The sequence below is a fragment of the Rhodococcus sp. NPDC003322 genome, from assembly GCF_053589555.1.
Genome location: NZ_JBSFSC010000010.1, coordinates 1 through 96,506, shown reverse-complemented (window position 1 = coordinate 96,506; position 96,506 = coordinate 1). Strand labels below are relative to the sequence as shown.

The window sequence follows — 96,506 nt, the reverse complement described above, 5'->3', positions numbered from 1 at the left end:
GAACCTCCAGCGACGTGGTCGTCGCAACGTCCACCGGCGCGGGATCGGTCACCGTCACCGACGACACAGCCGACGTCGACGTCAGGAACCCGGCAACACCGGAGTAGACAGCGGTGATGCTCTTGCCACCCGCGGCATCGAACGTGTGCGACAACGTCGCCACACCACCCGTGACCGCAACCGGCGCACCGATGTTGGTGTCACCGTCCTTGAACTGCACCGTGCCACCCGTCGGCGCCGGCGACACCGTCGCCTTCAACTCCACCGACTGACCGGTCGTCGCCGACGCAGGCACCTCGAGCGAGGTCGAGGTCGCCGCATCCGGGTCGGTCACCGTCACGGCGCCGACGGTCGAGGTGGAACCGAGGAACCCGGCCGCACCCGAGAACACCGCGGTGACGTTCTTGCCACCCGCAGCATCGAACGTGTGCGACAACGTCGCCACACCACCCGTGACCGCAACCGGCGCACCGATGTTCGCGTCACCGTCCTTGAACTGCACCGTGCCACCCGTCGGCGCCGGCGACACCGTCGCCTTCAACTCCACCGACTGACCGGTCGTCGCCGACGCAGGCACCTCGAGCGAGGTCGAGGTCGCCGCATCCGGGTCGGTCACCGTCACGGCGCCGACGGCCGAGGTGGAACCGAGGAACCCGGCCGCACCCGAAAACACCGCGGTGACGCTCTTGCCACCCGCAGCATCGAACGTGTGCGACAACGTCGCCACACCACCCGTGACTGCAACCGGCGCACCGATGTTCGCGTCACCGTCCTTGAACTGGACGGTTCCGGCGGCATCGGCCGGGGTGACGGTTGCCTTCAACTCCACGGCCTGCCCCGTCGTCGCCGACGCGGGCACCTCCAGCGACGTCGTCGTCGCGACATCCGGAACCGACACCGCAATCGAACCCACCGCCGATGTCGAGGTGAGGAACTCGCCCGCACCCGAGAAGACAGCAGTGATGTTCTTGCCACCCGCAGCATCGAAGGTGTGCGACAGGGTCGCGGCTCCACCGGTGACCGCAACGGGTGCACCGATGTTCGTTGCACCGTCCTTGAACTGCACCGTGCCACCGCTCGGGGCCGGAGCGACCGTCGCCTTCAACTCGACGGCCTGACCGGTGGTCGCGGTCGCCGGCACCTGGAGGGTGGTCGTGGTCGCCACGTCGGCGACCCCGACGGACACGGACTGTGCCGCCGACTGGGATTCCGCGGCGGTCGCCGTAGCGAGGAACTTCGCGGTGATGCTGTGGTTGCCCGCGGTCGTCGGAGTCCAGCCGATCGACACGGCATTACCCACAAGCGGTCCCTGACCGATCTTGGTGGTGCCGTCGTAGAACTCGACCGTGTTACCCGCCGCGCCACCGGTGACCGTCGCCGTCAACTGCGACGACTGCCCCACCTTCGCACCCGTGACCGCGGCGAGGGTGGTGGTGGTCGCACTCTTGGCGACGGTGAGGGTCGGACCCTTGTTCGTGTACGTGCCCGAACCGAGACCGCTGGTGTAGTTCATCCACGTCGACAGCGCCGTGTCGCGCGCACAGTCCGCCCCGACGGTGTACGAGAACTCGAAGGTCCGATCCGTCCCGTTGACCAGGTTACCCACCGGCCACTGTGTCGCACCGCCCTTGACCTTCGTGTTGTCCGCGGCCACCGTGTCCACACCGATCGCAGACCCGTTCATCTTCGCGGAACCGTTGACGTACGTGAGGCACGTCGGGTGGTAGTCCGACACCGTGTAGATGTACTCACCGACGATGTTGGTGCGCTGGAACTTCGTCGACGACGTGATCACGTCACCCGCGTTCGGCGTCGTATTGCTGATGGTGCGGGTGAATCGGCTCGCACCGTCATCCCACGTCACGGACCCGGATGCGGCAGACGCCACCCCACCACCGACAACGGCGACGCTGAGCGTCGCCAGGGTGGCAGCACTTACGGTCCCCACCACCCGCCTCACAATCGGACGAGACATCATTTCTCCTCACGAACCAGGGGCGCGCCAATGAGCGACAAGCGCGCAAATTCAGATCACCTTAGCCAGCCCGTGGCCGGACCGTGACCGAATCGTGGAATTCTCCCAGACATCCGTCCAAGATCGTTTCCCCAGCTCACCGTGCCAATAAGAGGAGGGGCACGTCACCTCGCCAAACCGTTGGTCACGAGGGAGGCAAGCTCCTGACATGCCTCCGCATCCCCCAGCCCGGTCGCCTCCGTTACCTGCCGGCGTTGGATCCGGACCATCGTCGCGGCGGCCAGGTCCGCGACGAACGCCGCGTGCCCGTCCCGGCGGTCGCCGGCCACCACGGCGCCTTCGCAGACACTCCGAAGTGGATCAGCGTCGAGGAGTAGAAGTGCCGGAGCCCGTGATCTCGACCGACAGGCCGCCGGACCAACGCCCGAGCGGACACCCGCTCGGTCAGGGCCGCGTTGTCGTCGGATGGGAGCAGCGCGCTTGCACGTCACACGGCGGAAGCCGGCGACTCCGGTCTCATCCCCTTCGCCTCACTTCGGTTGTCGTGTCCGATCGCGAGGATCTGGAAGATCCATCCGGAAACGGCGAATGCCCTGGCACCGGCCAGGGCATTCGCTTGGCAGCCCGCTTCCCTCATGCCGCCCGCGCAACCTACGCGCATGGTCCGAGAGATCAGCACCACCGCGCGGCCACGTTCACGGAAGCGATCACACCGGCCTGCACTCCGAAGTCGATCCGTCCACGACGAGTCGGACTGCAGGAACCCCGCCGACGTCAGTCGCCGCAGCAGCCGCCGGGCAGTGCGCGCACCTCGCGGGTCGCGGCGTTCCGGGCGGCGAGGTCCCGGTCGTCCGGGTAGTCCACCCGCACGAGGCTCAGTCCGTGTGCGGGCGCCACGAGAACGGAACTCGACCGTTCCCGTTCCTGCAGCAACGCGGTCGTCCAGTCGACGGTGCGCCGACCCTCCCCCACGGCCAGCACCGCACCGACCAGACTGCGGACCATCGACCAGCAGAACGCATCCGCGCTGACGTGGGCGGTCAGGATGTCACCCTCGCGCGTCCAGTCGAAGCGCTGAAGTTCGCGAACCGTCGTCGCGCCCTCCCGGCGCCGGCAGAACGCGGCGAAGTCGTGCAGCCCGAGCAGCGCATGGGACGCGGTCTGCATGGCGTCCAGGTCGAGCACCTTCGGCACCGACACGGTGTCGCGGGCCCGCAGCGGCTCGGCACCGTACCTCGCAGTCGTGACCCGGTACTCGTAGTGCCGACGGATCGCCGAGAACCGGGCGTCGAACTCGGCGGGTACGGCGGTGATCGCCTTGACGCGCACATCCGGCGGGAGGAATCGTGCGAGCCTGCGCACCAACCGATCAGGATCGTCGAGGCCGGCTCCGTGGCGCGGCCGGTTCGCCGATTCGCCGGCGCCGGACACGTCGAGGTCGCAGTGCGCGACCTGCCCGCCGGCATGCACCCCGGCGTCGGTGCGGCCGGCGACCGTCAACTGCACCGGCTGCCGCAACACCGTCGAGATCGCCTCTTCGAGCACCCCGCACACCGTCCGCAGACCGGGCTGACGGGCCCACCCCGCGAAGTCGGTGCCGTCGTAGGTGATGTCCAGTCGAAAGCGAACGAACCCGCCCTCCCGGATGGGAGCGACGGGTTCGTTCGCAGGTTCTGACGCGTTCAGCGTTAGTCCTTCTTGGCCTCGTCGGCGGACTCGGCCTCGGCGGCCGGGGCCTCCTCGGCAGCAGCCTCGACGACCTCGGTCTCCTCGACCTTGGTCTCCTCGGCCTTGGCCTCCTGCGACGCCTGAACGCGGCGAGCGCGGTTGGCCTCGGAGGTGACCGTCTGCTCCTTGACGAGCTCGATGATCGCCATCGGAGCGTTGTCACCCTTGCGGGGGACGGTCTTGATGACGCGGGTGTAGCCGCCGTCGCGCTCCGCGTAGAACGGGCCGATCTCCGCGAACAGGGTGTGCACGACATCCTTGTTGCGGATGACCTTGAGAACCTCGCGACGGTCGGCGAGGGTTCCACCCTTGGCCTTGGTCACGATCTTCTCGGCGTACGGACGCAGGGCCTTGGCCTTGGCCTCCGTGGTGGTGATACGACCGTGCTCGAAGAGCGCGGTGGCCAGGTTGGCGAAGATCGCCTTCTGGTGCGAAGCCGACCCGCCGAAGCGGGCACCCTTCTTGGGCTTGGGCATGATGAATCTCCTAGTAAAGGACCTTCAGTGAGCTGTTACAGCTGCTCGGTCTCGGCGTAGTCCTGGTCGTTGCCTTCACCCTCGTTGAAGGCACCGGCATCGGTGTCGCTCCAGGTCCCGGTGGCGGCGTCGTAGCCCGCAACCGTGGACGGATCGAACGAAGCCGGGCTGTCCTTGAGGGACAGGCCGAGCGAGTGCAGCTTGACCTTGACCTCGTCGATGGACTTCTGCCCGAAGTTGCGGATGTCGAGCAGGTCGGACTCGGTGCGACCAACCAGCTCGCCGACGGTGTGAACACCCTCGCGCTTGAGGCAGTTGTAGGACCGGACCGTCAGGTCCAGATCCTCGATCGGCAGTCCGAAGGAGGCGATGTGATCGGCCTCGGCGGGCGAGGGTCCGATCTCGATGCCTTCTGCTTCGACGTTCAGCTCACGGGCCAGGCCGAAGAGCTCAACCAGGGTCTTGCCCGCCGAAGCGAGCGCGTCCCGCGCGGTGATGGAGTTCTTGGTCTCCACGTCGAGAACGAGCCGATCGAAGTCGGTGCGCTGCTCGACGCGGGTGGCCTCCACCTTGTAGGTGACCTTGAGCACCGGCGAGTAGATCGAGTCGACCGGAATGCGGCCGATCTCGGCGCCGGACGCCTTGTTCTGGACGGCGGGAACGTAACCGCGACCGCGCTCGACGACGAGCTCGATCTCCAGCTTGCCCTTGTCGTTCAGGGTGGCGATGTGCAGATCCGGGTTGTTCACCGTGACGCCGGCCGGAGGCACGATGTCGCCTGCAGTCACGGCACCGGGGCCCTGCTTGCGGACGTACATGGTGACCGGCTCGTCCTCTTCGGAGCTCACGACCAGGCCCTTGAGGTTCAGGATGATGTCGGTGACATCCTCCTTCACACCGGGGACGGTGGTGAACTCGTGCAGGACGCCGTCGATGCGGATGCTGGTGACAGCAGCGCCGGGGATCGACGACAGCAGGGTGCGGCGAAGCGAGTTGCCGAGGGTGTACCCGAAGCCGGGCTCAAGGGGCTCGATGACGAACTTCGAGCGGTTGTCAGCGATGACCTCTTCGGTCAGCGTGGGTCGCTGCGAAATGAGCATTTGGTTTTCCTCCTGTACGGGCGTCCGCTATTTGACACCCACGTTGGATGGCGCCTTCGGCGCTCGTGCGCGGTCTGCGAGTCCGAGTCGCGAAACCCGGGAACACACAAACCGCGCACGAGCCGTGGGGCTTTTACTTCGAGTAGAACTCGACGATCATCTGCTCCTGCAGCGGCACCTGGATCTGTGCGCGCTCCGGCTCCTGGTGAACCAGGATCCGCAGGCGACCCGGGACGACCTGCAGCCAGCCCGCGGCGGGGCGCTCGGTGTAGGTCTCACGCGCGATCTGGAACGGCAGCGTCGCCAGCGACTTCTCCTTGACATCGATGATGTCGTACTGGGAGACGCGGTAGCTGGGGATGTCGACCTTCTTGTTGTTCACAAGGAAGTGACCGTGGCTGACCAGCTGACGGGCCTGACGACGCGTACGGGCCAGGCCGGCGCGGTACACGACGTTGTCGAGACGGGTCTCGAGGATGCGAAGCAGGTTCTCGCCGGTCTTGCCGGGGCGAGCGTTCGCCTCCTCGTAGTAGCGACGGAACTGCTTCTCCATGACGCCGTAGGTGAAGCGAGCCTTCTGCTTCTCCTGCAGCTGGAGCAGGTACTCGCTCTCCTTGATCCGCGCGCGGCCGTGCTGGCCCGGCGGGTAGGGGCGACGCTCGAACGCCTGGTCGCCTCCAACGAGGTCGACACGCAGGCGACGCGACTTACGGGTAACGGGACCGGTATAACGAGCCATGATTCTTTACCTTCCTTCCCGTTAGACGCGACGCCGCTTGGGCGGGCGGCAGCCGTTGTGCGGCTGGGGGGTGACATCGGAGATGGTGCCGACCTCGAGACCGGCGGCCTGCAGCGAACGGATCGCCGTCTCACGTCCGGAGCCCGGGCCCTTGACGAAGACGTCGACCTTCTTGACGCCGTGCTCCTGCGCCTTGCGGGCAGCGTTCTCGGCGGCAAGCTGCGCGGCGAACGGGGTGGACTTACGCGAGCCCTTGAAGCCCACGTGGCCCGACGATGCCCACGAAATGACGTTGCCGTTCGGGTCCGTGATGGACACGATCGTGTTGTTGAAGGTGCTCTTGATGTGAGCGGCACCGTGCGGGACGTTCTTCTTGTCCCTGCGACGCGCCTTCTGGGTCTTCTTCGGACCGGTGCTACGTGACTTCGGAGGCATTACTTCTTCTTCCCTGCGACGGTGCGCTTCGGACCCTTACGGGTACGCGCGTTGGTCTTGGTGCGCTGTCCACGCACGGGCAGACCACGACGGTGGCGCAGGCCCTGGTAGCAGCCGATCTCGATCTTGCGACGGATGTCGGCCTGGACCTCGCGGCGCAGGTCGCCCTCCACCTTGAGCTCGGAGCCCTCGATGTAGTCGCGGAGCTTGGTGAGGTCGTCGTCGCTCAGGTCCTTGCTACGCAGGTCCGGGCTGACGCCCGTGTTCGCGAGAATTTCCTTGGAGCGGGTACGGCCGACACCGTAGATGTAGGTCAGTGCGATCTCCATCCGCTTTTCGCGGGGAAGATCGACACCCATGAGTCGTGCCATCTGGCATTCCTTTTCGGTGTGCGGAGGTCTACTCCCAGCCCATCCCCTGTGCCATCACGGCCGGCCGTGTCCAACTGGACGGACCGGGCCGTGAAACGTCTTTCAACTAACTCAGTGGGGCCCCAGCCTCCGTGCCGGGGGTGTACCGACGCCTGCCTGTGGACTCGAACACCCGAAGGTGCCAGGCCCGGTGGCCGTAAACGCCGGCTGGTGCTGGAAGGTCATCTGTGCTTGTTGCCAAGCAGATCTTCGAGGAGAAGCGATCTAGCCCTGACGCTGCTTGTGGCGCAGGTTCTCGCAGATCACCATGACCCGCCCGTTACGGCGGATCACCTTGCACTTCTCGCAGATCTTCTTGACGCTCGGCTGAACCTTCACGTCTGTCTAATCTCCTGATGTGTCGCCCACCGGCAGGTGGACATACCTCTCCCAGACCAGGAGTGGCCCGGGAAGCTTGTTACTTGTACCGGTAGACGATGCGACCGCGAGAAAGGTCGTAGGGCGACAGCTCTACGACGACCCGGTCTTCCGGCAGGATGCGAATGTAGTGCTGACGCATCTTGCCGCTGATGTGTGCGAGGACCTTGTGGCCGTTCTCCAGCTCAATGCGGAACATCGCATTGGGCAGTGGCTCGACAACTCGTCCCTCGACCTCGATGGCCCCGTCTTTCTTTGCCATATCCTCCGCGATCCGTTGGTGGGCATCGTTCTCCGTTACGGTGGTGCGGACGCGATGGAGAACCGGCTGCTCGCTAGCTTCGAGTGCACCCCGAGAACGACGCGGGAAGCGGGACCGAAACAGCGCACGACCGGCACGCAGGACGCACCATTGATCCACTTTACCGGAGTTCTCCCACCAGGCCAAATGCGCCGCGTCCACCCTCCCCCCGCGAAAGGACGATGCCCGTGCGTGCGGTCGTACAACGAGTGACCGAGGCCTCGGTCGAGGTCGACGGGACGATCGTCGCCCGCATCACGCCCGACGGACAGGGTCTGCTCGTCCTGCTCGGAGTCGGGCACGACGACACCGAGACCACCGCGGCCACGTTCGCCGCGAAGATCTGGAAGCTCCGAATCCTGGACGACGAGAAGTCCGCCTCCGACGTCGATGCCCCCGTCCTCGTCGTCAGCCAGTTCACCTTGCTCGGCGACGCCCGCAAGAGTCGCCGGCCGTCGTGGTCGGCGGCGGCTCCACGCCCCGTCGCGGAACCACTGGTCGATGCGTTCGCCGCAGCGCTGCGCGACTTCGGCGCCACCGTGGAAACAGGCCATTTCGGGGCCCACATGCGGGTGTCCTCGGTGAACGACGGACCGGTCACCCTGATCATGGAGGCGTGAGCGAAACGACGAACGGGCAGTCGCACACCGTGCGACTGCCCGTTCCGTTGAGATGGAGCGCTACTCCGGCCGGAGCGTCAGGATCCGCGGACCGTCCTCGGTCACTGCCACGGTGTGCTCCCAGTGCGCAGCCCGGGACCCGTCGATCGTGACGACGGTCCAGTCGTCATCGAGGGTCTCGGTCTCCGTGGTCCCCAGCGTCAGCATCGGCTCGATCGCCAGCACCGATCCGACGACGAGCTGCGGACCCTTACCGGGCGCACCCTCGTTCGCCAGAAACGGATCCATGTGCATCTCTCGACCGATGCCGTGCCCGCCGTAGCCGTCGACGATGCCGTAACGGCGATCGTGCGCACGCTCGGCAGCGTGGGTGCCCTCCTCGATCGCGTGCGAGACGTCGGTGAGCCGGTTGCCCGGCAACATCGCCGCGATACCGGCCTCCATCGACAGTCGCGTCGCCTCGCTGAGGTCGCGGTCCGCATCGATGATGTCGCCGACCCCGAACGTCCAGGCCGAGTCGCCGTGCCAGCCGTCGAGGATCGCGCCGCAGTCGATGGAGACCAGGTCCCCCGCCACCAGGATCTCGTCGGCGGACGGGATGCCGTGCACGACACGATCGTTCACGGACGAACAGATCGACCCGGTGAACCCGTGGTAGCCGAGGAACGACGGCACCGCGCCGGCGTCCCGGATCGTCTGTTCGGCGATCCGGTCCAACTCGAGGGTGCTGACCCCCGGCTTGGCCGCCGCCCGCACGGCCACCAGAGTGGCGCCGACGATCGCCCCCGCCGCCGCCATGGCGTCGAGCTCACCGGCGGTGCGGAACGGAACGACCTTCTTACGACGAAACCCCACGAACAAATCCCTCTTGGTTGTTACTTGCCGAGCGCGGCGAGCGCGCGGGCGTTGACCTCGTCGACCGTGCCGACGGCGTCGACGGTGACGATGCTGCCTGCGTAGTAGTCCAGCAGCGGAGCGGTCTCCTCGCGGTAGACCCGCATCCGGTTGCGGATGACGTCCTCGGTGTCGTCGGCGCGGCCACGGGCCAGCATCCGCTCGACCACGACGTCGTCGTCGACGTCGAACGCGAGGACGCCGTCGAGCGTGACGTTCAGCCCGGCCAGGATCGCCTTCAGCGCCTCGGCCTGGTCCACCGTCCGGGGGAAGCCGTCGAGCAGGAACCCGTTCGCGGCATCGGGCTCGGCGACCCGGGCCTTGACCATGTTGTTCGTGATCTCGCTTGGCACGAGGTCGCCGGCGTCCATGTACTTCTTCGCCTCGAGACCGAGAGCCGTCTGCTGCCCGATGTTCGCGCGGAACAGGTCGCCCGTCGAGATGTGCGGAACGCCGAGCTTTTCCGACAGGATTTCGGCCTGCGTGCCTTTACCGGCACCGGGAGGACCAACGAGGACGAGTCTCACTTGAGGAACCCTTCGTAGTTGCGCTGCATGAGTTGGCTCTCGATCTGCTTGACGGTGTCGAGGCCGACGCTGACGAGAATCAGGACGGCCGCACCACCGAAGATGCTGCTGCCCGCGGTTCCCTTCGCAAGGAAGAGATTGGGCAGGACCGCGATCAGACCGAGATAGATGGCGCCCGGCAGCGTGATGCGGCTGAGCACGTACTGGAGGTAGTCCGCCGTGGGTCGGCCGGGACGGATACCGGGAATGAAGCCGCCGAACTTCTTCATCTCGTCGGCGCGCTCCTCCGGGTTGAAGGTGATCGCGACGTAGAAGTACGTGAAGAAGACGATGAGCAGGAAGTAGATGAGGATGTAGACCGGGTTCGACGGGTTCACCAGGTACTCGTTGATGATCCGCTGCCACCAGCTCGGATCGGTCGAGCTGGACGCGCCCGTCAGCTGGGCGATCAGGTTCGGCAGGTACAGCAGCGAGGACGCGAAGATCACCGGGATGACGCCGGCCTGGTTCACCTTCAGCGGCAGGTACGTCGACGAGCCGCCGTACATCTTGCGGCCGACCATGCGCTTGGCGTACTGGACCGGGATCCGGCGCTGGCCCTGTTCCACGAAGATGACGCCGGCGAGCAGCACCAGCGCGGCGACACACACCGCGGCGAAGATCAGTCCGCCACGCGAATCGAGGATCGCCTTGCCCTCGGACGGCAGCCGGGACGCGATGCCGGAGAAGATCAGCAGCGACATGCCGTTACCCACGCCACGCTCGGTGATCAGCTCACCCATCCACATCACCAGTGCCGCACCGGCAGTCATCACCAGCACGATGGTCACCAGCGAGAACACCGAGTCGTCGGCGAGGATCGGTTCGCTACACCCCTGGAGCAGCTGGCCCCGCGCCGCGAGCGCCACGATGCCGGTGGCCTGCAACACGGCCAGCGCGATCGACAGGTACCGCGTGTACTGGGTCATCTTCGCCTGACCCGACTGGCCCTCCTTGCGGAGCTCCTCGAATCGCGGGATCACGACTGTCAACAACTGGACGATGATGCTCGCCGTGATGTACGGCATGATGCCGATCGCGAACACCGACAGCTGCAGCAGCGCGCCACCGGAGAAGAGGTTGATCAGCGAGTAGATGCCCGCCTGGTCGCTCCCCGAGATCTGGTCGATACACGCCTTCACGTTGCCGTAGTCGACACCGGGAGACGGCAGCGTCGCACCGAACCGATAGAGCGCGATCAAACCGAGTGCGATGAGGATCTTCCGCCTCAGGTCTGGAGTCCTGAAGGCCGAGACGAAGGCGGAAAGCAAAGATCCTCCTGGGCACGACGAGAGTGAGGTGGGCGGAACGCCCGATGGTCGAGTGAACTCTAGAACTCTAGCAGTGGCGTGCGGAGCGACTGCCGGGCAATCCCACAATTGCCGGCCACAAATGCCGACACCGGCCGCCGAACGACGACGGCCGCGGCACCTCGCGGTGCCGCGGCCGTCGCGGTGTTCAGAATCCGATCACAGTTCGGTGGCGGTGCCACCGGCAGCGGTGATCTTCTCCTTGGCGGCACCGGTGAACTTGTTCGCGGTGACCTGAACGGCAACCGTGAGTTCGCCGTCGCCGAGAACCTTCACGAGCCGGTTCTTGCGAACCAGGCCCTTGGCGATGAGCTCCTCGACGCCGATCTGGCCGCCCTCGGGGAACACCCGAGCGATGTCGGCCACGTTGACGACCTGGTACTCGACCCGGTTCGGGTTCGTGAAGCCCTTGAGCTTGGGCAGCCGCATGTGCAGCGGCATCTGCCCGCCCTCGAAGGCGGCCGGCACGTTCTTGCGGGCCTTGGTGCCCTTGGTGCCGCGACCGGCGGTCTTGCCCTTCGAACCCTCACCACGGCCGACGCGGGTCTTGTCGGTCTTGGCGCCCGGCGCAGGCCGGAGATGGTGCAGCTTGATGGTCATGGTTAGACCTCCTCAACTGTGACGAGGTGGCGAACCACGTTGATCAGGCCGCGGTTCTGGGCGTTGTCCTCACGGACGACGCTCTTGCGGATGCCCTTGAGGCCGAGCGTCCGCAGGCTGTCGCGCTGGTTCTGCTTGGCACCGATCGAGCTCTTGACCTGGGTGACCTTCAGTTCGGCCATGATCAGACTCCCTGTCCCGCACGTGCGCGCAGCATGCCGGCCGGGGCCACGTCCTCGATCGGCAGACCGCGACGAGCGGCCACCTCCTCGGGACGCTGCAGACCCTTGAGGGCGGCAACGGTCGCGTGCACGACGTTGATCGCGTTGTCGCTACCGAGCGACTTGGCAAGGATGTCGTGAACACCGGCGCACTCGAGCACGGCACGCACCGCACCACCGGCGATCACACCGGTACCCGGGCTGGCCGGACGGAGCATGACGACGCCGGCAGCGGCCTCGCCCTGCACCGGGTGAGTGATGGTGCTGCCGATGAGCGGCACGCGGAAGAAGCCCTTGCGAGCCTCCTCGACACCCTTCTGGATGGCCGCGGGAACTTCCTTGGCCTTGCCGTAGCCGACGCCAACGAGTCCGTTGCCGTCGCCCACGATCACGAGAGCGGTGAAGCTGAAGCGCCGACCACCCTTGACCACCTTGGACACGCGGTTGATCGCAACCACGCGCTCGATGTGGTTCGACTTCTCCGCAGCGTTGTCGCGACGGTTGTCGCGGCGGTCACGACCGCCACCACGGTTGTCGCCACCGCGGCTGTCGCCACCGGCGGGTCCGTTCTGTCCGGCGGGTCCGCTGCCGCCGTCACGCCTCTGACGTCCCGGCATCAGACTGTCCTTCCGTTCGAAATCTTGGTCATCAGAACTTCAACCCGCTTTCGCGAGCGGCGTCCGCGAGGGCCGCGATACGGCCGTGGTAGCCGTGGCCACCGTGGTCGAAGACCACGGCTTCGATGCCGGCAGCCTTGGCGCGCTCGGCGATCAGCTGACCGACCTTCGCGCTGAGGGCCTTCTTGTCGCCCTCGGCGGCACGCAGGTCCGCCTCGGTGGTCGACGCCGCGGCCAGGGTGTGGCCGGCGAGGTCGTCCACGAGCTGGACGTGGATGTGCCGGGAGGACCGGTTCACGACGAGACGGGGACGCTCGGGCGTGCCGGAGATCTTCTTGCGCAGACGGAAGTGACGACGCGTCTTCGACAGACGACGCGTGGTGGACACGTCCTTGCCCAGCGGAATCCGCTTGGCCTTCTGGTTTGCAGTCTGGCTCATATCACTTACCCGTCTTTCCGACCTTGCGGCGGACCTGCTCACCCTCGTAGCGGATGCCCTTGCCCTTGTACGGGTCGGACTTGCGCAGACGACGGATGTTGGCGGCGATCTGGCCGACCTTCTGCTTGTCGATGCCGGAGATCGAGAACTTGGTCGGCGACTCGACCGCGAACGAGATGCCCTCGGGCGCCTCGATCGGAACCGGGTGGCTGTAGCCGAGCGAGAACTCGAGGTCCTGGCCCTTGAGCGCGACGCGGTAGCCGACGCCGTGAATCTCCATCTTGGTGGTGTAACCCTGGGTCACACCGGTGATGAGGTTCGCGACGAGGGTGCGCGACAGACCGTGCAGCGCGCGGCTGCGACGCTCGTCGTCGGGACGGGTGACCAGCAGGGCACCGTCCTCACCCTTGGCGATGGCGATCGGCTCGGAGATCGTCAGCGACAGCTGGCCCTTGGGGCCCTTCACTGCGACGTCCTGCCCGTCGATGGTCACCTCGACACCCGAGGGGACGGTGACCGGAATCTTTCCAATACGCGACATTGTGGTGGCCTCCCTTACCAGACGTAGGCGAGGACTTCGCCGCCCACGCCCTGCTTGGCCGCCTGACGGTCCGTGAGCAGGCCGGAGGACGTGGAGATGATCGCCACGCCGAGGCCGCCGAGAACCTTGGGCAGGTTGGTGGACTTCGCGTAAACCCGGAGGCCGGGCTTGGAAACACGACGGACGCCGGCGAGGCTGCGCTCACGGCTGGGGCCGTACTTGAGGTCGACGATGAGGGTCTTGCCCACCTCGGCGTCCTCGGTGCGGTAGTCGGAGATGTAGCCCTCGCGCTTGAGGATCTCGGCGATGTTCGCCTTGATCTTCGAGTGCGGCAGCTTCACCTCATCGTGGTACGCCGAGTTGGCGTTGCGCAGACGCGTCAAGAAGTCTGCGATGGGATCGGTCATGGTCATGGTTCGACCTCGACACCTTTCTCGCTGCGGTTCCCATGCACCACCGGAAGACCGGTCGTGGGCCTACAACAATTCGGCTGGTCCGGGCGACGTTCGTCGGCCGGATTGAGTCGTGCCGTTCGAGCATCGCCGGCACGCAAAGGGCCGACGTTGCACAGGCAACCGCTCTAGTGTAGGCAAAACCCCAGCACAGGCCAAATCGGCCGAGGTTCGCCCACTCCCCCGCACGGATCCCACACGGGAATCCACGGCGAAGGCCGTCAAATACAGCGAGGGCGCGGACCCCATCGGAGTCCGCGCCCTCACCTCACGTGCGTGGTGTCACCAAGAGCTCTTGTGAACACCCGGCAGCTCGCCGGCGTGCGCCATCTCACGCAGGCACACGCGGCACAGACCGAACTTGCGGTAGACCGCGTGCGGACGGCCGCACTTCTGGCAGCGGGTGTACGCGCGAACCGCGAACTTGGGCTTCTTGTTGGCCTTGTTGACCAGTGCCTTCTTCGCCATGGCTCAGTTCTCCTTGAACGGGAAGCCGAGGTGCTTGAGCAGGGCACGGCCTTCTTCGTTGTTGGTGGCGGTCGTCACGACGGTGATGTCCATACCGCGCGGGCGATCGATCTTGTCGACGTCGATCTCGTGGAACATCGACTGCTCGTTGAGACCGAAGGTGTAGTTGCCGTTGCCGTCGAACTGCTTGCCGGACAGGCCACGGAAGTCCCTGATTCGGGGAAGAGCGATCGACACGAGACGGTCGAGGAACTCCCACATCCGGTCGCCACGGAGGGTGACGCGGGCACCGATGGGCATGCCCTCACGCAGCTTGAACTGCGCGATGGACTTGCGGGCCTTACGGATCTCGGGCTTCTGACCGGTGATCAGAGCGAGATCGGCAACCGCGCCGTTGATCAGCTTCGCGTCACGAGCGGCGTCACCGACACCCATGTTGACGACGACCTTGACCACGCCGGGGATCTGCATGACGTTGGCGTACTTGAACTCTTCGTTCAGCGCGTCCTTGATCTCGGCGCGGTAGCGCGCCTTGAGCCGGGGCTGAATCTTCTCGGTGCTCGTCATATCAGATGTCCTTCCCGTTCTTACGGGAGATCCGAACCCGCTTGCCGTTCTCGTCGGTCCGGTAGCCCACGCGGGTGGGGTTGCCGTCCGAGTCGATGACCGCGACGTTCGAGACGTGAATCGGGGCCTCCTGCGTCACGATGCCGCCGGAGGAGGCGCCGCGCTGGTTCGCAGAAACCGCGGTGTGCTTCTTGATCCGGTTCACACCCTCGACGAGGACCTTGTCGGTCGCCGGGTAGGCCTGGATGACCTTGCCCTTGGCGCCCTTGTCCTTGCCCGAGATGACCAGAACGGTATCGCCCTTGTGCACCTTCATCACAGCACCTCCGGCGCGAGCGAAACGATCTTCATGAACTTCTTGTCACGCAGCTCGCGGCCGACGGGGCCGAAGATGCGGGTGCCACGCGGATCGTGGTCCGGCTTGATGAGCACGGCGGCGTTCTCGTCGAACTTGATGTACGAGCCGTCCGGACGGCGGCGCTCCTTGGTGGTGCGCACGACGACGGCCTTGACGACCTCGCCCTTCTTGATGTTTCCACCCGGGATGGCGTCCTTGACGGTGGCGACGATGATGTCACCGATCCCGGCGTAGCGACGAGACGAGCCACCGAGAACGCGGATGCAGAGAATCTCCTTGGCACCCGTGTTGTCGGCGACGCGAAGTCGCGACTCCTGCTGAATCACTGATCTCTCCTAGACCTGGATTTTCGTACGTAGCGGATTACCGACCCGATACGCGCGGTCTGTCCCCGGCCGGCCGCATGCGGACATGCGGAGGCGCAGGCAACCGCTCTAGTGTAGGGAATCGACCTCGGGAAACCAAATCGGCGAAACCGATCATCCCTGGTAAAACCCATCACAGCCGAACGGCCCGCCCCGGAAACCCGGGACGGGCCGTTCGACAGTTGACTCACGCGTACGGGCACGTAGTGCCTGTTCGGCGAGGGCTCGAAAAGCCTACTTGGCCTTCTCGAGCACCTCGACCAGACGCCAGCGCTTGGTCGCCGACAGCGGTCGGGTCTCCATCAGCTGAACGCGGTCGCCGATGCCGGCCAGGCCGTTCTCGTCGTGCGCCTTCACCTTGGTGGTACGGCGGATGATCTTGCCGTACAGCGGGTGCTTCACACGGTCCTCGAGCTCGACGACGATCGTCTTCTCCATCTTGTCGGAGACGACGTAGCCGATGCGGACCTTGCGGGTCCCACGCTCTTCGGTCACTGCGGTGTCCTTCTCACTCATGCCGCGTCACCCGCATCCGGGCCGGCGGCGAGGCCGAGCTCACGCTCGCGCATAACGGTGTAGACGCGCGCGATCTCGTGACGAACGGTGCGCAGCCGACGGTTGTTGTCCAGCTGACCGGTCGCCATCTGGAAGCGAAGGTTGAACAGCTCTTCCTTCGACTCGCGGAGCTTGGTGACCAGCTCCTCCTCGGTGAGCTCGCGGAGCTCAGCGGCGGGGGTTCCAGTAGCCATCAGAACTGCTCCTCCCTGGTGACGATCCGGCACTTGCACGGGAGCTTGTGCATCGCGCGACGCAGGGCCTCGCGAGCGATCTCCTCATTGGGGTAGCTCATCTCGAACATGACCCGACCGGGCTTGATGTTCGCGACCCACCACTCCGGCGAACCCTTACCGGAACCCATGCGGGTCTCGGCGGGCTTCTTGGTGAGCGGACGATCCGGGAAGATGTTGATCCAGATCTTGCCGCCACGCTTGATGTGGCGCGTCATGGCGATACGAGCGGACTCGATCTGACGGTTGGTGATGTACGCCGGCTCGAGAGCCTGGATGCCGTACTCACCGAAGGTGACCTGGGTGCCACCCTTGGCCGCACCCGAACGGCTCGGGTGGTGCTGCTTGCGGTGCTTGACCCGACGTGGGATCAACATGCGTCAGCCCTCCTGATTCGATTCGGTCGAGGCCGGAGCCTCGGCGGTGGCGGCGCGACCGGCCTCGGTGCTGGTCGCGGTGGTGCCCGAGGCACCGGAGCGACGCGGACGGCTCGGACGCTCGCGGCGCGGACGCTCGGCCGGCGCGGCGGCGGACAGCTCACGCTTGCCACCGACGATGTCGCCCTTGTAGATCCAGACCTTCACGCCGATACGACCGAAGGTGGTCTTGGCCTCGTACAGGCCGTAGTCGATGTCCGCGCGCAGCGTGTGCAGCGGAACCCGACCCTCACGGTAGAACTCCGAGCGGGACATCTCGGCACCGCCGAGACGGCCGGAGCACTGCACCCGGATGCCCTTGACGTTCGGCTGACGCATGGCCGACTGAATGGCCTTGCGCATGGCGCGACGGAACGCGACACGGTTCGAGAGCTGCTCGGCGACGCCCTGCGCCACCAGCTGGGCCTCGGCCTCGGCGTTCTTGACCTCGAGGATGTTCAGCTGGACCTGCTTGCCGGTCAGCTTCTCGAGCTCGGCGCGGATACGGTCGGCCTCGGCGCCGCGGCGGCCGATGACGATGCCCGGACGCGCGGTGTGGATGTCGACGCGGACCCGGTCACGGGTGCGCTCGATCTCGACCTTCGCGATGCCGGCCCGCTCCATGCCCGTGGCGAGGAGCTTGCGGATCGCGACGTCTTCCTTGACGTACTCCGCGTACTGCTTGTCTGCGTACCAGCGGGACTTCCAGTCGGTGGTGATACCCAGGCGGAAGCCGTGCGGGTTGATCTTCTGGCCCACTACTGAGCACTTCCCTTCCGGCGATTGCGGTTCGAGGTGCCGGCCTTGGGCAGGCTCTCCACGATGACCGTGATGTGGCTGGTGCGCTTGCGGATGCGGAACGCACGGCCCTGGGCACGCGGCTGGAAACGCTTGAGGGTGGCACCCTCGTCCACGTACGCGGTGGCGACGACCAGCGTGCTGGGGTCAAGGCCGAGGTTGTTCTCGGCGTTGGCAGCGGCGCTGGCAACGACCTTGGCGACCGGCTCGCTGGCGGCCTGCGGTGCGAACTTGAGGATGTTCAGGGCGTCCTCGACGGAACGACCACGAACCAGGTCCACGACACGACGGGCCTTCATCGGCGTCACGCGCACGTGGCGCGCGATCGCCTTGGCGGTGGGGTTCTGAGTTTCAGTGCTCATCGACGCTTGCTCTTCCGGTCGTCCTTGATGTGACCCTTGAACGTGCGGGTCGGTGCGAACTCACCGAGCTTGTGACCGACCATCGAATCGGACACGAACACCGGCACGTGCTTCCGACCGTCGTGAACGGCGAACGTGTGACCGATGAAATCGGGGATGATGGTCGAACGACGCGACCAGGTCTTGATGACCTGCTTGGTGCCCTTCTCGTTCTGCACGTCCACCTTCGCGAGGAGGTGGTCGTCGACGAACGGGCCCTTCTTAAGACTGCGAGGCATAGTTCACTCCCTCCTAGCGCTTCTTGCCGGTACGACGGCGGCGGACGATGAGCTTGTCGCTCGGCTTGTTGGGCTTGCGGGTGCGGCCTTCCGGCTTACCCCACGGGCTGACCGGGTGGCGACCACCGGAGGTCTTACCCTCACCACCACCGTGCGGGTGGTCGACCGGGTTCATCACGACACCACGGACGGTCGGGCGCTTGCCCTTCCAGCGCATGCGGCCGGCCTTGCCCCAGTTGATGTTGGACTGCTCGGCGTTGCCGACCTCGCCGATGCTGGCGCGGCAGCGCACGTCGACGCGGCGGATCTCACCCGACGGCATACGCAGGGTCGCGTACGGACCCTCCTTGCCGAGGAGCTGGATGCTGGCACCGGCGGAGCGGGCCATCTTGGCGCCGCCGCCCGGACGCAGTTCCACCGCGTGGATGGTGGTACCGGTCGGGATGTTGCGCAGCGGCAGGTTGTTGCCGGGCTTGATGTCGGCGCCGACGCCGGACTCGACCCGTGCACCCTGCTTGAGGTCCTTCGGCGCGATGATGTAGCGCTTCTCGCCGTCGGCGTAGTGCAGCAGCGCGATGTTCGCGGTGCGGTTGGGGTCGTACTCGATGTGCGCGACCTTGGCCGGCACGCCGTCCTTGTCGTTGCGACGGAAATCGATCAGCCGGTAGGCGCGCTTGTGTCCGCCACCCTTGTGCCGGGTGGTGATGCGACCGTGTGCGTTACGACCGCCACGACCGTGCAGCGGGCGGATGAGCGACTTCTCGGGCGTCGACCGAGTGATCTCGGCGAAGTCCGAGACGCTCGAGCCGCGACGGCCCGGGGTAGTCGGCTTGTACTTACGGATTGCCATGAGTCTTCTCGTCCTCTATATCTCGTCAAGTCCCGCTCGCTTACGCGACCGGGCCTCCGAAGATCTCGATGGGCTTGCTGTCGGCCGAGATGGTCACGAGCGCGCGCTTGGTGTCCTTGCGCTTGCCGTAGCCGAACCGGGTCCGCTTGCGCTTGCCCTGACGGTTGGCGGTGTTGACGCTGGTCACGGTGACGCCGAAGACCTTCTCCACGGCAATCTTGATCTGCGTCTTGTTCGAGTCCGGGTGCACCAGGAAGGTGTAGGTGCCTTCCTCGATCAGTCCGTAGGACTTCTCGGAGATGACCGGCGCGAGCAGGATGTCGCGGGGATCGGCGATGGTGCTCACTTGCTCTCCTCCTTCTGCGCCGACTCGGCCGGGCCGTGGATGAACGTGTTGAGCGCCTCGACACTGAACACGACGTCGTCGCTGTTGAGCACGTCGTAGGTGTTCAGCTGGTCGGGGGCGATGGGGTGCACACCCTCGAGGTTCTGCACGCTCTTCCAAGCCGCGATGTCCTCACGGCCGACGACGAGCAGGAACTTCTTGCGACCCGAGATCTCGCCCAGGAACTTGCGGGCGCTCTTGGTGGACGGGGTCTGCCCGGCAACCAGTTCGGTGATCACGTGGATGCGCTCGTTGCGGGCCCGGTCGGAGAGGGCACCGCGGAGGGCGGCTGCCTTCATCTTCTTCGGGGTCCGCTGGCTGTAGTCGCGCGGCTTCGGGCCGTGGACGGTGCCACCACCGGCGAACTGCGGCGCGCGGGTCGAGCCCTGACGGGCGCGGCCGGTGCCCTTCTGCCGGTACGGCTTCTTGCCACCGCCGCGGACCTCGCCGCGGGTCTTGGTGGAGTGCGTGCCCTGACGTGCCGCGGCCAGCTGAGCGACGACGACCTGGTGCATCAGCGCGATGTTGGCCGTCGCATCGAAGATCTCGGCGGGCAGGTCGACGGTGCCGTTGGTGCCGCCGTCGGCGTTGCGGACGTCGAGGGTGAGCTTGGTTGCGGTCTCGGTCATGCGGACGCACCACCCTTCACTGCGGTCTTGACGATCACGAGGCCACCCTTGCGGCCGGGGATCGCACCCTTGATCAGAAGCAGGCCGGCCTCGGCGTCCACCTTGTGGACGGTGAGGTTCTGCGTGGTGACGCGGTCGCTACCCATGCGGCCCGACATGCGCATGCCCTTGAACACGCGGCCGGGGGTGGCGCAGCCACCGATCGAGCCGGGGCGACGGTGAACGGCCTGCGCACCGTGGGAGGCGCCCTGACCGGCGAAGCCGTGACGCTTCATGGTGCCGGCGAAGCCCTTGCCCTTGGAGGTGCCGGTGACGTCGACGTAGGCGCCGTCCTCGAACACAGCGGCGGTGAGCTCCTGGCCGACCTCGTACTCGCCGGCGTCGGCGACGCGCAGCTCCACGACGTGGCGGCGGGGGGTGACACCGGCCTTGGCGAACTGGCCGGAGGTCGGCTTGTTCACCTTGCGGGGGTCGATCGCGCCGTAGGCGAGCTGCACGGCGCTGTAGCCGTCACGCTCCTCGGTGCGGATCTGGGTGACGACGTTCGGTCCGGCCTTGACGACGGTGACCGGAACGACCCGGTTGTTCTCGTCGAAGACCTGGGTCATGCCGAGCTTGGTGCCCAGGATGCCCGTGATCTTGTTCTCAGTCATTGTTGTTGTCTCCGCCGCGCTCACTGGATGTTGACATCGACGCTGGCCGGCAGGTCGATGCGCATGAGCGCGTCGACCGTCTTGGGCGTCGGGTCGAGGATGTCAATGAGCCGCTTGTGGGTGCGCATCTCGAAGTGCTCGCGCGAGTCCTTGTACTTGTGCGGCGAACGGATGACGCAGTACACGTTCTTTTCGGTCGGCAACGGCACCGGTCCGACCACACGGGCCCCGGTACGGGTCACCGTCTCCACGATCTTGCGCGCAGACGCGTCGATCGCCTCATGGTCGTAGGCCTTGAGCCTGATGCGGATCTTCTGTCCCGCCACGCTTGTGTCCTCTTCCTTGCCCGATGTGATTAGGCCCTCGCGACTCGCTGTGTCTGTCGATCACGTGGAGCCGCTCGTTTGCACGTAGACCCGTCAGGGGCTACCTCGTCTGCACAGTTCCCACCCACTTCCGGGCGAAGAAGAACGTTGGCGATCGGACTGCACGCCCGATGCCGATCGGGATGTCCGATCCGCTGCCGCTGTTCATCTGTCATGGAACTGTTCCCGGTCCACGCGGTCGGGCGTGTCGCCCTCCCGCTCATCCCCCGACCCGCGTTTGCACACGGATCGGCCAGCGGAATGTGTTCCGGGCTGCACCCCAGGCGGGGCGCAGGTGGTCACTGCTTCCGTCTTGCGACGATTGTCCTGCATTGGCCGGACCGGGAACCACCGGCGGAATTGATCCGCGCGAGCTTCCGGTCCTCGACCCTTTCTCGCCAGGCGAAGGCCGTGCGCGTGCACGTCCCTGGCCCAGGCAACCTGAACAGTATGCCGGAGACCGGTCCGGACTTCAAATCCGGGCGGACGGACACCCCGCATCGAACTTACTTCAGAGTAAGATTCCGTCATGACCACCACGACCACCACCTACCGGACCTGGCAGCGGCTCCCCCGGAACCGCGTCGGATCCACACTGTTCTCCCTTGGCATGTGCATCCGCGTGCCCTACTTCGCCACCGTCCTCCCCCGCGTCGTCGCACTGGGACCCGGCCATTGCGAGGTCCGGGCCCCGAAGTGGTGGGGCGTGCACAACCACATCGGCACCTACCACGCGATCGCGGCGTGCAACCTCGCCGAGGCCGCGATGGGCATGCTCGCCGAGGCCACCGTCCCGCCCACGCACCGGTGGATCCCGAAGGCCATGCACACGCAGTACCTGACGAAGGCGACCACCGGACTGCACGCGACCGCCACACTGCCGTCGCTGCCCGACTTCGCCGCCATCACCGAGGGCACCGACCTGGTCGTGCCCGTTTCCATCCGCGACAAGGCGGGCACCGAGGTCGTACACGCGGACATCACCGTCTGGGTCACGCCGACGTAGCGGCCGCTCCACGCAACCCCACCGGCCGACACGAGGAACACCACGACGTGACCTGCTTCACATCCAGTTGTCGGCCGCCCGCGCGCCGGCACGCGCAGCATGCCCGCCCGGACCACGGGACGGAATCATCGGACGCGAGCAACGCGACGTTACCGACGCGTAGATCGTCAGCGATTTGCAGGCAACCGCGGTCCCCCGGTCTGCCTCGGCGTTCTCCGATGCGTGACATACTCGCTGGCATGCCTACACCCCACTCTGCCGTCCTGGTCGAGGGAATCCGCAAGTCCTTCGGTGAAGTGCAGGCGCTCAGGGGGGTCAACTTCGAGGTGCCTCGCGGCACCGTGCTCGGAATCCTCGGCCCCAACGGCGCTGGCAAGACGACAACGGTCAACGTGCTGTCCACCCTGCTGCGCCCGGATTCGGGGCGCGCGCTGGTCGCCGGTCACGACGTCGTCACCCAGGCACCGGCGGTGCGGCGATCGATCATGATGACCGGCCAGTACGCGGCGCTCGACGAGCAGTTGACGGCACGGGAGAACCTCGTGCTTTTCGGGCGTCTGATGGGACTCAACCGCCAGTCCGCCAAGGCACGCGCCGAGGAACTGCTGCGCCAGTTCGACCTCGAGTACGCGGCCGAGCGCAAGGTCGCAGGCTACTCGGGCGGTATGCGCCGACGCGTCGACATCGCGTGCGGGCTGGTGACCCGGCCCGAGGTGGTCTTCCTCGACGAGCCGACGACCGGCCTCGACCCGCGCAGCCGGCAGGGCGTCTGGTCGCTCGTCTCGACGCTCAAGGAGCAGGGCATCACCATCCTGCTGACCACGCAGTACCTCGAAGAGGCCGACGTGCTCAGCGACAACATCGTCGTCATCGACCGGGGCACGGTGATCGCGGAGGGCACCGCCGACCAGCTCAAGGAACGCACCGGCGGCAGCTACTGCGAGGTCGTGCCGCTCCGGCTGGCGGACCTGCCGCGCGTGCACGCGGTGCTGACCAGCCTGGTGCCGCCGGAGTACGTCACCGCGACCGGCCACGATCGGCTGTCGATCCCCGCCCAGTACGGCGCGCAGACGCTCGCCGAGGTGCTGCGCCGGCTCGACATCTCCCGGATCCCCCTCGCCGACATCGCGCTGCGGCGGCCGTCGCTCGACGACGTGTTCCTTGCACTGACCGGTCAGCCGGCCGCCGAAGAGAGCGAAGCATCATGACCGCCATCGCTGCGCGCGCAGCACAGTCGGACGAGACCCCACCCGAGCCACAGTCCAAGGCCGTGGCCCGCGTCGGCCGGCACCGTCGGCCGGAACTGTCGGCAACCGGACAGTGGCTCGCCCTGACCGGCCGCAACGTTCGCGGCATGTGGACGAGTGGGCAGCTGTTCATCGCGATCCTCGCACCGGCGATCTTCACGATCGGCTTCTACCTGCCGCTGCGCTTCGTGATGAAGTTCCAGGGCATCGACTACGCCCAGTTCGTGATGCCGATCATCGTGCTGCAGGCGATGGCCTTCACCGCCATCTCCGCCGCGGGCAAGGCCGCACTCGAAGCCGTCAACGGCATGAACGCGCGGTTCCAGACGATGCCCATCTTCGCCGGCGTCCCCTTGGCGTCCCGGATGACGGCGTCGTTCGTGCACTGCACCATCTCGCTGATCGCCGCACTCGTCTACGGCCACATCATCGGATTCCGGTTCACCGGCGGCATCGGCAACGCCACGCTGTTCGTGGCGATGTCACTGGCGATCGCGATGACGCTGTCGCTGGGCGGCGACCTGATCGGCACGCTGAGCAAGAGTCCCGAGATGACCAGCCAGGCGTTGACGTTGCCGCAGCTGATCCTCGGCATGTTCTCGGCCGGCTTCGTTCCGGTCTCGCAGTTCCCCTCGTGGTCCCAGGCGTTCGTTCGCAACCAGCCGATCTCCCAGTTCGCGATCTCGATGCGCGCGATCGCCGACGGCTCCGTGACGATGCATCTGATGACGCCCGCCGTGCTGTGGTGTCTGGGGCTCTTCGCGGTGATCGCTCCGCTGACCGTGTGGGCGAACGTGAGGCGCAAATGACCACCGCACCCACCCACGAGCGGCGCGAAGACGCCCCGATCACCGAGATCACCTTCCACGAGACCACCGAGGTGTATCCGGAGGACTCCCGGCAGGCACTGGTCACGCACAGCCTGCTGCAGACGCAGCGGCTGTTGACCCGGTGGCTCCGCGACCCGTACACGATGCTGCAGGCGATCGTGTATCCGTCGCTGATGCTGATCATGTTCAACGCCGTGCTGGGGATCTCGGTCACCAAGGCCACCGGCGTCAACAGCGTGTACGGCTACGCACCGATGATCGCGCTGGTCGGCTCGATGTTCGGTTCCATCGCCAGCGGCATGCAGCTGAAGATGGAGTGGCGCCGCGGCCTGCTCAGCCGATTCTGGATCCTGCCGGTCCATCGGGCGTCGGGCCTGGTCAGCCGGCTACTGGCAGAAGCGGTCCGCATCCTGCTGACGACAGTGCTGATTCTGACGGTCGGATTCGCCCTCGGGTTCCGCTTCAACCAGGGCCTCATCGCCGGGTTCGCAATGATCTGCGTGCCACTGCTGATGGGTCTGGGGTTCGCGACCATGGTCACCGCGCTGTCGGTGAGCGCCGCCAAACTGCCCCTCGTGGAACTGCTTTCCCTGGTGTGCTCGCTGCTGATGTTCTTCAACTCCGGCTTCGTCCCCACCGCGGCGTACCCGACCTGGCTGCAGGGCTTCGTCGAGAACCAGCCGATGTCCACGGCCATCGACGCGATGAAGGGGCTGAGCCTGGGCGGTCCGGTCGCCGAACCGCTGATCAAGACCACACTGTGGGCCGTCGGGATGATCGCGCTCTTCACCTGGCCCGCGGTCCGCGGCTACCGCAAGGCGGCCGGCACCCCCATCTGATCCCATCCGATCCGTCCCGGGGACGGCGTGACCGATATTCACCTACGCACCACCCGAACACCGCGCTCGACGAAAAGGGCCCCACCGCATCGCGGTGGGGCCCTTTCTGTGCCCGGGTGTCAGCCCCGCTCGCGCAGGATCCCGTCGAGCACGGGCCCGATCTGCGCCAGCGCCCGCGGCGTCGTCATTCCGTTGTGGTCGGAATCGACGTCGTGGATGACGGTGGCCCCGACGAACTCGGACCACTGTGCAGCCCCGTCGAGGTGGCCGAGGTCCCCGCGCCGGGCGGCGAAGAAGTCCACCCGTCCGTCGTACCGCTGCGGGGCGTACGCCTCGATGAGGTCCCCGGCGCGCCCGGCGCTGGCGAGGATCCGGTCGAGGTCCGCCGCGGTCAACGAGGCCGGGAAGCCCGGCACCGCCTGCAGCAGTTCCAGCAGCCGCTGCGGGGTCAGCTCCGCCGGATCGGGCCCGAGATCGATGCCGAACCCGAGTCCGGCGACGACCTCGCCCATGTTGTCCGCGGCCGCGACCGATCCGACCTCGACGAGGTCGCGGAAGCTGTCGAGCATGACGAGGGACTCCACCCGCTCGCCCAGTGCCCGCAGCCGGACGGCCATCGCGTGCGCGACGACACCACCGAACGACCAGCCAAGCAGGTGGTACGGGCCCTCCGGCTGGACCGCGCGGATCTGCTCGACGTACAGCTCCGCGATGTCCTCGATCGTGTCGGGCAGGACCCCACCGGACAGTGCCGGCGACTGGATGCCGTACACCGGGCGGTCCGCGGACAGGTGCTGCGCGAGCCCGCCGTACGACCAGGACAGGCCGACGAACGGGTGCACGCAGAACAGCGGCGGCTGCGACCCGGCGCTGCGCAGCGGCAGCATCACCTGCAGGGCGGCCTCGCCCTCGGTCGATCCGGCGCGGGCGGCGTCGATGCGTTCGGCGATGCGGCGCGGGGTCGGGTCGGTGAACATCCACTGCAGCGGCACGCGCACCCCGGCTCGGTCGCCGACCATGGCGACCAGGCGGGTGGCGAGCAGCGAGTGGCCACCGAGATCGAAGAAGCCGTCGTCGATGCCGACGCCCTCGGCACCGAGCACCTCCTCGAACGCCTCGACGACGATCCGTTCGGTCGGTGTGCCGGGAGCGACGTACGGCGCCCGCTCCGCGAACTGGGGTTCCGGCAGTGCCTTGCGGTCGATCTTGCCTGCGCCGGTCAGCGGGATCTCGCTGATCGGCACGATCGCCGCCGGGACCATGTACGCGGGCAGCCCCTCCCCGACGAACGCGGTGAGCGTCACCGGGTCGACTTCGGCACCGTCCACGGGCAGCACGTATGCGGCCAGCGCGGTCGCGCCGCCGGGACCGGGCACACCGATCACGTGTGCGAATTCCACGCTCGGGTGCGCGGTCAACGCCGACTCGATCTCGCCGAGCTCGATCCGGAAACCACGGACCTTCACCTGGAAGTCGGAGCGACCCAGGTAGTCGACGATCCACCGATCGTCGCCGTCGCCGGGGATCCACTGCGCGACGTCGCCGGTCCGGTACATCCGCTCGCCGGGTGCACCGAACGGGTTTGCCACGAACCGCTCGGACGTGAGACCCGCGCGGCGGTGGTAGCCACGGGCCAGCGACGTGCCGAACACGTACAGCTCGCCGGGAACACCGGCGGGTACCGGCCGCAGCTGCCGGTCGAGGATGACGGCTCCGACGCCGGCCAGCAGGCCACCGATCGTGACGTGTTCCCCGGACTGCAGTCCTCCGGTGGCGGTGACCCAGATCGTCGTTTCGGTCGGACCGTACGCGTTGACGAACGTCCGGCCGGGTGCCCACCGGGTCACCAGGTCCGCGGGGCACGCCTCGCCACCGACCACCACGACCCGGAGTTCGTCGAGTCCGTCGGGGTCGACGGACGCCAGCGAACCGGGCGTCATGAAGGTGTGGGTGACGTGCTGCTTGCGGATCAGGTCGGCCAGGTCGGCGCCACCGAACACCGACGCCGGCGCCACGACCATCGTCGCGGCCGATCCGAACGCCATCAGGTATTCGAGCACGGACGCGTCGAAGCTCGGCGAGATCACGTGCAGCACCCGGTCGCCGGCCTCGATGTGGAAGCGCGTGCGCGCCTCTTCGGCGGTGGTGAACAGGTCGCGGTGGGTGACCACGACGCCCTTCGGCAGGCCCGTCGATCCGGAGGTGTAGATCATGTACGCCGCCGAGGCCGGGCGCACCGGGTGGGTGCGGTCGGCATCGGTGATCGGGGCCGAGGCCGTCTCCCCGAGCCGCGCCGCAACGTCGGCGTCGTCCAGGACGATCCACGGCAACCCGGCGTGCGGGCCGTCGCGGTGGGCACCGATCGTCAACCCGAGCACTGCACCGGAGTCGGTGAGCATGTGCTCGATGCGATCCGCCGGGTAGCTCGGGTCGATCGGCAGGAACGTGGCCCCTGCCTTCGCGGTCGCCCAGATCGCGGTGACCGATTCGATCGACCGGGACAGCGCGATCGCGACGACGCTCTCGGTACCGACACCGGATTCGAGCAGCAGCCGGGCGACCCGGTTCGACCGCTCGTCGAGGTCCCGATACGTCAGCGCCTCGTCGCCCTCGATCAGGGCGAGCGCGGTCGGATCCACGGCGACGGCGGCGGCGAGCACGTCCGGCAGGCTGCGGAACCCGTGGCCCTGCGGGCCGTGGGCCGGCACCAGCTCGGCGCGGTGCGCCGGGTCCAGCAGGTCCAGCGACGCCAGTGCCGTGTGCGGAGCCCGGGCGAACGCCTGGACCGCACGGGTCACGAACCCGAGGACCTCCTGCGCCCGGTCCACCGAGACGACGCCGTCGAGGAACTTCAGGCGCAGCGCCAGCGTGCCGTCGTACTCCGCGACCAGTGCCAACGGGTAGTGCACCGAGTCGCTGCCGGACATTCCCGCAACGGTCATGCCGTCGATGTCGCCGCCCCCGGCGCCACCGGCGTCCGGGTACGACTCGAACACCGCGAGGGTGTCGAACACCGTGCCCTGGCCGGCGACGGACTGGATCTCCGCCATCCCGACGTAGTGGTGGTCGAGCAGGTCGGCCTGCTCCCCCTGCAGCCGCGACAGCAGCTGCGTCACGGACTCGGTCACGTCGAGCCGCACCCGAACCGGCAGCGTGTTGATGAACAGGCCGATCATCTCTTCGACGCCGTCGATCTGCGGCGGACGGCCGGAGACGGTGGCGCCGAAGGTGACGTCCTCGCGTCCGGTCAGGGTCGCGACGACCAGCGCCCACGCGGCCTGCACGACGGTGTTCATGGTGAACCCGTGTTCGCGGCCGAGAGCGACCAGCGCGTCGGACAGCTCGGTGTCGAGGTGGGCGGCGAGCTCGTGCGAGTCGCCGAGTTCGTCGCCGCTGTCACCGATCACCATGGTCGGCTCGTCGCTGCCCTCGAACGCGGTCCGCCACGCCTCGAGCGAGTGCGCGCGGTCCTGCCGGGACAGCCAGGCCAGGAAATCCCGGTACTGACGGGCCGGCGGCAGGTGCGTCGCGTCGCCACGGGTGGCGTACAGCGCGAACAGGTCCCGCAACAGCAGCGGCGTGGACCAGCCGTCGAGCAGGGCGTGATGGTTGAGGAGCATCAGCCGGTACTCGTCGTCGGCAAGCTTGACCAGGGTGAACCGGATCAGGGGCGCCGAGGCGAGGTCGAAGCCCTCGCTGCGGTCCGCGGCCAGCAACTCGGTCAGCGCCGCGTCCCGCTCGGTGACCGGGACCGAGGTCAGGTCGACGGTGCGCCACGGCAGGGTGACGGTGCGCTGAACGATCTGTGCGCCGACGCCGCCCTCGTAGCTGAAGGCAACCCGCAGGTTCGGGTACCGGTCGAGCAGCGCCTGCCCGGCCGCCCGGATCCGGTCGGCGTCCACCGTGCCGGTCAGGGTCAGCATCATCTGGACCTGGTAGTAGTCCGTGTCGTCGCCGGCCAGTTGAGACTGGTACAGCAGGCCGTCCTGCAGCGGCGAGAGCGACCAGACGTCGGACATTTCCGGGTACTGCGCCTCCCACTTCTCGATCTGCCGCTGGTCGACGGTGACCAGTTCGAAGTCGGACGGAGTGCGGCCGCCGGCGTCGGGACGGTCGGCGTGCGCGGCCAGTGCCGTCAGCGCCTCGACCCACAGGTCCGCGAACCGCTGCACCTCGTCACGGCCGAGCAGTCCGGTCGCGTACGACCAGGTGGCCACCAGCTTCGCGCCGGACGGGGTGCCCACCGCGATCGCGTTGACGTCCAGCACCGCGGGCACGGCCATGTCGTCGTTGCGGGCGCCGGCCAGGTTGACCTGCGAACCCTCGCCTGCCTGCTGCTCGTCGGACACCGAGCTCTGCTCGTCGGACATCGAGCTCTGCTCGTCGGACACCGTGCCGCGCCGGCCCAGGTAGTTGAAGCCGATCTGCGGCGCCGCGAACCCGCCGAGGACCTCGGCGGTCTCGGGGTTGAGCCGGCTGAGCAGGCCGTAGCCGATGCCGTGGTCGGGAACCGCGAGCAGCTGTTCCTTGACCGCCTTCACCGCGACGCCGAGGTCGGCGCCGCCGGTGAACGCGGCCGTGAGGTCCACGCCCGACAGGTCGAGGCGGACCGGGACCTGGGTGGTGAACCAGCCGACGGTGCGCGAGAGGTCCGCACCGGGCAGCACCTGCTCCTCGCGGCCGTGGCCCTCGAGGTTGACCAGTGCGGTCGGCTCGTCGACGCCACGCTCGGCGCGCCAGGTGACGAGCGCCATCGCGAGCGCGGTGAGCAGTCCGTCGTTGGCGGTGCCGTGGAACTTGCGCGGCAGCACGGTGAGCACCGTCTCGGCGATCTCGGCCGGGACCTCGACGTGCAGGTCCTCGACGGTGGCGACGACGTCGCGGGCCGTATCGAGCGGTCGCGACCCGAGGTCCGGGTCCGGGCCCTCGAGGATGCCGCGCCAGATGTCCAGTTCGGCGACCCGGCGCTCGGACCGGGCCTCGTCGACGAGGCCGTGCGCCCAGCGCCGCGCGGAGGTGCCGACGGGGGCGAGCTCGATCGACTGACCGTGCGCGAGCTGACCCCACGCGGCGACCAGGTCGCCGCTGAGGATCGGCCAGGACACGCCGTCGATCGCGAGATGGTGCACGAGCAGCATCAGCTGACCGGGCGCCTGCTCGTCGGCGGGAACGAACCACACCGCCTGCAGCATCACGGCGCGGGCCGGGTCGAGCCGGTCCGCGGCCGCGTCCAGTTCCGGTGCCGCGGCGGCGACGAAGTCGTCCGCGTACGACACCGTGTGCACGAGGTCCGCGGCGTCGACGGTGCCGGCCTCGAGAACCTCGAGGGCCCCGACACCGTCGGTGACGGTCAGCCGGGCGCGCAGCATGTCGTGGTGGTCGAGCACCGCCTGCACCGCGCCGGTCAGGTGGGTGAGGTCGACGTCCCGCGGCAGCGTCAGGATCTCGGCCTGCGAGAACCGGTCGTAGCTGCGGCCGTGCTCGATCATCCAGTGCCCGATGGGCGAAAGCGGGATCTCGCCGACACCGCCGCCGGGCAGTTCCTCGAGCACCTCGAGTTCGACGCTGGCGGCCGCCGCGGCCAGCGCCGCCACGGTCCGATGCTCGAACACCATCTTCGGGGTCAGGACGATGCCTGCGGCCTTGGCGCGGGCGACCAGCTGGATGGACAGGATGCTGTCGCCGCCGAGCGCGAAGAACGAGTCGTCCACGCCGACCGAGTCGAGGCCGAGGAGCTGCGCGAACAGGTCGCAGAGCACCTTCTCGGTCTCGGTCCGCGGCGCCCGCGACGTGCGGACACGCGCCGCGAAGTCGGGCGCGGGCAGCGCCTTGCGGTCGAGCTTGCCGCTGCGGTTGAGCGGGAACTCGTCGAGTCCGACGAACACCGCGGGGACCATGTAGTCCGGCAGACGTCGGCCGAGCGCCGCGATCAGCGCCGCCTCGTCGACGACCGCACCCGGGGTCGGCACCACGTAGCCGACGAGCAGCTGCTGGCCGGGGTTGTCCTCCCGTACCAGCACCGCCGCCTGCGCGACGGTGTCCTGCTCGTGCAGCACCGCCTCGATCTCGCCGAGCTCGATCCGCAGACCACGCAGCTTGACCTGGAAGTCGGCGCGGCCCAGGTAGTCCAGCTCGCCGGAGTTGCTCCAGCGCACCAGGTCACCGGTCCGGTACATCCGGGAACCGCTGTCGCCGAACGGGTTCGCGACGAACCGGTCCGCCGTCTGGCCGAACATGGCGCCGTAGCCGCGGCCGACGGCGATGCCGCCGACGTACAGCTCGCCGGCCACCCCGATCGGAGTCGGCCGGAGCCGGTCGTCGAGCACGAACAGCTCGACCCCGGGGATCGGCGAACCGATCGGCACGGCGCCGCGCTCGTCGCGACCCACCTCGTGGAAGGAGACGACGTCCGACGCCTCGGTCGGGCCGTAGCTGTTGAACACCCGCAGTCCGCCGTCGATCAGCGCGCGCAGCGGCGTCAGCTTGACGGCCTCGCCGCCGAGGAACAGCATCTTCAGCCCCGCCAGCACGCCCGCGGCGTCGGCGTCGACGACCGCCTCGAACGCGGACGGCGACATGTTCGCCACCGCAACCGCGTTGGCGGCGATGATGCCGAGGATGGCCGCCGGGTCGAAGCCCTCCCCCGCCAGATGGACGGTGGCACCGGACGCGAGCGCGGCCCACACGTTCTTCTGGGTCAGGTCGAAGCTCGGCGACGACGCGACGAGCACACCGTCTCCGGCGGACAGGTCGAGTTCGCTGCGATACCAGTCGACGGTGTTGGCGATACCGGCCATCGGCACCAGGGTCGGCTTCGGCCGCCCGGTGGAACCCGAGGTGGAGATCACGTAACCGAGGCGCGCGCCGGCACCCGGCTCGGACCACACGTCGGCGGGAGCCGCCGTCTCGCCGACCTCCTGCGCGTCCACCACCAGGACGGTGGCGTCGGCGAGGGTGTCACCGGGGCCCGCGGCCGCGATCCACTCCGCTGTCGCGACCAGCGCACGGGCGCCGGTGTCGGCGAGCAGGGCGGCGATTCGGTCCACCGGGTGCGCCGGGTCGACCGGGGCGTATCCCGCTCCGACCTTCCACGCCGCGAGCATGCCGACGATCCAGTCGACCGACCGGCCCAGCGCCAGCGCGACCACGTCGTCGCGACCCGCACCCGCCGAGGACAGTTGCGCGGCAAGGGCGTTCGCGCGTTCGTCCAGGTCGCGGTAGGACAGCGCCAGGTCACCGTCGACGACGGCTGCCGCATCCGGGCTCCGGGCGACCTGTGCAGCGACCAGGCCGAGCAGCGTGGCCTCCCCGACCGCGGAGCCGGCACCACGGCCGAACTCCGCAACCCGGGCGCGTTCCTCGGCACCGAGCAGGTCCACGTCGCCGAGGCGCACCGCCGGGTTCGCCGACACCTGCGCGAGCACGCGCAGGAACCGGTCCGCGAAACCGCGGACGGTGGACGCGTCGAACAGGTCGGTGGCGTAGCTCAGCGACGCCGCGATCTCCGCGGGCGCACCGTCCTCACGGTAGGTCTCCTGCAGGCCGAGGGTCAGGTCGAACTTCGCCGGTTCCGGACCCGATTCGACGGCGGCGACCGTCAGGCCGGGCAGCTCGAAGCTCGCCTGCTCCAGGTTCTGGAACGTGAGCATCACCTGGAACAGCGGAGAGTGCGCGGTCGACCGCTCCGGGTCGAGCACCTCGACGAGCCGCTCGAACGGGATGTCGGTGTTGCCGAACGCCCCGAGGTCGCTTTCGCGGACCGCTTCGAGCAGGTCGGCGAACGTGATGTCCGGGTCGACCTGGGCGCGCAGCACGAGCGTGCCGACGAACATGCCGACCAGGTCGTCGAGCGCGGCGTCGCCGCGGCCCGCGGAGGGGGTGCCGACGGCGATGTCGGTGGTTCCCGACAGCCCGGCGAGCAGCACCGACAGGGCGGCGTGCATCACCATGAAGACGCTGGCGCCGCCGGCGCGGGCCACCTCGACCAGGGCACGGTGCGTGTCGGCGTCGACGCTGAACTCGACGGTGTCGCCGGCCAGGGACTGCACCGGCGGCCGCGGCCGGTCGGTGGGCAGTTCCAGCTGCGTCGGCAGGTCGTCGAGCGCCTCCCGCCAGTACGCGATCTGCTGTGCAGCGAGGGACTGCGGATCGCTCTCGTCGCCGAGGACCTCCCGCTGCCAGATCGCGAAGTCGGCGTACTGCACCGGCAGTTCGGTCCACTGCGGCGGCAGGCCCGCGGTCCGCGAGCCGTAGGCGACCATGACGTCACGCGCGAGCGGTGCCATGGACGACCCGTCGCCGGCGATGTGGTGCACGACCACGACCAGGACCCGGTCGCTCGGCCCGGTCTCGAACAGGGCGATTCGCAGCGGCGGGGCGACGGTGACGTCGAATCCACCGGACGCGAAGTCGACCACCGCGGCGAGCAGGTTGTCCTCGGAGACGGGACGCGGCGCCAGTGCCGGCATCACCTCGTCGGCCGGCAGCACCACCTGGTACGGCTCGCGGCCGACCGCCGGGTACACGGTCCGCAACGTCTCGTGCCGGTCGACGACGTCGGCGACGGCGCGAGCGAGCGCCGCGACGTCGAGGTCGCCGGACAGCCGGACGGCCAACGGGATGTTGTAGGCCGCCGAGTCGGTGTCGAACTGGTTGAGGAACCACATGCGCCGCTGCGCCAGTGAGAGCGGGATCCGCTGCGGACGGGTCGCAGGCACCAGCGCGGGGCGCGAGACGCCCTGCGTGCGAACCGAGTCCACGTACGCGGCCAGTGCGGCGACGGTCGGGGCGTCGAACACCTGGCGCACACCGAGGGTGGAACCGAGCACGGCACCGACACGGGCGGTGACCCGCGTTGCGGACAGCGAGTTGCCACCGAGGTCGAAGAAGCTGTCCGTCGAGCCGACGCGTGCAACTCCGAGCACCTCGGCGAACACGCCGGCGACGATCTCCTCGGTCGCGGTCCGCGGCGGCACGAATCCACCGGTGACCGTGACGATCTCGGGCTCCGGCAGCGCCCGGGTGTCGAGCTTGCCCGCCGGGGTCGTCGGCAGCTCGTCGAGCACCACGATCGCGGACGGGACCATGTACGCGGGCAGGGTCCGGGCGATGTGCTCGGACACCGCGGCGACCCGGATGTCGGCGCCCGGAGCCCCGAGCACGTACGAGACCAGATGGGTCTCGCCGGACTCGGCGACGTGACCGGCGGTGTGCGCGAAGTCGATTCCCGGGTAGGACGCCAGCGCCGCGTTGATCTCGCCGAGTTCGATGCGGAAGCCACGCACCTTGACCTGGGAGTCGGACCGGCCGAGGTACTGCAGCCGCAGCGCGGAGCCCTCCCCGGTCCACCGGACCACGTCACCCGTGCGGTACATCCGGGCACCGGCGACATTCCCCGTCGCTCCGCTCGCCCCGACCGCGAACGGGTTGGCCACGAAGCGGTCCGAGGTCAGCCCGGCCCGCGCGTGGTAGCCACGGGCCAGTTCCGGGCCTGCGACGTACAGCTCGCCGGGCACGCCGACCGGCACCGGCCGCAGCCGGGCGTCGAGCACCAGCGCCTCGACACCCACCGTGGGTGTACCGATCGCGACCGGCTCGCCGGCGACCATCGGGCCGTCGATCACGACTGCGATCGTCGACTCGGTCGGCCCGTACATGTTGAACATCGCACGGCCGCGCGCCCAGCGCTCGGCGAGTTCGGGCGGGCAGGCGTCGCCGCCGGTGCCGACCATCTCCAGCCGGTCCAGCGCACTCTCGTCCAGGGACGCGAGGGCGGCCGGGGTGATGAAGGCGTGGGTGACCTCCTGGTCCCGCATCAGCGCCGTCAGCTCGGCACCACCGAAGACCTCCGGCGGGGCGATGACCAGGGCCGCGCCCGAGCCGAAGGCCATCAGGTACTCGATGATCGACGCGTCGAAGCTCGGCGTGGTCACGTGCAGCACACGGGACGCCGGGGTGATCGCGCAGCGGGTGCGCACGTCCGCGGCCAGGTTGTGCAGGCCCTGGTGGGTGACCGCGACACCCTTGGGCAGACCCGTCGAACCCGAGGTGTAGATCAGGTACGCGGCGTTGCGGACGTCGAGCGGGGCGGTGCGCTCGGCGTCGGTGATCGGTGCGTCCGACTGCCCGGCCCATTCGGCGGCGAAGTCCGCGTCGTCGAGCACCAGCCAGTCGATGGAGTCGTCGAACGACTCGCGGTGCGTGCGGACCGTGATGCCGATCGGGGCACCCGAGTCGGTGAGCATGTGCGCGATCCGGTCCGCCGGGTAGTTCGGGTCCACCGGCAGGAACGCGGCGCCGGACTTGGCGACCGCCCACACCGCGGTGACGGACTCGATGGACCGGGACAGCCCGAGGGCCACGAAGCTCTCCGGTCCGACGCCGCGGTCGACGAGGATCCGGGCGAGTCGCGTCGAGCGCTCGTCGAGTTCGCGGTAGCCGACCGTCACGTCGCCGAAGGCGATCGCGGTGGCGGCCGGATCCTGTGCGGCGGCCGCGGCCAGCAGCTCGGGCAGGGTGCCCACACCGACGGCGGCGGCGCCGCGGACCGGCGCCAGCTGCGCGGCCTCGGCAGCGCCGAGGATCTCGATGTCCCCGACCGGTGCCGACGGGTCGGCGGCGATCGCGTCGAGGATCCGGGCCATCCGCGCGGTGAACAGCTCCACCGTGGCGGCGTCGAAGATGTCGGTGGCGTAGCCGAACCGGGCGGTCATGCCCTCGGCGCGACCGCCGGCGTCGACCCGCTCCGCGTACGACAGTTCCAGGTCGAACTTCTCGACGTGCGTGTCGTCGGCGATGCCGCTGACCGTCAGCCCGGGCAGCTCGAACCGTTCCTCGCCGATGTCCTCGGTGGAAAGCACCACCTGGAACAGCGGCGAGTGCGACGTCGAGCGGGCCGGGTCGAGGATGTCGACGAGCCGCTCGAACGGCAGGTCGGCGTGGGCGAACGCACCCAGGTCCACCTCGCGGGCCTGCTCGAGCAGCGCATCGAAACCGCGGGCGGCATCCACCTCGGTGCGCAGCACCAGGGTGTTGACGAACATGCCGACGAGGTCGTCGAGGGCACGTTCGCCGCGACCGGCGATCGGGGTGCCGACCGCGATGTCGGAGGTACCGGACAGCCGGGCGAGCAGCACCGCGAGCGCGGAGTGCATCACCATGAACAGCGTGGCGCCGTTGTCCTTGGCGATCGCCCGCAGTCGCTCGTGCGTCTGCGCGGTGATCTCGAACTCGGCGGTCGCGCCCTGCTGGGTGCGGTCCGCCGGGCGCGGCCGGTCGGTCGGCAGCGCCAGCACCTCGGGCACCCCGGCCAGGGCGCCGGTCCAGTACGCCACCTGTTCCGCCGCGAGGGACTGCGGGTCGTCCTCGGCGCCGAGCAGGTCCCGCTGCCACAGCGTGTAGTCCGCGTACTGCACCTCGAGCGGCGCCCAGCCGGGCTCCTCACCCGTCGAGCGGGCGAGGTAGGCGACCATGACGTCGCGGGCCAGCGGCGCCGTCGACGATCCGTCACCGGAGATGTGATGGACGACGAACGCGAGCACGTGCTCGTCCGCCGCGATCCGGAACAGCGCGACCCGGACCGGGGCCTGCGCGGTCACGTCGAACGGCGTGACCGCGAATTCGCCCACCACCGAGACGATCTCGTCGGCGGCGACGTCGATCGGGGTCAGCTCGGTGACGACCTCGTCGACGCCGAGGATCACCTGGTGCGGGCCGTCCGCCGAGTCGGGGAACACCGTGCGGATCGACTCGTGGCGAGCGACGACGTCCCGGACCGCGGCGGCCATGGCGGCGACGTCGAGGTCACCGGACAGCCGCACCGCGAGCGGGATGTTGTACGCCGCCGAGTCGGTGTCGAACCGGTTGAGGAACCACATCCGCTGCTGTGCGAGCGAGAGCGGGATCCGCTCCGGACGCGGGCGCGGCGCGAGCGCAGGCCGGGCGTGGCCGGCACCGGCACGTTCGACCTGCTGCGCGAGACCGGCGACGGTCGGCGCGTCGAACAGCGCGCGGACGCCGAGGGCGGTTCCGAGCGCGGCGTTGACGCGCGCGATCACCCGCGTCGCGACCAGCGAGTTGCCGCCGAGTTCGAAGAAGCTGTCGGTGGCGCCGACCCGGTCGAGGCCGACGACCTCCGCGAACACCGCCGCGACGATCTCCTCGACGGGGCCACGCGGCGCCACGTAGGCGGCCTGGTCGACCTCGATGTGCGGGGCGGGCAGGGCGCGGCGATCCAACTTGCCGCTGGCGTTCAGCGGCATCTCCTCCAGCGCGACGAACGCCGCCGGGACCATGTAGCTCGGCAACCGCTGCGCCAGGTGCGCCTTGAGCTCGGCCGGGTCGATGATGTCGGCGGTGCCGACGGGCTCGACGCCTCCGCCGACGACGTACGCCACCAGCTGGTCGCCGGTGTGCGGGTCGCTGTGCAGCACCACGACGGCCTGCTCGACCCGCGGGTGCGCCAGCAGCGCCGACTCGATCTCGCCGAGCTCGATACGAAGGCCGCGCAGTTTCACCTGGAAGTCGGTGCGGCCCAGGAACTCCAGCTGCCCGTTCGCATTCCAGCGCACCAGGTCGCCGGTGCGGTACAGGCGGGACCCATTGCCCTCGAACGGGTTCGCGACGAACCGGTCCGCCGTCAGGTCGGGACGGCCGACGTAGCCGCGGGCCAGCTGGTCGCCACCGTGGTACAGCTCACCGGCGACGCCGACGGGCACCGGCTGCAGGCGTGCGTCGAGCACGTAGGCGGTGGTGTTCCAGACACCGCGGCCGATCGGGACGATCCACTCGCCGGCCTCGGCGGCGTCGAACGCTGTCGTGGTGATCGCGGCCTCGGTCGGACCGTAGGTGTTCTCCACGGCGGTACCGAGATCGGCGATCTTCCGCGCGGTCTGCGGGGTCAGTGCCTCGCCACCGGCGAGGATGTGCCGCATCGAGGCGGGCACCCCCATGTCGGGGCTGGCGAGCAGCATTTCGAGCAGCGACGGCACGAACTCGGCGATGGTGATGCCCTCGGCGGCCATCACCTCGGTCAGGTACTCGGGGTCGCGGTGCCCGTCGGGGCGCAGCACGACCACCCGGCCACCGACCTGCAGCGCGGCGAAACACTCCCACACCGACACGTCGAAGGTGATCGGCGCCTTCTGCATCACCCGGTCGTCGGCGGTCATGCCGAAGTGGGCGTGCATCCAGCGGGTCTGGTTGGTGATCGCGGCGTGCTCGACCGCGACGCCCTTCGGCCGCCCGGTCGAGCCGGACGTGTAGATGACGTACGCGGTGTTCTCCGGACGCAGCGGAGCGATCCGCTCGGCGTCGGTGACCGGCGACGCGTCCCGACCGGAAAGGTCGAGGGTGTCGACGTACAGCACGGTGCGGTCGGCGGGCAGATCCACACCGTCCGTGGTGGTGGTCAGCACGATTCGCGGATCGGCGGACGCGAGCACGTCGGCGGTGCGCTCGGCCGGGTGGTCCGGGTCGAGAGGCAGGTACGCGCCACCGGTCTTGACGATCGCGTACATGCCGATCATCAGGTCCAGCGAGCGACGCATCGCGAGGCCGACCAGGCTCTCCGGTCCGACACCGGCGTCGATGAGCTCCCGCGCCAGTCGGTTCGCGGCGGCGTCGAACTCGGCGTAGGTGAGCTGCTCTCCCCCGAACAGCACCGCGACCCGGTCCGGGGTGCGGGCCACCTGTTCGTCGAACAACGACACGAGCGTCGCGGGTGCGAGCTCGGTCGCGGTCTCGTTCCACGTCCGCAGCACCTGCGCGCGCTCCGCCGGGGCGAGCACGTCGACGTCCCCGACCCGCAGCGACGGGTCGGCGACGGCGGCGTCGAGGATCCGCACGAACCGCTCGGCGAACCCGGCGACCGTCGACTCGTCGAACAGGTCGGTCGCGTAGGTGAAGTACGCGTACATGCCGTCCGGTGCGCCGGCCTCGCCGACGCCCTCGCCGACCGTCAGGTCGAGGTCGAACTGTGTGACCTCGGCACCCGGGTCGAGGGCGCTGATGGTCAGGCCGGGCAGCTCGAACTCGGCCCGGTCCTGGTTCTGCAGCGACAGCGACACCTGGAACAGCGGGTGGTGCGCGGTCGAGCGGGTCGGGTTCAGCACGTCGACGAGCCGCTCGAACGGCACGTCGGTGTGCCCGAACGCGCCGAGATCGGAGTGCCGGACGCGGGCGAGCAGGTCCGCGAACGTGTCGTCACCGTCGACCTGTGCCCGCAGCACGATCGTGTTGACGAACATGCCGACGAGATCGTCGAGCGCGGCCTCGCCGCGGCCACCGATCGGAGTGCCGATCGCGATGTCGGTCTCCCGGGTCAGGCGCGAGAGCAGCACCGTCAGTGCCGTGTGCAACACCATGAAGGGGGTGGCGCCGTGCGCGGTCGCCACCTCGTGCACGGCCCGGCGGGTGTCCTCGCCGATCGAGAACATGTGGCGTCCGCCGCGCATCGACTGCTCGGCCGGCCGCGGCCGGTCGGTGGGCAGGTCCAGCGCATCCGGCAGCCCGGCGAGCGCGGTGGTCCAGTAGTCGACCTGCTGCGCGGCGAGGGACTGCGGGTCGTCCTCGGACCCGAGCAGCGCGCGCTGCCAGATCGCGAAGTCCGCGTACTGCACCGGAAGCGGAAGCCACTGCGGCGCAATCCCGTTGACGCGGGAGGTGTACGCGATCATGACGTCCCGCGCGAGCGGCGCCATGGACATGCCGTCGGCGCTGATGTGGTGCACCACCATCACCAGCACGTGCTCGGTGCTTGCGGGTCGTTCCGCAGACTCCACTCCTGCGGCGTCGACGGCGAGCAGCCGGGCCCGCACCGGCGGGGCGGCGGTGACGTCGAAGCCGGTGGACAGCAGGGCGACGACGGCGGCGGCCAGCTCGGCCTCCGCCACCGCGACCGGGGCGAGGTCGAACTCGACCTCGGCGGCCGGGACGACCACCTGGGCCGGGCCGTCGACGGAGTCGGGGAACACGGTCCGCAGCGACTCGTGCCGGACCAGGACGTCGCGCACGGCCGCGGCCAGCGCGTCGGTGTCCAGCTCGCCGGACAGTCGCACCGCCATCGGGATGTTGTAGGCCGGGGATTCCGGATCGAAGCGGCTCAGGAACCACATCCGCTGCTGGGCCAGCGACAGCGGCACCCGGTCGGGGCGCGGGCCCGCGACTAGCGCCGGGCGGTCGGCACGATCGGCGTGCTCGAACCGCTGCGCCAGCTCGGCGACGGTCGGCGCCTCGAACAGGTCCCGGACGCCGACGCGGGCGTCGAGGGCGGCGTTCGCGCGGGCGACCACTCGGGTCGCGACGAGAGAGTTGCCGCCGAGGTCGAAGAAGCTGTCGTGGACACCCACACGCTCGGCGCCGAGCACCTCCGAGAAGACCGCGGCGATCGCCTCCTCCACTGGGGTCCGGGGGGCGACGAACTCGGTTGCCGCGGAGAGGAAGTCCGGGGCGGGCAGAGCGCGGCGGTCCAGCTTGCCGTTCGCGGTCAGCGGGAACTCGTCGAGCACGACGAGCGCCGACGGCACCATGTACGCGGCGAGGAACTCACCGACGAACGCCAGTACCGCATCCGCATCGACGGTGACACCGGCCTCGGGGACGACGTAGCCGACGAGACGGTCACCGGTGTGCTCGTCGGAGCGCACCAGCACCGCGGACGCCGCGACACCCTCGTAGCGCAGCAGCGCCGACTCGATCTCGCCGAGCTCGATCCGGAAGCCGCGCAGCTGCACCTGGAAGTCACTGCGCCCCAGGTACTCCAGCTGACCGTCGGCATTCCAGCGCGCCAGGTCGCCGGTGCGGTACATCCGATCCCCGACGGCAACATTCCCCGTCGCCCCGGTCGCGAACGGGTTCGCCACGAAACGGTCCGACGTCAGGTCGGGGCGACCGAGGTAGCCGCGCGCCAACTGCCCACCGTGGACGTACATCTCGCCGACCACACCGACCGGCGCAGGCTGCAGCCGCGCGTCGAGCACGTACACACCCATGCCCGGCAGGCCGCGACCGATGACGCTGGCCTTCGACTCCCGCGCGAACTCGCGGTCGAGGGACAGGAAGCTCACGTGCACCGTGGTCTCGGTGATGCCGTACATGTTCACCAGGCGCGGAGACTGCTCGTCGTGCCGCTCGTACCACCGTTCGAGCTGGCCGAGGTCGAGGGCCTCGCCACCGAAGATCACGTACCGCAGGCTCAGCTGATCGGAGACAGACCTCTCCCCCTCGCCGGAGACAGACCTCTCCCCTGCAACCCGGTCCGCTTCCGCGAGCTGGTAGAACGCCGACGGCGTCTGGTTGAGCACCGTCACCCGTTCCCGCCGCAGCAGTTCCAGGAACTCCTCCGGCGAGCGCGAGGTCAGGTAGTCGACGATGACGAGTTCGCCGCCGAACAGCAGCGGACCCCACAGCTCCCACACCGAGAAGTCGAACGCGTAGCTGTGGAACATGGTCCACACGTCGGTCTCGTCGAACCCGAACTTGGTCTGCGTGTTCGCCATCAGGGTGAGCACGTCCACGTGCGGCACCACGACGCCCTTGGGGCGACCGGTGGAACCGGACGTATAGATCACGTACGCCGGGTGCTGCGGCGACAACGCCGCAACCCGCTCGGTGTCGGTGACCGGCGCGGCCGACACCTGCGACATCCGCGCCGCCAGCTCCGTGGAGTCCAGGAGCAGCTTCGGAATGTCGTTGTCCGGCAACGAGTCCACGTCCGCGGCGGTGGAGAGCACGACCACCGGCTTCGAGTCGGCAAGCATGTACGCCAGCCGGTCCTGCGGGTAGGTGACATCCACCGGCACGTAGCCGCCGCCGGCCGTGAGCACCGCGAGCAGGGCGACCACCAGGTCGGCGGTACGCGGCATCGCGACCGCAACCATCGACTCCGGCCCGACGCCCTCGGCGATCAGCACGCGGGCGAGTCGGTTCACCCGCTCCGCGAGCTCGCCGTACGACAACCGCTCGCCGGCAGCAACCACCGCGGTGCGGTCCACGTACGCCGCCGCCTGCCGCGCGAACGCGGCGGGCAGCGTGCCCGTCGGCGTCGCGGCACCCGGATCGACCCACGCGGTCAGCACCTGCTCACGCTCGGCCGCACCGAGCACGTCGAGCGCGGCAACCCGCTGGTCCGGCGCGTCCGCGAATGCGGTCAGCACCCGGAGCACCCGGTCGAGCAGGGTCTGCACCTCGGCGGCGGTGTACACGCCGGTCAGGTACTTCAGCTGCAGGTGCAGCCGGTCTGCGACGCTGGCGACCAGGGTCAACGGGTAGTGCGTGGAGTCCATGCCGCGCAGCCCGGTCACCCGCATGCCGTCGATGTCGGCGGCCTGGGCGAGCGCGTCCTGATCCACCGGGTAGGACTCGAACACGGTCAGGGTGTCGAACGACGCCGCGGCGCCGACCGTGTGCTGGATCTGCGACAGGCCCACGTAGTGGTGATCGAGCAGATCGGCCTGTTCGACCTGGATCCGCTCGAGCAGGCCGGTCAGCGTCTCGGCCGGGTCGAGTGCCACCCGCACCGGCAGGGTGTTGATGAACAGACCGATCATCGACTCGACGCCGGGCAGATCCGCGGGACGACCGGAGACGGTCGACCCGAACACCACGTCGGTGCGGGACGTGAGCGCCGACAGCACGATGCCCCAGGCCGCCTGCACGACGGTGTTCAGGGTGACGCCGTGCCTGCGAGCGAGCGCGGTCAGCTCCGCGGTCAGCTCCGCGGACGCGAAACGGGACAGGTCGGTGGACTCCACCGAGCCGTCGCCCTCCCCGAGCGCGAGCAGCGACGGCTCGTCGAGACCGGCGAACGCGTCCTTCCACGCGGCGGTGGAGGCGTCGAGGTCACGGCCGGCCAGCCACGCCAGGAAGTCGCGGTACTCGCCCGCAGGCGGCATCGTCGATGCGTCTCCGCCGGTGGCGTACAGGTACAGCAGATCCTTGAGCAGCAGCGGCGTCGACCAGCCGTCGAGCAGCACGTGGTGGTTGGTCGAGACCATCCGGTACCGGCCCTGGCCGAGGTCGGCGAGCGTGAACCGGATCAGCGGCGCGGTCGCCATGTCGAACCCGCGCGCCCGGTCCTGCCGCAGCAGGTCGGCGAACGCCGCATCGGGATCCGGCGACGCAGCCAGATCGACTGTCTGCCACGGCAGCTCGACCTCGGCGGGAACGATCTGCACCGGTTCGCCGGAGGCGGTGTCGAACGCGACCCGCAGGTTCGCGTGGCGACGCAGCAACGCCTGCCCGGCCGCCCGCAGTCGCTGCGGATCGACGGTGCCGTCGAGATCGAGCACCGTCTGCACCAGGTAGGCGTCGAGGTGCTCACCCGCGAACTGCGCGTGGAAGAGCAATCCCTCCTGCAGCGGCGAGAGGGACCACACGTCGGCCAGACCCGGGTGGCGGGCCTCGAGGTGCTCGACCCCGGCCTGGTCCAGCGGGACCAGCGGCAGGTCCGACGGGGTCAGGCCGCCTGCGCCCGGGGTGGCGGAGTACTCGCTGAGCGCGGTCAGTGCCGCGACCCACAGGTCCGCGATGGCCTGCGCGTCGGCGCCGTCGAGGACGCCGGTCGCGTACGAGAAGGTGGCGCCGAGGCGGGTGCCGTCGGCGGTGTCGACCGCGGATGCGTTGATGTCGAGGATCACCGGTGCGGTCATGTCCGCGTCGCGCACGCCACCGAGGCTGCCCGATTCGGTGTCCGGGACCCAGGCGGCGTCGCCACCGACCTCGGCGGTCGCGACACGGCCGAGGTAGTTGAACCCGATCTGCGGTGCCGGCAGTTCCCGCAACTCGGCGGCGGTGTCCGCGTTCAGGTAGCGGAGCAGGCCGTAGCCGATGCCGTGGTCCGGGATCGAGAGCAGCTGTTCCTTGACCCGCTTGATCGCGTCTCCGGCCGCGGCACCGCCGGCGAACGCCTCGTCGAGGTCGATGCCGTCGAGGTCCAGCCGCACGGGGAACGCGGTGGTGAACCAGCCGACCGTGTTGGCGAGGTCCGCGCCGGGCACGGCCTGTTCCTCGCGGCCGTGGCCCTCGAGGGTGACGACGGCACCGGGCGCGTCGACGCCCCGATCCCGCCGCCACTTCGCGACCGCCAGCGCGAGCGCGGTGAGGAGTCCGTCGTTCGGGGTGCCGTGCACCATCGCGGGCACCCGCCCGAGCACCGCCTCCGCGACACCGGAGTCGAGTTCGACCCGCAGGTCGGCGAGGCTCGAGACGGTGTCGGCCTCGGGATCGAGCGCGCGGGCACCGAGCAGCGGGTCCGGGCCGTCCAGCACGGACCGCCACAGCGGCAGTTCGACGACGCGATCGGCGGCGCCCTCGGCCAGGCCGTGGGCCCAGCGCCGGAACGAGGTGCCCACGGCGGACAGCTCGGGCCCGTCGCCCTGCGTGGCCCGGACCCAGGCCAGAGCCAGATCCGGCACCAGGGCACGCCAGGAGACACCGTCGACCACCAGGTGATGGGCGAGCACGAGCAGCCGGCCCGCACCGGACGGCTCGGTGTCGAGCCAGACGAACTGCACCATCGACCCGGCTTCGGGGTCGAGGCGGCATGCCGCGGTACGCATCTCGGCCTCGGCGCGAGCGCCGAACCCGGCCGAGCCGGGCGCGTCGGCTACCGGAACCCGGGTGATGACCGCGTCCGCGGACACCGACCCGACGCCGGCGACCGCGAGGTGGCCGCCGTCGCCTGCGCGCACCAGACGCGAGCGCAGCATGTCGTGGTGATCGAGCACGGTCTGCACGGTGGCGTGCAGGTCGCTCTCGGTGATGCCCGCGGGCAGCGTGAGCATCACGGCCTGCGAGAACTCGTCGAACTCCCGAAGATGCTCGATCATCCAGTGCACGATCGGGGTGAGCGGCAGCTCACCGATGCCGCCGCCCGGCAGTTCCTCGAGCGTGACCGCGTCGGCACCGACCGCCGCGACCCGTGCGAGGGCCGCGATCGTCTTGTGCTCGAACACGAGCGCGGGCTTGAGCACGATGCCCTCCCGCTTGGCCCGCGAGACCAGCTGGATGGCCATGATCGAGTCGCCACCGAGCGCGAAGAACGAGTCGTCCACGCCGACGCGGTCCAGGCCGAGCAGTTCGGCCACCAGCCGGCACAGCACGGTCTCGGTCGGGGTGCTCGGCGCCCGGTAGGTCTCCGCCCGGTCGGTGAGGTCCGGTGCGGGCAGCGCCTTGCGGTCGAGCTTGCCGGATGCGTTGAGCGGCAACGAGTCGAGGACCATCAGCACCGACGGCACCATGTACTCGGGCAGCCTCGCGGACAGCGCCGAGGTCAGCGCGTCGACCTGCGGGGCCGCACCCGGGGCCGCGGTCAGGTAGGCGACGAGCTGCTGTGCGCCCGGAATGTCCTCGCGCACGAGAACGGCCGCCTGCGCGACCTCGGGCTGTTCGAGGAGCACCGACTCGATCTCGCCGAGCTCGATCCGCAGACCGCGCAGCTTGACCTGGAAGTCGGTCCGCCCCAGGTACACCAGTTCGAGTCCGCCGGTGGAGCCTTCGACCCACTTGACGAGGTCACCGGTGCGGTACATCCGCTGACCGTCGGCCATCGGGCTGGCGACGAACCGGTCCGCCGACAGGTCGGCGCGTCCGATGTACCCGCGTGCGAGCTGGGCGCCCGCCAGATACAGCTCACCCGCGACACCGAGCGGGACCGGACGGAGCCGGCCGTCGAGCACGTGCAGCTGGGTGTTCCAGACGGGGGCACCGATCGGCACCGTGGCGGTGTCGGCCGGCGTGTACTGGTGGAACGTGACGTCGACGGACGCCTCGGTCGGCCCGTAGAGGTTGTGCAGCGCCGCCGCACTCAGGCCGGCGAACGCCTGCGCGGCCTGCGGTGTCAGTGCCTCGCCGGAACAGAAGACCTGACGCAGGGACGGCACCCGCCCGGCGTCGACCACGGACGTGAAGGCCGACAGCATCGACGGGACGAAGTGGGCGGTCGTGACGGACTCCGCCTCGATGAGCTCCGCCAGGTACAGCGGATCGCGGTGCCCGTCCGGGCGTGCGATCACCAGGGTGGCACCGACCTGCAGCGGCCAGAAGAACTCCCACACCGAGACGTCGAAGGTCGACGGCGTCTTCTGGACGACCGTGTCCTCGGGCCCCATCGGGTACTGCGCCTGCATCCACTCGAGGCGGTTGACGATGCCCGCGTGCGGCACCGCGACACCCTTCGGGCGGCCGGTGGACCCGGACGTGTAGATCACGTAGGCGGTGTTCGAATCACGCAGCCGCGCAACACGTTCCGCGTCGACAACCGGGGCGTCCGAGTATCCGCTCGTGTCGAGGGAGTCGAGCGACCAGATCGTGGTGCCTGCAGGCACGTCGAGGTCGACGTCACCACCGGTGAGCACGACGGCCGGCGCGGAGGACTCGAGCACGTACCGGGTCCGGTCGGCGGGATGGTCGGGGTCCACCGGCACGTAGGCACCACCGGCCTTGACCACCGCGTACATGCCGACCAGCAGCTCCACCGACCGGCGCGCCGCAAGGGCGACGAGCACGTCCGGACCGACGCCGGCGTCGATCAGCTTGCGCGCCAAACGGTTCGCGCGCGCATCGAACTCGGCGTAGGTCAGGCGCTCGCCCTCGAAGACCAGCGCGACCGCGTCGGGGGTGCGGGCGACCTGAGCGTCGAACAGGTCGACCAGGGTGGCCTCGGCCACCGGGTGCGCCGTCGCGTTGACCGCGGCGATCGCGGACAGGTCCGCGGCACCGGCGATCTCCACGTCACCGACCACGACCTGCGGGTCGGCGGCGACGGCGGCCAGGATCCGCAGGTAGGCGTCGGCGAAGCCGCGCACCGTCGCCTCGTCGAACAGCGCGGTCGCGTAGCTCAGGGTGGAGGTCAGATCGGCGGGCGAGCCGTCCTCGTCGCGCGCGTCGCCGACGGTCAGCTGCAGGTCGAACTTGGCGACGTCGAAGTCGGACGTCAGTCCGCTCACGGCCAGTCCGGGCAGCTCGAAGGTCGCCTGGGTGTTGTTCTGCATCGTGAACATCACCTGGAACAGCGGCGAGTACGCCGTCGACCGGGTCGGCGCGAGCACCTCGACCAACTGCTCGAAGGGCATGTCCGCGTGGGTGAACGCGGACAGGTCGGTCTCGCGGGCCGCCTCGACCAGCGACTCGAACGTCGCCCCCGGGTCCACCTCGGTGCGGAGCACCAGTGTGTTGACGAACATGCCGACGAGGTCGTCGAGGGACTGCTCGCCGCGACCGGCGACCGGGGTGCCGATCGCGATGTCGGACTCGCGGCCCAGGCGCGCGAGCAGCACCGCGAGCGCGGAGTGCAGCACCATGAACAGGCTGGCGCCGCGGCTGCGGGCCACGTCCAGGAGCCGGGCGTGGGTGTCGGCGTCGATGACGAACTCGACGTTCGCACCGGCCGTGGACTGCACCGCGGGACGCGGCCGGTCCATCGGCAGATCGAGCACCTCGGGCAGTCCTGCGAGCCGCTCCCGCCAGTACGCACTCTGCTTGGCGATCAGCGACTCGGAATCGTCCGGCGCACCGAGGGTCTCGCGCTGCCAGATCGCGTAGTCCGCGTACTGCACGGGCAGGGCGGCCCACTGCGGCGCGCCACCGTGCGCGCGGGCACCGTAGGCCACCATGATGTCGCGGGCCAGCGGCGCCACCGAGGCACCGTCGGCGGCGATGTGGTGCATCACCACGACCAGCACCCGCTCGGTCGGGGAGGTCTGCAGCAGCGTGACCCGCACCGGCGGCGCAGCGGTGACGTCGAAGCCGCGGGAGATCAGCTCGACCGCACGACCGACGACCTCGGACTCGGCCACCGCGACCGGGGTCAGGGACACCGGCAGGTCCGAGATCGGCAGGATCTCCTGGTACGGACCGTCCGCCGAGTCCGGGTACACCGTCCGCAGCACCTCGTGCCGGGCCAGCACGTCGGCCACGGCCCGTTCGAGCGCGGCGACGTCGAGGTCACCGGACAGTCGAACGGCCATCGGCACGTTGTAGGCCGCCGAGTCGGTGTCGAACTGGTTGAGGAACCACATCCGACGCTGCGCCAGCGACAGCGGAATCCGCTGCGGCCGCGCCGTCGCGGTCAGCGCCGGCGCCTCCACGGTCGACGAATGTTCCACGCGTGCCGCGAGTTCCGCGACGGACGGGGCGTCGAACAGTTCGCGCACCCCGATCCGCACGCCGAGCGCGGCGCCGACCCGGGCGGTGACCTTGGTTGCGGACAGCGAGTTGCCGCCGAGGTCGAAGAAGCTCGCGGTCACGCCGACCCGGTCCACGCCGAGCACCTCGGCGAAGACACCGGCGACGATCTCCTCGGTGAGGGAGCGCGGCGCGACGTAGTCGACGCCGGGGGTGACGAACTCCGGCTTCGGCAGGGCGCGCCGATCCAGCTTGCCCGCCGGGGTCAGCGGGACCTCGGCGAGCCCGATCACGTGCGACGGCACCATGTACGCGGGCAGGAACTCCGCCGCGAAGGCGCGCAGCGTGTCCTCGTCCACCGTGCGCCCGGCCGCGGGCAGCACGTAGGCGACCAGGACGGTGCCGCCGTCGGGGGCCGTGACGCCCTCGGTGGTGACGAAGCCGACGCTCTCGTGGCAGGCCAGCACGCCGCTGATCTCGCCGAGTTCGATTCGGAACCCGCGCACCTTGACCTGGAAGTCGGACCGGCCGACGTACTCGAGGGTGCCCTCGGCGGTCCAGCGCACCACGTCGCCGGTGCGGTACATCCGCTCGCCGGGACGCCCGAACGGGTTGGCGACGAAGCGCTCCGACGTCAGCGGCCCACGCGCGTGGTAGCCGCGCGCCAGCGCCGGACCGGACAGGTACAGCTCGCCCGCGACGCCGACCGGCGCCGGCCGCAGGCGGCCGTCGAGGACGGCGACGCGGAAACCGCGGGTGGGGGCACCGATGGTGATCGGCTCACCGGCCTGCAGCGGCGCCGACACCGTCGACCACACGGTGGCCTCGGTCGGGCCGTACAGGTTCAGCATCGTGCGGTTCGGCGCCCAGCGGGCCACCAGTTCCGGCGGGCACGCGTCACCCGCGACCGCCAGGACACGCAGGGTGTCGAGACCGGTCGGGTCGGCCGCGGCGAGCGCGGCGGGGGTGATGCAGGCATGGGTCACCCGCCGGCTCAGCAGGAACTCGGAGAGCTCCACACCGCCGAACAGGTCGGCGGGGGCGATCACCATGGTGGACGCGCTGCCGAACGCCATCAGCATCTCGAACACCGACGCGTCGAAGCTCGGGGACGCGAACTGCAGTGTGCGCGAGCCCGGTTCGATGAGCATGTGGGCACGCTGCTCGGCCACGAGATCGGCCAGGCCGCGGTGGGTGACCACCACGCCCTTCGGCTGGCCGGTCGAGCCGGACGTGTAGATCACGTACGCGGCGTCGTCGACCTGCACCGGCCGGGCCGGCTCGACGGCCTCGTCGGACCCGGCGGCGATCGCGTCGACATCCTCGTCGAGGACGAGCCAGTCCACCCGATCAGACAGTGCGGCGCGGTGGCGAGACGTCGTGACACCCACGGCCACACCGGAATCGGTGAGCATGTGCGCGATGCGCTCGGCCGGATAGTTCGGGTCGACCGGCAGGAAGGCGGCCCCCGCCTTCGCGATCGCCCACACCGCGGCGACGGTGTCGATCGAGCGCGGCATCGCGATGGCGACGAAGGAGCCGGCACCCACACCCCGGTCGATCAGGAGCCGGGCCAGACGGTTCGAGCGGGCATCGAGATCGCGGTAGCTGATCCGGGTGTCCCCGGCGTCGACGGCGTCGCGCGCCGGATCGACCGCGACGGCCGCCGCGAGGATCTGCGGGAGGGTGCGGGGCGGGAGCCCCTCGGGACCGGCGACGCCGGCGAGTTCGTGCTCCTCGCGCGGGTCGAGGATCGGCACGTCACCGACCGGGATGGTCGGATCGACGACCACGGTCGACAGGATCCGTACCAGCCGGTCCGCGAACGTGCGCACCGTGGCGGGGTCGAACAGGTCGGTGGCGTAGGTGAACGCCGCCTGCATGCCGTCCGGTCGGCCGTCGGTGTCCACCTGCTCGCTCAGCGAGAGCTGCAGGTCGAACTTCGCGACGTCCGCGCTGATCTCCTCCGGGGAGATCGTCAGGCCGGGCAGTTCGAGCCGCACGTCCGTGGCGCTCTGGAAGTCGATCGCCACCTGGAACAGCGGGTGGTGCGACTGCGACCGGGACGGGCTGAGCACGTCGACGAGCCGCTCGAACGGCAGCTCCGTGTGCACGAACGCGGCGAGGTCGGTGGTGCGGGTGTGCTCGAGCAGGGTGGCGAAGTCGGTTTCCGGCTCGACCCGGGTGCGCAGCACCAGGGTGTTGACGAACATGCCGACCAGCGCGTCGAGTTCGGGCTCCCCGCGGCCGGCGACCGCGGTGCCGATCGCGATGTCCGTGGTGGTGCTCAACCGGGCAAGCAGCACCGCGAGGGTGGCGTGCATGACCATGAACACGGTGGCGCCCTGGGCCCGCGCGATCGCGGCGACGGCGCGGTGGACCTCGGCGTCGATCGCGAACTCGACCCGGCCGCCGCGCATCGAGGCGCGGGCGGGCCGCGGCCGGTCGGTCGGCAGGTCGAGCTGGTCGGGCAGCCCGGCCAGCGCGCCCGTCCAGTGCGACAGCTGTGCGGCCGCCCGGGACTGAGGGTCCTCGGCGTCGCCGAGCAGTTCGCGCTGCCAGATCGCGTAGTCGGCGTACTGCACCGGCAGCGCGGTCCACTGCGGCTCCTGCCCGTCGAGGCGGGCCGCGTAGGCGGTCATCAGGTCGGTCACCAGCGGAGTCAGGGAGACACCGTCCGCGGCGATGTGGTGCATCACCAGCACGAAAACGTGCTCGTCCGGGACGTCGCGATCGGTGGCCAGTTCGAGCAGCGCGGCCCGGACCGGGACCTCCGCCGTCACGTCGAAGCCTTCGGTCGCGAGCGCGGTGATGCGCTCGACCAGCTGCTCGGCCGCGATCGACTCGGCCGCGACGTCGAGCTCGACGGCATCGAGGTCGAGCACGACCTGGTGGCCACCGTCCGCAGAATCGGGGTAGACGGTGCGAAGCGTCTCCTGTCGGCCGACCACGTCACGCAGCGCCGCGCGCAGCGCCGCCACGTCGAGCGAACCGGACAACCGGACCGCCAGCGGAATGTTGTAGGCCGCCGACTCCGGATCGAGCCGGTTGAGGAACCACATCCGCTGCTGTGCGAGCGACAGCGGAACGGCGCCGTCCCGGGGCTGCGCGACGAGCGCGGGCCGCGTGCTGTCGCCGCCCCGCACGACCCGGGCCGCGAGCTCGGCGACGGTGCGCGCCTCGAACAGGTCGCGCACGCCGATCGCGGTACCGAAGGCCTGATTGACCTGTCCGACAACGCGAGTCGCGACCAGCGAGTTGCCGCCGAGGTCGAAGAAGTCGTCGGTGGCTCCGACGCGCTCCGCGTTCAGGATCCGGCCGAACACCTCGGCGATTCCGGTCTCGACGTCGCCGCGCGGTGCCACGTACACCGCGGCACCGGCGAACTCGGGGGCGGGCAGCGCGGACCGGTCGAGCTTGCCGAGGGCGGTGAGCGGCACCTCGTCGAGCACCATGATCACCGCCGGCACCATGTACGGCGGCAGGGTCTTCGCGATGTGCGCCGCGAGGGCGTCGGTGTCCAGTGCCGTTCCGGCCACCGGCTGGACGTACGCGACCAGCGCGAGGTCACCCGCCGGGCCGGGGCGGCCCACGGTCGCGGCGAACGCCACCGCCGGGTGTGCGGACAGGGCGGCGTCGATCTCGCCGAGCTCGACGCGGAAACCACGCACCTGGAGCTGGAAGTCCGAACGTCCCACGTACGCCAGGTCCATCGAAGCGGTCCACCGGACCACGTCGCCGGTGCGGTACATCCGCTCGCCGGGAGCGCCGTACGGGTTGGCGACGAAGCGTTCGGAGGTCAGGCCGTAGCGGGCGTGGTAGCCGCGGGCGAGACCGGCATTGGTGATGTACAGCTCGCCGGGGGTGCCCACCGGCACCGGGCGCAGCCGCGAGTCGAGAACCAGGGCGTGCACGCCGCGCATCGGCGCGCCGATGGTGATCGGCGTGCCCGGCGCGAGCGGTTCGGTGATGGTGACGATGACGGTCGTCTCGGTCGGGCCGTACGCGTTGCGCAGCCGGCCGCCCCAGCGGGCCGCCAGCTCCGGCGGACACACGTCACCACCGACGACGACCCGCTCGACGAGATCGAGACCGGTGGCGTCGATCGTCTGCACGCCCGTCGGGGTGCCGACGACCAGGGTGATCCGCTGGTCGCGGATGAAGCCGGCGAGCTCGGCGCCGCCGTACAGGTCGGTCGGGGCGATGACCATGGTGGCGCCTGCCCCGAACGTCGAGAGCATCTCGCCGACCGCGGCGTCGAAGCTGATCGCCGCGAACTGCAGCACCCGCGAGGCGGTGGAGGTGCCGTAGAGGTCGACGACGTCGGCGGTCAGCGAGGCCAGGCCGCGGTGCGGCACCGCGACGCCCTTGGGCAGACCGGTGGTGCCGGAGGTGTAGATCATGTACGCGACGTGGTCCACCGACAGCGCGGCGGCGCGGTCGGCGTCGGTCAGCGGCGCCGCGGACCGGGCCGCGACGCCCGCGGCGAGCGCCGCGTCGTCGAGCTCGAGCCAGCCACCCGCGGGGCGGGCCGCCTCCGGCAGCGCGGCGTGGAACTCGGCGGTGGTCAGGCCGAGCACCGCACCGGAGTCCGTCACCATGTGGGTGATCCGGTCGGCAGGCAGCTTCGGGTCGATCGGCACATAGGCGCCACCCGCCGCGGCGACCGCCCAGATCGCCACGATCGCGTCCACCGAACGCGGAATTGCCAGCGCCACAATGGAGTCCGGCCCCACACCGAGGTCGACCAGGTGCCGCCCCAGCCGGTTGGACCGGGCCGCGAGCCCCGCGTAGGTGACGTGCTCACCGGCGAACTCGATCGCGGTGCGGTCGGCGTTCTCCGCCGCCGCGGTGGCAAGGATCTGCGCCAGCGTCCGCGGCGCCGTGGCATCGGCGCCACGGGCGGTGGTCAGCGCGGATCGCTCGGCCGCATCGAGCACCGCGAGATCGCCGACCGGGGTGGCCGGCGCGGCCAGTGCCGTGGCGAGCAGCAGACACAGCCGCTCCCCGAACCGCGTCACGGTCGCGGCGTCGAACAGGTCGGTCGCGTAGGTCAGCACCGCGTCGGCGCCGGCATCCGCCCGCTCGAGTACGGTCAGCATCAGGTCGTACTTGGCCGAGCCGGTCGGCGCCTCCAGTGCGTCGACGTCGAGACCGGCCAGCTCGAACCGGGACCGCGTCGGCGACTGGAACGCCAGCGCCACCTGGAAGAGCGGCGAGTGCGCCGTCGAACGCGGCACGTCGAGCACGTCCACCAGCTGCTCGAACGGGATCTCGGCGTGCTCGAACGCGGCGAGGTCGGTGGCCCGGACGCGGGCGACCAGGCCGTCGAAGCTCTCACCGCGGTCCACCGCGGTGCGCAGCACGAGGGTGTTGACGAACATGCCGACGAGGTCGTCGAGTGCCCGCTCCCCCCGGCCGCCGACCGGGGTGCCGACGGCGATGTCGTCGGTGCCGGACAGCTGCGCGAGCAGCGTCGCGTAGGCGGCGTGCACCACCATGAACGGCGTCACGCCACGGCGGCGCGCGTAGGCGGTGACCTCCGCGTACAGCTCCGCCCCGAGAGCGAAACGGTGGTCGGCGCCCCGCATGGACTGCGCGGGCGGACGCGGGCGGTCGGTCGGCAGGTCGAGGCGGTCCGGCAGCCCGTCGAGGGTCCGGCGCCAGTGGTCGATCTGTCCGGCGGCCAGGGACTGCGGGTCGGCCGAGTCGCCGAGCACCGCCCGCTGCCAGATGCTGTAGTCGGCGTACTGGACGTCGAGCGGCGCCCAGGTGGGCACCTCTCCCGCGAGCCGGGCTCCGTACGCCACCATCACGTCGCGGGCCAGCGGAGTCATCGACAGTGCGTCACCCGAGATGTGGTGCAGCACGAGGACGAGCACGTGCTCGCCTCGGGCGTCGCCGTCGGTGACGCGAAGCAGCCGGGCGTGCAGCGGCACCTCGACGGTCACGTCGAAGCCGCGGGTCACGGTCTCGGCGACGGCGGCGGACAGCCCCGCCGAGTCCACGTCGACCGGAGTCAGGTCGGGCACCACCGTGCCGGTCGGCACGATCACCTGGTGCGGGCCGGACTCGGAATCCGGGAACATCGTGCGCAGCGACTCGTGCCGTTCGATCACGTCGGCCACCGCGGCCCGCATCGCGTCGACGTCGAGCCCGCCGACGAGACGGACCGGCAACGGCAGGTTGTACGCGGGCGAGGACGGGTCGTAGCGGTTGAGGAACCACATCCGCTGCTGGGCGAGCGACAGCGGCACCGCCGCGCCGCGGTCCTGACGCACCAGCGCCGGGCGGTCCCGACGGTCGGACAGCTCCAGCCTCGCCGCGAGCTGCGCGACGGTGGGGGCCTCGAACAGGTCCCGGACCCCGACGCGGATCCCGAGCGCCTCGCCGACCTGCGAGACCACCCGGGTCGCGACCAGCGAGTTGCCGCCGGCGTCGAAGAAGCTCTCCTCCACGCTGATCCGCGGCACGCCGAGCACGTCGGCGAACACGCCGGCGACCACCTCTTCGACCGGGTCGCGCGGCGCGACGTACTCCGCCGTGACGAGGTCGAACACGGGCTCCGGCAATGCCTTCCGGTCCAGCTTGCCGCTGCCGTTGAGCGGGAACTCGTCGAGCACCATGACCGCGGCGGGCACCATGTACGACGGCAGCGACTGCGCGGCGTGCGCGGCCACGGCGTCGCCGGTGACCTCCCACTCGCCGGTCGGCACGACGTAGCCGACGAGCTGGTCGCCGGTGTGCGCGTCGGTGCGAACCACCACGACGGACTGGCTGACGCCCGGCGCGGACAGCAGCGCCGCCTCGATCTCGCCGAGCTCGATCCGGTTGCCGCGCACCTTGACCTGGAAGTCGGTGCGGCCGACGTACTCCAGCACCCCATCGGCCCGGTGACGCACCAGGTCGCCGGTGCGGTACATCCGGTCACCGGCGGCGCCGAACGGGTCGGCGACGAAGCGGTCCGAGGTCAGGTCGACCCGGCCCTGGTAACCGCGCGCCAGCTGGACGCCCGACAGATACAGCTCACCCGCGACACCCACCGGAACCGGCTGCAGGCGCGAGTCGAGCACGTACAGACGGGTGTTCCACATCGGGACGCCGATCGGCACGACGCCCCGGTCGTCGGCGGTGTGCCGCCAGTACGTGACGGCGAGGGACGCCTCGGCCGGGCCGTACAGGTTGTCGAGCGGCGCGGACGCCAGAGCCCGGAACCGTTCGGCGGTCTCGATCGGCAGCGCCTCACCGATCGCGATCACCGCGCGCACCGAATCCGGGATGCGCGCAGACGAATTCGACACGAACATCGCCAGCATCGAGGGCACGAACTGCACCACGGTGACGTTCTCGTCGACCATCAGCCCCGACAGGTACTCGGGGTCGCGGTGCCCGTCCGCGCGGGCGATGACGAGCCGGGCGCCGGTCTGCAGCGTCCAGAAGAACTCCCACACCGAGACGTCGAACGTCATCGGGGTCTTGAGCATCACCGCGTCGTCGGTGGTGAGCGCGTACTCCGCCTGCATCCAGCGCAGCTGGTTGACCAGGCCGGCATGCGGCACCGAGATGCCCTTCGGCCGACCGGTGGAGCCGGAGGTGTAGATCAGGTTCGCCGGGTGCTCCGGGCGCAGCGCGGTGATCCGGTCCCCGTCGGTGACCGGCGCGGCGTCGAGGGCGGCGGTGTCGATCTCGTCGATCCGCAGCGCGGGCGCGTCGGCGGGCAGCGCGTCGGCGTCGCGGGAGGTGGTCAGCACGCACACCGGTGCCGCACTGTCCAGGACGTAGCCGTTGCGCTCGGCCGGGTGGTCCGGGTCCAGCGGCACGTAGGCGCCACCGGCCTTGAGGATCGCGTACATGCCGACGAGCAAATCGATGGAACGGCGAATCGACAGGCCCACAACCGATTCCGGACCCACGCCCAGACCGATGAGGTGCCGTGCGAGGCGGTTCGCCCGCGCGTCGAACTCGGCGTACGTCAGCTGCTCGCCCTCGAACACGAGGGCCACCGCATCCGGGGTGCGGGCCACCTGCGCGTCGAACAGTGCGGCGAGGGTGTCCGCCCCGGCCGCGACCTCCGGCACCTCGTGCGCGGTGTCGTTCCAGGTGTCGAGGACCAGGGTGCGCTCATCCTCGGAGACGAGCGCGATGTCACCCACCGCGACCGCGGGATCGGCGGCCACGGCGTCGAGGACGGCGGTGAACCGGCGGGCGAAGGTCTCCGCGGTCGACCGGTCGAACAGGTCGCTCGCGTAGGTGAGCACGATGTCGATGTCACCGGGCGCCCCCTGGGCGTCGGTGGTGTCCGTGACGGTCAGCTGCAGGTCGAACCGGGACTGGCCGGTCTCGAACTCGGCGGGCGCCACCGTCAGGCCCGGCAGCTCGAGGGCGGCGCGGGTGATGTTCTGGAACCACAGCGACACCTGGAACAGCGGGTGGTAGGCCGCCGACCGGGTCGGGTTCAGCGCCTCGACGAGCCGCTCGAACGGGATGTCGGTGTGCGTGAACGCGGCCAGGTCGCCCTCGCGGACCCGACCGAGCAGGTCCGCGAACGAGGCGTTCTCGTCGACCTCGGTCCGCAGCACCAGGGTGCCGACGAACATGCCGACCACGTCGTCGAGCGCGGCCTCGCCGCGGCCCGCGATCGGGGTGCCGACCGCGATGTCCTCGCTGCCCGACAACCGGGCCAGGAGCACGGACAGGGCGGCGTGCACGACCATGAACAGCGTCGAATTCGTCTGCCGCGCAACCTCGATCAGGCGCGCGTGCAGCGCGGCGTCGAGGCTGAAGGCGACGTCGCCGCCCCGGTAGGACTGCTGCGCCGGACGTGGCCGGTCGGTGGGCAGTTCCAGCAGGTCGGGCAGGTCCGCGAGCGCGGTGCGCCAGTAGTCCAGCTGCCGCGCGGCCAGCGACTGCGGGTCCTTCTCGTCGCCGAGCAGCTCGCGCTGCCAGATCGCGAAGTCGCCGTACTGCACCGGCAGCGGGGCCCAGGCCGGCGCCTCCCCCGCGGTGCGCGCGGTGTACGCGATCATCAGGTCCCGGGCCAGCGGCGCCGAGGACCAGCCGTCGAACGAGATGTGGTGCAGGACGAACACCAGCACGTATTCGGCGACGGCGGTGCCGTCCATGTCGGCGACGGCGGTGCCGTCCATGTCGGCAGTGGTGGTGGCGAGCAGCCGTACCCGCAGCGGCGGGGCCGCGGTGACGTCGAACGGGGCGGTCGCCAGCGCGACCACCTCCCGTTCGAGCTCGCCCTCGGCGACCCGGACGACCTCGAGGTCCGCGGTCGCCGCGACCTGCTCGGCGGGCAGCACCACCTGGTGCGGGCCCGACACCGAGTCCGGGTACACCGTGCGCAGGGTCTCGTGCCGGTCCAGCACGTCACGCATCGCCGCGCGCAGCGACGGCACGTCGAGCTCGCCGGTGAGGCGGATCGCGAACGGCATGTTGTAGGCGGCCGACGCCTGGTCGAACCGGTTGAGGAACCACATCCGCTGCTGTGCCAGCGACAGCGGCACCTCGCCGTTGCGGTCGCGGGCGGTCAGCGCGGGCCGCGGCGCGGCCTCGTCTCCGGCCTCGGCACGCACGGCGAGCTCGGCGACGGTCGGCGCGTCGAAGATCTCGCGGACTCCGAGCCCGGTCCCGAAGGCGGCGTTGACGCGGGAGATCACCTGGGTGGCGATCAGCGAGTTGCCGCCGAGATCGAAGAAGTTGTCGGTCGCGCCGACCCGCGGTGCGCCGACGACCTCGGCGAAGATCGTGGCGACGATCTCCTCGACCGGCGTGCGGGGCGCGATGTAGGCGCCGACCGCGGCGTCGAAGGACGGCGCAGGCAGTGCGCGGCGGTCCAGCTTGCCCGCCGCGCTGAGCGGCAGGTCGGGAAGCGTCATGATCGCCGACGGCACCATGTACCGCGGAAGGGTCTTCTCGAGCGCGTGCCGCAGCGCCGCGGCGTCGGCGGCCGCGCCGTCCACGGTGACCACGTAGGCGACCAGCTGGGCACCGACGCGCTCGTCCTGATGGACGACCACCGCGGCGCGGGCGATGGTGGTGTCGGCACGCAGCGCCGCCTCGACCTCACCGGGTTCGAGGCGCTGGCCACGCAACTTGACCTGGAAGTCGGTGCGGCCCAGGAACTCCAGCTCACCGGCGGCGTTCCACCGCACCAGGTCGCCGGTACGGTACATGCGCTCGCCGGTGGCGAACGGGTCGGCCACGAAGCGTTCGGCGGTCAGGTCGACGCGCCCCAGGTAGCCTCGGGCGACCTGGTCACCCGACAGATAGAGCTCTCCCCCGACGCCCACCGGAACCGGGTGCAGACGGCCGTCGAGGACGTGCGCGCGCACGCTCGCGCCGGGTCGGCCCATCGGCACGATCGAGCCGGGAACCCGGGTGGCCGGGTCGAACTCGTCGGCGACGGTCACCGTCACGGCGGTCTCGGTCGGCCCGTAACCGTTGCGCACCCGCACACCCGCGGCGGCGGCGCGTTCGGCGAGCGCGAGCGAGATCGCCTCGCCGCCGACGCGGACGAACCGCAGCGAATCGGCGAGCGGAAGGCCGGAACCGAGGAAGACCTCGAGCATCGACGGGACGAAATGCGCGACGGTGACACGCTCACGCGCGATCAGGTCCGCGAGGTAGGCGGCGTCGCGGTGACCGTCCGGCCGCGCGACCACGATCCGGCCGCCCGTCTGCAGTCCGACGAACGACTCCCACACAGCGACGTCGAAGGTCGGCGCCGACTTGTGCAGCAGCACGTCCTGTTCCGAGAGCTCGGCCTCGTCGCGAATCCACCGCAGGTGCGCGGTGACCGCGCGGTGCGAGACCACGACGCCCTTCGGACGACCCGTCGAACCGGAGGTGAAGAACACGTACGCGGGGTGCTCGGGGTGCACGGCCGAACGCCGGTCGGCGTCGGTCAGCGGCACGGCCGAGCCGGACTCGTCGACCTCGTCGACCCGCAGGACGCGGCGTCCGTCCAGCGGCAGACCTGCCTCGTCCGCGGCGGACGTCAGGACGCACACCGGTGCGGCGGCGTCGAGCACGTACGCGTTGCGGTCGAGCGGCTGCTCGGGGTCGACGGGCACGTACGCACCGCCGGCCTCGACGACCGCGTATGCGGCGACGAGCGATTCCACGGACCGGCGCATCGCCACCGCGACGGTGGCCTCCGGTCCCACACCGAGGCCGACGAGGGCCCGCGCGACACGGCTGACCCGGGCCTCGAACTCGGCGTACGTCAGCGACCGGTCGTCGTCGGAGACGGCGACCGCATCCGGCGTGCGCAGCACCTGGGCGTGGAAGTCGTCCAACAGCAGTCCGGAGCGGGTCGGGACGGCATGCGCCGACCCGAGTGCGGTGACGTCGGCGATCTCGTCGGCACCGAGCAGGGGCACGTCACCGACCGCGACGGCCGGATCCGCGACCACCGCGTGGAGCAGCCGGGTGAACCACCGGGTGTACCGCGCGATCGTCGACTCGTCGAACAGGTCGGTCGCGTACAGGAACGTCACGTCGTAACCGGCACTCGCGCGCTCGGTGACGGTGACCGCGAGGTCGAACTTCGACACCGCGGTCCTGATGCCCTCGGCGGCGACGGTCAGACCCGGCAGGTCGATGCGGGGATCGGTGAAGTTCTCCAGCGCGAACTGCACCTGGAACAGCGGCGAGTGTGCGGCGGAGCGAACGGGGTTGAGCACCTCGACCAGCCGCTCGAACGGCACGTCGGCGTGCTCGAACGCGGCCAGGTCACGGCCGCGGACCTGCGCGAGCAGATCCGTGAACGAGGCCGCGCCGTCCACCTCGGTGCGCAGTACCAGGGTGTTGACGAACATGCCGACCAGCTCGTCGAGCGCCTTCTCGCCACGGCCGGCGACGGGTGTGCCGACCGCGATGTCGGACTCGCCGGACACCCGCGACAGCAGCACCGCGAGCGCGGACTGCAGCACCATGAAGGGGGTCGAGCGGTGCGCGTGCGCAAGCTCGTCCACGGCGCGGCGGGTCTGCGCGTCCAGCGAGAACTGCACGCGCGCACCGTTACCCGACCGGACGAGGGGACGTGGACGATCGGCAGGCAACTCCAGCACGTCCGGCAGGCCCGCCAGTTCGCGCGTCCAGAAGTCGATCTGGCGCGCCGACAGCGACTGGGGGTCCTGCTCGTCGCCGAGCATCTTCCGCTGCCAGATCGCGAAGTCCGGGTACTGCACCGGCAGCGGCGCCCACACCGGCGGCGCCGCCTGGGTGCGGGAGGTGTAGGCGAGCACCAGGTCGCGTGCCAGCGGCGCCAGCGACCAACCGTCGGTGGCGATGTGGTGCATCACCAGCGCAAGCACGTGCTGATCGGGGGCGAGTTCGAACAGGTACGCCCGCACCGGGATCTCGCGGGTGACGTCGAATCCCGCGGAGCCGATTTCCAGTGCCCGCGTGTGCAGTTCACCCTCGGACACTGCGATCGAGGCCAGTTCGACACCGACCTCGGAAAGCGGCAGAACCACCTGTTCCGGTCCGTCCGCGGTCTCCGGGAACACGGTGCGCAGCGACTCGTGCCGATCCAGCACGTCGCGCAGCGCCTCACCCATCGCGGCGACGTCGAGCCGCCCGGACAGCCGGATGGCCATCGGTACGTTGTAGCTGCCGGAACCCGGATCGAACCGGTTGAGGAACCACATTCGCTGCTGTGCCAGCGACAGCGGGATCCGGGCGGGGCGCTCCCCCGCCACCAGCGGAAGCCGGTCCGCGGCGCCGGTGGCGGCGTGCTCGGCACGCAAGGCCAGCCCGCCGACCGTCGGAGCCTCGAACAGGTCCCGGACGCCGATCGCGGTACCGAGCGCGGCGTTCACCCGCGCGGTGACCTTGGTGGCGATCAGCGAGTTGCCGCCGAGATCGAAGAAGTCGTCGGTCAATCCGGCGCGCGAGACACCGAGGACGTCCGCGAAGACATCCGCGACGAGCTCCTCGACCGGCGTCACCGGCGCGACGTATTCCGTTGCGGCGGAGGTGAACACAGGAGCCGGCAGCGCCCGGCGGTCGAGCTTTCCGACCGGGGTCAGCGGCACCTCGTCGAGCACCACGATCGCCGCGGGCACCATGTAGGCGGTCAGCGAACGGCCGACGAACTCGGCCAGCTCGGCGGTGTCGATCGTCGTGCCGGGCGCGGGACGCACGTAGGCGGCGAGCTGCGTCTGGCCGTGCTCGTTGTCGACGCCGAGGGTCGCCGCGAAGTCCACCGTCGGGTGCGCGGTCAGGGCGGCGTCGATCTCGCCGAGCTCGATCCGGAAACCGCGAACCTTGACCTGGAAGTCCGAGCGGCCGAGGTACTCGATCGTGAGATTCTCGGTCCACCGCACCAGGTCACCGGTGCGGTACATGCGCTCGCCGGGCGAGGTCGGACTGGCGACGAACCGCTCCGCGTTGAGCGCAGGCCGGTCGTGATAGCCGCGGGCCAGGCCCACACCCGAGATGTAGAGCTCACCCGTGGCTCCCACCGGAACCACCCGGAGCCGCTCGTCGAGGACAAGCAGGGACACACCGCGGATCGGGCCACCGATGGTGATCGGCTCGCCCGGCGTCATCGGGTCGCTGATGGCCGCCATGATCGTGGTCTCGGTCGGGCCGTAGCCGTTGTGCAGTCGGCGGCCCGGCGCCCACCGGGCGACGATCTCGGCCGGCACGGCCTCACCGCCGGCGACCAGGTGCTGCAGGGTGTCGAGACCGGTCGGATCCACCGACGCGAGCGCCGACGGCGTGATGAAGGCGTGCGTGACCCGCTCGGCGACGATCAGGTCGTGCAGCTCGGCGCCACCGAACACCGTCGGAGGCGAGACCACCAGCGTCGCACCGGTTCCGAACGCCATCGTGTACTCGAGGATCGACGCGTCGAAGCTGGGCGACGCGACGTGCAACACCCGCGACGCGGGCGTGACGTCGTAGCGTTCGCGCTGCTCGACCGCGAAGTTCGCCAGGCCGGTGCGGGTGACGACGACGCCCTTCGGCAGGCCCGTCGACCCCGACGTGTAGATCATGTACGCGGGCTGCTCGAGGTGTGAGGCGCCACGACGGTCCGCGTTGGTCAGCGGCGCGGCGGAACGCTCCGCGGCCAGGGACACGAACTCGTCGGTGTCGATCACCAGCCACTCGGCGTCACCGTCCGGCAGCAGGGACCGCTCGGCGGAGACCGTCAGACCGATCCGGGCGCCCGAGTCGGTGAGCATGTGCTCGATCCGGTCGAGCGGGTAGTTCGGGTCGACCGGCACGAACGCGCCACCGGACTTGAGCACCGCCCACATCGCGACGATCGAGTGCAGCGAGCGGGTCATGCCCAGCGCCACAAAGGTTTCCGGGCCGATGCCCCGCTCGACCAGCAGCCGGGCCATCCGGTTGGACTGCTCGTCGAGCTCGCGGTACGTCAGTTCCCGGCCACCGAAGGAGACAGCTGTCCCCTCGAGGTTGGCGGCACACGCCTGCGCGAAGAGTTCGAAGCCGTGCTCGGTCGCCACGGCGGGCAGACCGTGGACCGGTGCGAGCACCGCCCGCTCCGCCTCGTCGAGGATCTCCACGCTGCCGACGGCCGCGGTCGGGTCCGCCACCACCGCGGCCAGGATCCGGGTGAAGCGGGCCATGAGCCGCTCGACCTCGTCGCGGCCGAACACGGTCGGCAGGAACTTGGTGGTGAAGCGCAGCGCCGGATCCTGCAACGCGACCAGCGTCAGCGGGTAGTGGGTGGCGTCGTTGACTCCGATGTCGAGCACGCGCATGCCCGCGATGTCGCTGGCCGCGGCCAGCGCGTCACGGTTCACCGGGTACGACTCGAACACGGCCAGCGTGTCGAACAGGACGCCGAGTCCCGCGGTCCGCTGGATGTCCGTGAGTCCGGTGTGGTGATGGTCGAGCAGGTCCGCCTGCTCGCCCTGCAGCCGGCGCACCAGGTCGGTGATCGACTCGTCCTCGTCCAGGCGCACCCGCACCGGGAGGGTGTTGATGAACAGGCCGATCATCGTCTCGATGCCCGGCAGGTGCGGCGGGCGACCGGACACGGTCGCGCCGAACACCACGTCGGTACGCCCGGTCAGGCGGGCCAGCAGCACACCCCACGCGGCCTGCACGATCGTGTTGGCGGTGACGCCGAGGTCGCGGGCCAGCGCGACCACTCCGGCCTCGACCTCCGCCTCCAGGGAGACCTCGATCTCCTCCGGCACCGGCAGCGCCGCCACCGGGTGACCGGACGCGATCAGGGTCGGCTCCTCGAGCCCGTCCAGCGCCCGCGCCCAGGCGTCCTCGGACGTCTGCGGGTCCTGCCGGTCGAGCCACTCCAGGAAGTCCCGGTAGGAGCGGCCGCGCACCAGCGCCGAACGGTCCCCGGCCTGCGCGTACAACGCGAGCAGGTCCTGCAGGATCAGCGGCAGCGACCAGCCGTCGATCAGCAGGTGGTGGTTCGTGATGGCCAGCCGGTACCCGTCGGCGGCGGTGCGAACGAGCAGCAGCCGCACCAGCGGCGGTGCGGCGACGTCGAATCGCGCGACCCGGTCCGCGTCGATCAACCGGGTGGCCTCCGCCTCGGCGTCGGCCGGGCTCCGGTCCGTCAGATCGACGGTGGTGAACGGCACCACGGCCTCGTCGACGACGATCTGTGCGGGGACGCCTGCCTCGTCGTAGACGAACGCGGCCCGCAGGCTCGGATGCTGGTCGACCAGCGCCTGCCCGGCAGCGCGCATCCGGTCGGCGTCGACGACGCCACCGAGGTCGAGAACGATCTGCGCGGTGTACACGTCCACCGACTGGTCCGTCAGCGTGGCGTGGAACAGCAGGCCGGACTGCAGCGGGGACAGCGACCACACGTCGGTCAGCGACGGGTACCGCCGCTCCCACACCTCGATCTGATCCTGCGTCACCGACACCAGTGGCAGGTCGGACGGAGTGTACCCGCCGGTGTGCTCCGACGCGGCGAGCGCGGCGAGTCCGTCGAGTGCCCGGCACCACAGCCGCGCCAGTTCGGCCACCGACTGCTCGTCGAGCAGCCCCGACGCGTACGCGAACGTCGCGCTCAGGCGGACACCGTCGGCGGTGTCGGCAGCGATGGCGTCGATCGCCAGCGCGGCGGACAGCGCCATGTCGGCGTCCCGGTGCGCACCGGTGCCGAGCGAGTCGCCGTCCGGCATCCAGCCGACGGACCGCAGCTCGTCGGGGATGTCGCCGGCGGACAGCCGGCCCAGGTAGTTGAACGCGATCTGCGGCCGTGACCAGTCGCGCATCCGGCGGGCGGTCTCGTCGTTGAGATGGCGCAGCATCCCGTAGCCGATGCCGTGGTCCGGCACCGATCGCAGCTGTTCCTTGATCCGCTTGAGCGCGGTCGCGGCGGCCCGGCGGCCGGCCAGCGCGTCGTCGAGGTCGACGTCGCCGAGGTCGAGGCGCATCGGGAAGACGCTGGTGAACCAGCCGACCGTGCGGGACAGGTCGGCGCCCGGGACCACGGCCTCCTCACGGCCGTGTCCCTCGAGGTCGATCAGGGTGGACGCCCAGTCCTGGCCGCGGTCGCGGCGCCACGCGGCAACCGCGATCGCCAGGCCGGCGAGCAGGGCGTCGTTGACGCCGCCGCGGAACTGCGCGGGCAGCGTGGTCAGCAGCGCCTCGGTGGTCGGGCCGCTCAGCTCGACCTCGATGCGCTGCTCGGTGGCCGCCACGTCGACGGCCGGGTCCAGGGCCCGCGCACCGAGCAGCGGGTCGGGCCCGTCGACGATCCCGCGCCAGGTGTCGAGTTCGGCGACCCGCTCCGGGGCCTGCGCGGCCTCGAGCAGACCGTGCGCCCAGCGGCGCAGTGACGTGCCGACCTCGGGGAGGGCCGGAGCGGCACCGGCCGCGATCTGCAGCCACGCCGTCGCGAAGTCCGGCACGAGCGCGCGCCAGGACACACCGTCGACCGCGAGGTGGTGGACGACCGCGAGCATCCGGTCCGCGTCGGCGACCGCATCCGCGGCGGTGAGCCGGACGAACTGGGCCATCACGCCTGCGGCGGGATCGAGCCTGCCCGCGGCCGCCGCGGTCTCGGTCTCGATCTGCGCGGCGAACGCCTCGGTTCCCGGGGCCGCGACCGCGGGGACCTCGACGACGAGGTCCGCGGCCGACACCGACCCGATCGGGAGGGCGCGGAAGGCCACGTCGGTTCCGGAGCCGGTCAGCTGCGACCGCAGCATGTCGTGGCGGTCCAACACGGCCTGCACCGTCGCGATCACCTGATCGGACGCTGCGCCCTCCGGCAGCACGAGCACCAGTGCCTGCGCGAAGCCCGCGAACGTGCCGAGGTCGAGCATCGAACGCACGATCGGGGTGAGCGGCACGTCGCCGACGCCACCGCCGGGCAGTTCCTCGAGCCGGGCCGCGGCGGCGTCCGCGTCGTCGACGATCCGGGCGACCTCGGCGAGGCCCGCGACGGTGCGACGCTCGAACACGTCCCGCGCGGTGAACGAGAGACCGGCCGCCTTCGCGCGGGAGACCAGCTGCATCGAGATGATGCTGTCGCCGCCGAGCTCGAAGAAGCTGGCGTCGACATTGATCCGATCGAGGCCGAGGACCTGGGCGAAGACCGCCGCGATCCGGTGTTCGAGCGGGGTGCTCGGATCGCGGTGCTCGCCGGCCGCGGCGGTCGGCAGCGGTTCCGGCAACGCCGCGCGGTCGAGCTTGCCGTTGACCGTCAGCGGGATCTCGTCGAGGACGACGACCGTGGCGGGGACCATGTACTCCGGCAGCTGCCTGCCGGCGTGCCCGAGCAGGTCGGCGGTGTCGACCTGCTCGCCCTCCACCGGCAGCACGTAGGCGACGAGGAGGCTCTGCCCGGCCGCACCGGTCCGCACCTGGGTGGTCGCGAAGTCGACGGCGGGGTGGCTCGAGAGCGCGTCGTCGATCTCGCCCAGCTCGATCCGGAAGCCGCGGACCTTCACCTGGAAGTCGGAACGGCCGACGTAGTCCAGGTCGCCGGCGCCGGTCCAGCGGACCACGTCGCCGGTGCGGTACATCCGGGCGCCCGGCTCGCCGAAGGGGTTCGCGACGAATCGCTCGGAGCTGAGCGCGGCGCGACCGTGGTAGCCGCGGGCGAGGCCCGGGTTGGCGATGTACAGCTCGCCGGCCACCCCGATCGGGGTCGGTCGCAGCTGCGAGTCGAGGACGAGGGCGTGCACGCCCCGCATCGGGGCACCAATCGTCACCGGCATGTCCGGGGTCAGCGGATCGGTGATGGTGACGATGACCGTGGTCTCGGTCGGGCCGTACGCGTTGCGCAGACGGCCGTCCCAGCGGGCGGCGAGCTCCGGCGGGAGCACGTCGCCACCGGTGATGACGCGGACCAGCTCGTCCAGGCCCTCGGGGTTCAGGGTCTGCGCGGCGGGAGGCGTCGAGACCAGCGTGGTCACGTGCTCGCTGGCGAGCACCGCGGCCAGGTCGTCGCCGCCGAGCACAGTCGGCGGCGTGACCACCAGGGTCGCGCCGTGCGCGAACGCGGCGAGCATCTCACCGAACGCGGCGTCGAAGCTCGGCGACGCGAAGTGCGCGACGCGGGCCTCGGGGGTGACCGAGTAGGTGACGCGCAGGTCCGCCGCCAGGGTCGACAGGCCCAGGTGCGGGACGACGACGCCCTTCGGCTTGCCGGTCGAACCGGACGTGTAGATGACGTAGGCCGGGTTCGCGGGACGGATCGGCGCGAGCCGGTCGGCGTCCGTGACGGGGTCGGCGGACTGCGCGGCACACAGCTCGCCCAGCTCCGCGGAGTCGAGGACCAGCCAGTCCACGCCGTCCGGCAGGTCACCGCGGTGCGCGGCCAGCGTCACGCCCTCGGCGATCTGCGAGTCGGTGACCATGTGTGCGATGCGGTCGGCCGGGTAGTTGGGGTCGATCGGCAGGTAGGCGCCGCCTGCCTTGGCGATGGCCCAGACCGCGAGCACCGATTCCAGCGAGCGCGGCGCGGCGAGGGCGACGAAGCTCTCCGGCGCGACCCCGCGGTCGATGAGCACCCGCGCGAGCCGGTTGGCCCGGGCGTCGAGCTCACGGTAGGTCCACTCGGTGCCGTCGAGGGTGACCGCGACGCGGTCGGCGTGCAGCTGCGCACTCTCGGTGAGGATGTCCGCGAGGACGCGCGGCTCGGTCGCCTTCTCGCCCCGCCGGTCCGCCAGCCACACGACCTCCGCTTCGCCGACGTACTCGAGGTCGGAGAGGGTGGCCTCGGGGTCGGCGGCGACGAACCGGGCGAGGAAGTCGAAGAAGCGTTCGTGGTGCCGCGCGACCTCCTCGTCGGTGTAGCGGGCCGGGTTGCCGATGAAGTCGATGTGGGTGCTGCCGGTGCCCGTCTCGTACAGGTTGAGCATCAGGTCGTCGACCGGGCCGGACGAGAGCACGTGCAGGTGCGAGGTCATCTCGCCCAGGCGCAGGTCGCCCAGGCCCATCATGATGTTGACGACGGGTCCGAAGTACGCCCGCTCGGCGCCCTGGACGCCGAGATCACGCCGGATGTCCTCGGCGCGGTACCGCTGGTGCCGCAGGGCGCCGACGAGCTGCACCTGCACGGACTCGACGAGGCTGCCGATCGAGGTGTCCGCGCCGACCGTGACACGCAGCGGAACCACGTTCGACACCATGCCGCCGGCGCGGCGCATCGCGGCGGTGGTGCGCGCGGACACCGGCAGCGAAAGCAGGACGTCCTCGGTGCCGGTCATCCGGCCGAAGTAGGCGGCGAACGCGGCGATGCTGGCGGGCGCGAAGGACGGGCCGGCCTCGGTCATCCGGTCCACGGTCTCAGCGGACAGCGGCGCGCTGGCCACCCGGCTGAGCGCCTGCGCGGGGGCCTGGCGGGGGGCGAAGCTGACCGGCTCCGGCAGCCCCTTCGCGATTTCGCTCCAGTACTCCCGGTCGGTGGCGAAGCGGGAGGAGGTCCGGTACTTGTCCTCGGCCTGGTAGAGCTCGAACAGCCCGTCCTTGCGCTCGGTGGGCAGCTCGGCGCCCGAGAGGGCCTCGGTGTACAGCTCCGCGGTGCGGGTCATCAGCGTGATCGCGCCGAGACCGTCCAGCGCGACATGGTGGCAGCGCGCATACCAGTAGTGATGATCCGGTCCCAGGGTGAGCAGGGCGCAGAGGATCAGGGGGTCACCGAGCAGGTCGAGCGGGGCGGTGTACTCGGCCTGCATCCACGCCCGAGCGGCCGCGGCGGGGTCGGACTCGCCCGAGAAGTCGAGACGGACCATCGACTGGTCGATCGTGCGGTCGACCATCTGATAGGGACGCCCATCGACGTCGAGGATGCGAAGGTAACCGGAACCGAGTTCCTTGCCGACAACGATGAGAGCGCGTTCGAGCAGGTCGACGTCGAGTGCACCGCGAAGCTCCACGTACTGCGCCATGTTGATCGGCACATCGGGATTCAGCTGCTGCGAGAGCCACAATCCGAACTGGGCGGCCGAGAGGGGGAACGCGCCGGCGGGGACTCCCGCCACCTCCCCCGCCCGTGCTCCCACGTTCGTCGTCGCCTCGTCCACTCGTATCCTCCTCGTTGCCGTCGCCACGGCCTCGTTCGTGAAGGACCCGAACGCACGAATCGAGGACCCCATGTCCCCCGACTCAGCAGGTCCCTCTCGAATCAACTCTCGCGCCCCCGCGTCCGAACATGCCGAACCGGCACGGTTGAACACCAGGGGTCCTTCTCATTATCTCTTGTGGATGTGCAGCCGTTACTTTGGGTCCGGGGTCTGACACATCCGATACAATGCCCACCGACACGGCCTTGTCCTGCGGAAACGTGCCTCAGTCGGGGTTGGGACGGGGCCGTGTGATCGAGTGAATGCACCCACGTGGGCTGCCCCCGATGTGATATCGGTCGAACAGCTGTCATTCAGTCATCCGACCATCACGAAATGGGCACTCGACCCGACTTCCACATCTGCCACCGCCGGGCTCCCGCCACGCCGGCCTCTCGCCGAATCGGCCTCCTCGCCGCGCCGCTCCGTCGAGCAGCGCCTGAAGTTCGATCGCCACCCCGAGGAGCTCGCACCGGCCGGCGCGAGCGGGCAGCCCGGCACGGACCGCTCCACCGGTCCCGTCGACCCGATCCACCCCGACGTGGAAGATCCGGCAGGTGCCGGACGTGCATTGGTATCAGACCGCGCGTCGGTGCCGCAAACACCGAGACGCTGTGTCGCGGCCTCGGGGCGGGAGGTTCATTCGACCGCGGGACACCACGGACCACGGGCCGGCGGAGCGGAGGGGTCGCCGGTGCCGAGTTCCGGTGCAGCTAGTTGGTGTCGACGTTGTCGACCACCCAGCGGTCACCGTCTCGAATCAGGGTGACGACCATCCGGTACTTCTGGGTGTTGCCCTCCGGGGAGGCGACGTTGGTCGCCTGCTGGTCGACGAAGACGAGGACCACCGCCCGGTCCTCGTCGAGGGACTCGATCCCGATGTGCCCGGCGGTCGCCGTAGCCTTGCCCTTGCCGTCGGTGACGATCTGCCTCAGGGCGTCCACCATCTCGCTGTACTTCGCCGCGAATTCCTGCGTCGACCCGGACACGATGGCGTCGCGGTTGGCGTCGAGGTTCTCGAAATCGAACGACGACAGTGCCACGGCGTAGTCGCGGGCGGTGTCGATCGCCTCGGTCCGCCGTGTGTCGGCCGAGCTGTCGCCGAGCACGTCGAGCAGCAGTGCCGCGGACACCGCAACGAGGGCGACCGCCAGCAACGCTGCGATCACGGCGACAGGCCGCTTCCAGACGGGCCGGCGCGCGGGTGCACCCGGGGTGTCCTCGCCGCTCCCCGGTTCGGTCCCGGTGCGATCCGTCACGACGGCCTGTCCCGAGCTGTCATCTGCCATTGCCGAGGCCTTCCAGAAGCGATTGCCAGTACTCCAACGCCTCGGTTCCCGTGGGAATCAGAATCGGATCGGCGACGGGCGGGTACCCGATCGGGGTGCCCGGCGTCGTCGCGTTCTGCAGTCCGAGGTCGTTCGGGCGAGGCGCATTGCGCGAGCCTCGCTGCGCCAGGTTGTCCGCAGGCGGACAGTAATAGGTCAGGTTCGGCGACGTGGGGCTTTCGTCGCCGACGGCGCGCCGGACCGTGTCGTGGTAGCACACCTGTCCCAGCGTTCCCACCAGCGTGAAGTTGGCGCGGTCGCCGGTGACGATCGATTCCAGCTTCCCGAGCCCGTGAGGGATGTCGTTCAGCCCCGACGCGAGGGCCGCCTGCCGATCGGAGATGACCGGCGCCACCGTCACGAGGTTTGCCAGCAACGCACCGAAGGTGTCGTGGTAGCGGTCGAACAGCGCGTGCGCCTGGTCGAGTGCGCCCGGCGAGGTGTCGGCCAGGTACACGAGCACCGGACCGCTCGTGTCGAGCTGTTCCGTGAAGTTCCGCGCAGCGCCCATGCCCCGCACGAACGGGGTCGACTCACCGGCCATGGTGGTGACCAGGCTCGCGGTGCGCTCGAGCAGACTCGTGAGCATCGGAGCCTGCTGGTCCATCTGTGCCGTGATGGCGTCGCCATTGTCGATCAGGCTCGCCAACGCGGGCCCGAGACCGTCGAATGAGGCGCCCAGTTCGGTGCCGATGTCGCTGACGGCCTGCGGGTCGATGCCGTCGAGGAGCCGGGCGGCATCGGTCATCAGGTCACCCATCTGCACCGGCTGCTGCTCGGCCGGGGCCGCGAGCTGCTCACCCTCCTGCAGAAAGGGCCCGTCGCCGGTGTTCGGGAAGATGTCGACGTTCTGGATTCCCGCGGCGGTACCCATACCGACCTTCGCGACGCTGTCGACGGGGATCTCGACCCCCGGATCGAGTTCGTAGTCGACCCGCGCGCCCCCCGCGTCCGGATCGAGCCGGACGGACGAGACCTTCCCCACCGCCACGCCGCGATAGGTCACGGCCGTGCCCGACGTCAGGCCGCGCGCATCGGTCATCACCGAGTACACATGGAGCGGGGAGCCGAGCGCCTGTGGACCGATCACGTAGTTGATCGCGAACGGAATCACGATCGCGGACACGATCGCGAACAGCACCAGCTGGACGAGGACCAGACGTCTCATCGCCGTCCTCCCTTCAGCAGAGCGGCCAGGTCTCCGGCCGTTCCCGACACCGGGGTGGACCCGGCCGCACCCGGGGCCGGGCCGCCGACGAGCAGCTTGTCGATGCTGCCGGGGACGTCGAGTGCACCGTCGAAGCTGAGGTAGTCGCCGTGGACCGCGCTGCCGAAGTTGTCGAGGAACGTGCTCATGTTGTCGAGCGTGGACCCGATCTCGGAGTTGAAGGACGCCAGAGCCGCGATCGTCACCGACGCATCCGAGACCATCGTGCCGAGCCCGTCGGGGTCGTCGGACACGATCGAATTCGCGGTGTCGGTCAGCTGCCTCGACGACTCGAGCAGCGCCGCGATGCTGTCGCGCTGGGCGGTCAGCGCCCGGACCGCATCGGGCATGGTGTCGAGGTACGCGTCGACGGTGGCCTGCTGCCCCGCGAGCTGCTGCGAGATGCGCGCCGCGGTGTCGATCGCGACTTCGAAGTCGTCCTGGTTCGTGGTGGCCTTGGCGAGCAGCGTGGTCATGGTGTCGGTGAGGCCGCGGATCTCGCCGGAGCGTCCCGAGAAGGCCGCGTCCAGTTCGTTCACGACCGTCTGCAACTGGGCCAGCCCACTGCCGGTGACGATCGTGCCCAGGGTCGCGAGCATGCTCTCCACCTGCGGTCCGATGGTGGTACGCGACTCGACGATCACGTCACCGTCCTGGAGCGGGCGCGGTGACTGGTCGTTCGGCGGCGTAAGGCGGATGAACGGGCTGCCGAGCGCCGACGGCAGTTCCACCGCGGCGAGTACGTTGTCCGGCAGTTCGGTCGCCTCCTCGAGACTGAGCTGCGCCGTCGCGCCGATCGTGTCCGTCGCGAGGTTCCGGATCCGGCCGATCACCCGCTGGCCGGTGCGCACGTCGGCGCCGAGGAGCAGTCCCTCGGCGGTCGCCAACTGCAGGGTCACCGTGTAGTCCGGCCCGTCGGCGGTGCGACCGAGCGGCAGGTCCTGCATGCCGGCACCGCACCCCGTGGTGAGCAGGACGGCCGCGGTCGCTGCCGCGAGGGAAATCGTCCGTGTGCGCATCAGTTGCCCCCCGGGGCCTGGGTTCCGCCGGTCACCGTGCCCGCGATGTTCAGCGGGTCGGACGCGCTGACAGGGAACGGGATCGGGTTCGTGAAGCCGGCGCCCGTGCACAGCGGCAGCGGGTACTGCTTGCACAGCGGTTCCGCGACGGCGAACTGTGTCAGGGCGGTCGAGATGTTCAGCCGGATCCGGCCGCGGTTGGTGTCGTCGATGCTGCCTGCCAGGTTCTGCATGAGCAGCGGCACCATGTCCATGAACTCGGCGAGGCCTGCTTGGTTCGCGGTGAGGACGTCGCCGACCGCGTTGAGGTTGTCGACCGCGACGCCGACCGAGTCGCCGTGCTCGTTCATGAAGGTCCTCACCTGGTCCAGGACGACCTGCAGGTCCTGGAGCGGTGCCGCGATGTCGACGTCGGTCGAGGCCCACTGGTCGCCGACCGCGCCGAGGTCACGGACGAGTTCGTCGAGGCTCACCTGTCGGGCGTCGAGGGCGCCCATCAGCGTGGACAGGTTCGTCACGAGGGCACCGATGTCCTCGGCGCGGGCCCCCACGACTCCCGTGGCAGCGCTGAGGTTGCGCATCGCCTCGTTGAACTCCTCGCCTCGCCCATGCCATCCGTCGGCGGCCTTGGTGAGCAGCTGCGCGGTCGATCCGGTCTCGCCGCCCACCGCCTCCGTGAGCGTGCTGATGCTGTTCATCAGCGAGTCGAAGTCGATCGGAGCGTGACTGCGTTCGGCGGGGATCTCCGCACCGTCCTCCAGTCGCGGGCCTCCGCTGTAGGTGGGCCCGAGTTCGACGTGCCGGTCGCTGATCACCGACGGGCTCAGCACGTAGGCGCTCGCGTCGGCGGGCAGTTCCACGTCCGCGGGCATCGACATCGTCACCCGCACCGTGGTGCCCTGCGGCTCGACCTCGGTGACGGTTCCGACCGGGACCCCGAGCACGGTGACCTTGCTGCCGACGTAGATCCCGTTGACGTAGGCGAAGTTCGCGTGCACGGTGGTCGACCGGTCGGTGCGCGCGAAGACGAACCATCCCGCGATCGCCAACGCCACCACGGTCAGCAGCGCCGTCACCAGCATCGGCAGGCGTCGCCGCTTCGTCGGTCCGTCACCGGCCCACGTCGTCGTCGATTGAATACTCATCGGCACCCCTGCATCACTCCGAGGGCACACAGCAGGTTGTCCGGAATCACCGCGGCGGGGGCGCTCACGTCCGTCCAGGCGCCGTTGCCGGTCGCGTCGGTGGCGCCGCGCAGCGCGGGCGGCACCTTCTGCATGATCTGGTCGATGTTCGCGGCGTTCTGCTTCAGCGTGCCGGTCACCGCGACCAGGTTCTCCACCATCGGCCCGAACTCGGCCTCGCGGGCGCTCATCGTGGTCGCGAGGGTGTCGAGTACCGAGGTGAGGTTGTCCACCAGATCGGTCAGCGCCTGCCTCCGGACGGCGAGGATCTGCATCACGGTCTGGGTGTTGTGCGCGGTGGTCGTCAACGCGTCGCTCTGCCGGACCATGAGATCCGACAGGGACCGCGACATGGTCAGCAACCGGTCGACCTGCTCGCCGTTCTGCGCGAACGCGGCCGAGGCCCCACCGAGCCCGGTCAGGGCCTTGCCGAGCTGCTCGGAGTCGCTGGGCAGCACCTGTTCGAGCGTGGTCAGCATCGCCTGCAGCGATTCGACGTCGACGCCGTGCGCGGCGTCCGTCGCGTCCCGGCTCACCTCGTCGAGGCTGTAGGGAACGGTGGTGCGGGACAGCGGAATCACGGTCTGGCCGTCCTCGACGCCCCCCGGCACCACTTCGAGATAGCGCTTGCCGAGCACGGTCTTGAGCCGAACCGTCGCGGTGGTCTGGTTGCCCAGCGGCTGGCCGTCGTCGAGCCGGAAGCTCACCATCACGTGGTCGCCGGCGAGTTCGACGCCCTCGACGCGGCCCGCGGGGACACCGGCCACGTACACCGGGTCGCCGCCGGAGAGCCCGCTCGCGTTGGCGAGCTCGGCGGCGTAGGGGTGCGTCCGCATCTGGTACCACACGCGAGGGGCGCCGACCGCTGCGAGCAGCCCGATCAGCAGCACCACGATGCCGACCACGCCGAGCGCCATCGGGGTGGAGCCGCTGCGCCGTTCGCCCTTGAACAGGAACAGGACGATGCCGACGAAGTGGTCGATCAGCTTGACCAGGAACATCATTGGCACACCTGCGAGTGGGTGGTCCCGAAGATGTTCGCCTCCATGTCCCCCGCCTCCAGGGTGAAGTTGCACAGGTAGAGATTGACGAAGCCGCCGTAGCTGCCGATCCGGTTCACGTCGGCACCGAACTCGGGCATCTTCGCGACGAACGCGTTGAACTGGTCGGTCGTGCCGATCCAGGCGTCGGTGAGCGACTTCAGATCGGAAACCGATCGCCCGAAGGCACCGTTCGACACGGCCATCGCCCGGGCGAGGTCCGCGAGCGCGGAGTTGCCGCCGTCGAGAAGGGCGATCAGCTGGTCGTTGCTGCCGACGACGGTCGACGACAGCGCCGCGAGACCGGCGAGCAGATCCTCGAGCTGCGGCGAGCGCGCGTCCACCGACGAGAGCAGGGAGGACATGTTGCCGACCAACTGCTCGAGCACCGGCTGCCGCTCGGCGAGCCCGCCGCTGAGGTCGCCGATCTGGGTGAGCAGGGTTGCCATCGACCGGCCCTGACCGGAGAACGTCTCGACGAAGCCACGGGTGAGCGTGTTGACCTGGTCGGGCGCCAGCGCGTCGAACAGCGGACGGAAGCCGTTCATCATGGCGGTCAGGTCCACCGGCGGGGTGGTGCGGTCCAGCGGGATCGTCGATCCCGGCGGAAGAATCTCGGCCCCCACCTCCGAATGCGTTGCTCCCTCTGGGGATTCACCCGTGGCGGACACCGGACGCGCATCCGCGCCCGACAGCGCGACGTAGCGCGCGCCGAGCATGTCCCCGTAACGCACCGCGGCGGTGACGTCGGCGGTCAGCGGGTGGTCCGCCTCGACCTCGATCTGCACGACGGCCTTGCTGGTGCCGCCGCCCGCGTCGGCGAAGGCGATGCCGTCCACCCGCCCGACGCGGACGCCGGCCATCATCACCGGGTTGCCCGGGGTCAGGCCCTCGACGTCGGTGAACTCGACGGAGTAGCGCTCCGCGTCGCCGCGCACCGGCACGAGCAACGTGTTGGCGACCATGACGCCGCACGCGATGCCGGCGGCACAGAACCCGACGAGCTTCGCCACGGGAACCCATCCGAGCTTCATCGGACGGTCACCTCGTTTCCACGTACGAGCGGACCGAGCATCATGACGGTCGCGGGGTTGGGCACGCCGCCGGGCAGCGCGGGCAGTCCCCGCAGTTGCGACTCGAGCACACCGAGCGGGTGGGCCTCCCTGGCTCCGTCAATGACCGGCACCGCCGCTGCGTCGGCGACTCCGGACACCCGGTTCGACTGCTGGCGGGCGGCCTGGGCCGGTGTGGGCGCACCGCTGCAGTACGCGCCGGTCTCGGTGCCGTAGGTCGGACAGTCCTCACCGGTGTACGGGAACGGGTCCGCGAAGGACGGCACGGCGGTGATGTCGAACTTGCCGGAGGAGAACACCCGGGCGCCCGCGGCGCCGAACGACTTCGCGCCGGCGAGGGTGGCGGTCAATCCGTCCGGATTAGCGGCCGTCGTGGCGAGGATGACGCCAACCGAGTCCACCACGGTGGTGACCGACTGCTGCCGCTCCGAGACGAATCCCGCTGCGGTCGAGGAGAACCCGGATGCGGCGGTGAGCATCCTGCCGATGGAGTCGGAGTGTTCGGAAATGTTCCGCGACACCGACGCCGCCGATGCCAGGGTCGCGACCACGTCGGGGGTCGCGGCGTCCAGGGCTGTCATCACCTCCCTGAACTCCGGTGTGGCGTCGAGGAACTGCTCCGTCGCGGGAGTCATCGTCGTGCTCACCGAGGCGAGCCGGTCGACGACCCGTCCGATTGTCTCGCCGCGACCGTCGAGCGCATGACCGAGCGCGGTCAGCGCGGTCTGGAGCTTCTGCGGCTGCATGTGGTCGAGGACGTCGACCAGCTTGGTGTAGATGCTGTAGAGGGCCACGGCATCCGGCCCCTGGTCGACCACGATGGTGTCGCCGTCGGCGAGCGGGTCGGCCGGAGCTCCCGTCGCCGAGTCTCCATCGTCGACGAGCTGGATGTAGATGTCGCCGAAGAACGTGCGGGGCACAACACGGGCCACGACCGTGGACGGGATCGAGGCGATGGAGCTCTGGTCGATCTGCAGGCTCACCACCGACGACTCGGTGCCCGAGTCGATGCCCGAGATCCGCCCGACGTTGACACCGATGTAGCGCACGGGAGCTTCCCCGGTGATGAGGCCGGCGGAGGCCGGGATCGCGACGGTGATCTCGGGGTCGCGGTGCAGCGAACCGGATCCGCGCAACACCATCACGACCGCGACGACCACGCCGAGCATCACCGCGAGGACACCGCGCAGCGCCAGCCCGATCCGGGCACGTCCGGTGAACTGGTCCATGTCAGATCCCCAGTCCCGGAATCTCCGGGACGAGGCCCCAGAGCGCGAACGTGAGCAGCACGTCGAGCACGCCGATCGCCAGGATCGCGGTCCGCAGGGCGCGGCCCGCGGCCTGCCCGACCCCGGCCGGACCGCCGGACGCGTAGTAGCCGTAGGCGCAGTGCACCAGCGACACCACCGCCGCGAACACGATCGCCTTGAGCGCCGAGTACACGAGATCTTCCGGTGACAGCGCGAGGTGGAAGAAGTAGTCGTAGGTGCCCGCGGAGGCGCCACCGAAGAACACGATCACCAGCCGGGTGGACAGGTAGCTGGCGAGCAGACCGATGAGGAAGATCGGGATCACGCAGACCATCGCCGCGAGTACCCGGGTGCCGGCGAGGAACGGGATGGAGCGGATCGCCATCGCGTCCAGGGCGTCGATCTCGTCGGAGATGCGCATCGCGCCGATCTGCGCGGTGAAACCGGTGCCGACCTTGGCTGCCAGAGCGATCGCGACCACGACCGGCGCCAGCTCCCGGGTGTTCGCGATCGCCGACAGCATCCCGGACATCGTCGTCATGCCGACGAGTTCGAGACCGCGCTGGGTTTCGACGCCGAGCATCATGGCCGCGGCGAGGGACATCGCGAACACGATGCCGATCGTGCCGCCGCCGGAGAGCACCGAGTTGGTCCCGAAGCTCACCTCGCTGATCTGGGCGAGCACGTGCTTGCGATAGTGGATGAGCGCGTACGGCATCGACGCGAGGGCCTTGCAGTAGAAGGTGACGTGTCGGCCGATGGACGCGAGTGCGTCGACGATCTGGCGGAACGGCGCTGCGGCGCGACGCAGGTGGAAGCGCGCGTCGACGGCGACCATCAGTACGCCCCGACGGCGGGCACGATGACCGTGTACAGCGCGGACAACGCGGTGTTCACGATGAACACCAGCGCGAAGGCGATCACCACGGCCTCGTTGACGGCGTCGGCGACCCCGCGCGGGCCGCCCTTGGTGTGCAGACCCTTGAACGTCGCGACCAGGGTCGACGTCAGGCCGAAGACCGCGGCTTTCACGAGCGCCATCACGAAGTCCGACATCCGGCCGTACTGGCTGAACGTGGACATGAACGTTCCGGCCGGAAGATGCTGGACGTAGATGTGATAGAGGTAGCAGGCCAGCACACCACCGAAGGTGACCATCGCGCACAGGGCGAGGGAGACGACGACGGCCGCGACGAGCCGGGGGGCGACGAGGCGCTCGATCACGTCGAGCCCCATGACCTCCATCGCGTCGATCTCTTCGCGAATCTTCCTCGACCCCAGGTCGGTACAGATCGCCGATCCGGCGACGCCGGCCATCATCAGTGCGCAGACGAGCGCCGCCGCCTGGCCGACGATGATGAACGCGACCACGGCGCCCGAGTAGCCGCCTGCGCCGATCCGGCCCGCGAGTTCGCCGACGGAGACCGCGATGAACACTCCGATGGGGATCATCAGCAGCAGTGAGGGTCCGGTGCTGACGCGCCCGATGAACAGGGTTTGCGTGACGGTCTCGCTGATCGACAGCCGGCGGGCGAAGACGGCCCGGATCAGCGCCACGATCGACAGGACCGCAAACCCGATGAGATGGCCACCCTGGTTTGCGACGTCCCGAAGCGGCCCCTTCGCCACGGGCAACTCGTAGGTCACCGCTGCTCCCCCCGTTGGTCAACTACATGTGAAACGCATGACATGTGAACCGTGATTCGCAAAACACTATGCGCCGGACCCGCAGCGCGACAAGAGCACCGATGTTGACGACACGCCACCGGCGAGGCCCACACCGCCGGTGGTGCCACGCTCCCCCCATCGCGACACCACCGGACGACGGTCAACCGATCCGCACGCCCTCGGTGCCGTGCTCCTTGCGGAGATCGCCCTTGACGACCTTCCCACTTGCGTTGCGCGGCAACGCATCCACGATCACGAGCTCCTTCGGATGCTTGTACCGCGCGAGCACGTCGTCGAGATAGCTCGACAACTCGTCGAGTGTGAGGTCGGTTCCGCCGGGGTCCTTGAGCGCGACGACGGCCACCGGGACCTCGCCCCACTTGGCGTCGGTGCGGCCGATCACCGCGGCCTCCAACACCTTCGGATGGCCGAACAGGGCGTTCTCCACCTCGGCGCAGTAGATGTTCTCGCCGCCGGAGATGATCATGTCCTTCTTGCGGTCCACGACATAGATGAAGCCCTCCTCGTCCTGGCGCACCAGGTCTCCGGAGTGGAACCATCCGCCGGCGAAGGCGTCTGCCGTCTCGGCCGGCTTGTTCCAGTAGCCGCTCATCATGGTCGGGCCGCGGTAGACGATCTCGCCGACGGACCCGACGGGCACCTCGTTCATCTCGTCGTCGACGATCCGGGCCTGGATGGTCGGGATCACGGTGCCGACGGAACCGAGCTTGCGCAACGCGTCCTCGCCGTCGAGCACACAGGTGATCGGCGACATCTCGGTCTGCCCGAACACCGCCACGTTGAGTGCATCCGGGAAGGTGTCGGACATCGCCCGGAGCACCACGTCCGATGCCGGAGCCGCACCCCAGCTGATCACCCGCAGCGCCAGATCCCGCTGCCGCACCGTGGGTTCCGCGCACACCGCCTGCCACTGCACCGGCACGAGGAACGCGGTGGTGACCCGTTCGGCCTCCCAGACCTCGAGCAGTTCGGTCGGGTTGAAGGCGCCGAGCGGGTGGATCACGGTCGGGATGCCGAGCTGCAGGCTGGGGGCCATGCTGCCGAGGGCCGCGATGTGGAACATCGGCGAGGCACAGAAACCGATGTCGCCCGCGGCGTGCATGCGGAGCGCCCGGATACAGGTCTGCGCCTGCGCCTGCATGTTGGCGTGGGACAGGACCGCCCCCTTGGGGCTGCCGGTGGTACCGGACGTGTACATGATCAGGGCCGGGATGTCCTCGGGTAGGTCGACCGCGGGGTGCGACGCGCCCGCCTCTGCGACGAGCTCCTCGTATCCCTCCACCCCTTCACCACTGCCCTGCCCGACGACGACGAAGGTGCCCAGTTCCGGAACCTGTTGGCGGACAGCGGAAACCAATGGCGCGAGCGGGACGTCCGTGACCACGACCGTGGCACCGCTGTCCGTGACGATGTACGCCATCTCGGGCGGCGTGAGACGGAAGTTCACCGGCACCGCGATGGCCCCGAGGGAGTTGACCGCGAGCACGACCTCGAGGAACTCCGGCCGATTGAGCATGACCACGAGTACCCGATCGCCGAACCCGACACCGCGGCGGGCGAGTGCGTCGGCGAACGACTCCGACCGGCGGTGGAGATCCGACCAGGTGGTGGTGGCGCCCTGGAAACGCAGGGCGACCGCGTCGGGACGCATCAACGCGTGCGTGGCGACCTGATTGTTCCAGTGGTTCCTGCGCGACTGCAGGGGCTGAGAGAGGAGATCGGGTGACATCGTTTCGACAAGCCCTTCCCTGTCACGGAGACTGTGTGGCACGGTATACGCACCCCTCCGGTTGCGATCGATTATGGCAGGCCAGCGGCCGGAATGGGGCCGGTTTGTTAACTACAATTCGCAAATTCGGACATTAGCGGCGGCGCGAGCCGCGGCTTGGCTCAGGCGCCGAATTTCGGCCGCCGCCTGGCCAGCATCGCGGCCGCGCCCTCGAAGAAGTCCGCGGACCCGAGCAGTTCGATCTGCCCCTCGGTTTCCCGCTCGAATGCCTCTTCGACCCGCGCCAGCGTCGCGGCCGTCAGCGAGCGTTTCGTCAGTTCCAACGCGCGGCGCGGGCCGGCCGCCAGCTTCGCGGCCACCGCGTCGACGTGCGCGGCCAGCTCGCCTGCAGGCAGCACGCGGGTGATCAGCCCGGCCGCGTGTGCGTCCGTCGCGCCGAGCCGCTCCCCCAGCAACGCCATCTCCGCCGCACGGGCACGTCCGACCGCCGCAGGGACCAGCAGGCTCGACCCGCCGTCCGGCATCAGGCCGACATTGACGAAGGCGAGCAGGAAGTACGCGGACTCGGCCGCATAGGCGAGGTCGGCGGCCAGCGCGAGCGAGGCCCCGACGCCGGCGGCGGCGCCGTCCACCCGCGCCACCACCGGCACCGGGAGAGTGAGGATCTCGCGGATCACCCGGTTCGCGGTGTCCATCACCACGCGCGGATCGGCGGACGGACCGGCCGCCAGGTCGGCGCCGGTGCAGAACGCGCCACCCTCCCCGGCCAGCACCACCACCCGCACGTCCGCGTCCCGGGCGCGGCCCTCCAGCAGATCACCGAGTGCGCGCATCGAGTCGAGGTCGAGCGCGTTCATCCGCTCGGGCCGGGCGATGGTGATCCGCAGGACTCCGCCCTCGTGTCCCACCCGCAGCCCGGCGACGCGTTCCGGTGCGATTTCGGTCATCGCGACACCCCGACGATCCGACCGAGGCGACCCTCGACGAGCTGCTCCGCTTCCGCCACGATCCGACCGACCAGCTCCCCTACCGTGGGCACGTCGTCGATGAGACCCTGACACTGACCGACACTCCAGATGCCTGCGTCGAGATCGCCGTCCTCGAAAACCTTGCGCCCCCTGGCCCCGGAAACGAGGTCGCGAACGTCGTCGAATGTCGCTCCGCCCGACTCGATCCGGACCACCTCCCGGCTGACCGCGTTGGCCGCGACCCGCGCGGTGTTGCGCAGGGTGCGGAAGATGAGTTTCGTGTCGAGCTCGCTGTTCGCGACGATCTGCCGTTTCACCTCGTCCGCGACCGGCGACTCCTGGGTGCACATGAACCGGGTCCCCATGTTGACCCCCTCCGCGCCGAGGGCGAGAGCGGCGACCAGACCGCGGGCGTCGGCGATGCCGCCCGACGCGATGACGGGGATACGCACCCGGGCGGTGGCGGCGGGGATCAGCACGAGGCCGGGGACGTCGTCCTCGCCCGGATGTCCCGCGCACTCGAAGCCGTCGATGCTGACGGCATCGACACCGATCTGTTCGGCCTTGAGCGCATGCCGGACGCTGGTGCACTTGTGGATCACCTTGACTCCGGCGTCCTTGAAATGGGGCAGGTGTTCGACCGGGTTGGCTCCGGCGGTCTCGACGATCTTGATCCCGGACTCGACGATCGCCTGCCGGTACTCCGCGTACGGCGGAGGGGTGATCGACGGCAGGATCGTCAGGTTGACACCGAACGGCCTGTCGGTCAGGTCGCGGCACCGCGCGATCTCCTTGACCAGGTCCTCCGGCGTCGGCTGCGTGAGAGCCGTGATGAAACCCAGCGCGCCCGAATTCGCCACGGCAGCAACGAGTTCTGCTCTTCCAACCCACATCATGCCGCCCTGCACGATCGGATGCTCGACCCCGAATGACTCGGTGAAGCGCGTGGTCAGCATCTCAGCACCCCCTGCCGGACTTCACGGATCCACGCCGAACTGCCCTGGTGATCATGTTTTTCACTCGCTCCTGTGCGCTCGAAACGGCCCGGCACCCGCCGGATCGACACCGTCTGCACACCGCAGGTGGGACTCTCGAAACAGGCGTGAACCGACATCTTTGGCGAATTGCCGTTAACTTTCATCTACCGGTGACGTACTGTCAAGACCAAATCCACTACCGGAACGGAAAATTGCGATCACGGGCATCCACTCCGGTTCACAGCGGCTCGCGCGCAGAACGCGACCACAGCGCTCCGATACGATTCGGAGTCGAGATGTCAGGAGGTCCGATGACGCAGTCGACCCGTAGCCGGTCGGTTCCGGAGCCGGCGACGCCCCGCAAGCGACCCAAGAACCGCAAGGCGCAGATCGCACTGGTCGCCGCGGAGGCGTTCAGCGAACGTGGGTACCACGCGGTCGGCGTCGACGACATCGCGGCCACACTCGGAATCTCGGGACCCGCGCTGTACCGGCACTTTCCGAACAAGTACGCCCTCCTCGTCCAGGCCGCGCTGAGCACGGTCGGGTCACTGCGCTCCGCAGCCGAGGAGGCCGCCGAGTCGACGGCGGGCGCCGACGCCGAGGAGCGACTGGACGCGGTCATCCGGGCGCTCATCTCCACGACCGTGGAGAACCGCCGAACCGGCGGCCTGTACCGCTGGGAGGGGCGATACCTCCACGCCGACGACCGCGCCGTCATGCGCGCGGATTTCGCCGCACTCAACGAACAGGTCACCGGCCCGCTGCACGAACTGCGCCCGGACCTCGACCCCACCACCGTCGGCGTTCTCGGAGCGTCGGCCCTCAGCGTGATCGGTAGCATCACCGCACACCGCGCGGCGCTGGCGAATCGACGCATCGAGAAGTTGCTCCACACCGCCGCGTGGGCCGTGGCGCGCTGCGACCTGGCCGGCGCCCGTCCGGCGGTGACCGCGGTCGACGACCCCGCCGACGGCGGACCGTCCGTCACGTCGAAGCGCGAACTCCTCCTGACCGAGGCGATGAAGATCTTCAACGTCCGCGGTTACCACGAGTCGAGCATCGAGGAGATCGGTGCGGCGGCCGGGATCAACGCCTCCAGCGTCTACCGGCACTTCCCCAGCAAGGCGGACCTGCTCGCAGCGGTGTTCTACCGCGCGGCGGACCGGCTCGCGGTGGCCACCCGATCCGCGGTGAACGCCGCGACAGATCCGGCCGAGGCGCTCGGCCGGCTGACGGCCGCCTACATCGACCTGGCATTCGCGCATCCCGAGGTGCTCTCGGTGTACTTCGCCGAGATCGGCAACCTCCCCGCCGGGGAACGCACAAACCTGCGGAACGTTCAGCGGCTGCACATCGAGGAGTGGGTGAACCTCCTCACTGCGGCCCGCCCGGACCTCCCCGCACCGGAGGCCCGCTTCCTCGTGCACGCGGCGCTCGGGCAGACCCTCGACGTCGGCCGGCTGATGCGTTTCGACACCGGTGCGCTCGCACGCGGCAGGATGAGGACACTGATGCTGGCGGTCCTGCACAGCTGAGCGGCCCGCTCAGGTCCCGACGTTCACCGGGACGGCGTCGCGGAGCTGTTCGAAGGACCGCCGGATCAGCTCCGCATACCTGCAGGAGTCCCGAAGCAGCGCCGGATCGGCGGTGATGTTCAACGCGAGCGAGTCACCGGTCGAGCCCACCGAATGCGAGATCCCGGTGCCGTCCAATGTGCTTGTGCCGAAGGCGAGAACGGCAGTGGTGTCGACCAGCCGCAGCGCGGTCGAGCGGCGCGGCACACTCGTGACGAACGTGTTGAACGCCCGGGCCCGGACCGGATCGGCGGTCGCGCTGCTTCCTCGGCGAGCCTCCCTCCACCGGGCGAGGCGAAACACCCATCCCGGCAGCACATAGGTGGTCTCCGCCGCCGCCACCTCGGCCGGAACCCTCATCCGCCGACGCTCGGCAAGCACCGTCTCGTGGACCGCCCGCGCACGGTCCACGGGATCGTCGAGGTCGGTCCTCAAGTCGACGGTCATCATCACGAACTGGTTGTTCGACTCCAGTGCGGCTCCCGACGACCGGAGCGTCATCGGTACCGACGCCGCGAGCGAACCCGACACCAACTCCCCTCGCTCGAGGAGGTAGTCGCGGATGGCCCCACCGACGATCGTCAACGTGAGGTCGTTCACCGTGACGTCACCAATCCGCGCCTTGATCGCCTGCAACTCGGACAGCGGGAAGAACTCCACCTCGTATACCCGGCCGGGACCTACCGGACCGTCGACCACAGTCGGCGTACGACGTTGCGGAGGAAGTGGATACGAGCCGTTCTCTCGTTCGGCGACAAGACGTCGATGTACCGCGCGAGCATCCCTGACACCATCGACGAACCGGGCCGCGGTGCGGGGTGCGGCTGCCAGAGCTCGCACAACCAGCCGGACCGTACCGGGTACCTGCTGACCGCCATCGCACGCGGGGCCGGGCTCGGGAAGGTCCGCACCGAACAGGGTTGTCGTGACATGGCCACTCGCGATGCCGTCGGCCATCACGTGGTGCATCTTGATCGCCGCGACCGTGACCGGCCCACCCGTGCCGGGTACGCCGTCCACCCGGTCGACGACGTGCAGTTCCCACAGCGGTCGTGTCTGGTCCATTGGCGCCGCCGCGAGGTCCCCCAGCATCGCCCGCAGGTCGTCCCAGCTCTGCGGGTCATGGAAGTGCAGGTGCCGGGCCACCGAGAAGTCCGGATCCTCCGCCCAGTACGGGTCGTCGAGATCCAGCGGAACCCGTACCAACCGCCGCCGTAGGACCGGTACCGAGGCGCGGGCCTCGACCCACGCCGCGATCTCCTCCCTTCCGGGTAGCCCGCCGCCGCGGTGGTCGGGCGCGAAGGCGTACACCGAGACGAACGCCTGCCGGAACCTCGGGCTCTCCGCGTACACGAACCACGCGTCCTTCGGCGTAACCTGCTGCACTGCCGGGCCCTTTCGGAGGAGTCGCACTCGAAGTGCGGTTGATGGCAGGGATGAAGCGGCCGGCGGCTACCCGGTCAGGCCTCGACAGTCACCTGGGCCGCGTCCCGAAGTTCTTTGTACGACCGGCGAATCAGCTGCGCATACCGCGCGGAGTCCCGCAGCAACTCGGGATCCGCGGCAATGTTCAGGCCGAGCCGGTCTCCCATGACACCCACCGAGTGCCCGGTACCGGTCCCGTCCAGGGGGCCGATCCCGAGGGATCGGACATCGGTGGTGTCCGCCAGCCGCAGCCGGGTCAGCTCCCGGGGCACACTGCTGACGAACGTGTTGAAGGGCCGACCCCGGAGCTCGTCACCTCGCCGCGCGTCACCCTGCCACGCCCGGATGCGCCGAGCGACGCGAAACATCCAGCCAGGGAGGACGAAGGTGGTGTCCGACACCGCCGCCTCGGCAGGCACGCTCATCCGCCTCCGCTCGGCGAGTACCGCCTCGTGGACCGCCCGCGCACGCGCGATCGGATCGTCCAGACCGGAGTTCAGGTCCACGACCAACATGACGAACTGGTTGTTCGACTCGCGGACCGCTCCCGCGGACCGGATCGACATGGGCACCGAGGCGGCCAGCGAACCCGGCACCGACTCCCCTCGCTCGAGCAGGTACGCACGCATGGCCCCGCCGACGACTGTCAGCATCAGGTCGTTGACGGTGACCCCACCAATCCTGGACTTGATCGCCTGCACCTCGGCCAGCGAGAAGTACTCCACCTCGAGGACCCGACCGGGGCCGACCGGGCCGTCCAGCACCGTCGGCGTGCGCCGTTGCGGGGGAAGCTGATACTCCCCCTGCGCGCGCTCGACCTGGACAGCACGCCAGTTGGCGCGAATCTGCCTGATCGCGGTGACGATCCCGACCGCGGTGCGCGGACCGCGGGCGAGCGCCCGAAGCACCAACTCGACAGGCCCGGGCACCCGCTCGACCGGGCCGCGCCCGGCGTCCGGTGGCGGAGCCTGCTCACCGTAGAACGCCGACAGCACGGCGTTGCTCCCGATGCCGTCGGTCATCGCATGGTGCATCTTCATCGCGACGAAGGTTGCCGGACCGTCCACCCCGGGAACGCCGAGCACCCGTTCGACGACATGCAGTTCCCACAGCGGCCGGGTCTGGTCCATCGGCACCGTCGAGATGTCGGCGACCAGGTCCCGGAGTTCGTCCCAGCCACGGGGCTGGTGGAAGTGCAGGTGTCGGGACACCGCGAAGTCCGGGTCCTCCACCCAGTAGGGATGGTCGAGATCGAGCGGAACCCGCACCAGGCGCTGCCGCAGCATCGGAAGCACGGCACGCGCCTCGAACCACCGGGCGATCTCGGCCCGGTCGGGCAGGCGACCGGTTGCAGCGTCGGGCGCGAACACCTGCGCGGACACGAACGCCTGACGGAATCTGGGGCTGTCCACGTACACGAACCAGGCATCCTTGGGTGACAGCTGGCGCACGAGGTGGCCTCCTCCCGAAGCGGCCACGCCCGTCGAGGGTGACGGTCGGGCAGGAGCGAAGCGTACAACCCTTCACAAAGTCCGGCGACCCGAGCGGATCGGGCCGCCGGAGCCCGATCCGCCGGCGGTACCCGACCGGTCAGCGGCACCCCGGTCTGTCAGTGGCGGCCGTTGTCCTGGTCCGCACCCAGGTCACCGGGGCGGTATCCCGCCGGGTAGCCCGGGTACGTGCGGTTGCCCGATTCCCGGGTGATCGTCGACGTCGACCGGGGCGGGAAGAAGCGCAGCGCGCGGGCCCGCGCATCGAGCGCACGATCGGCGACCACTCGCATCCATCCGGGCGCTGCGCGGAAACCGAAGGCCGACAGCATCATCGGGTCGAGCATCGCACTGACCCCAACGGCAACCACCGGCTGCAGTGGCCGCGGGAACCACGAACAGAACAGATCCCGGGTGTACACACCGACGGCGTGGACGTCGGGTGTGTTCCGGAAGTGCGCGCGCTCGTACGCCATCTTGAAGTGGTGCAGATCCTGGAAGTCGGTCGGGATGTCCCGGATACCCATGCGGGAGCCCACTTCCCGGTAGAAGTGGAACGCCGCGAGCCGCTCGTTCGGGTGCAGTGGTCGCCACCCGTACCGTTCGATCCAGTCCAGCGGCTCGTAGATGAACGTGGTGAGCACGTACAACATGTCGTCGTTACTGATGTCGTACTTGCCGTGCATCCGGTTGACCACCCGCAGCGACTCCTTGCCGCGTGGCGAGTCGTAGCCGTGCTCGAGCAGTTCGGCCATCAGGAGCGAGGTGTCGTCGTATCGCTTCTGCGGGCGATTCTCGAACTCCCCGGTGCGTTTGAGCAGTTCGGCGATGCTCGGCACACAGTAGGTGCGGAACAGCGCGAACTCGAGCGCCCGGGTGTAGTCCCAGGGGAACTCGAATCCGGCCGTGATGCGGTGGATCTCCTGGTGGTCGCGGACGGGGTCGAGGGTCTCGATCCGGTGCAACCAGCCGTACCGGCCCCGCGGCGCCTTTCCGCCGTCGATGAGGAACACCTCGCTACCCCCGGCCGTGCATGGTGCGCAGCATCCAGGCCGCGATCTTCATGTCCCGCGCCTTGCGGTCCATTGTCAGCAGGTTCAGCGGGGCCTTGAACTTCTGCCGCGTCACCGCCTTCGGGCGGGCGAACTCGCGGAGGCCGTCGGCGCCGTGGATCCGGCCGAAGCCGGACTCGCCGACACCGCCGAACGGCAGCGACGGGACGCCCGCGAATCCGAGCACCGAGTTGATCGAGACCATGCCCGTACGCAGACGCTCGGCGGCCTGCAGCGCCTTGGCCTTGTCCTTCGTGAAGATCGATGCGCCGAGTCCGTAGCTGGAACGGTTCGCCTTCTCGACGCCGTCCTCGAGGTCACGCATCCGGTTCACCGCGACGATCGGGCCGAAGGTTTCCTCGGTCATCGCGGTGCTGTCCTCCGGCACGTCCGCGAGGATCACCGGTTCGATGTACGGCGCGTGCAGCGACTCCCGCCCGCCGAGCACGGCGCGGGCGCCCTTGTCGAGGGCGTCCTCGACCTGTCCGCGCACCACGTCGTTCTGCCGGTCGAGGGTCATCGGCCCGTAGGAGGCGCCGGACTCGCCGCCCGGCCGCAACCGGGTGGCCTTCTCGGTCATCTTCCGGACGAACGTGTCGTACACCGCATCGGCGACGAAGATCCGCTCGACGCCGGCGCAGGTCTGGCCGGCATTGCCCATGCCGCCGAACACCGCGAAATCCGCGGCGGCGTCGAGGTCGGCGTCGGCCGCGACGAGCATCGCGTCCTTGCCGCCGCACTCTGCGACCAGTGGCGTCAGGGTCTTCGCGCAGGCGGCCATCACCTTCTTCGCGGTCGGGCCGGACCCGGTGAAGGCGACCTTGTCGACCCCCGCCTCGACCAGCGCCCCACCGGTCGCGCCGAGCCCGGTCACGACCTGGAGCACCGGCTGGTTCGGGACGAGTGAGTTCCACTTGTCGGCCAACCACACCGCGACACCGGGGGTGAGTTCGCTGGGCTTGAACACCACCGCGTTGCCCGCCGCCAGCGCGTAGGAGATCGACCCCATCGGCGTGTAGACCGGGTAGTTCCACGGCCCGATCACGCCGACGACCCCGAGCGGCTGGTATCGCAGCGTGGACTCCTGGTTCGCACTGACCAGACCGGACGACACCTTCTTGCGCCCCAGTACCTTTGCCGCGTTCTTCGACGCCCAGTCCAGGTGCTCGACGGCGAGCATGATCTCGAGGATCGCGTCGTCGACCGGTTTGCCGGTCTCGGCGGAGATCACCGCCGCGAGGGACTGGGCGTCCGAAGCGATCGCGGACTTCCACTTCTGCAGCCACTTCTTGCGGCCGTCGAATCCGAGGTCCGCCCACCACACCGCGGCGTCACGTGCCCGTTCCACCGCCTGCGCGACCCGTTCGGCGTCGTGCACCGGATACTCGGCCAGCACGTCACCCGTCCGCGGGTCCAGTGAGGTGAAGGTGTCCGGGGCGGCGTGGGCGGGCGCCTCGGTCTTGCTCGGCTTGCGGTCGGTCCGCTGGGACATGGGGGCATTCCTCCATCGGTGTGGCGCGGTCGGCTGGCCGGTCGTGTGGAAGGTGCGCGCACGCGGGTTCCGCGTCGCTCGGCGTGCCTCGATCCTTGCCTACTCGCACCCTTCCGAACCGGAATCACATCACATATATTTGATTTGTCGTACTGTCGTGGGCGTCACAGTAGGCCGTGCCGGAGCGGCGGGCAAGAGCCCGGCCACCGTTCACGCCACGCAATCCATCACCTCGCAGGGGAGATCACACCGATGAGCGTCGAGTTCACCACCGAGCAGCGGGCATTCGCCCAGGCCGTCGCCGACTTCTGCAAGCGCGAGGCCGGCACCCGGGAGAAGCGGGACCGGCTCACCGACCACGGCAAGCACAATCACAGCCCGGAGCTGTACAAGAAGATGGCCGACCTCGGCTGGCTCGGCCTGACGGTGCCCGAGGAGTACGGCGGGTCGGACGCGACGATGGTCGACATGTGCATCCTGCTCGAGGAGACCGCCCGGGGGATGGCACCGATCGGCGCGATCGGCCCGACCCTGATCACCGGCGGAGCGTACGCCAAGTTCGGCACACCCGAGCAGAAGGAAACGGTGCTGCGCGGCGTCGTCAGCGGTGTGTCACAGTCGATTTCGATGTCGGAACCGGAGGCGGGATCGGACGTCGGCAACCTGAGCACGAAGGCGGAGAAGACCTCCGACGGCTGGCTGATCAACGGACAGAAGACGTGGTGCTCGAACGCGCACATCTCGGAGAACATCCTGCTCGTCGCCCGCACCTCACGCGGCGAGAGCAAGCACGAGGGCATGACGATGTTCCACGTCCCTGTCACCACACCCGGCCTCAAGATCAGCGGCATCGAACTGATGGGCGGCCACAAGGAGACCAACGACCTGTACTTCACCGACTGCGTCCTGCCCGAGGACGCGGTGGTCGGCGAGGTCGGCAACGGCTGGCGGCAGTTGATGACGGGACTGAACTTCGAACGGCTGATCCTGTCCGCGATGATCCTCGGCACGGCGGAACGAGCCTTCGAGGACACCCTCGCCTTCGTCACACAGCGCAAGCAGTTCGGCCGGCCGATCGGCTCGTTCCAGGCACTGCGGCACCGCATCGCCGATCTCGCCACCGAGATCGAGTGCACCAAACTGCTGGTGTACAGCGTGGCGCGCGAGGCCGACGCCCACCCCGACCGGATGCTGGCCCGCGAGGCGTCGATGGCCAAGCTCAAGGCCACCGAGACGGCCAAGCGGGTCGCCCTCGAGGGCATGCAGATGATGGGCGGCTACGGATACGCGACGGAGTTCGACATGGAGAAGCACGTGCGTGCCACCCTCGTCTCGACGATCTTCGGCGGCACCAGCGAGATCCAGCGCGACATCATCGGCAAGACGTACGGGCTGTAGACCCCGCGCGACCATGACCGATGGGCCGCACCCCGGCGCCTATGCTGAACTGCCGTGACCAAGGAGTACCCATGACCACGACCCGCAAGGCCGACGATCGCGCACTGCGTCGCAGGCCACAACTGTCGGACGATGTCGCGGCGCACGTGCGCGGCGTCATCATGTCCGGCGGGGTCCGGCCCGGGGACTTCATCCGGCTCGACGAGACCGCCGCCGAACTCGGGGTCAGCGTGACCCCGGTGCGGGAAGCGCTGCTCACCCTGCGCGGAGAGGGACTCGTCGAGCTGGTGCCACACCGCGGCTACGTGGTGGCCCCGCTGACCCGCTCGGACATCCACGATCTGTTCTGGCTGCAGGGACAGATCGCCGAGCAGCTCGCGATCCGTGCCACCGCCGCCGTCACCCCCGAGGTGCTGGCCGAGATGCGCGATGCCAGGGACCGACTCGCCGAGGCCGTCACGACGGGCGACACGGCACAGGTCGAGGACCTGGAGTTCGCGTTCCACCGGCTGCTCAACCGGCTCGCCGGCGCGAACAAGCTGTCCTGGTTCCTGCTCAACGCGGTGCGCTACACCCCGGCTCACCTGTACTCGTCGGATCCGCGGTGGGGCGAGGCCGCGGTCGCCAGTCACGACCGGCTGATCGCCGCTCTCGAGACCGGTGACGCGGAGGAGGCGGGCCGCGTCACCCGCGCCCACTTCGCCGACGGCGCGGACCGGCTGCTCGCTCACCTGGAGAGCACCGGCATCTGGGACTGAACCCCGTTGCCACCCAAAGGAAAGTGGCCGCGCCCGGATTCCCGGACGCGGCCACTCTCCGTTGTCGAGCCGACTACCAGACGACGGCGATGATCACGTTCACGACGGCAAGGATGCCGATCACGTGCGCAAGCGTCGCGGTCGAGGTCGCGGTCGCGACCGCCCCCTCACCGGCCGGGGACGCGGCCTCCTCCTTCGCCTTGCGCAACCCCAGCACCGCTGCGACCAGGATCACGATCGCGATGACGAGCTTGATGCCGACCTTCATGTGGTTCAGGTCCGCGTCGTTCGCCTCGTTCAGCCCGACCAGGGCGAGACCGGACACGACCTGCAGGATGGCGCCGTGCAGCATGCCCGGGATCACCCGCGGCGACTTGAGCACGGTCATGTAGCTGCCGATGATGGCGGCAAGGCCGATGAAATGCAGGATCAGGAAGATGTCGATAGCAGCGGTCATGCCTGCATCGAACAGGGCCTGGCGCGCTCTGTAAAGGAAGGTTTACCTTCGGCAACCGGCAGGCTACCCCGACGGACACGTGTCCAGGTCATGTTCGCGAAACCCGACCGCGGGTTCTTACCCAAAGGTAGTCTCACCGCCACCGAGCGGTGTGCCGCCCCACGGGCGCGCTGACGATCAGGGTCCGCACCGACGAACGTGCGCGCCGTACTCGGATCCCGTGCGACAAGGAGTGCTATCTCGTGTGTTCGATCCTCGGCATCTTCGACCTGCGCCCCGACGAGAATCTGGCCGCGCTGCGCGCGCGTGCAGTGGAGGCATCCCGCCGCCAACGCCACCGCGGTCCGGACTGGAGCGGCGTGTTCGTCGACGACGGCGCCCTCCTCGTCCACGAGCGCCTCGCGATCGTGGACCCGGCCAGCGGCGCACAGCCACTGCGCTCCCGTGACGGACACCTGGCCCTTGCGGTCAACGGCGAGATCTACAACCACCGCGAACTGCGCACCGGCCTGGACTACGACTTCACCACCGCCTCGGACAGTGAGGTCGTGAACGCCCTCTACGAGTCCGGCGACGACGACTTCGTCAGCCGCCTCAACGGCATCTTCGCTTTCGCTCTCTGGGACGCCGACCGCCGCCGGTACCTGATCGCCCGCGACCCCATCGGCGTGTGCCCGCTGTACTGGGGACACGACAGCGAGGGCCACCTGCTCGTCGCGTCGGAGATGAAGGCCCTCGCGGACAGCTGCGACGACGTCGCCCAGTTTCCACCCGGACACGTCTACGACAGCGCCACCGGGCAGCTGCGCCGCTACTACGACAAGCCCTGGCGCGACCACGCCGCCACCGCCGGCACCGACCTCGGCACCGGCGCGCTGCGGGAGGCGTTCGAGAGTGCCGTGCACCGACAGCTGATGACCGACGTCCCCTACGGCGTTCTGCTCTCCGGCGGGCTCGACTCGTCCCTGGTCGCCGCCTGCGCGGCCAAGTTCGCCCGCAACCGAGTCGAGGACGACGACCGGCGCGAAGCCTGGTGGCCGCACCTGCACTCGTTCGCCATCGGCCTCGACGGTTCCCCCGACCTGGCCGCCGCACAACTGGCCGCGGACATGCTCGGCACCGAGCACCACGGGTTCGTCTACACCTTCGAGGAGGGACTCGACGCCCTGTCCGAGGTCATTCGGCACATCGAGACCTACGACGTCACCACCATCCGCGCCTCGACGCCGATGTTCCTGCTCGCCCGCCGTATCAAGGCGATGGGCGTGAAGATGGTGCTCTCCGGCGAAGGCGCGGACGAGATCTTCGGTGGCTACCTCTACTTCCACAAGGCCCCGTCGGCGCAGGCGTTCCACGAGGAAACCGTGCGCAAGATCGACGCACTCCACAACTACGACTGCCTCCGCGCGAACAAGTCGATGATGGCGTGGGGTGTCGAAGCCCGCGTCCCCTTCCTCGACCTCGACTTCCTCGACACCGCCATGGGCATGGACGCCCGCCACAAGATGGCAGGCAGTGGCCGCATCGAAAAGGCCGTCCTCCGTGAGGCGTTCGACGGCGCACTGCCCGAACAGATCCTCTGGCGACAGAAGGAACAGTTCAGCGACGGCGTCGGATACGGCTGGATCGACGGCCTCAAGGACCACGCGGAACTCGCCGTCACCGACGAGGAATTCGCTACCGCCTCCGAGCGCTTCCCCCACAACACGCCGGCCACCAAGGAGGCGTTCCTCTACCGCCGCATCTTCGAACAGCACTTCCCGGGCGACGCCTGCGCAGCCACCGTGCCCGGAGGAAAATCCATCGCCTGCTCCACTCCCACTGCACTGGAATGGGATCCGGAGTTCGCGGCGATGGCCGATCCGTCGGGTCGAGCCGTCCGTGGAGTCCACGACCAGGCCCTGAGCGGATAGCCGAACGACTGCGATGCAGCCGGACGTACGGTCCGGGCCCTGCGACAACCGTCGACAACGGGAAGGGGATCCATCCGATTCGGATGGATCCCCTTCCCGTTTCGTTCGGTTCCCCACGCAGGGGCGGCCGCTAGGCGTCGGCCGCCATCGCAGCGATCAGACTGTTCGGACGCATGTCCGTCCAGTTGGTCTCGACGTACTCGACACACGACTGGCGTGACGCCTCACCGTGCACAGTGGTCCAGCCTGCGGGAACATCGGCAAACGTGGGCCACAGGGAGTGCTGCCCCTCCTCGTTCACCAGCACGAAGAACGTGCCCTCCTCGTCGTCGAACGGATTGCTCATTGCGGTACTGCCTTTCGTTTCACGGCACCGGCCATGGCGCCGGCACCGTTGCGGTCTTCACACTTGTCACGTCACGATCCGCTGCTTCGCCGGGGCCTCACCCGCGACCTTCGTCCGACGCCCACGAATCCTCGAGGACGGCTGCGATCCGAGCCAGGGCCGCCGGCGATGCCATGGTCCAGTGGGTGGTGTCGATCGGATGGTTGTGGATCCGGCCACCGATCGCCCGCTCCCATGTCGACGCTCCCCTCACACCCGTCGCGTCGTCCTGCGTCGCGGTGAAGTAGACGAGGTCGCCCTTGAACGGCGCGGGCTCGTATGCGGCGGCCAGGCCGATCGAGTTCTCTGCTGACGCGAGTGCCGCGGCCACCCGGTCGGAACCCAAGCGGTTGAACGGCTCCGGCAGCCCTGCCACCAGACCCGCGACGGACTCGGCGGTGAGGTCGCCCTCCAGTGCGATCCCGTCGAGATCGACATTGGGGAGCACCAGTGTGAGCAGCTCACGCGCGGACGGGACCGACACCTCGGCTGCCGAGATTTCGTCGGACTGCCCCGGCTGCACGGCGGCGAAGCTGTCCATCATCGACAGCAACGCAACCTCCTCGCCCTCCGCCTGCAGTCGCACGGCCATCGCGTGCGCGATGACGCCACCGAGCGACCAACCCAACAGGCTGTACGGGCCGGCCGGCTGGATGGCCCGAACTTCCCGGACGTACCGCTCCGCCCATTCCTCGATCGATCCCGGCACCACGCCGTCCTCGCTCAGCGCGGGCGACTGCAGGCCGTAGACACCGCGGTCCGGATCGAGGTGCTGAGCCAGCCCGGCGAATGCCCACGAGAAGCCGCCGACCGGGTGGATGCAGAACAGTGGCCGGTCGTGCCCCTCACGGATCGGCAGCACGACACCGAGCGGGTCCGCACCGAGCGCGTCCATCCCGCCGGACGGTGCGGATTCGATTCGCGCCGCGAGCGCTTCGATCGTCGGCTCGGCAAACAGCCAGACCAACGGCACGTCGGTCGACAGTGCCGACCTCAGCCTGGACACGACCTGGGTCGCGATCAGGGAGTTACCCCCGACATCGAAGAAGTTGTCGTCGAGGCCGATCCGCTCGAGACCCAACACCTCCCCCACCACCGCGGCGACAACCGTCTCCGTCTCCGTCGACGGCGGCCGGAACACCTTCGCTGCGAATTCCGGCGCCGGCAGCGCCGACCGCTCCACCTTGCCGTTCACACTCAACGGCATCGCATCGAGCACCATCACCACCGACGGCACCATGTACGACGGCACGGCCCCACTGATCGCGCTGCGAACCTCGGACCCGTCCAGACCGTCACCGACGACATAACCCACGAGTTGAGTACCCCCCCACACATCGGGACGAGCCACCACCACCGCCTCGGTGACCCCCGGCCGAGCCCGCAACGCAGCCTCGATCTCCCCCAACTCGATCCGGAAGCCACGCACCTTCACCTGGAAATCGGTGCGCCCCAGGTACTCCAACTCACCCGACGGGCTCCAGTGCACGAGGTCACCGGTCCGGTACATGCGCTCGCCCGGCCGGTAGGGGTTCGCAACGAACCGGTCGGAGGTCAGGTCGACACGACCGTGGTAGCCACGCGCCAGCTGCGCACCCGACAGATACAGCTCACCCGCGACACCCACCGGCACCGGATGCAGCCGCGCATCGAGCACGTACACCTGGGTGTTCGACACCGGCGCACCCATCGGCACCGACACGGTTTCGGTGCCGTCGACCAGCCGGTGCGTGGAATGCACCGCAGCCTCGGTCGGACCGTAGAGATTGTGCAACTGGGCGTCGCTGACGGCGGCGAAGCGGGCCGCGACACCCGCGGGCAACGCCTCACCCGCCGCGAAGACGTGCCGCAATCCGAGGGTCGGCGCCCCCGCCGCCGACAGCACGTCGAGGAACACCGACAGCATCGACGGCACGAACGACGTCGCCGTCACACCGCCCTCGGACATCACACCCGCCAGATACTCCGGATCGCGATGACCATCCGGCCGCGCCACCAGCAACCGACCACCGGTCACCAACGGCACGAACAACTCCCACACCGACACATCGAACGTCACCGGCGTCTTCTGCAACACCACATCACCGGCACCGAACCCGTACCGCCACGCCATCCAATCGACCTGATTCACCACCGCCGCATGACTGACCGCCACACCCTTCGGCCGACCCGTCGACCCCGACGTGAAAATCACATACGCGGGGTTCCCGGTCCGCAGCGGCGCCAACCGATCCGCATCCGTCACCGACCCGGCAGCGACACCCGACAGATCGAGCGTGTCGATCGCCAGCACCCGCGCCTGCCCCGGCAACGACACCGCGTCAACGGTGCGGGTCAACACCACTGTCGGGGCCGCCGACTCGAGCACCAGCGCGATCCGGTCCGCCGGATGATCGGGATCGATCGGCACGTACGCACCGCCGGC

General features: G+C 69.5%; 63 protein-coding genes. 9 read left to right on the top strand and 54 right to left on the bottom strand.

Annotation, left to right across the window (positions count from 1 at the left end):
- The 10 genes from ACWDUM_RS27735 to infA form a co-directional block, all read right to left on the bottom strand.
- Positions 1 to 1,951: Ig-like domain repeat protein (locus ACWDUM_RS27735; RefSeq protein WP_450136461.1), on the bottom strand; the 1,951-nt coding region annotated here is incomplete at its 3' end.
- A 188-nt stretch (positions 1,952 to 2,139) separates the two neighbouring features.
- Positions 2,140 to 2,304 (bottom strand): hypothetical protein, encoded by a 165-nt coding sequence (locus ACWDUM_RS27730; protein ID WP_450136460.1) that lies wholly within the window; start codon positions 2,302 to 2,304, stop codon positions 2,140 to 2,142.
- Positions 2,305 to 2,749: 445 nt separating this feature from the next.
- On the bottom strand, positions 2,750 to 3,622 hold the full coding sequence (gene truA, locus ACWDUM_RS27725) for a tRNA pseudouridine(38-40) synthase TruA (RefSeq protein WP_450136474.1): 873 nt from the start codon (positions 3,620 to 3,622) through the stop codon (positions 2,750 to 2,752).
- 41 nt (positions 3,623 to 3,663) lie between these two features.
- Positions 3,664 to 4,179 carry a 50S ribosomal protein L17 gene (gene rplQ, locus ACWDUM_RS27720; RefSeq protein ID WP_450114586.1) on the bottom strand — a complete coding sequence of 172 codons (516 nt, stop codon included), beginning with the start codon at positions 4,177 to 4,179 and terminating at the stop codon, positions 3,664 to 3,666.
- 35 nt (positions 4,180 to 4,214) lie between these two features.
- Positions 4,215 to 5,279, bottom strand: coding sequence for a DNA-directed RNA polymerase subunit alpha (locus ACWDUM_RS27715; RefSeq protein ID WP_450114587.1), 1,065 nt, complete (start codon positions 5,277 to 5,279; stop codon positions 4,215 to 4,217).
- 133 nt (positions 5,280 to 5,412) lie between these two features.
- Positions 5,413 to 6,018, bottom strand: a complete 606-nt coding sequence (rpsD, locus tag ACWDUM_RS27710; RefSeq protein WP_450114588.1) for a 30S ribosomal protein S4 — start codon at positions 6,016 to 6,018, stop codon at positions 5,413 to 5,415.
- Between the two features lie 21 nt (positions 6,019 to 6,039).
- Positions 6,040 to 6,453 carry a 30S ribosomal protein S11 gene (rpsK, locus tag ACWDUM_RS27705; RefSeq protein ID WP_003938066.1) on the bottom strand — a complete coding sequence of 138 codons (414 nt, stop codon included), beginning with the start codon at positions 6,451 to 6,453 and terminating at the stop codon, positions 6,040 to 6,042.
- Positions 6,453 to 6,824 (bottom strand): 30S ribosomal protein S13, encoded by a 372-nt coding sequence (gene rpsM / locus ACWDUM_RS27700; RefSeq protein WP_450114589.1) that lies wholly within the window; start codon positions 6,822 to 6,824, stop codon positions 6,453 to 6,455. The genes rpsK and rpsM overlap by 1 nt, the downstream gene beginning before the upstream one ends.
- Before the next feature lie 264 nt (positions 6,825 to 7,088).
- Positions 7,089 to 7,202, bottom strand: coding sequence for a 50S ribosomal protein L36 (gene rpmJ / locus ACWDUM_RS27695; protein WP_003938068.1), 114 nt, complete (start codon positions 7,200 to 7,202; stop codon positions 7,089 to 7,091).
- 79 nt (positions 7,203 to 7,281) lie between these two features.
- Positions 7,282 to 7,503 carry a translation initiation factor IF-1 gene (gene infA, locus ACWDUM_RS27690; protein WP_003418601.1) on the bottom strand — a complete coding sequence of 74 codons (222 nt, stop codon included), beginning with the start codon at positions 7,501 to 7,503 and terminating at the stop codon, positions 7,282 to 7,284.
- A gap of 227 nt (positions 7,504 to 7,730) precedes the next feature.
- Between infA and dtd the strand changes: the two genes are divergently transcribed.
- Positions 7,731 to 8,162 carry a D-aminoacyl-tRNA deacylase gene (dtd, locus tag ACWDUM_RS27685; RefSeq protein WP_450136459.1) on the top strand — a complete coding sequence of 144 codons (432 nt, stop codon included), beginning with the start codon at positions 7,731 to 7,733 and terminating at the stop codon, positions 8,160 to 8,162.
- Positions 8,163 to 8,222: 60 nt separating this feature from the next.
- On the opposite strand, the gene map is transcribed toward dtd, so the two are convergent.
- The 24 genes from map to rpsJ form a co-directional block, all read right to left on the bottom strand.
- On the bottom strand, positions 8,223 to 9,017 hold the full coding sequence (gene map, locus ACWDUM_RS27680) for a type I methionyl aminopeptidase (RefSeq protein ID WP_450114591.1): 795 nt from the start codon (positions 9,015 to 9,017) through the stop codon (positions 8,223 to 8,225).
- Positions 9,018 to 9,037: 20 nt separating this feature from the next.
- Positions 9,038 to 9,583: an adenylate kinase gene (locus tag ACWDUM_RS27675; protein WP_450114592.1), complete on the bottom strand. Its 546-nt coding sequence runs from the start codon at positions 9,581 to 9,583 to the stop codon at positions 9,038 to 9,040.
- On the bottom strand, positions 9,580 to 10,893 hold the full coding sequence (secY, locus tag ACWDUM_RS27670; protein ID WP_450136458.1) for a preprotein translocase subunit SecY: 1,314 nt from the start codon (positions 10,891 to 10,893) through the stop codon (positions 9,580 to 9,582). Before secY ends, ACWDUM_RS27675 begins: the two co-directional genes overlap by 4 nt.
- A gap of 198 nt (positions 10,894 to 11,091) precedes the next feature.
- Positions 11,092 to 11,532, bottom strand: a complete 441-nt coding sequence (rplO, locus tag ACWDUM_RS27665) for a 50S ribosomal protein L15 (RefSeq protein ID WP_450114594.1) — start codon at positions 11,530 to 11,532, stop codon at positions 11,092 to 11,094.
- Between the two features lie 2 nt (positions 11,533 to 11,534).
- Positions 11,535 to 11,714 (bottom strand): 50S ribosomal protein L30, encoded by a 180-nt coding sequence (gene rpmD, locus ACWDUM_RS27660; RefSeq protein WP_345341335.1) that lies wholly within the window; start codon positions 11,712 to 11,714, stop codon positions 11,535 to 11,537.
- A 2-nt stretch (positions 11,715 to 11,716) separates the two neighbouring features.
- Positions 11,717 to 12,370 (bottom strand): 30S ribosomal protein S5, encoded by a 654-nt coding sequence (rpsE, locus tag ACWDUM_RS27655; protein WP_450114595.1) that lies wholly within the window; start codon positions 12,368 to 12,370, stop codon positions 11,717 to 11,719.
- A gap of 31 nt (positions 12,371 to 12,401) precedes the next feature.
- Positions 12,402 to 12,809, bottom strand: a complete 408-nt coding sequence (gene rplR, locus ACWDUM_RS27650; protein ID WP_450114596.1) for a 50S ribosomal protein L18 — start codon at positions 12,807 to 12,809, stop codon at positions 12,402 to 12,404.
- A gap of 1 nt (position 12,810) precedes the next feature.
- Positions 12,811 to 13,350: a 50S ribosomal protein L6 gene (rplF, locus tag ACWDUM_RS27645; protein ID WP_450114597.1), complete on the bottom strand. Its 540-nt coding sequence runs from the start codon at positions 13,348 to 13,350 to the stop codon at positions 12,811 to 12,813.
- 14 nt (positions 13,351 to 13,364) lie between these two features.
- On the bottom strand, positions 13,365 to 13,763 hold the full coding sequence (gene rpsH, locus ACWDUM_RS27640) for a 30S ribosomal protein S8 (protein WP_345341327.1): 399 nt from the start codon (positions 13,761 to 13,763) through the stop codon (positions 13,365 to 13,367).
- Positions 13,764 to 14,084: 321 nt separating this feature from the next.
- On the bottom strand, positions 14,085 to 14,270 hold the full coding sequence (locus tag ACWDUM_RS27635; RefSeq protein WP_050063877.1) for a type Z 30S ribosomal protein S14: 186 nt from the start codon (positions 14,268 to 14,270) through the stop codon (positions 14,085 to 14,087).
- A 3-nt stretch (positions 14,271 to 14,273) separates the two neighbouring features.
- A complete protein-coding gene (gene rplE, locus ACWDUM_RS27630; protein ID WP_142100157.1) occupies positions 14,274 to 14,837 on the bottom strand; it encodes a 50S ribosomal protein L5 in 564 nt (187 codons plus the stop codon).
- Position 14,838: 1 nt separating this feature from the next.
- Positions 14,839 to 15,153 carry a 50S ribosomal protein L24 gene (gene rplX, locus ACWDUM_RS27625; protein ID WP_450114598.1) on the bottom strand — a complete coding sequence of 105 codons (315 nt, stop codon included), beginning with the start codon at positions 15,151 to 15,153 and terminating at the stop codon, positions 14,839 to 14,841.
- Positions 15,153 to 15,521, bottom strand: a complete 369-nt coding sequence (rplN, locus tag ACWDUM_RS27620) for a 50S ribosomal protein L14 (RefSeq protein ID WP_007531925.1) — start codon at positions 15,519 to 15,521, stop codon at positions 15,153 to 15,155. The genes rplX and rplN overlap by 1 nt, the downstream gene beginning before the upstream one ends.
- 273 nt (positions 15,522 to 15,794) lie before the next feature.
- The gene (gene rpsQ / locus ACWDUM_RS27615; RefSeq protein ID WP_345341315.1) at positions 15,795 to 16,076 is read right to left on the bottom strand and encodes a 30S ribosomal protein S17; all 282 of its coding nucleotides are present in this window, start codon (positions 16,074 to 16,076) and stop codon (positions 15,795 to 15,797) included.
- Positions 16,073 to 16,309 carry a 50S ribosomal protein L29 gene (rpmC, locus tag ACWDUM_RS27610; protein WP_007531922.1) on the bottom strand — a complete coding sequence of 79 codons (237 nt, stop codon included), beginning with the start codon at positions 16,307 to 16,309 and terminating at the stop codon, positions 16,073 to 16,075. Before rpmC ends, rpsQ begins: the two co-directional genes overlap by 4 nt.
- Entirely contained in the window at positions 16,309 to 16,725 is a 417-nt protein-coding gene (rplP, locus tag ACWDUM_RS27605) for a 50S ribosomal protein L16 (RefSeq protein ID WP_345341311.1), read from the bottom strand. Before rplP ends, rpmC begins: the two co-directional genes overlap by 1 nt.
- A 3-nt stretch (positions 16,726 to 16,728) precedes the next feature.
- The gene (gene rpsC, locus ACWDUM_RS27600; protein WP_387478763.1) at positions 16,729 to 17,523 is read right to left on the bottom strand and encodes a 30S ribosomal protein S3; all 795 of its coding nucleotides are present in this window, start codon (positions 17,521 to 17,523) and stop codon (positions 16,729 to 16,731) included.
- On the bottom strand, positions 17,523 to 17,924 hold the full coding sequence (gene rplV / locus ACWDUM_RS27595; RefSeq protein WP_450114599.1) for a 50S ribosomal protein L22: 402 nt from the start codon (positions 17,922 to 17,924) through the stop codon (positions 17,523 to 17,525). Before rplV ends, rpsC begins: the two co-directional genes overlap by 1 nt.
- The gene (rpsS, locus tag ACWDUM_RS27590) at positions 17,921 to 18,202 is read right to left on the bottom strand and encodes a 30S ribosomal protein S19 (RefSeq protein ID WP_005518370.1); all 282 of its coding nucleotides are present in this window, start codon (positions 18,200 to 18,202) and stop codon (positions 17,921 to 17,923) included. The genes rplV and rpsS overlap by 4 nt, the downstream gene beginning before the upstream one ends.
- 13 nt (positions 18,203 to 18,215) lie before the next feature.
- On the bottom strand, positions 18,216 to 19,052 hold the full coding sequence (gene rplB / locus ACWDUM_RS27585) for a 50S ribosomal protein L2 (protein WP_378487261.1): 837 nt from the start codon (positions 19,050 to 19,052) through the stop codon (positions 18,216 to 18,218).
- Between the two features lie 40 nt (positions 19,053 to 19,092).
- Positions 19,093 to 19,398: a 50S ribosomal protein L23 gene (gene rplW / locus ACWDUM_RS27580; RefSeq protein WP_007531907.1), complete on the bottom strand. Its 306-nt coding sequence runs from the start codon at positions 19,396 to 19,398 to the stop codon at positions 19,093 to 19,095.
- Entirely contained in the window at positions 19,395 to 20,066 is a 672-nt protein-coding gene (gene rplD, locus ACWDUM_RS27575; RefSeq protein WP_450114600.1) for a 50S ribosomal protein L4, read from the bottom strand. The genes rplW and rplD overlap by 4 nt, the downstream gene beginning before the upstream one ends.
- Positions 20,063 to 20,719 (bottom strand): 50S ribosomal protein L3, encoded by a 657-nt coding sequence (gene rplC, locus ACWDUM_RS27570; RefSeq protein WP_450114601.1) that lies wholly within the window; start codon positions 20,717 to 20,719, stop codon positions 20,063 to 20,065. The genes rplD and rplC overlap by 4 nt, the downstream gene beginning before the upstream one ends.
- Positions 20,720 to 20,739: 20 nt before the next feature.
- A complete protein-coding gene (gene rpsJ / locus ACWDUM_RS27565; RefSeq protein WP_003938093.1) occupies positions 20,740 to 21,045 on the bottom strand; it encodes a 30S ribosomal protein S10 in 306 nt (101 codons plus the stop codon).
- A gap of 568 nt (positions 21,046 to 21,613) precedes the next feature.
- Here rpsJ and ACWDUM_RS27560 point away from each other — a divergent pair.
- From ACWDUM_RS27560 to ACWDUM_RS27545, 4 genes are all read left to right on the top strand, one after another.
- The gene (locus ACWDUM_RS27560) at positions 21,614 to 22,090 is read left to right on the top strand and encodes a hotdog fold domain-containing protein (RefSeq protein ID WP_450136457.1); all 477 of its coding nucleotides are present in this window, start codon (positions 21,614 to 21,616) and stop codon (positions 22,088 to 22,090) included.
- A 239-nt stretch (positions 22,091 to 22,329) separates the two neighbouring features.
- Positions 22,330 to 23,298 carry an ATP-binding cassette domain-containing protein gene (locus ACWDUM_RS27555; protein WP_450114603.1) on the top strand — a complete coding sequence of 323 codons (969 nt, stop codon included), beginning with the start codon at positions 22,330 to 22,332 and terminating at the stop codon, positions 23,296 to 23,298.
- Positions 23,295 to 24,146, top strand: a complete 852-nt coding sequence (locus ACWDUM_RS27550; RefSeq protein ID WP_450114604.1) for an ABC transporter permease — start codon at positions 23,295 to 23,297, stop codon at positions 24,144 to 24,146. The genes ACWDUM_RS27555 and ACWDUM_RS27550 overlap by 4 nt, the downstream gene beginning before the upstream one ends.
- Positions 24,143 to 25,006, top strand: coding sequence for an ABC transporter permease (locus ACWDUM_RS27545; protein WP_450114605.1), 864 nt, complete (start codon positions 24,143 to 24,145; stop codon positions 25,004 to 25,006). The genes ACWDUM_RS27550 and ACWDUM_RS27545 overlap by 4 nt, the downstream gene beginning before the upstream one ends.
- Before the next feature lie 119 nt (positions 25,007 to 25,125).
- Here the strand turns inward: ACWDUM_RS27545 and ACWDUM_RS27540 are convergent, their stop codons facing one another.
- The 13 genes from ACWDUM_RS27540 to ACWDUM_RS27480 form a co-directional block, all read right to left on the bottom strand.
- Positions 25,126 to 68,631, bottom strand: coding sequence for a non-ribosomal peptide synthase/polyketide synthase (locus tag ACWDUM_RS27540; RefSeq protein WP_450136456.1), 43,506 nt, complete (start codon positions 68,629 to 68,631; stop codon positions 25,126 to 25,128).
- A gap of 752 nt (positions 68,632 to 69,383) precedes the next feature.
- On the bottom strand, positions 69,384 to 69,959 hold the full coding sequence (locus ACWDUM_RS27535; protein ID WP_450136455.1) for a mce associated protein mas1a: 576 nt from the start codon (positions 69,957 to 69,959) through the stop codon (positions 69,384 to 69,386).
- The gene (locus tag ACWDUM_RS27530; RefSeq protein ID WP_450136454.1) at positions 69,949 to 71,166 is read right to left on the bottom strand and encodes an MlaD family protein; all 1,218 of its coding nucleotides are present in this window, start codon (positions 71,164 to 71,166) and stop codon (positions 69,949 to 69,951) included. Before ACWDUM_RS27530 ends, ACWDUM_RS27535 begins: the two co-directional genes overlap by 11 nt.
- On the bottom strand, positions 71,163 to 72,224 hold the full coding sequence (locus ACWDUM_RS27525; protein ID WP_450136453.1) for an MCE family protein: 1,062 nt from the start codon (positions 72,222 to 72,224) through the stop codon (positions 71,163 to 71,165). Before ACWDUM_RS27525 ends, ACWDUM_RS27530 begins: the two co-directional genes overlap by 4 nt.
- Entirely contained in the window at positions 72,224 to 73,306 is a 1,083-nt protein-coding gene (locus ACWDUM_RS27520) for an MCE family protein (protein WP_450136473.1), read from the bottom strand. The genes ACWDUM_RS27525 and ACWDUM_RS27520 overlap by 1 nt, the downstream gene beginning before the upstream one ends.
- Positions 73,307 to 73,365: 59 nt before the next feature.
- The gene (locus tag ACWDUM_RS27515) at positions 73,366 to 74,412 is read right to left on the bottom strand and encodes an MCE family protein (RefSeq protein WP_450114611.1); all 1,047 of its coding nucleotides are present in this window, start codon (positions 74,410 to 74,412) and stop codon (positions 73,366 to 73,368) included.
- Positions 74,409 to 75,482: an MCE family protein gene (locus tag ACWDUM_RS27510; RefSeq protein ID WP_450136452.1), complete on the bottom strand. Its 1,074-nt coding sequence runs from the start codon at positions 75,480 to 75,482 to the stop codon at positions 74,409 to 74,411. Before ACWDUM_RS27510 ends, ACWDUM_RS27515 begins: the two co-directional genes overlap by 4 nt.
- Positions 75,479 to 76,750 (bottom strand): MCE family protein, encoded by a 1,272-nt coding sequence (locus ACWDUM_RS27505; protein ID WP_450136451.1) that lies wholly within the window; start codon positions 76,748 to 76,750, stop codon positions 75,479 to 75,481. Before ACWDUM_RS27505 ends, ACWDUM_RS27510 begins: the two co-directional genes overlap by 4 nt.
- 1 nt (position 76,751) lies before the next feature.
- Positions 76,752 to 77,609, bottom strand: a complete 858-nt coding sequence (locus ACWDUM_RS27500; RefSeq protein ID WP_450136450.1) for an MlaE family ABC transporter permease — start codon at positions 77,607 to 77,609, stop codon at positions 76,752 to 76,754.
- The gene (locus tag ACWDUM_RS27495; RefSeq protein ID WP_450136449.1) at positions 77,609 to 78,418 is read right to left on the bottom strand and encodes an MlaE family ABC transporter permease; all 810 of its coding nucleotides are present in this window, start codon (positions 78,416 to 78,418) and stop codon (positions 77,609 to 77,611) included. Before ACWDUM_RS27495 ends, ACWDUM_RS27500 begins: the two co-directional genes overlap by 1 nt.
- A 181-nt stretch (positions 78,419 to 78,599) precedes the next feature.
- Complete coding sequence (fadD5, locus tag ACWDUM_RS27490; RefSeq protein WP_450136448.1) at positions 78,600 to 80,189, bottom strand: fatty-acid--CoA ligase FadD5; 1,590 nt, start codon at positions 80,187 to 80,189, stop codon at positions 78,600 to 78,602.
- 161 nt (positions 80,190 to 80,350) lie between these two features.
- Complete coding sequence (locus tag ACWDUM_RS27485) at positions 80,351 to 81,136, bottom strand: enoyl-CoA hydratase (RefSeq protein WP_450136447.1); 786 nt, start codon at positions 81,134 to 81,136, stop codon at positions 80,351 to 80,353.
- A complete protein-coding gene (locus tag ACWDUM_RS27480) occupies positions 81,133 to 82,113 on the bottom strand; it encodes an NAD(P)H-dependent flavin oxidoreductase (protein ID WP_450136446.1) in 981 nt (326 codons plus the stop codon). Before ACWDUM_RS27480 ends, ACWDUM_RS27485 begins: the two co-directional genes overlap by 4 nt.
- A gap of 332 nt (positions 82,114 to 82,445) precedes the next feature.
- On the opposite strand from ACWDUM_RS27480, the gene ACWDUM_RS27475 reads away from it, so the two are divergent.
- A complete protein-coding gene (locus ACWDUM_RS27475; RefSeq protein WP_450136445.1) occupies positions 82,446 to 83,672 on the top strand; it encodes a TetR/AcrR family transcriptional regulator in 1,227 nt (408 codons plus the stop codon).
- Positions 83,673 to 83,681: 9 nt separating this feature from the next.
- Here the strand turns inward: ACWDUM_RS27475 and ACWDUM_RS27470 are convergent, their stop codons facing one another.
- The 4 genes from ACWDUM_RS27470 to ACWDUM_RS27455 all read right to left on the bottom strand — a co-directional run bounded on the left by ACWDUM_RS27470 (position 83,682) and on the right by ACWDUM_RS27455 (position 89,170).
- Positions 83,682 to 85,097 carry a wax ester/triacylglycerol synthase domain-containing protein gene (locus tag ACWDUM_RS27470; RefSeq protein ID WP_450136444.1) on the bottom strand — a complete coding sequence of 472 codons (1,416 nt, stop codon included), beginning with the start codon at positions 85,095 to 85,097 and terminating at the stop codon, positions 83,682 to 83,684.
- Positions 85,098 to 85,171: 74 nt separating this feature from the next.
- Positions 85,172 to 86,587, bottom strand: a complete 1,416-nt coding sequence (locus tag ACWDUM_RS27465) for a wax ester/triacylglycerol synthase domain-containing protein (protein WP_450136443.1) — start codon at positions 86,585 to 86,587, stop codon at positions 85,172 to 85,174.
- Positions 86,588 to 86,745: 158 nt separating this feature from the next.
- Positions 86,746 to 87,639 carry an oxygenase MpaB family protein gene (locus ACWDUM_RS27460; RefSeq protein ID WP_450136442.1) on the bottom strand — a complete coding sequence of 298 codons (894 nt, stop codon included), beginning with the start codon at positions 87,637 to 87,639 and terminating at the stop codon, positions 86,746 to 86,748.
- A gap of 4 nt (positions 87,640 to 87,643) precedes the next feature.
- Positions 87,644 to 89,170, bottom strand: a complete 1,527-nt coding sequence (locus ACWDUM_RS27455; protein WP_450136441.1) for an aldehyde dehydrogenase family protein — start codon at positions 89,168 to 89,170, stop codon at positions 87,644 to 87,646.
- 252 nt (positions 89,171 to 89,422) lie between these two features.
- Between ACWDUM_RS27455 and ACWDUM_RS27450 the strand changes: the two genes are divergently transcribed.
- Both ACWDUM_RS27450 and ACWDUM_RS27445 read left to right on the top strand, forming a co-directional pair.
- Positions 89,423 to 90,568, top strand: a complete 1,146-nt coding sequence (locus ACWDUM_RS27450) for an acyl-CoA dehydrogenase family protein (protein WP_450114624.1) — start codon at positions 89,423 to 89,425, stop codon at positions 90,566 to 90,568.
- Positions 90,569 to 90,639: 71 nt separating this feature from the next.
- The gene (locus ACWDUM_RS27445) at positions 90,640 to 91,326 is read left to right on the top strand and encodes a GntR family transcriptional regulator (protein WP_450114625.1); all 687 of its coding nucleotides are present in this window, start codon (positions 90,640 to 90,642) and stop codon (positions 91,324 to 91,326) included.
- A gap of 73 nt (positions 91,327 to 91,399) precedes the next feature.
- Here the strand turns inward: ACWDUM_RS27445 and ACWDUM_RS27440 are convergent, their stop codons facing one another.
- Positions 91,400 to 91,783: a hypothetical protein gene (locus tag ACWDUM_RS27440; protein ID WP_450136440.1), complete on the bottom strand. Its 384-nt coding sequence runs from the start codon at positions 91,781 to 91,783 to the stop codon at positions 91,400 to 91,402.
- Between the two features lie 242 nt (positions 91,784 to 92,025).
- Here ACWDUM_RS27440 and asnB point away from each other — a divergent pair, with 242 nt between their 5' ends.
- On the top strand, positions 92,026 to 93,696 hold the full coding sequence (asnB, locus tag ACWDUM_RS27435; RefSeq protein WP_450136439.1) for an asparagine synthase B: 1,671 nt from the start codon (positions 92,026 to 92,028) through the stop codon (positions 93,694 to 93,696).
- Positions 93,697 to 93,826: 130 nt separating this feature from the next.
- On the opposite strand, the gene ACWDUM_RS27430 is transcribed toward asnB, so the two are convergent.
- Together ACWDUM_RS27430 and ACWDUM_RS27425 are read right to left on the bottom strand one after the other, a co-directional pair.
- A complete protein-coding gene (locus ACWDUM_RS27430; protein ID WP_450136438.1) occupies positions 93,827 to 94,042 on the bottom strand; it encodes an MbtH family protein in 216 nt (71 codons plus the stop codon).
- Between the two features lie 97 nt (positions 94,043 to 94,139).
- The coding region (locus ACWDUM_RS27425; protein ID WP_450136437.1) for an amino acid adenylation domain-containing protein at positions 94,140 to 96,506 on the bottom strand (2,367 nt) is incomplete at its 5' end.

Excerpts from the sequence above, each read along its gene's own strand:
- rplQ (WP_450114586.1), bottom strand. The coding sequence starts at position 4,179 with ATGCCCAAGCCCAAGAAGGGTGCCCGCTTCGGCGGGTCGGCTTCGCAC.
- ACWDUM_RS27715 (WP_450114587.1), bottom strand. The coding sequence starts at position 5,279 with ATGCTCATTTCGCAGCGACCCACGCTGACCGAAGAGGTCATCGCTGAC.
- rpsD (WP_450114588.1), bottom strand. The coding sequence starts at position 6,018 with ATGGCTCGTTATACCGGTCCCGTTACCCGTAAGTCGCGTCGCCTGCGT.
- rpsK (WP_003938066.1), bottom strand. The coding sequence starts at position 6,453 with ATGCCTCCGAAGTCACGTAGCACCGGTCCGAAGAAGACCCAGAAGGCG.
- rpsM (WP_450114589.1), bottom strand. The coding sequence starts at position 6,824 with ATGGCACGACTCATGGGTGTCGATCTTCCCCGCGAAAAGCGGATGGAG.
- infA (WP_003418601.1), bottom strand. The coding sequence starts at position 7,503 with ATGGCAAAGAAAGACGGGGCCATCGAGGTCGAGGGACGAGTTGTCGAG.
- rplO (WP_450114594.1), bottom strand. The coding sequence starts at position 11,532 with ATGACCATCAAGCTGCACCATCTCCGGCCTGCGCCGGGCGCCAAGACC.
- rpmD (WP_345341335.1), bottom strand. The coding sequence starts at position 11,714 with ATGGCCGAACTGAAGGTCACCCAGGTCAAGAGCTCGATCGGTGCCAAG.
- rpsE (WP_450114595.1), bottom strand. The coding sequence starts at position 12,370 with ATGCCGGGACGTCAGAGGCGTGACGGCGGCAGCGGACCCGCCGGACAG.
- rplR (WP_450114596.1), bottom strand. The coding sequence starts at position 12,809 with ATGAGCCAGACTGCAAACCAGAAGGCCAAGCGGATTCCGCTGGGCAAG.
- rplF (WP_450114597.1), bottom strand. The coding sequence starts at position 13,350 with ATGTCGCGTATTGGAAAGATTCCGGTCACCGTCCCCTCGGGTGTCGAG.
- rpsH (WP_345341327.1), bottom strand. The coding sequence starts at position 13,763 with ATGACCATGACCGATCCCATCGCAGACTTCTTGACGCGTCTGCGCAAC.
- ACWDUM_RS27635 (WP_050063877.1), bottom strand. The coding sequence starts at position 14,270 with ATGGCGAAGAAGGCACTGGTCAACAAGGCCAACAAGAAGCCCAAGTTC.
- rplE (WP_142100157.1), bottom strand. The coding sequence starts at position 14,837 with ATGACGAGCACCGAGAAGATTCAGCCCCGGCTCAAGGCGCGCTACCGC.
- rplX (WP_450114598.1), bottom strand. The coding sequence starts at position 15,153 with ATGAAGGTGCACAAGGGCGATACCGTTCTGGTCATCTCGGGCAAGGAC.
- rpsQ (WP_345341315.1), bottom strand. The coding sequence starts at position 16,076 with ATGAGTGAGAAGGACACCGCAGTGACCGAAGAGCGTGGGACCCGCAAG.
- rpmC (WP_007531922.1), bottom strand. The coding sequence starts at position 16,309 with ATGGCTACTGGAACCCCCGCCGCTGAGCTCCGCGAGCTCACCGAGGAG.
- rplP (WP_345341311.1), bottom strand. The coding sequence starts at position 16,725 with ATGTTGATCCCACGTCGGGTCAAGCACCGCAAGCAGCACCACCCGAGC.
- rplV (WP_450114599.1), bottom strand. The coding sequence starts at position 17,924 with ATGAGCACTGAAACTCAGAACCCCACCGCCAAGGCGATCGCGCGCCAC.
- rpsS (WP_005518370.1), bottom strand. The coding sequence starts at position 18,202 with ATGCCTCGCAGTCTTAAGAAGGGCCCGTTCGTCGACGACCACCTCCTC.
- rplB (WP_378487261.1), bottom strand. The coding sequence starts at position 19,052 with ATGGCAATCCGTAAGTACAAGCCGACTACCCCGGGCCGTCGCGGCTCG.
- rplD (WP_450114600.1), bottom strand. The coding sequence starts at position 20,066 with ATGACCGAGACCGCAACCAAGCTCACCCTCGACGTCCGCAACGCCGAC.
- rplC (WP_450114601.1), bottom strand. The coding sequence starts at position 20,719 with ATGACTGAGAACAAGATCACGGGCATCCTGGGCACCAAGCTCGGCATG.
- ACWDUM_RS27560 (WP_450136457.1), top strand. The coding sequence starts at position 21,614 with ATGACCACCACGACCACCACCTACCGGACCTGGCAGCGGCTCCCCCGG.
- ACWDUM_RS27555 (WP_450114603.1), top strand. The coding sequence starts at position 22,330 with ATGCCTACACCCCACTCTGCCGTCCTGGTCGAGGGAATCCGCAAGTCC.
- ACWDUM_RS27550 (WP_450114604.1), top strand. The coding sequence starts at position 23,295 with ATGACCGCCATCGCTGCGCGCGCAGCACAGTCGGACGAGACCCCACCC.
- ACWDUM_RS27545 (WP_450114605.1), top strand. The coding sequence starts at position 24,143 with ATGACCACCGCACCCACCCACGAGCGGCGCGAAGACGCCCCGATCACC.
- ACWDUM_RS27535 (WP_450136455.1), bottom strand. The coding sequence starts at position 69,959 with ATGGCAGATGACAGCTCGGGACAGGCCGTCGTGACGGATCGCACCGGG.
- ACWDUM_RS27530 (WP_450136454.1), bottom strand. The coding sequence starts at position 71,166 with ATGAGACGTCTGGTCCTCGTCCAGCTGGTGCTGTTCGCGATCGTGTCC.
- ACWDUM_RS27525 (WP_450136453.1), bottom strand. The coding sequence starts at position 72,224 with ATGCGCACACGGACGATTTCCCTCGCGGCAGCGACCGCGGCCGTCCTG.
- ACWDUM_RS27520 (WP_450136473.1), bottom strand. The coding sequence starts at position 73,306 with ATGCTGGTGACGGCGCTGCTGACCGTGGTGGCGTTGGCGATCGCGGGA.
- ACWDUM_RS27515 (WP_450114611.1), bottom strand. The coding sequence starts at position 74,412 with ATGATGTTCCTGGTCAAGCTGATCGACCACTTCGTCGGCATCGTCCTG.
- ACWDUM_RS27510 (WP_450136452.1), bottom strand. The coding sequence starts at position 75,482 with ATGAAGCTCGGATGGGTTCCCGTGGCGAAGCTCGTCGGGTTCTGTGCC.
- ACWDUM_RS27505 (WP_450136451.1), bottom strand. The coding sequence starts at position 76,750 with ATGGACCAGTTCACCGGACGTGCCCGGATCGGGCTGGCGCTGCGCGGT.
- ACWDUM_RS27500 (WP_450136450.1), bottom strand. The coding sequence starts at position 77,609 with ATGGTCGCCGTCGACGCGCGCTTCCACCTGCGTCGCGCCGCAGCGCCG.
- fadD5 (WP_450136448.1), bottom strand. The coding sequence starts at position 80,189 with ATGTCACCCGATCTCCTCTCTCAGCCCCTGCAGTCGCGCAGGAACCAC.
- ACWDUM_RS27485 (WP_450136447.1), bottom strand. The coding sequence starts at position 81,136 with ATGACCGAAATCGCACCGGAACGCGTCGCCGGGCTGCGGGTGGGACAC.
- ACWDUM_RS27480 (WP_450136446.1), bottom strand. The coding sequence starts at position 82,113 with ATGCTGACCACGCGCTTCACCGAGTCATTCGGGGTCGAGCATCCGATC.
- ACWDUM_RS27475 (WP_450136445.1), top strand. The coding sequence starts at position 82,446 with ATGACGCAGTCGACCCGTAGCCGGTCGGTTCCGGAGCCGGCGACGCCC.
- ACWDUM_RS27455 (WP_450136441.1), bottom strand. The coding sequence starts at position 89,170 with ATGTCCCAGCGGACCGACCGCAAGCCGAGCAAGACCGAGGCGCCCGCC.
- ACWDUM_RS27450 (WP_450114624.1), top strand. The coding sequence starts at position 89,423 with ATGAGCGTCGAGTTCACCACCGAGCAGCGGGCATTCGCCCAGGCCGTC.
- ACWDUM_RS27445 (WP_450114625.1), top strand. The coding sequence starts at position 90,640 with ATGACCACGACCCGCAAGGCCGACGATCGCGCACTGCGTCGCAGGCCA.
- ACWDUM_RS27440 (WP_450136440.1), bottom strand. The coding sequence starts at position 91,783 with ATGACCGCTGCTATCGACATCTTCCTGATCCTGCATTTCATCGGCCTT.
- ACWDUM_RS27430 (WP_450136438.1), bottom strand. The coding sequence starts at position 94,042 with ATGAGCAATCCGTTCGACGACGAGGAGGGCACGTTCTTCGTGCTGGTG.